Annotated in this window: 100 protein-coding genes, 1 pseudogene, 1 riboswitch and 1 other annotated feature (1 of these 103 running past the window's edge); of the genes and pseudogenes, 35 read left to right on the top strand and 66 right to left on the bottom strand. The window is 44.6% G+C overall.

What is annotated here, in order from left to right:
- On the bottom strand, positions 1 to 715 hold the 5' portion of the coding sequence (gene hisG, locus AC3CH3_RS05495) for an ATP phosphoribosyltransferase (protein ID WP_010439991.1). It extends 182 nt beyond the left edge of the window; the window shows 715 of its 897 coding nt (coding positions 1-715); the start codon lies at positions 713 to 715; the stop codon falls past the left edge of the window.
- A gap of 53 nt (positions 716 to 768) precedes the next feature.
- Positions 769 to 904 (bottom strand) — a sequence feature (His leader region).
- A gap of 188 nt (positions 905 to 1,092) precedes the next feature.
- Positions 1,093 to 2,685, bottom strand: coding sequence for a Na+/H+ antiporter NhaC family protein (locus AC3CH3_RS05490; RefSeq protein ID WP_488537906.1), 1,593 nt, complete (start codon positions 2,683 to 2,685; stop codon positions 1,093 to 1,095).
- A gap of 112 nt (positions 2,686 to 2,797) precedes the next feature.
- Positions 2,798 to 2,975, bottom strand: a riboswitch (Lysine riboswitch).
- A 364-nt stretch (positions 2,976 to 3,339) separates the two neighbouring features.
- On the opposite strand from AC3CH3_RS05490, the gene AC3CH3_RS05485 reads away from it, so the two are divergent.
- The gene (locus AC3CH3_RS05485; RefSeq protein WP_017060262.1) at positions 3,340 to 3,750 is read left to right on the top strand and encodes an H-NS family histone-like protein; all 411 of its coding nucleotides are present in this window, start codon (positions 3,340 to 3,342) and stop codon (positions 3,748 to 3,750) included.
- Positions 3,751 to 3,922: 172 nt separating this feature from the next.
- Here the strand turns inward: AC3CH3_RS05485 and AC3CH3_RS05480 are convergent, their stop codons facing one another.
- Both AC3CH3_RS05480 and AC3CH3_RS05475 read right to left on the bottom strand, forming a co-directional pair.
- Positions 3,923 to 5,227 (bottom strand): inosine/guanosine kinase, encoded by a 1,305-nt coding sequence (locus AC3CH3_RS05480; RefSeq protein ID WP_488537905.1) that lies wholly within the window; start codon positions 5,225 to 5,227, stop codon positions 3,923 to 3,925.
- Positions 5,228 to 5,329: 102 nt separating this feature from the next.
- Complete coding sequence (locus AC3CH3_RS05475; protein WP_010439986.1) at positions 5,330 to 5,599, bottom strand: hypothetical protein; 270 nt, start codon at positions 5,597 to 5,599, stop codon at positions 5,330 to 5,332.
- 204 nt (positions 5,600 to 5,803) lie between these two features.
- On the opposite strand from AC3CH3_RS05475, the gene mnmA reads away from it, so the two are divergent.
- The 3 genes from mnmA (at position 5,804) to purB (ending at position 9,115) form a co-directional block, all read left to right on the top strand.
- A complete protein-coding gene (mnmA, locus tag AC3CH3_RS05470; RefSeq protein WP_017068076.1) occupies positions 5,804 to 6,940 on the top strand; it encodes a tRNA 2-thiouridine(34) synthase MnmA in 1,137 nt (378 codons plus the stop codon).
- A 43-nt stretch (positions 6,941 to 6,983) separates the two neighbouring features.
- Positions 6,984 to 7,601 (top strand): high frequency lysogenization protein HflD, encoded by a 618-nt coding sequence (gene hflD / locus AC3CH3_RS05465; RefSeq protein ID WP_019822494.1) that lies wholly within the window; start codon positions 6,984 to 6,986, stop codon positions 7,599 to 7,601.
- A 143-nt stretch (positions 7,602 to 7,744) separates the two neighbouring features.
- On the top strand, positions 7,745 to 9,115 hold the full coding sequence (gene purB / locus AC3CH3_RS05460; RefSeq protein ID WP_019822492.1) for an adenylosuccinate lyase: 1,371 nt from the start codon (positions 7,745 to 7,747) through the stop codon (positions 9,113 to 9,115).
- A 265-nt stretch (positions 9,116 to 9,380) separates the two neighbouring features.
- Here the strand turns inward: purB and htpX are convergent, their stop codons facing one another.
- The gene (htpX, locus tag AC3CH3_RS05455; protein WP_488537904.1) at positions 9,381 to 10,244 is read right to left on the bottom strand and encodes a protease HtpX; all 864 of its coding nucleotides are present in this window, start codon (positions 10,242 to 10,244) and stop codon (positions 9,381 to 9,383) included.
- Positions 10,245 to 10,521: 277 nt separating this feature from the next.
- Between htpX and AC3CH3_RS05450 the strand changes: the two genes are divergently transcribed.
- Positions 10,522 to 10,689 carry a hypothetical protein gene (locus AC3CH3_RS05450; protein WP_017060256.1) on the top strand — a complete coding sequence of 56 codons (168 nt, stop codon included), beginning with the start codon at positions 10,522 to 10,524 and terminating at the stop codon, positions 10,687 to 10,689.
- Positions 10,690 to 10,803: 114 nt separating this feature from the next.
- Here AC3CH3_RS05450 and bioD read toward each other — a convergent pair whose 3' ends face one another.
- The 4 genes from bioD to bioB are packed head-to-tail and all read right to left on the bottom strand — an operon-like array spanning position 10,804 to position 14,538.
- Positions 10,804 to 11,487 (bottom strand): dethiobiotin synthase, encoded by a 684-nt coding sequence (bioD, locus tag AC3CH3_RS05445; RefSeq protein WP_029405464.1) that lies wholly within the window; start codon positions 11,485 to 11,487, stop codon positions 10,804 to 10,806.
- Positions 11,484 to 12,287, bottom strand: coding sequence for a malonyl-ACP O-methyltransferase BioC (bioC, locus tag AC3CH3_RS05440; protein WP_019822483.1), 804 nt, complete (start codon positions 12,285 to 12,287; stop codon positions 11,484 to 11,486). The genes bioD and bioC overlap by 4 nt, the downstream gene beginning before the upstream one ends.
- Positions 12,288 to 13,499, bottom strand: coding sequence for an 8-amino-7-oxononanoate synthase (bioF, locus tag AC3CH3_RS05435; protein ID WP_488538153.1), 1,212 nt, complete (start codon positions 13,497 to 13,499; stop codon positions 12,288 to 12,290). It abuts the gene before it with no gap.
- Positions 13,486 to 14,538, bottom strand: coding sequence for a biotin synthase BioB (bioB, locus tag AC3CH3_RS05430; RefSeq protein ID WP_016792500.1), 1,053 nt, complete (start codon positions 14,536 to 14,538; stop codon positions 13,486 to 13,488). Before bioB ends, bioF begins: the two co-directional genes overlap by 14 nt.
- Before the next feature lie 159 nt (positions 14,539 to 14,697).
- Here bioB and bioA point away from each other — a divergent pair, with 159 nt between their 5' ends.
- From bioA to AC3CH3_RS05410, 4 genes are all read left to right on the top strand, one after another.
- Positions 14,698 to 15,975, top strand: a complete 1,278-nt coding sequence (gene bioA, locus AC3CH3_RS05425) for an adenosylmethionine--8-amino-7-oxononanoate transaminase (protein ID WP_488537903.1) — start codon at positions 14,698 to 14,700, stop codon at positions 15,973 to 15,975.
- 230 nt (positions 15,976 to 16,205) lie between these two features.
- Positions 16,206 to 19,715 (top strand): ATP-binding protein, encoded by a 3,510-nt coding sequence (locus AC3CH3_RS05420; protein WP_488537902.1) that lies wholly within the window; start codon positions 16,206 to 16,208, stop codon positions 19,713 to 19,715.
- On the top strand, positions 19,712 to 20,863 hold the full coding sequence (locus AC3CH3_RS05415; RefSeq protein ID WP_488537901.1) for an EAL domain-containing response regulator: 1,152 nt from the start codon (positions 19,712 to 19,714) through the stop codon (positions 20,861 to 20,863). Before AC3CH3_RS05420 ends, AC3CH3_RS05415 begins: the two co-directional genes overlap by 4 nt.
- A 2-nt stretch (positions 20,864 to 20,865) precedes the next feature.
- Positions 20,866 to 22,512: a response regulator gene (locus tag AC3CH3_RS05410; protein WP_488537900.1), complete on the top strand. Its 1,647-nt coding sequence runs from the start codon at positions 20,866 to 20,868 to the stop codon at positions 22,510 to 22,512.
- Between the two features lie 127 nt (positions 22,513 to 22,639).
- On the opposite strand, the gene serS is transcribed toward AC3CH3_RS05410, so the two are convergent.
- The 5 genes from serS to lrp all read right to left on the bottom strand — a co-directional run bounded on the left by serS (position 22,640) and on the right by lrp (position 30,004).
- Positions 22,640 to 23,947 (bottom strand): serine--tRNA ligase, encoded by a 1,308-nt coding sequence (serS, locus tag AC3CH3_RS05405; RefSeq protein ID WP_048658298.1) that lies wholly within the window; start codon positions 23,945 to 23,947, stop codon positions 22,640 to 22,642.
- Positions 23,948 to 24,089: 142 nt separating this feature from the next.
- Entirely contained in the window at positions 24,090 to 25,445 is a 1,356-nt protein-coding gene (locus tag AC3CH3_RS05400; protein ID WP_488537899.1) for a replication-associated recombination protein A, read from the bottom strand.
- Between the two features lie 64 nt (positions 25,446 to 25,509).
- Positions 25,510 to 26,106: an outer membrane lipoprotein periplasmic chaperone LolA gene (gene lolA / locus AC3CH3_RS05395; protein WP_048668726.1), complete on the bottom strand. Its 597-nt coding sequence runs from the start codon at positions 26,104 to 26,106 to the stop codon at positions 25,510 to 25,512.
- An 81-nt stretch (positions 26,107 to 26,187) separates the two neighbouring features.
- Positions 26,188 to 29,346 (bottom strand): DNA translocase FtsK 4TM domain-containing protein, encoded by a 3,159-nt coding sequence (locus AC3CH3_RS05390; protein WP_488537898.1) that lies wholly within the window; start codon positions 29,344 to 29,346, stop codon positions 26,188 to 26,190.
- 163 nt (positions 29,347 to 29,509) lie between these two features.
- Positions 29,510 to 30,004 carry a leucine-responsive transcriptional regulator Lrp gene (gene lrp, locus AC3CH3_RS05385; protein ID WP_004734558.1) on the bottom strand — a complete coding sequence of 165 codons (495 nt, stop codon included), beginning with the start codon at positions 30,002 to 30,004 and terminating at the stop codon, positions 29,510 to 29,512.
- A 156-nt stretch (positions 30,005 to 30,160) separates the two neighbouring features.
- Here lrp and ald point away from each other — a divergent pair, with 156 nt between their 5' ends.
- The gene (gene ald, locus AC3CH3_RS05380; protein WP_488537897.1) at positions 30,161 to 31,285 is read left to right on the top strand and encodes an alanine dehydrogenase; all 1,125 of its coding nucleotides are present in this window, start codon (positions 30,161 to 30,163) and stop codon (positions 31,283 to 31,285) included.
- A gap of 158 nt (positions 31,286 to 31,443) precedes the next feature.
- Here the strand turns inward: ald and AC3CH3_RS05375 are convergent, their stop codons facing one another.
- A complete protein-coding gene (locus AC3CH3_RS05375) occupies positions 31,444 to 32,646 on the bottom strand; it encodes a methyltransferase (RefSeq protein ID WP_048658295.1) in 1,203 nt (400 codons plus the stop codon).
- A 152-nt stretch (positions 32,647 to 32,798) separates the two neighbouring features.
- Entirely contained in the window at positions 32,799 to 33,773 is a 975-nt protein-coding gene (gene cysB / locus AC3CH3_RS05370) for an HTH-type transcriptional regulator CysB (protein WP_017060244.1), read from the bottom strand.
- Positions 33,774 to 34,095: 322 nt separating this feature from the next.
- Here cysB and AC3CH3_RS05365 point away from each other — a divergent pair, with 322 nt between their 5' ends.
- Together AC3CH3_RS05365 and miaE are read left to right on the top strand one after the other, a co-directional pair.
- Entirely contained in the window at positions 34,096 to 34,860 is a 765-nt protein-coding gene (locus AC3CH3_RS05365) for a hypothetical protein (protein WP_019822470.1), read from the top strand.
- 143 nt (positions 34,861 to 35,003) lie between these two features.
- A complete protein-coding gene (miaE, locus tag AC3CH3_RS05360) occupies positions 35,004 to 35,759 on the top strand; it encodes a tRNA isopentenyl-2-thiomethyl-A-37 hydroxylase MiaE (protein WP_017060242.1) in 756 nt (251 codons plus the stop codon).
- A gap of 104 nt (positions 35,760 to 35,863) precedes the next feature.
- Here the strand turns inward: miaE and pyrF are convergent, their stop codons facing one another.
- The 11 genes from pyrF to AC3CH3_RS05305 all read right to left on the bottom strand — a co-directional run bounded on the left by pyrF (position 35,864) and on the right by AC3CH3_RS05305 (position 47,464).
- Positions 35,864 to 36,559 (bottom strand): orotidine-5'-phosphate decarboxylase, encoded by a 696-nt coding sequence (pyrF, locus tag AC3CH3_RS05355; protein ID WP_488537896.1) that lies wholly within the window; start codon positions 36,557 to 36,559, stop codon positions 35,864 to 35,866.
- Positions 36,560 to 36,683: 124 nt separating this feature from the next.
- Positions 36,684 to 37,859 (bottom strand): lipopolysaccharide assembly protein LapB, encoded by a 1,176-nt coding sequence (gene lapB, locus AC3CH3_RS05350; protein ID WP_017060240.1) that lies wholly within the window; start codon positions 37,857 to 37,859, stop codon positions 36,684 to 36,686.
- A gap of 12 nt (positions 37,860 to 37,871) precedes the next feature.
- Positions 37,872 to 38,144, bottom strand: a complete 273-nt coding sequence (locus AC3CH3_RS05345) for a LapA family protein (RefSeq protein ID WP_017066774.1) — start codon at positions 38,142 to 38,144, stop codon at positions 37,872 to 37,874.
- Positions 38,145 to 38,273: 129 nt separating this feature from the next.
- Positions 38,274 to 38,558, bottom strand: a complete 285-nt coding sequence (gene ihfB / locus AC3CH3_RS05340; RefSeq protein ID WP_017060238.1) for an integration host factor subunit beta — start codon at positions 38,556 to 38,558, stop codon at positions 38,274 to 38,276.
- Between the two features lie 121 nt (positions 38,559 to 38,679).
- Positions 38,680 to 40,350 carry a 30S ribosomal protein S1 gene (rpsA, locus tag AC3CH3_RS05335; protein ID WP_010439921.1) on the bottom strand — a complete coding sequence of 557 codons (1,671 nt, stop codon included), beginning with the start codon at positions 40,348 to 40,350 and terminating at the stop codon, positions 38,680 to 38,682.
- Between the two features lie 106 nt (positions 40,351 to 40,456).
- Positions 40,457 to 41,137 carry a (d)CMP kinase gene (gene cmk / locus AC3CH3_RS05330; protein ID WP_017060237.1) on the bottom strand — a complete coding sequence of 227 codons (681 nt, stop codon included), beginning with the start codon at positions 41,135 to 41,137 and terminating at the stop codon, positions 40,457 to 40,459.
- A 288-nt stretch (positions 41,138 to 41,425) separates the two neighbouring features.
- Entirely contained in the window at positions 41,426 to 42,172 is a 747-nt protein-coding gene (gene kdsB, locus AC3CH3_RS05325; RefSeq protein ID WP_009847141.1) for a 3-deoxy-manno-octulosonate cytidylyltransferase, read from the bottom strand.
- Complete coding sequence (locus tag AC3CH3_RS05320) at positions 42,172 to 42,351, bottom strand: Trm112 family protein (RefSeq protein WP_004736429.1); 180 nt, start codon at positions 42,349 to 42,351, stop codon at positions 42,172 to 42,174. Before AC3CH3_RS05320 ends, kdsB begins: the two co-directional genes overlap by 1 nt.
- Positions 42,332 to 43,339, bottom strand: a complete 1,008-nt coding sequence (gene lpxK, locus AC3CH3_RS05315; RefSeq protein WP_488537895.1) for a tetraacyldisaccharide 4'-kinase — start codon at positions 43,337 to 43,339, stop codon at positions 42,332 to 42,334. The genes AC3CH3_RS05320 and lpxK overlap by 20 nt, the downstream gene beginning before the upstream one ends.
- 14 nt (positions 43,340 to 43,353) lie before the next feature.
- On the bottom strand, positions 43,354 to 45,102 hold the full coding sequence (gene msbA / locus AC3CH3_RS05310) for a lipid A ABC transporter ATP-binding protein/permease MsbA (protein WP_488537894.1): 1,749 nt from the start codon (positions 45,100 to 45,102) through the stop codon (positions 43,354 to 43,356).
- 31 nt (positions 45,103 to 45,133) lie between these two features.
- Positions 45,134 to 47,464 (bottom strand): DNA internalization-related competence protein ComEC/Rec2, encoded by a 2,331-nt coding sequence (locus AC3CH3_RS05305; RefSeq protein WP_488537893.1) that lies wholly within the window; start codon positions 47,462 to 47,464, stop codon positions 45,134 to 45,136.
- 17 nt (positions 47,465 to 47,481) lie between these two features.
- Between AC3CH3_RS05305 and AC3CH3_RS05300 the strand changes: the two genes are divergently transcribed.
- Positions 47,482 to 47,994, top strand: coding sequence for a DUF2062 domain-containing protein (locus AC3CH3_RS05300; RefSeq protein ID WP_060982848.1), 513 nt, complete (start codon positions 47,482 to 47,484; stop codon positions 47,992 to 47,994).
- Positions 47,995 to 48,225: 231 nt separating this feature from the next.
- Here AC3CH3_RS05300 and lolE read toward each other — a convergent pair whose 3' ends face one another.
- Genes lolE through lolC form a run of 3 tightly spaced genes read right to left on the bottom strand, consistent with a single transcriptional unit; the run spans position 48,226 to position 51,364 of the window.
- Positions 48,226 to 49,470, bottom strand: coding sequence for a lipoprotein-releasing ABC transporter permease subunit LolE (lolE, locus tag AC3CH3_RS05295; protein WP_488537892.1), 1,245 nt, complete (start codon positions 49,468 to 49,470; stop codon positions 48,226 to 48,228).
- Entirely contained in the window at positions 49,471 to 50,163 is a 693-nt protein-coding gene (gene lolD / locus AC3CH3_RS05290; protein WP_048614550.1) for a lipoprotein-releasing ABC transporter ATP-binding protein LolD, read from the bottom strand.
- Complete coding sequence (gene lolC / locus AC3CH3_RS05285; RefSeq protein ID WP_488537891.1) at positions 50,156 to 51,364, bottom strand: lipoprotein-releasing ABC transporter permease subunit LolC; 1,209 nt, start codon at positions 51,362 to 51,364, stop codon at positions 50,156 to 50,158. Before lolC ends, lolD begins: the two co-directional genes overlap by 8 nt.
- Positions 51,365 to 51,591: 227 nt before the next feature.
- Here lolC and AC3CH3_RS05280 point away from each other — a divergent pair, with 227 nt between their 5' ends.
- The 4 genes from AC3CH3_RS05280 (at position 51,592) to AC3CH3_RS05265 (ending at position 57,153) form a co-directional block, all read left to right on the top strand.
- Positions 51,592 to 52,161 (top strand): hypothetical protein, encoded by a 570-nt coding sequence (locus AC3CH3_RS05280; protein WP_017065300.1) that lies wholly within the window; start codon positions 51,592 to 51,594, stop codon positions 52,159 to 52,161.
- Positions 52,162 to 52,167: 6 nt separating this feature from the next.
- Positions 52,168 to 55,629, top strand: a complete 3,462-nt coding sequence (mfd, locus tag AC3CH3_RS05275) for a transcription-repair coupling factor (protein ID WP_488537890.1) — start codon at positions 52,168 to 52,170, stop codon at positions 55,627 to 55,629.
- A 63-nt stretch (positions 55,630 to 55,692) separates the two neighbouring features.
- The gene (locus AC3CH3_RS05270; protein WP_017086100.1) at positions 55,693 to 56,460 is read left to right on the top strand and encodes a peptidoglycan binding protein CsiV; all 768 of its coding nucleotides are present in this window, start codon (positions 55,693 to 55,695) and stop codon (positions 56,458 to 56,460) included.
- Positions 56,461 to 56,607: 147 nt separating this feature from the next.
- On the top strand, positions 56,608 to 57,153 hold the full coding sequence (locus tag AC3CH3_RS05265; protein ID WP_146457261.1) for a GNAT family N-acetyltransferase: 546 nt from the start codon (positions 56,608 to 56,610) through the stop codon (positions 57,151 to 57,153).
- Positions 57,154 to 57,248: 95 nt separating this feature from the next.
- Here the strand turns inward: AC3CH3_RS05265 and AC3CH3_RS05260 are convergent, their stop codons facing one another.
- From AC3CH3_RS05260 to hinT, 7 genes are all read right to left on the bottom strand, one after another.
- Positions 57,249 to 58,538 carry an NAD(P)/FAD-dependent oxidoreductase gene (locus AC3CH3_RS05260; RefSeq protein WP_488537889.1) on the bottom strand — a complete coding sequence of 430 codons (1,290 nt, stop codon included), beginning with the start codon at positions 58,536 to 58,538 and terminating at the stop codon, positions 57,249 to 57,251.
- Between the two features lie 513 nt (positions 58,539 to 59,051).
- Positions 59,052 to 59,591 (bottom strand): alpha/beta hydrolase YcfP, encoded by a 540-nt coding sequence (gene ycfP, locus AC3CH3_RS05255; RefSeq protein ID WP_009847155.1) that lies wholly within the window; start codon positions 59,589 to 59,591, stop codon positions 59,052 to 59,054.
- A gap of 108 nt (positions 59,592 to 59,699) precedes the next feature.
- Complete coding sequence (locus tag AC3CH3_RS05250; protein ID WP_488537888.1) at positions 59,700 to 60,554, bottom strand: phosphotransferase; 855 nt, start codon at positions 60,552 to 60,554, stop codon at positions 59,700 to 59,702.
- A gap of 186 nt (positions 60,555 to 60,740) precedes the next feature.
- Complete coding sequence (lpoB, locus tag AC3CH3_RS05245; protein WP_017060223.1) at positions 60,741 to 61,331, bottom strand: penicillin-binding protein activator LpoB; 591 nt, start codon at positions 61,329 to 61,331, stop codon at positions 60,741 to 60,743.
- Between the two features lie 86 nt (positions 61,332 to 61,417).
- Entirely contained in the window at positions 61,418 to 61,801 is a 384-nt protein-coding gene (locus AC3CH3_RS05240) for a YcfL family putative periplasmic lipoprotein (RefSeq protein WP_019822451.1), read from the bottom strand.
- Positions 61,801 to 63,192 carry a COG3014 family protein gene (locus tag AC3CH3_RS05235; protein WP_488537887.1) on the bottom strand — a complete coding sequence of 464 codons (1,392 nt, stop codon included), beginning with the start codon at positions 63,190 to 63,192 and terminating at the stop codon, positions 61,801 to 61,803. Before AC3CH3_RS05235 ends, AC3CH3_RS05240 begins: the two co-directional genes overlap by 1 nt.
- 277 nt (positions 63,193 to 63,469) lie before the next feature.
- Positions 63,470 to 63,820: a purine nucleoside phosphoramidase gene (hinT, locus tag AC3CH3_RS05230; RefSeq protein ID WP_017065295.1), complete on the bottom strand. Its 351-nt coding sequence runs from the start codon at positions 63,818 to 63,820 to the stop codon at positions 63,470 to 63,472.
- Between the two features lie 277 nt (positions 63,821 to 64,097).
- On the opposite strand from hinT, the gene AC3CH3_RS05225 reads away from it, so the two are divergent.
- On the top strand, positions 64,098 to 66,089 hold the full coding sequence (locus AC3CH3_RS05225; RefSeq protein ID WP_488537886.1) for a methyl-accepting chemotaxis protein: 1,992 nt from the start codon (positions 64,098 to 64,100) through the stop codon (positions 66,087 to 66,089).
- A gap of 197 nt (positions 66,090 to 66,286) precedes the next feature.
- The gene (locus AC3CH3_RS05220; RefSeq protein ID WP_017065293.1) at positions 66,287 to 67,453 is read left to right on the top strand and encodes a DUF1887 family protein; all 1,167 of its coding nucleotides are present in this window, start codon (positions 66,287 to 66,289) and stop codon (positions 67,451 to 67,453) included.
- 179 nt (positions 67,454 to 67,632) lie between these two features.
- Here AC3CH3_RS05220 and udp read toward each other — a convergent pair whose 3' ends face one another.
- From udp to AC3CH3_RS05200, 4 genes are all read right to left on the bottom strand, one after another.
- Complete coding sequence (gene udp / locus AC3CH3_RS05215; RefSeq protein ID WP_017632176.1) at positions 67,633 to 68,391, bottom strand: uridine phosphorylase; 759 nt, start codon at positions 68,389 to 68,391, stop codon at positions 67,633 to 67,635.
- Positions 68,392 to 68,673: 282 nt separating this feature from the next.
- Positions 68,674 to 71,031, bottom strand: coding sequence for a zinc/cadmium/mercury/lead-transporting ATPase (locus AC3CH3_RS05210; protein ID WP_488537885.1), 2,358 nt, complete (start codon positions 71,029 to 71,031; stop codon positions 68,674 to 68,676).
- Positions 71,032 to 71,184: 153 nt separating this feature from the next.
- On the bottom strand, positions 71,185 to 72,648 hold the full coding sequence (locus tag AC3CH3_RS05205; RefSeq protein WP_048658273.1) for an MATE family efflux transporter: 1,464 nt from the start codon (positions 72,646 to 72,648) through the stop codon (positions 71,185 to 71,187).
- Positions 72,649 to 72,819: 171 nt separating this feature from the next.
- Positions 72,820 to 73,236 carry a CBS domain-containing protein gene (locus AC3CH3_RS05200; RefSeq protein WP_048658272.1) on the bottom strand — a complete coding sequence of 139 codons (417 nt, stop codon included), beginning with the start codon at positions 73,234 to 73,236 and terminating at the stop codon, positions 72,820 to 72,822.
- A gap of 303 nt (positions 73,237 to 73,539) precedes the next feature.
- On the opposite strand from AC3CH3_RS05200, the gene AC3CH3_RS05195 reads away from it, so the two are divergent.
- Positions 73,540 to 73,773, top strand: coding sequence for a hypothetical protein (locus AC3CH3_RS05195; protein ID WP_048609358.1), 234 nt, complete (start codon positions 73,540 to 73,542; stop codon positions 73,771 to 73,773).
- Between the two features lie 178 nt (positions 73,774 to 73,951).
- Positions 73,952 to 74,248 carry a hypothetical protein gene (locus AC3CH3_RS05190; protein ID WP_488537884.1) on the top strand — a complete coding sequence of 99 codons (297 nt, stop codon included), beginning with the start codon at positions 73,952 to 73,954 and terminating at the stop codon, positions 74,246 to 74,248.
- A 98-nt stretch (positions 74,249 to 74,346) separates the two neighbouring features.
- Here the strand turns inward: AC3CH3_RS05190 and AC3CH3_RS05185 are convergent, their stop codons facing one another.
- Complete coding sequence (locus tag AC3CH3_RS05185; protein WP_488537883.1) at positions 74,347 to 75,303, bottom strand: glycosyl transferase family protein; 957 nt, start codon at positions 75,301 to 75,303, stop codon at positions 74,347 to 74,349.
- 197 nt (positions 75,304 to 75,500) lie between these two features.
- On the opposite strand from AC3CH3_RS05185, the gene AC3CH3_RS05180 reads away from it, so the two are divergent.
- On the top strand, positions 75,501 to 76,109 hold the full coding sequence (locus AC3CH3_RS05180; RefSeq protein WP_017065287.1) for a TetR/AcrR family transcriptional regulator: 609 nt from the start codon (positions 75,501 to 75,503) through the stop codon (positions 76,107 to 76,109).
- Positions 76,110 to 76,231: 122 nt separating this feature from the next.
- A complete protein-coding gene (locus tag AC3CH3_RS05175) occupies positions 76,232 to 76,726 on the top strand; it encodes a peptidylprolyl isomerase (protein ID WP_048609354.1) in 495 nt (164 codons plus the stop codon).
- Positions 76,727 to 76,856: 130 nt separating this feature from the next.
- Here AC3CH3_RS05175 and AC3CH3_RS05170 read toward each other — a convergent pair.
- A pseudogene (locus tag AC3CH3_RS05170) lies at positions 76,857 to 76,973 on the bottom strand (cytochrome c); the annotation flags it as partial.
- Here AC3CH3_RS05170 and AC3CH3_RS05165 point away from each other — a divergent pair.
- Positions 76,941 to 77,096 (top strand): hypothetical protein, encoded by a 156-nt coding sequence (locus AC3CH3_RS05165; RefSeq protein ID WP_488538183.1) that lies wholly within the window; start codon positions 76,941 to 76,943, stop codon positions 77,094 to 77,096. The pseudogene AC3CH3_RS05170 and the gene AC3CH3_RS05165 sit on opposite strands and share 33 nt — an antisense overlap.
- Positions 77,097 to 77,196: 100 nt before the next feature.
- Here AC3CH3_RS05165 and AC3CH3_RS05160 read toward each other — a convergent pair whose 3' ends face one another.
- The 4 genes from AC3CH3_RS05160 to AC3CH3_RS05145 form a co-directional block, all read right to left on the bottom strand.
- The gene (locus AC3CH3_RS05160) at positions 77,197 to 78,057 is read right to left on the bottom strand and encodes a DMT family transporter (RefSeq protein WP_488537882.1); all 861 of its coding nucleotides are present in this window, start codon (positions 78,055 to 78,057) and stop codon (positions 77,197 to 77,199) included.
- 110 nt (positions 78,058 to 78,167) lie between these two features.
- Positions 78,168 to 79,265: an alkene reductase gene (locus AC3CH3_RS05155; RefSeq protein ID WP_019822425.1), complete on the bottom strand. Its 1,098-nt coding sequence runs from the start codon at positions 79,263 to 79,265 to the stop codon at positions 78,168 to 78,170.
- 14 nt (positions 79,266 to 79,279) lie between these two features.
- Positions 79,280 to 79,657, bottom strand: coding sequence for a lactoylglutathione lyase (gene gloA / locus AC3CH3_RS05150; RefSeq protein ID WP_017084654.1), 378 nt, complete (start codon positions 79,655 to 79,657; stop codon positions 79,280 to 79,282).
- A gap of 203 nt (positions 79,658 to 79,860) precedes the next feature.
- Positions 79,861 to 80,796, bottom strand: coding sequence for a LysR family transcriptional regulator (locus AC3CH3_RS05145; protein ID WP_488537881.1), 936 nt, complete (start codon positions 80,794 to 80,796; stop codon positions 79,861 to 79,863).
- A 763-nt stretch (positions 80,797 to 81,559) separates the two neighbouring features.
- On the opposite strand from AC3CH3_RS05145, the gene AC3CH3_RS05140 reads away from it, so the two are divergent.
- From AC3CH3_RS05140 to AC3CH3_RS05130, 3 genes are all read left to right on the top strand, one after another.
- Complete coding sequence (locus AC3CH3_RS05140; protein ID WP_017065282.1) at positions 81,560 to 82,171, top strand: hypothetical protein; 612 nt, start codon at positions 81,560 to 81,562, stop codon at positions 82,169 to 82,171.
- The gene (locus AC3CH3_RS05135) at positions 82,171 to 83,160 is read left to right on the top strand and encodes an efflux RND transporter periplasmic adaptor subunit (RefSeq protein WP_488537880.1); all 990 of its coding nucleotides are present in this window, start codon (positions 82,171 to 82,173) and stop codon (positions 83,158 to 83,160) included. The genes AC3CH3_RS05140 and AC3CH3_RS05135 overlap by 1 nt, the downstream gene beginning before the upstream one ends.
- Before the next feature lie 465 nt (positions 83,161 to 83,625).
- Positions 83,626 to 84,699 (top strand): helix-turn-helix transcriptional regulator, encoded by a 1,074-nt coding sequence (locus AC3CH3_RS05130; protein WP_488537879.1) that lies wholly within the window; start codon positions 83,626 to 83,628, stop codon positions 84,697 to 84,699.
- Positions 84,700 to 84,934: 235 nt separating this feature from the next.
- On the opposite strand, the gene AC3CH3_RS05125 is transcribed toward AC3CH3_RS05130, so the two are convergent.
- From AC3CH3_RS05125 to AC3CH3_RS05090, 8 genes are all read right to left on the bottom strand, one after another.
- On the bottom strand, positions 84,935 to 85,855 hold the full coding sequence (locus AC3CH3_RS05125) for an IS5 family transposase (RefSeq protein WP_488537233.1): 921 nt from the start codon (positions 85,853 to 85,855) through the stop codon (positions 84,935 to 84,937).
- 247 nt (positions 85,856 to 86,102) lie between these two features.
- The gene (gene cyoE / locus AC3CH3_RS05120; protein WP_488538152.1) at positions 86,103 to 86,972 is read right to left on the bottom strand and encodes a heme o synthase; all 870 of its coding nucleotides are present in this window, start codon (positions 86,970 to 86,972) and stop codon (positions 86,103 to 86,105) included.
- Positions 86,973 to 86,980: 8 nt separating this feature from the next.
- Positions 86,981 to 87,292 (bottom strand): cytochrome o ubiquinol oxidase subunit IV, encoded by a 312-nt coding sequence (cyoD, locus tag AC3CH3_RS05115; protein WP_010439794.1) that lies wholly within the window; start codon positions 87,290 to 87,292, stop codon positions 86,981 to 86,983.
- Complete coding sequence (gene cyoC, locus AC3CH3_RS05110) at positions 87,292 to 87,927, bottom strand: cytochrome o ubiquinol oxidase subunit III (protein WP_488537878.1); 636 nt, start codon at positions 87,925 to 87,927, stop codon at positions 87,292 to 87,294. The genes cyoD and cyoC overlap by 1 nt, the downstream gene beginning before the upstream one ends.
- A complete protein-coding gene (gene cyoB, locus AC3CH3_RS05105) occupies positions 87,899 to 89,974 on the bottom strand; it encodes a cytochrome o ubiquinol oxidase subunit I (protein WP_488537877.1) in 2,076 nt (691 codons plus the stop codon). The genes cyoC and cyoB overlap by 29 nt, the downstream gene beginning before the upstream one ends.
- 5 nt (positions 89,975 to 89,979) lie before the next feature.
- On the bottom strand, positions 89,980 to 90,876 hold the full coding sequence (gene cyoA / locus AC3CH3_RS05100) for a ubiquinol oxidase subunit II (RefSeq protein WP_077680639.1): 897 nt from the start codon (positions 90,874 to 90,876) through the stop codon (positions 89,980 to 89,982).
- A gap of 744 nt (positions 90,877 to 91,620) precedes the next feature.
- Positions 91,621 to 94,719, bottom strand: coding sequence for an efflux RND transporter permease subunit (locus AC3CH3_RS05095; protein WP_488537876.1), 3,099 nt, complete (start codon positions 94,717 to 94,719; stop codon positions 91,621 to 91,623).
- A gap of 8 nt (positions 94,720 to 94,727) precedes the next feature.
- Positions 94,728 to 95,843 carry an efflux RND transporter periplasmic adaptor subunit gene (locus tag AC3CH3_RS05090; RefSeq protein WP_488537875.1) on the bottom strand — a complete coding sequence of 372 codons (1,116 nt, stop codon included), beginning with the start codon at positions 95,841 to 95,843 and terminating at the stop codon, positions 94,728 to 94,730.
- A 147-nt stretch (positions 95,844 to 95,990) separates the two neighbouring features.
- Here AC3CH3_RS05090 and AC3CH3_RS05085 point away from each other — a divergent pair, with 147 nt between their 5' ends.
- Positions 95,991 to 96,662 carry a TetR/AcrR family transcriptional regulator gene (locus AC3CH3_RS05085; protein WP_488537874.1) on the top strand — a complete coding sequence of 224 codons (672 nt, stop codon included), beginning with the start codon at positions 95,991 to 95,993 and terminating at the stop codon, positions 96,660 to 96,662.
- An 18-nt stretch (positions 96,663 to 96,680) separates the two neighbouring features.
- Here the strand turns inward: AC3CH3_RS05085 and AC3CH3_RS05080 are convergent, their stop codons facing one another.
- Positions 96,681 to 97,592: a LysR family transcriptional regulator gene (locus AC3CH3_RS05080; RefSeq protein WP_488537873.1), complete on the bottom strand. Its 912-nt coding sequence runs from the start codon at positions 97,590 to 97,592 to the stop codon at positions 96,681 to 96,683.
- 148 nt (positions 97,593 to 97,740) lie between these two features.
- Between AC3CH3_RS05080 and AC3CH3_RS05075 the strand changes: the two genes are divergently transcribed.
- On the top strand, positions 97,741 to 98,046 hold the full coding sequence (locus AC3CH3_RS05075) for a monooxygenase (RefSeq protein WP_019826770.1): 306 nt from the start codon (positions 97,741 to 97,743) through the stop codon (positions 98,044 to 98,046).
- A gap of 108 nt (positions 98,047 to 98,154) precedes the next feature.
- Here the strand turns inward: AC3CH3_RS05075 and AC3CH3_RS05070 are convergent, their stop codons facing one another.
- Positions 98,155 to 99,075, bottom strand: a complete 921-nt coding sequence (locus AC3CH3_RS05070; protein WP_488537872.1) for an IS5 family transposase — start codon at positions 99,073 to 99,075, stop codon at positions 98,155 to 98,157.
- A gap of 107 nt (positions 99,076 to 99,182) precedes the next feature.
- Here AC3CH3_RS05070 and AC3CH3_RS05065 point away from each other — a divergent pair, with 107 nt between their 5' ends.
- On the top strand, positions 99,183 to 99,557 hold the full coding sequence (locus AC3CH3_RS05065; RefSeq protein WP_059021009.1) for a hypothetical protein: 375 nt from the start codon (positions 99,183 to 99,185) through the stop codon (positions 99,555 to 99,557).
- Positions 99,558 to 99,650: 93 nt separating this feature from the next.
- Here the strand turns inward: AC3CH3_RS05065 and AC3CH3_RS05060 are convergent, their stop codons facing one another.
- From AC3CH3_RS05060 to AC3CH3_RS05035, 6 genes are all read right to left on the bottom strand, one after another.
- Positions 99,651 to 100,169, bottom strand: coding sequence for a lipocalin family protein (locus AC3CH3_RS05060; RefSeq protein ID WP_172380132.1), 519 nt, complete (start codon positions 100,167 to 100,169; stop codon positions 99,651 to 99,653).
- A 193-nt stretch (positions 100,170 to 100,362) separates the two neighbouring features.
- The gene (locus AC3CH3_RS05055; RefSeq protein WP_488537233.1) at positions 100,363 to 101,283 is read right to left on the bottom strand and encodes an IS5 family transposase; all 921 of its coding nucleotides are present in this window, start codon (positions 101,281 to 101,283) and stop codon (positions 100,363 to 100,365) included.
- Between the two features lie 281 nt (positions 101,284 to 101,564).
- Positions 101,565 to 101,990: a septal ring lytic transglycosylase RlpA family protein gene (locus AC3CH3_RS05050; protein ID WP_158008802.1), complete on the bottom strand. Its 426-nt coding sequence runs from the start codon at positions 101,988 to 101,990 to the stop codon at positions 101,565 to 101,567.
- Positions 101,991 to 102,323: 333 nt separating this feature from the next.
- Positions 102,324 to 102,815, bottom strand: a complete 492-nt coding sequence (locus tag AC3CH3_RS05045; protein WP_048609315.1) for a VOC family protein — start codon at positions 102,813 to 102,815, stop codon at positions 102,324 to 102,326.
- 241 nt (positions 102,816 to 103,056) lie between these two features.
- Positions 103,057 to 104,433 carry a uracil-xanthine permease family protein gene (locus tag AC3CH3_RS05040; protein WP_488537871.1) on the bottom strand — a complete coding sequence of 459 codons (1,377 nt, stop codon included), beginning with the start codon at positions 104,431 to 104,433 and terminating at the stop codon, positions 103,057 to 103,059.
- A 295-nt stretch (positions 104,434 to 104,728) separates the two neighbouring features.
- Positions 104,729 to 105,220, bottom strand: a complete 492-nt coding sequence (locus AC3CH3_RS05035) for a VOC family protein (protein WP_081228849.1) — start codon at positions 105,218 to 105,220, stop codon at positions 104,729 to 104,731.
- 447 nt (positions 105,221 to 105,667) lie between these two features.
- On the opposite strand from AC3CH3_RS05035, the gene ahpC reads away from it, so the two are divergent.
- Both ahpC and ahpF read left to right on the top strand, forming a co-directional pair.
- Positions 105,668 to 106,225, top strand: a complete 558-nt coding sequence (gene ahpC / locus AC3CH3_RS05030; RefSeq protein ID WP_016798107.1) for an alkyl hydroperoxide reductase subunit C — start codon at positions 105,668 to 105,670, stop codon at positions 106,223 to 106,225.
- A gap of 198 nt (positions 106,226 to 106,423) precedes the next feature.
- Entirely contained in the window at positions 106,424 to 108,016 is a 1,593-nt protein-coding gene (gene ahpF / locus AC3CH3_RS05025) for an alkyl hydroperoxide reductase subunit F (protein ID WP_488537870.1), read from the top strand.
- Positions 108,017 to 108,168: 152 nt separating this feature from the next.
- Here ahpF and AC3CH3_RS05020 read toward each other — a convergent pair whose 3' ends face one another.
- The gene (locus tag AC3CH3_RS05020; RefSeq protein WP_488537869.1) at positions 108,169 to 108,768 is read right to left on the bottom strand and encodes a LysE family translocator; all 600 of its coding nucleotides are present in this window, start codon (positions 108,766 to 108,768) and stop codon (positions 108,169 to 108,171) included.
- Between the two features lie 122 nt (positions 108,769 to 108,890).
- Here AC3CH3_RS05020 and AC3CH3_RS05015 point away from each other — a divergent pair, with 122 nt between their 5' ends.
- A complete protein-coding gene (locus AC3CH3_RS05015; protein WP_017110015.1) occupies positions 108,891 to 109,376 on the top strand; it encodes an Lrp/AsnC family transcriptional regulator in 486 nt (161 codons plus the stop codon).
- Positions 109,377 to 109,503: 127 nt separating this feature from the next.
- On the opposite strand, the gene AC3CH3_RS05010 is transcribed toward AC3CH3_RS05015, so the two are convergent.
- Positions 109,504 to 110,874, bottom strand: coding sequence for an L-serine ammonia-lyase (locus AC3CH3_RS05010; protein ID WP_488537868.1), 1,371 nt, complete (start codon positions 110,872 to 110,874; stop codon positions 109,504 to 109,506).
- Positions 110,875 to 110,900: 26 nt separating this feature from the next.
- Positions 110,901 to 112,442 (bottom strand): sodium:solute symporter family transporter, encoded by a 1,542-nt coding sequence (locus AC3CH3_RS05005; protein WP_488537867.1) that lies wholly within the window; start codon positions 112,440 to 112,442, stop codon positions 110,901 to 110,903.
- 348 nt (positions 112,443 to 112,790) lie between these two features.
- Here AC3CH3_RS05005 and AC3CH3_RS05000 point away from each other — a divergent pair, with 348 nt between their 5' ends.
- Both AC3CH3_RS05000 and AC3CH3_RS04995 read left to right on the top strand, forming a co-directional pair.
- Positions 112,791 to 114,095 carry an MFS transporter gene (locus tag AC3CH3_RS05000; RefSeq protein WP_017104144.1) on the top strand — a complete coding sequence of 435 codons (1,305 nt, stop codon included), beginning with the start codon at positions 112,791 to 112,793 and terminating at the stop codon, positions 114,093 to 114,095.
- A 124-nt stretch (positions 114,096 to 114,219) separates the two neighbouring features.
- The gene (locus AC3CH3_RS04995) at positions 114,220 to 115,236 is read left to right on the top strand and encodes a nuclear transport factor 2 family protein (RefSeq protein WP_017065254.1); all 1,017 of its coding nucleotides are present in this window, start codon (positions 114,220 to 114,222) and stop codon (positions 115,234 to 115,236) included.
- The last annotated feature ends 107 nt before the right edge of the window (positions 115,237 to 115,343 follow it).

The following is a 115,343-nucleotide window of genomic DNA, read 5'->3' as shown; positions in this document are numbered from 1 at the left end:
GCTCTAATTGAGACGTTGGTGCGTGAAGCATGATGTACTTCGACTCTTTCGCTTGCTGAACACCTTGCATACGAGTCAGTAGTTTTTCAATTAATGCTTCTTTGTCTGCATCAAATTCGCCGGTGCGTTGAATTAACGTTGCTTTAGATTGAAAAATAGCTTCTGCTTCTTTTAGGCCATTCGCTTCTAGCGTAGCGCCTGTAGAAACCAAATCTGCGATAGCGTCCGCTAGTCCAGCTCGAGGTGCTACTTCAACTGAGCCTGTTAGCATACAAGTGCTGAATTCAACACCCTGCTCATCCATGTAGGCTTTTAGTAGTTGTGGGTAGGTTGTTGCAATACGTTTACCCGCTAGGTCTTGTGGGCCGTTGTATTCTTCATCTTTGTTGATAGCGATAGAAAGGCGGCAACCACCGAAATCTAAACGACGTAGTGTGTGAAATTGCGATGGCTCTTTTAGAGCAACGCGGTCTAGGCGAACTTCTTCTAGCTCATTTTCACCAATGAAACCTAGGTCAACCACACCGTCCATGATAAGACCTGGGATGTCATCATCACGAACCAGTAACAAGTCGATTGGCATATTAAGTGAATGAACCACTAGGCGCTCACCCATGATGTTAAATTTAACACCACATTTTTTAAGTAAGTCTTGGCACTCTTTACTTAAGCGACCTTTCTTTTGAATTGCGATTCTTAGGCGTTGTGTCTGCATTGCTGTATCCCTGTGCAAATATTTGAATTTATTGATTATTTAAAAGTGCTAAAACTAAAAAACCCTCGGAAGACTTTGTCGTCCCGAGGGTTTAAATCTAAATTCTTTGACTTAACCTCCGGGAGAATTCTTGCTCCCGGGTATACGTAAATCTCCCCGAAAGACTAGATAGGGTGATGATGGTGATGAATGTTCATTACTAATTTACGCATACTTATAAGCTCTTAGGTTGTTTGCTGTCTTGTCTCCACACTAACTAAGCTGACATCCTTTTTCAACCATTTATTCGAACTTTTTTCACTAAAACTCAAATTAATTTAACAGGTACAAAAAAGGGAAGCCGCAGCCTCCCTTTTCATTATTCAATCAGATGATGATTAGCTGTTGCACGTCGCCATTTTGCAGCGAGAGAAATAAGCCAATGCAAAGCATACAGCAACAAACGTTAGAGACGCCGCACCAAATGCGATGCCAGTTGATGATGTCATACCTAAGGTAATGAAACCAACACACGATACGAAGGCCACAGACAGCGCATAAGGAAGCTGAGTCGATACGTGGTCAATGTGGTTACAACGAGCACCGGTAGAAGAGAGAATCGTCGTATCAGAGATTGGAGAACAGTGATCACCAAACACAGAACCCGCAAGAACCGCACTTAACATAGGCAGAATTAGAGCGATGTCAGAGGCTGCAGCCATGTCACCCGCGATAGGAAGCATGATACCAAATGTACCCCATGATGTGCCTGTCGAGAATGCCATCAGGCCAGCAAGAAGGAACAAAATAACAGGTAGCCAGTGGTAATCAATGTTACCTGTTGCTAGAGAAGAAAGGTAAGAACCGGTTTTCATGTCACCGATAACAGAACCGATAGTCCATGCAAACACAAGAATCAGGATAGCGCCAAACATAGAGCTAGCACCGATCCACATTGTTCTTGCGATATCAGACATTGGCAGCTTTTGCTTAAACACTGTCGCTAGCGCAACAAGCAGGCCAACAACACCACCGTAAACAAGAGACTTGCCTACATCTGTATTTTCAAACGCACCAAGCAAGTTGAATGCTTGACCGTCAGCGGTAAGCGCTTGACCACCGGTATAAAGCATTGCAGCTACCGTCGCTACGATTAACGATACGATTGGCATAACGAGATCAGAGACAGAGCCGTTTTCACTCTCTTGAATGTCTAGCTCTTCATTTAGGTCGTGAGCTTGCTTTTGATCGTTGTCACCTTCAAAGCCACGGCCTTGAGATGCTTCAATTTCATGCTCACGCATCTTACCAACATCTAGACCGAACCAAGCCACTGCGAACACCATTAGTAGTGCAAACACAGCGTAGAAGTTCATTGGGATAAGACGAACGTAAGCGCCCAATGCAGAATACTCTGTCACACCGTGTGTTACTAAGATGCCACCAATGATAGTGATGATGTAAGCACCCCAGCTAGAAGCAGGCATGATCACACACATAGGAGCAGCCGTTGAATCTAGAATATAAGCAAGCTTAGCGCGAGATACATAGAAACGGTCTGTTACAGGACGAGAGATAGCACCAACTGCTAGGCTGTTAAAGTAGTCATCTACAAAGATGAATACACCTAAGAAAGCAGCAAGTAGTTTTGAGCCACGTTTGCTCTTAACGCGAGACTGTGCCCATTCCGCGAATGCGCGAGTACCGCCAGACAGTGTTAATAATGCCGTTGTCATTCCAAGAATTATTAGGAATGCAATGATGCTCATGTTCCAAGTGTTGATGCCACCATCTTCGATGAAAACACCAGATGCTTTAGTAAACACGTAACTAGCTGCGTTACCTACTGAGTAATCAGCAAGTAGAATCGCACCCATGATGATACCGACACCCAAAGAAACCAATACACGGCGGGTAACAATAGCAAGACTCAAAGCCACAAGGGGCGGAAGCAAAGATAAAGGTGATGTTGCAAAATCTATTAAATTCATGATCTTCAAAAACCAGTTTTTTATTTGGCTAGAGATCTACTGCAGACAAACTTGATACGGCTGACCAAGCTCATGTTGAACTAAGCGAAAGGGAAGTGAACACTTCACCCAACCCTACAGTAGCGCTCCATAGTTTAAAATTAAGACTATGGCAGTGTTGTACCTATTGAGCACAACCCCAGCAAATTGCTTAGATATACAATTTACTTCGGCAATTACACCTTTCATTCCCGTTCATTGGCATCACCCCAACGGAAGTTACTTTTTATAATTGCACCTCTACGTGCGATAACATTATTAACCGTGTAAACCAGAGTTTAACAACAAATTAACCAACGTCTCGCATCAGGTAGCCGCAATTGTACTCATCAAGAGCAACAATGCAACATATCATTCCGAGAAAAATAGCTTTTTGTTAATGAACTAATCAATAGAAGAATAGTCTACATAAGTTCACTACTCCACCAGTCACATATCACTTTTTAAGATAATCTTAATATTTATTATAAATTCGATAGAAATACAGCTCTGAATTTTCAACTATTCATCTCACTTTTATATTTAAATATATAATAGAAGAAATACTATTTGTTTTATTCCTAGGCTCTGTTTATTATTAGGAAGATTATTTAGTTTACCTTGATGGAAAATATCATGTCTGAATTAACAAAAACTCTATTAAATATCCGCAGCCTTCGTGCGTTCTCACGTGAATTAACTCTTGAGCAACTTGAAGAAGCGCTAGACAAGCTGACTATTGTTGTACAAGAGCGTCAAGAGTCTGAAGCTGAAGAACGTGCTGCTAAAGCAGAGCAAGAAGCTAAGCTTTCTGCTATTGCTGAACAAATTGCAAAAGACGGAATTGATGTTGCCGATCTTATTGCTGCACTTTCTGGTGAAGCAAAATCTAAAACAACAAAAGCTAAACGCGCTCCTCGCCCAGCGAAATACAAATACGTAGACGCAAACGGCGACGAGAAGACTTGGACAGGTCAAGGCCGTACGCCTTCAGCTATCCAAGAACAGCTAGATGCTGGTAAATCTCTAGAAGAGTTTGCTATCTAAACATTTAGTTTACTTGGTGGGTAATCAATTACACGCTAAGCAATAGAATTAATATTAAAGTCGACTAAAGTATTATTTACGGCTTCAATATGTTCAGAAACAAAAAAGGCTCCTTTCGGAGCCTTTTTTATATTTCGCTATTAGAAATATAAATGAGAACGATAAAAATATCTTATCTTTCCCAGTATGCTTCTTCTAGGCTATCTTCTCTTTCAGGAAGGCCGCGAGACAAGCGTGGTGAGTGCTGAACCAACACTTCATAACTTGCACGGTTTGAATATTTACAAACTTGTGAAAAAGATGAATACGTTAAAAATGCATGTTGATGCTTGCTAGAGTTCGGCACATTTTCTTTATGATATTTATTTGCTGCCATATCATGTAATAAAGCCGACAACGCAGCATCACCTGCACCATTGGTATTTTTGATCTTTTCTGGTCCACCCATGTATGGCGCAATGTGCGAATACACTTTAGTTGGGTTTTCACATAAATCTTTATGCGCAGGACGGCTAAATTCAAAACGGTTGAATTCCGCAATTGAACCTGGAAGTAAAGGCAATGACGTTTCACGCTTCGCTGCATCTTCTGTATAACCAGCCATAAATAGGCCAACAGGTCCCGCAGTACATAGAACAAGGTCTACCCAGTCTAGCGCTTTATCTGATGCAGCCAATGGATCGCTTTCACCCGTTAACGCTTCAGCTTCGTCTTCATTCATTGCAACAACCGTTACGTGTTGCTCAAGGAAATCTTTCCAGAATTCTGGATCATCTTGAATAACGAACTTAGTACCTAGTGTAAGAACGACTGGCACATCGTATTTCTTCGCGTATTCGATCGCTTTCATTGTTGCTTCAGGCATCGGGTCGCCTGGCTTACAACGAACTAAATAAGCCGTTAAAACTAAAGCAGAAGCACTTTTGAAGATTTTTTCAGGAATGCTTTCTGGTTTTAATTGGTTCATTTGTCCTTCGCTAATTGCGAAAGTACGTTCACCGTCTTCTGTAATTAATGCAAAGCAGCGACCAATTGCGCCATCTACCCCTTGTAAATGGTTCAGATCCATTCTGCTTGATGTATTACATAAATAGCGATAACCGTAACTACCAATCTTAATATCTTGGCTCATTACACCTAGCAGTGTTGAACGGTCATCCGCTAGCACTGAATAGTTGTGTAATGTGTTACCAATTGTGCCACCAGCGTATTCATTGGTAATCAGGCACTGCTCTTTTAATTCTTGATATAAAGATTCAGCGGCTGCGTCACCAATAACCAGTGAATGTCCCTTGCTCAAACCATACTTCTCAATAAGTTCAGAACTCACCTTTGCTTCAATATCCACCAATGTTTGGTCAATACCGATAATATGAGTGCGTGACATTCTTTTACTGCTTTGAGCTTGGCTCACTAGAGGATCACGAGCGTGAACCGGAAAGTAGTGCTTTGATTTACGTTGTCCAGGGAATTTCATAGGGCTAGTCTAAGTCAAGGGGAAATAGGTGGCGAATTCTACCGCGCTATATTTAACGCGGCAATCTTTCAAACTATAGCAAACGTTTGCTGAAGGTTTTTTTTATTCGCCTTCCATAAAGCTTAAATCAGGCAGCATGCCCAAATGCTCTGCATAACGTTTTTGATTGAACTCCGCGCCGTTTTTCATAACGTCAAATACTTCAATTGCCAGTGCACATGCCATAGCCGCAATTGCTTCTTCACGTGGAGTACCAGTCATCATTAAACGCATCAACGTCTCTTTCACTTTCACTGGTTCGCCATCTTCAAGCTGGTTCTCAATAATCTCAATCAGCTCTTCTTCTTGCATAAATTCGTTTTGTTCAGACATTTTTTTATCTCAGGTCTTGGATTTCGAGCGACTATGCCACATATACTTCTGACATCCTAGCGACTCACCTCGCTCTCATGCGATTCTCTAACAAAGTCAGCGCACTATTTGTGCAAATGAAACTGTGATTCCGGTCTCGGATCTGTCACGGCGTTTCTCTTTCTGTTAGAATCTGCGACCAAGTAATAGTAACGGTGTTTAGACATGTCAGATATCAGCTCTGGAAACAGCGAAAAGAAAGTAATTGTCGGTATGTCCGGCGGTGTAGATTCGTCAGTATCGGCGTATCTTCTTCAGCAACAAGGCTATCAGGTAGAAGGCCTTTTCATGAAAAACTGGGAAGAAGACGATAACGAAGAATACTGCACGGCAGCTGAAGATCTTGCTGATGCTCAAGCGGTATGTGACAAACTAGGTATCCACCTTCACACTATCAACTTTGCTGCAGAATACTGGGACAACGTATTCGAATACTTCCTTGAAGAGTACAAAGCAGGTCGTACACCTAACCCAGATATTCTTTGTAACAAAGAAATCAAATTCAAAGCATTCTTAGAGTTTGCGGATGAAGTGCTAGACGCAGACTACATTGCGATGGGTCACTACGTTCGTCGTACTTTCCCAACTCAAGAAGAGCTTGATGCTGGCGTAAAACCAGAAATGCTACGCGGTCTAGACAGCAACAAAGACCAAAGCTATTTCCTATACACGCTAAGCTCAGATCAAGTGGCACGCAGCCTATTCCCTGTCGGTGAATTAGAGAAGCCAGAAGTGCGACGTATTGCTGAAGAGCAAGACTTGATCACAGCAAAGAAGAAAGATTCAACAGGCATCTGCTTTATCGGTGAGCGCAAATTCACTGAGTTCCTAGGCAAGTACCTACCAGCACAACCGGGTAACATCGAAACACCAGAAGGCCAAGTGATTGGTCAACACCAAGGTTTGATGTACCACACGCTAGGTCAGCGTAAAGGTCTTCATATTGGCGGCACTAAAGGTGGTGGCGGTAACGAAGAACCATGGTTTGTTGGTGAAAAAGATCTGAAGCGTAATGTTCTGATCGCAGTACAAGGTAAAGATCACCCTCTTCTAAAATCAGAAGGTTTGATCGCTTCTCAGCTTCACTGGGTAAATCGCACACCAATTACTGAAGTTATGACATGCACGGTAAAAACACGTTACCGTCAAACCGATATTCCTTGTACAATCATCCCAATTGATGATGAGAACATTAAGGTTATTTTTGATGAACCACAGATTGCTGTGACCCCAGGTCAATCGGCAGTGTTCTACCTAGACGAAGTTTGTCTTGGTGGCGGTATCATCGAAAAGCGCATCTAATCAATCAAACGACAAACGATAGAAGACAACTAGGAGTTACTACGTGGCTAATACACTTTATGACCGTACTATTGCTTTCGCCGGAATTTGCCAAGCTGTGGCTTTGGTTCAACAAGTAGCGAAAGACGGCCATTGTGATAAAGATGCCTTCGAAGCTTCACTCAATGCTATTTTAAATACCAACCCGGCGAACACCGTGGGCGTATTTGGACGTGAAGCGAACCTAAAGCTTGGCCTTGAGTGCTTAGTAAAAGGTATCGATAGTACTCCAGCTGGTAGCGATATTACGCGCTACATTATCAGCTTGATGGCTCTTGAGCGTAAGCTATCTTCTCGTAACGACTCTATGTCTCAGCTTGGCGATCGCATTCAAACTGCAGAACGCCAAACTGAACATTTTGATCTGTTTGACGAGCAAATGATCAGCAACCTAGCGAGCATCTACCTTGATGTTGTGAGCCCTATTGGCCCACGTATTCAGGTTTCTGGTACGCCAGCGGTACTTCAACAGACATCGAGCCAGCACAAAGTTCGTGCACTCCTTCTGTCAGGGATTCGAAGTGCTGTTCTTTGGCGCCAGGTTGGTGGTAAACGCCGCCATCTTATCTTCGGTCGCAAGAAGATGATCGAGCAGGCTCAAATCCTACTAGCTCGAATGTAATTTATTAGCTCGCGCCTCGTCGCGAGCTTGTTTTTTGTATCAACACAACTCTCACGCAAACGATTGCGCAATGTGCGTGACAATTGAGATTGTTACTGGTATAAACCTCTCAAAATTTAGAAAACTCAATTCAGGAGAACACCATGGAACTGTCAGCATTGACTGCTGTTTCACCAGTAGACGGCCGTTACGGAAGTAAGACTATTGCATTACGCAGCATCTTTAGTGAGTTTGGACTACTAAAGTACCGCTCTATCGTTGAAATTCGTTGGTTACAAAAGCTTGCAGCAACTGATGCAATCAAAGAAGTACCAGCGTTCAGTGCAGAAGCTAACCAGTTTCTTGATGAACTAGCCGCTAACTTCAGCGAAGAAGATGCTCTGCGTATCAAAGAGATTGAGCGCACGACAAACCACGACGTTAAAGCGGTTGAATACTTCTTGAAAGAGAAAGTTGCTGGCGTTCCTGAGCTTCACGCAGTTAACGAATTCATTCACTTTGCATGTACTTCTGAAGACATCAACAACACATCTCACGCGCTTATGCTTAAAGAAGCTCGTGACACAGTGATTCTTCCAGAAATTCGTAACGTAATCGATGCTATCAAAGCGCTTGCGAACGAGTACCGTGATATTCCTCTTCTTTCTCGTACACACGGTCAGCCAGCTTCTCCTTCTACTATGGGTAAAGAGATGGCTAACGTTGCGTACCGTATGGAACGTCAATTCAAGCAAATCGAAAGCGTTGAGATCCTAGCGAAAATCAACGGTGCTGTAGGTAACTACAACGCTCACCTTTCTGCATACCCTGAAGTTGAATGGCACCAATTCAGCGAAGAGTTCATCACTGAATCTCTTGGCGTAACTTGGAACCCGTACACAACTCAAATCGAACCTCACGATTACATCGCTGAGCTATTCGACGCTGTTGCTCGTTTCAACACGATCCTTCTAGACTTCGACCGTGACGTTTGGGGCTACATCGCTCTTGGTCACTTCAAGCAGAAGACTATTGCTGGCGAAATCGGTTCTTCTACAATGCCGCATAAAGTTAACCCAATTGACTTCGAAAACTCTGAAGGCAACCTTGGTCTAGCTAACGCAGTATTTAGCCACCTTGCACAAAAACTTCCAGTTTCTCGCTGGCAACGTGACCTAACTGACTCTACGGTTCTTCGTAACCTAGGTGTTGGTGTTGGCTACGCAATCATTGCATACACTTCAACTCTGAAAGGTATTAGCAAGCTAGAAGTTAACCGTGAAGCGCTACTTGCTGAACTGGACAAGAACTGGGAAGTACTGGCTGAACCAGTACAAACAGTAATGCGTCGTTACGGTATCGAGAAACCATACGAGAAGCTAAAAGAGCTAACTCGTGGTAAGCGTGTAGATGGCGAAGGCATGCGTGCATTCATCGACGGTCTTGAAATCCCTGCAGACGAGAAAGTTCGCCTGAAAGAGATGACACCAGCGAACTACATCGGTCAAGCAATCGAGCTGACTGACAAGCTGTAAGATTCGAACAAACGAATAAACAAAGGCTTCCCACGTGGAAGCCTTTTTGTTGTGTAGAACAAATGTTTCGAACAGTAGTCCCTAAGTAAAACAACCGTCGTCAATCTAGCCTGACTTCTCCAACTAGCCTCCCCCATTCAAATACTGCAAACCGCATTAGACAGACATCCGTTCCTTTTCTTAAGCAGCAAGTACAAAAAAGGCCTCCCGAAGGAAGCCTTTAGAATACACATTGCCGCTTAACGACAGCAGCTTGTATTGGAAATTACATGTTACGTAGAGACGCAATACGCTTATCTAGCGGCGGGTGGCTCATTAGAAGCTCAGTTAGAGACTTCTTACCGTTGATACCAAGCGCCATCATAGAACCTTCTAGTTGTGGCTCGTGGCTCACCTTTAGACGCTCTAGCGCTGCAATCATCTTCTCTTTACCGACCAAGTGCGCTGCACCTGCATCAGCATGGAACTCACGATGACGGCTGTACCACATAGTAATGAAGCTCGCTAGGAAACCAAATACCAGTTCCAGCACCATAGACACACCGAAGTACACCATCATGTTGCTGCCACCCTCTTCTTCGTTGTCATTCGACGCAACAATGTTGGCGATGAAACGAGATAGGAAGATAACGAACGTGTTCACAACACCTTGCATTAGGGTCATGGTCACCATGTCACCATTCGCGATGTGGCTAACTTCGTGAGCTAATACCGCTTCAGCTTCGTCACGCGTCATACTGTGCAGAAGACCCGTTGATACTGCGACCAATGAATCATCACGCTTAGCACCCGTCGCGAATGCGTTGATGTCTGGCGAGTCGTAGATCGCTACTGTTGGCATACCAATACCAACTTGTTGAGATTGACGGCTTACCGTCTCCATCAACCAATGTTCTGTCTCGTTACGTGGGCTTTCAATGACCATGCCGCCTACCGAGCGTAGCGCCATTTTCTTCGACATCATTAATGAAATGAATGAGCCGCCAAAACCAAATACCGCAGCCATCACCAATAAGCCTGAGAGGCTACCGGGTTGCATACCTGTAACTGCGTATACAATATTAAGAACAACACTTAGTACCAATACAACCGCTAGGTTAGTTGCAAGGAACAACATTACTCGCTTCATTACTTATCTCCGCATGAAAGCTGTTTTTATAAAACTTATTGTTATAGACAAGGCAGACAGCAATAGATTCCAACCTTGAAGACTTATACTTACTTATACATATAGTCTTAGATTAAGAAAACAAGGTTAAGCATTAAATTGCAACATTTGATTACGAGACCATATCCGAATTAAATCCACTCTATTAGACCTAAGTCGTATGGTGTCGATATAACAATCCGTTTACAGTAACTTCAGATGATTTATTGGCTAGTCCATGTACAAAAAGGAAAGGATCATGGTTGAAGGTACTAACACTCAAATGGCTATCGATTTACTGTGCTGTCACCTAGGGATTACTGAAGAAGAAGCGAAAAAGCAGGTTGGAATCCTAACACCGCAAACGGCACAGACAAAAATCACAGAAACTCAGCAAGCTTTAATGGGACTGACTAAAGAACATTAATTCTAAGCTTGTTTATTAAAAGACCGATTGTTTATCAACTCAAGGTCCAAAGGCTTAAAATAGCAAAAGGGCTGCAATCGCAGCCCTTTTCTTATTTAGTACATAACGTGGTAATTAAAGCGCAAGCAAAGGCTGCACATCAATGTACTTACCAATGTTTTTAGACTTCGCTTTTGGTACGTAAGGGATTTCACCTAACTTTGGCGCACCTAGCTTATCTTCAAGCATCGCAATAATATCTGCGTAGTGCTCAGTACCTGGATTGATACGGTTTGCGACCCAACCTACTAGGTTTAGGCCATCAGCACGAATCGCTTCTGCCGTTAATAGAGCGTGGCTCAAACAACCAAGTTTAATACCCACAGTCAGTACCACTGGCAGCTGCTCTTTTTTAACCCAGCTAGAAAGATATTCATCGTCTGAAACCGGGACTCGCCAACCACCAGCACCTTCAACTAATACGATGTCAGAGTTTTGCTTATGTTCTTCCAGCTTTGCAGATAATACGGCTTCATCAATCACCACACCATCATGCTTAGCAGCGATGTGAGGCGATGATGGTAGCAACAACGCGTATGGATTGACGTCTTCGTAAGCAATATCTTGCGTCGCCGCTTCTTGAAGATGCAGTGCATCACTATTACGTAGTCCTTCAGGGGATTTTTCACTCCCTGCAGCAACTGGCTTGTAACCAATTGTTGATAAATCTTGTGCGGCCAAAGCTTGAAGAATCGCTTTTGAAACCACAGTTTTTCCCACTTCGGTATCCGTACCTGCAATGAATAATGCATCAATCATAATTGAATAACCCCTAAACAAACTTGATATGTTGCTGGTAAGAAACCTTGATGGTTCTTAAACTCTCGATATTCCCGTTCAACAAGCTGCAACATGCGACGACTTGTTAAACCTTGTGAGCGACCACTTACGTGATTAGCGCCGATACCTTTAAGGTCGCGCATCAGTTCAAACGCAGTGTCGTACCAAACGGTGATGGTGGGCAAGTCTAGTTGATGAACGGTACAGCTAGATTGCGCTAACGCAATTTTTACCTGATTGATTGTAATAAAATGGTTAACGTGTTGATGTGCGTCAATTTTGGACCACGACTTTTTCAGTTCAAACAGTGACCCATCAAGCAAAGTTGAGAAAAGAACACGCCCACCAGCAGCTGTAACACGCTTCATCTCTCTCAAAGGTGACGATAGGTCGTCACACCATTGTAACGCAAGGCTAGAGAAAACGATGTCAAAACACCCATCTTCAAACGGTAATTGTTCAGCATCGGCTTGTTGATATAAAGAGACAGATGCACCACAACGCTTCTCTGCTGTTGCTAACATTCCAACAGAAAGATCAGCGCAAACCACTTCGGCGCCTCGTTTTACAAGTTGTTCTGAGAAATAGCCAGTACCACAACCTAGATCCAACACCTTAAAGCCTGACAGATCGCTGGGTAATTTATCCAGCAGTCGGTGGCCAACATCTCTTTGAAATTCAGCGTGTTTGTCATAGGTTGTTGCTGCTTTACCAAAGGCCTCTGCAATCGCACTCTTATCTTGGCCAACGTAATTATGCACTACTGCTTCTTGTGACATTTACTGAGCCTCTTTATTTGGTTCAAAGCTTGGATGGATACCCAATTTAATGCCTGAGTCGATGTTTCGCTCCATTGCTTGAAGCAGCGAATTAGTTAACTGAAAAATCTGTTTCTGACTGTGGTTCGCCGTTAAGGTAATACGCAAACGAGCAGTCCCAATTGGCACCGTTGGTGGCCTTATTGCCGTTACCCAAACTTGGTTGCGCTTTAACTCTTCAGCAATAGATAGTGCAGCTTGGGCTTCGCCGATTACAAATGGCTTGATCGGAGTCTGAGTATCAACAAAACCTTGTACGCCATTCATCTGCTCTGCATAGAGAGCCCCTAGCTCAGTTAGCTTCTCGCGACGCCACTCTTGGGTTTGAATCATCTGACACGCATGAGACAAAGCCACCGCTTGTGAAGGTGGTATTGCCGTCGAATACACATGATGACGAGCGAATTGAGTTAAGTAATCACCCACCTCTGACGAACACAAAATCGCCGCACCAGATAGGCCAAATGCTTTACCAAAAGTGACGACTAGAATATCGGGCGTTATTTGCGCCACGTTGCAGCTCCCTGCCCCTTGCTCACCTAGCACTCCGATACCATGAGCATCATCAACCGCCAACCAACTGTCGAATTGATGAGTCAGGTTAGATATCTGACTGAGAGGTGCTTGGTCGCCGTCCATGCTGAACACACCTTCAGTCACAACCAAGGATTGTGGTGATCGGCTTAATAGCGACTCTAGATGCTGCGTGTCGTTATGCTTAAAGCGTTTCATGGTTGCAGGAGAAAGCATCCCCGCTTCCATCAAAGAGGCGTGATTAAGCTTGTCTTGCAGCAGAGTGTCGTCTTTTTCGAGCAGAGAAAATAACAAGGCTTGGTTCGCACTGAAACCAGAACTAAAGAGAATGGCACGTTCAAAGCCCAACCATTCACACAGCTGAGCTTCTAAATTTCGATGAGCAGGACTAAAACCCGTGACCAATGGCGATGCAGCACTGCCAGCACCATAAAGGGAAAGCCCAGCTTGCCACGCCTCCACCAACTCAGGATCGTTTGCAAAGCCTAAATAGTCATTACTCGAAAAGTTAATGAAGTCAGAACCTTCACTATTAAGCAAAGGGCTATTGCTGTTTTCGAGTACCTTGAGTTGACGAGTTAAACCTTGCTCACGGCGATGAGCAAGGGCACTTTTGATACGAGATTTAAACAGTGGCATCGTAGAACATGTCATCTTTCGTTGGACGAGCAGCAACGCGCTCCACCACTTGATCTAACAGTTCGTTTTCTTGAATTTCATCTGGCTTCTGGGCCACTTGTTGGCTGTTGATGCCTAACTTCTTAAACAGCTGCATGTCCGTATCTTCATCTGGGTTTGGCGTAGTCAGTAGCTTACAGCCGTAGAAGATAGAGTTTGCACCAGCCATGAAGCACATCGCCTGCATCTGTTCATTCATATTCTCGCGACCTGCAGACAGACGAACCGCAGACATTGGCATCATGATACGAGCAATCGCAATCAACTTAATGAAGTCAAAAGATTCAACATCATCGACGTTTTCCATCGGTGTGCCTTTCACTTTCACGAGCATGTTGATTGGCACACTCTCAGGGTGTACCGGAAGGTTCGCTAGCTCTACCAGCAGGCCTGCACGGTCATTGGTACTTTCGCCCATACCAATAATGCCACCAGAACAGATCTTCATACCGGCATCACGCACGTGAGATAGCGTATCTAAACGATCTTGGTAAGTACGAGTGGTGATGATGCTGCCGTAGAACTCAGGAGACGTATCAAGGTTGTGGTTGTAGTAATCCAAACCTGCATCCGCTAACTCGCCAGCTTGATCGGGGGTTAACATGCCTAGTGTCATACAAGTTTCTAGGCCCATGCCTTTCACACCTTTGATCATATCAGTCAGGTGAGGCATATCGCGTTCTTTCGGGTTTTTCCATGCCGCGCCCATACAGAAACGAGTCGAGCCTGCGTTCTTGGCTTTTTGCGCCGCATCCAAAACACGCTCTACTTCCATTAGGCGTTCTTTGTCGACATCCGTTCGGTAGTGAGCACTTTGAGGGCAGTACTTACAGTCTTCAGGACAAGCACCGGTCTTAATCGATAGAAGCGTACTCACCTGCACGTGGTTGTGCTCTTGGTACTGTCTATGAACCACTTGAGCTTCAAACATTAAATCCATAAACGGTTTTTCAAGCAGCGCTGTTACTTCAGCGACTGTCCAGTCATGACGAACTTCCACGTGTCGATCCTTTTTTATTATTTGATGTTTCATCTCTATCAATAGAGATTGCATTTATGCTTGGCTAGTCTACCGACAAGCTTTAGACTGTCAACACATTGATAATATCAAAAGTTTACATATGATTATTTTTTAATCATACCAAGAATGGAAGTTACTATGGATCTCGCCTTTGATCGCCAGCATATCTGGCATCCCTACACATCAACGTTAACACCTCTGACCTGCTATCCAGTCACCAACGCAGACGGTGTTTACCTAGAATTAGAAGGCGGAAAACGAATTATTGATGGTATGTCATCTTGGTGGTCAACCATCCACGGTTACAATCACCCTGAGTTAAATGCCGCCGCTCACAGTCAAATCGATAAGGTTTCACACGTTATGTTTGGTGGTATCACCCACCAGCCCGCTATCGATCTATGTAAGAAGCTTTTGAATCTCGCGCCCAGTAATCTTGAGCATGTTTTTTTGGCTGACTCAGGTTCAGTAGCCGTAGAGGTTAGTCTCAAGATGGCGCTGCAATACTGGCACGCGAAAGGACAACCTCGTTCAAAGTTCCTCACACTAAGAGATGGTTACCACGGGGATACCTTTGCGGCGATGTCAGTGACCGACCCTGACAACTCGATGCACAGCCTCTACAAAGGCTTTTTACCGGAACATATTTTCGCTGATTCGCCAAAAACAGGTTTTTGGGAACAATGGGACGCTAACGACATAAACAGCTTCCGTGAAAAGCTAGCAACACATCATCAAGAAGTCGCAGCCGTGATCTTGGAGCCGATAGTTCAAGGCGCTGGCGGTATGCGTATCTACCACCCTGAATTTCTGAAACAGGTGCGCTTGTTGTGTGATGAATTCAACGTATTGCTGATTTTGGATGAGATTGCGACCGGATTTGGCCGCACAGGGAAACTGTTTGCGTGTGAACATGCCGATATTCAACCGGACATTCTATGCTTAGGCAAAGCGCTGACTGGCGGCTACATGACCCTTTCAGCAACACTAGCGAGCAAAGAAGTCGCAGACACGGTATGTGGCGGTGAAGCAGGCTGCTTTATGCACGGGCCAACCTTTATGGGTAACCCATTAGCTTGCGCGGTCGGTGCGGCAAGTTTATCGATCATAGAACAAGGTCATTGGCAGAGTCAGACTCAGCAGATTGAGCAGCTTTTCTCTGAATTGCTGCCCCCTTTGCGAGAGCATGCATTGGTTAAAGACGTTCGCTGGTTGGGCGCGATTGGTGTAGTTGAAACCCATTCACCTGTCGATATGGAAACCATTCAAGCTCACTTTGTTGAACAAGGCGTTTGGATACGCCCATTTGGCAAGTTGATCTATATGATGCCTCCTTTCATTAGCAAACCTGAACACATTGAGCAGCTCATTTCAACCATTGATAAGGCACTTAGTCGCCCTGACTGTTTCAAATAAATCTAATTGTTTTAAATAGATCTTAATGTATTCAATATAAAAATCACTGATTCAGCCTGTAAAAAACAGGCTGAATTATTAAAATTAAGCCTCTGTTTAAGAAGGGATTTATTAAAAAGATAATCACAATTCTTATTTACCCTCTCGACAAAAATAAATTCAAAAATTGTATTATCGGCTGAATAAAATGTCGTCATAGAATGCGGGACTTTTCATCGCTCGCTAACTTTATGAAGACCCTGTTTCTCGTATTAATCGCTCTAACTTCACTCTCTTTTTCCAGCATAGCTGAAGAAACCACATTAAGTGCAGCCCAGCATAGCTATATCCAAAATAAACAGAAGCTAGTCATTGCGAAACCTATGTACCTGTTTAATCAAGTTTGGGAAGACTTTGTCGTCAATAGCAATCAAGACACGTGCGATAGCGTCCAAGATATGCTTAGGGATTACTTAAATGTCGAAGTGGAAGTAAAAGAGTACTTCTCTTCAAGAGCCTTATTATCCGCGATTGCTAGCGGTGAAGCTGACTTAACCATTGGCTTTGCGGAAACACGCAGAAGAGCTGAACAATTTGAGTTTTCAGACAGTTTATATGACATTCAAAATGTGTATTGGTACAGAGATGACGTAGCCAAGAATACGCCACACGACCAACTAAAATGGGTATGCATTAAAAGTTCACTGTTCTGCCAACTGCTCAATCAGCAGGGGGTGTCTGATCCTATGGTTGTAAATAGCACTTCTGAACTGTTGCCTGCGATAGCGAATGGTTTTGCCGATGCGACGATCTTAGATCTGACATCAGTACAAAGTTACTACTCCGTCATGACACCGGGAGAATGGCAAGGTGCACTCTCGTTCAACCAAGATCTGCCAAAGTTTCCCGTTCAAATCATGATGAACCAGAATGACAGCGTGATACACAGCATCATCGAAAAATTCATTCTCGACAAAGAAAACGACATTGCCAACTTGTCTTCAGAGCAGTTCTATCATTTTTACGATGATCTCGTGAACCAGATAATCCAAAGCCAATATGGCAAACGCCCTATTCGCTTTACGGTGACGGAAGGGATCTACCCATATTCATATTTTGATCCTACTACTCAAGAGGCTGTGGGATTTATTCATGATGCAATAAAGCTGATTTCGAGAAAACTCGGATTGAAGTTTGAATATGTTCCACCAGAAGGCAAAAACATCATCGATATGCTCAAGAATGGTGAGGTTGAGTTTTTGCCAGGCTTCGATGTAGAGAACGTAGATTCCTCTCGGTTTATCGCCAGCAAACACTTCATGACATTCGAATGGGCGCTGATTGAAACCAACCGCGAGTCTGTAAATAAAAAGACTGCGATTTTGGATCGAACGGGCTACTTCATTCCAAAGTCGAGTTTAGAAGATCATTTAGCTGACGCAGTGATTTACAAAGACATGGACTCAATCATTACTGCGATGAGCAACGGTCAGATTACGCATGCCTATATTCCAAAGAGTATCGCTAACCTATACATTTTTAATGGTTACGATGCGCTGTTTAACATCGTTCCACAAACAGCCGAAGTTTCACTGCAACGTAAAATGGGGGTCATTTTAAATCCGAGTTCGTCGTTCTTACAAAGCGTGCTCGACTCAGCTATTTCAGTCACAACACAAAATGAAATTGATCTTCTAACACTGAAGCATCACAACATCGTTGCTCAATACGGATTCAGTGAAGAGCGAATTGTGGCGTATACCTTAGCGATATCTGGGGTGATATTCGCTTTGATTACGTTTGGTTTAATGAAGACTCGTCGACTGTCTCTATCGCTGTCCCGTGCTCAACAGTCTGAACAGCGCAGTTATGATCAGATCCAATGGCTAACGACCTTGCTAGATAACTTACCTAGCTTGATTGCGATTCACGATGAAAGCCCAGAATTTTGTTGGCTTAGAGATAACGATGAAAAAACAGGGAACAAATTAGGCGTTTGGAGCACCATCAAGTGTGACTGCAGTGGCGGCGAGCAGCATTTCCGTGTGATTCGTCAATGTTTGGCCAACGCATCAGAGAAAGACCCTTACGTAATTACGGTACTTGATGATCTGACAAAGTGGGAAAAACAACAGCGTGAGCTTGAGGTATCTAACAAGAAAGCGCAAGAAGCGATCAAAGCTCGAGATCTATTCTTGGCCATCGTCAGCCACGAATTGCGCACGCCTATCGCGGCCATGATTGGCCTGATGGAGCTGCTCAGTACCAAGATAGAAAACAAAGATGACATGGAGCTCCTTAGCAATGCTCAGTTGTCAGCTGAACGTTTGAAACTGCTGGTCAGTGACATTCTCGACATATCTAAAATGGAGGCGAATCAGCTTCACTTAGACTCGAAGACAAGCAATATCTACAACGAGTTGTGCCCGATATTTAGGACATTTGAGAGCAATGCTCGACTCAATAATCTTAACTTCAAATTAGATTGGAAAGTCGACTCGATATCCAGAGCAAGCTTGGATTGGCTGAGAGTCACTCAGATCCTTAATAACCTATTGAACAATGCGATTAAGTTCACCGAGAACGGCTTTGTATTAGTTACGGTAAAAACATCGAGCAAACAGCTACAGCTTTCGATTACTGATACAGGCTGCGGTATGTCTGACCAACAGATAGCGCGTGCGTTTCAACCTTTCGCACAAGGCGGCCGCAGTATTAGTCGACGCTACGGCGGCACAGGACTGGGAATTACTGTGGTTCAACGACTAGTTAACATGATGGACGGTGACCTCAAGATTGAAAGCAGGTTAGGGCTAGGCACTAAGGTTTCGGTGAGCTTACCAATTAAAGGAACAGCGAGCCCAGTAAAAGTGGTTACACCGATGCACTCTGAAGACAGAGAGATCTTGGCATGGTTTAAAGCTTGGAAAATCGACAATCAGATGAACGATTACAGTCAGGCTATTGAACGCTCCACACAGTGGCAGAACCTGTATCCAGACCTACTGCTGAGCGATATCACGGCTCAAGGCAAAAGCGTGACTCATGCTCCGGCGTCAGAGTACCACTTTACCGGAACCGTGCTTATCGCCGATGACGATCCCATCAACCGCTTGTTGTTTGCAAAGCAGCTTAAGCGCTTTGGTTTAAAGACGGTCATCGTAAAAGACGGCCAAGAAGCGATGGAAGAGTTAGAAAACAGCGAAACACTCGTCGATATCATCATTACCGATTGCCATATGCCAAACATGGATGGCTATCAATTGACTGAGAAAATTCGTTCACTCGACAAGCTGAAACACTTGCCAATTATTGGCTGTACAGCCGAAGACTCGAAGCTGGTTATTGAGAAGGCTGAACGTGTGGGTATGGATCAAGTGATCTACAAGCCTTATTCGTTTGAAGAGCTCGCATGTGCGATTGAGGAATTACTGCCCCAACAAGCGATAGAAACGATCCAAGCAGATCAATCTTGGGCACAGAATTACAATCCAGAAGAGCAGCTTCAAATGGCGACCGTTATTTTGGATTCGTTCAGCTCAGATAAAGCGATGTTGCTAGAGCCTAATCCAAACATCAAAGCGGTAGCACACAGAATCAAAGGATCGGCAAGCCTACTCGGCTTAGATTCTCTCAATCATGCAGCAAAGGATTGTGAGAAAAATGCAGAAGACCCTATGTATTGTCACAAGTTAATTGAAGAGCTGGACTTAGCGATTGCCTCAGCTCAAGCGGTTATAAACAGGTTAGATTCACTATGAAAATTCTCATCGTTGAGGATTCATTGTTACAAGCAACACAAATTCAGATCCTACTTAAACGCCACAGCGTGGATGAGGTTTATACCGCTTACAACGGCGAAGATGCGATAGAGCTATGCAAACAACATCGCTTTGATATTGCTTTCTGTGACCTTCAATTGCCACAGATAGATGGTGTGTCGTTACTGGCTTCTTCGGAAGCTCAAGGATCAATACAAACTGTCGTCATCTTGAGTGCGATGGCTGATGCTGCGTTGGATTCAACCAAAAGCATGTGCAAACTCATTGGCTATAACGAAGTCGAAGCGATACCAAAACCGGTCGATGAAACACATATCCAGCGTTTGTTGTCGTCGTATAAACGTATCCAAACCGCTAAGTCTATTCTGCCGACCGCAGTTAAGTTAGATGAACAACAGACCATTGAAGCCTTTGAAAATGAATGGTTCACCAATGCTTATCAAACGCAACATGACGTTGAACAATCGACATTGGTGGGTGTTGAGGTACTTGCTCGCATCATGCATCCAGAATTAGGGTTGCTCACACCTTTCCATTTCATGGATACATTGCGTCAACTTGGGCTGATGGATCGACTTTTCTTCACTGTGCTTGAACTGGCTCTGAAAAACATCTCGTCGATGCGTAAGCCGATCCATTTTGCGATCAATATTGAACAATCAACGTTGAAGCTTGAGATTGCCGACCAAGTCGCAAGCTTATGTGACAAGTACAAAATTGATCCGTCACTGCTGACACTAGAAATTACGGAGCATGAAACGATCCTGCTGGATGCGCATTGCTATAAGAACATCGCAAAACTCAGCATGTTGGGCGTTGGATTGTCGGTTGATGATTTCGGGACGGGTTATGCGTCTTTGTCTCAGTTGTCGAGTTTGCCGTTTACTGAGCTAAAAGTAGACCGCAGCTTTGTAAACAACATTAGCGAAAACAAAAAGAATCAGATTCTAACGAAAGCTTGCATCAATTTGGCAGAAAACCTTGGCCTTTCTTGTATTGTCGAAGGTGTAGAACAGCAGCAAGACCTTGAATACTTAAAAACAATCGGCATGACCAAATATCAAGGTTTTATTACTTCAAAGCCTGCGAGCTTTTCGGAATTCACGTCAGTAAATAATTTAAAATAAACATGAAATTAACTCAATTAAATACACTTATCGTTGATGACTCAGCGATAGTGCTATCAACTATTCGCAATATGTTGGTTCATATTGGCTTCTCAGAGCGTTTGATTTCAATTGCTAAGTCACCTCGTATCGCAATGGCTCTCACCAGCGACACCACCTTTGATGTGATCATTTGCGATTATAACTTTGGCAACACCATCAACGGCAAACAGCTATTTGAAGAGTTGAAGCAATCCAAAAGATTAAAAGACGACGGGATATTTATCCTAGTAACAGGCGAGAATTCGGCTTTGTCGATCCGCCCTATCTTAGAGCTTCGGCCAGATAACTACCTATTAAAGCCGTTCAACCGCGAAACGTTGAAGCAACGTATTACCAGCTCTCTGAAAAAGAAGCTGGTTTTGCAGAATATCTACAAGGCTGAAAGAGAGAACAACTACCAAGCGGGTTTAGAGTTCTGCGAAGAGTTAGTCGCATTCCATCCAGAATATTTTGCGACGATTCAGCAGTTCCGTGGAAGCTTTCTATCAAAGCTTGAACTCTACGACGAAGCTAAGCGTGTTTATGAAAAAGCGCTTGATGAAGGCAGTTTCGATTGGGCTCAAGCTGGGCTAGCGAACAGCCTTGCGAACTTAGGTCAGCTTAATGAAGCACAACGTATGATCGAAAGCTTGATTGATTCAGCGCCCACCAGCACTTTGTATCGAGACCAAGCCGCGCAGGTCAATCTGATCAGCAACAAGATTCCTGCGGCGATTGCACACTTTAAATTAGCAAGTGAACTCACCCCTGGAAATTCAGAGAGAGAGTTAGCAATCGCGAATCTATGCTTGTCGGTGAATGACTCGAGAACTGCGCTACTTCACTATCAAAACTACGTGCAGATCAACAGAGACACCTTCCGTGACAACTTGTACATGAAGTTGAATCATATTCGATTCTTGCTCTATTGCGCGTCGGATGGCATTGATAAGCAAACGAATTTGGATCAGGTCAATTACCTGATTTCTAAGATCCCTACCGAGGCAAGATCTGGACTTCAAACCGACTTGGCATTGATAGCAGCTCACATCGCGATGGAATCCAAGCAGTATCAAAAGGCAGTGACAATTTTGACCGCACTTCACGACAAGAATGACTTCAACGCATTTCCTGTGATTTACCACCATGCATGGTTGTTGGACAGAATGAGTTGTGAGAACGAATTTAAAATCGCTGAGAATCGCTGCGGCATGTTGATCATCAAGACAGCAAACGAAACCGTTGTGTCGAGCCAGATGACGATGTGTGCAGAGATGAAAAATCGCAACACAGAAAAAATGACATGGCTTAAAGAGAAAAACATCAGTATTAAGCAAGGCCAGTCAGATTATAAATTGGTGCTTGTAGCTTACTTAGATATTCATAAGCGCTGCCCGATGATCAAAAACGTCTGTATGAACATCGTGAAACTGCTTTCTGTGATTTGGCCAGATTCTATGGGTGCTAAGCAAGTGCTCACTATCATCAAGCAATGTGATGAAGTGATTACCCAGCTTTATACCATTGATGAGCTGACAAAAAACAACTATCAAAACTACTACCGAAAGGCGCTTTTAGCGTGTAAACAAGCAGATGCTGCTGCCAACGCCAGCTTCTCGTTTATGTAGCGGTTCTTTGAATTAGCTTCTCTATCTAGCTACCGCGTATAAAAAATAACCACATACAAAAAAGGCTTTGCCATTACAGCAAAGCCTTTTAAATAATCTATTTCGCGCGAGGCGCTAAATAATTAGATTAACCGATGTGCGTTACGCCGCCCATGTATGGCTGAAGTACTGCTGGGATAGCAATACGGCCATCAGCTTCTTGGTTGTTCTCAAGAATAGCAACCATAGTACGACCTACAGCAAGACCAGAACCGTTTAGTGTGTGTACAAGTTCAGGTTTCTTCTCGCCTTTACGACGGAAACGAGCTTGCATACGACGCGCTTGGAAATCCCACATGTTTGAACAAGAAGAGATTTCACGGTAAGTCTCTTGTGCTGGAACCCATACTTCTAAGTCGTAAGTTTTCGCAGAACCGAAGCCCATGTCGCCAGTACATAGAATCACTTTACGGTAAGGAAGCTCTAGAAGTTGAAGTACTTTCTCAGCATGACCTGTTAGCTCTTCAAGAGCTGCCATAGAGTCTTCTGGTTTAGTGATTTGTACTAGTTCAACTTTGTCGAATTGGTGCATACGGATAAGACCACGAGTGTCACGACCGTAAGAACCCGCTTCAGAACGGAAACATGGCGTGTGAGCTGTCATCTTAAGTGGCAGTTCAGCTTCATCAGTAATCGTGTCACGAACCATGTTCGTTACCGGTACTTCCGCAGTAGGGATAAGCGATAGAGTCTTAAGAGGTACGTCACTTACTTGCTCAGTTAGCGGGCTTGTATGGAACAAGTCTTCGCCGAACTTCGGAAGTTGACCAGTACCGTAAAGGCTATCGTGGTTCACTAGGTACGGTACGTACATTTCTGTGTAGCCGTGCTCATCAGTGTGAAGGTCCAGCATGAACTGAGCAATAGCACGGTGTAGGCGTGCGAATTTGCCTTTCATCACGATGAAACGAGAACCAGAGATTTTAACTGCGCTAGCAAAATCAAGACCGCCAGACATTTCGCCAAGATCTACATGATCTTTCACTTCAAAGTCGTAAGCCTTAGGTTGACCCCAACGAGAAACTTCTACGTTGTCGTCTTCATCTTTACCATCTGGCACTTCTGCATCAGGTAGGTTAGGAATAGACATTGTGATCGTTTCTAGCTCAGATTGAAGATCAGCCAATGCTACTTTAGCTTGGTCTAGTTCTGCGCCTAGGTTGCCTACTTCAGCAAGGATACGCTCAGCTTCTTCATGGTCGCCTTTTGCTTTCGCTTGACCAATGGACTTCGATCGAGAGTTACGTAACGCTTGTAGCTCTTCAGTTTTCATCTGAAGGGACTTACGTTTTTCTTCAAGTTCACGAATTGTCTCTACATCAAGGGTGAAGCCTCGACGTGCTAATTTTGCCGCTGTTTCATCCAGCTCAGCTCGAAGTAATTTAGAATCCAGCATTGCTAATCCTATGCTTTAGTTATTTGAATATTCAGTAGTTTGCTACTGAATCACTGCTAAACCCCTAAAACTGGTGCTATTTCGACCAATTTCTAACGATTTAATTGAATTTTTATGACTAGGTAACGATATCCAAAAAAGACTACTTTTCATAGCGTTTTTGTGGGCTTTTTGCGTCCAAATCCGCCAGATAATCTAGCTTCTCGCCAATTTTGGTCTCTAAGCCTCGTTTTGTTGGGAAATAGTATTGCTTCTCTCCCATTTCAGGAGGCAGATACTTTTCCCCAGCCGCGTAGGCTCCAGGTTCATCATGAGCATAACGGTATTCTTGCCCGTAGCCCATGTCCTTCATCAAAGTTGTGGGTGCATTCCGTAAATGATGAGGGACTTCATATTCAGGCAGATTGTGCGCGTCTGTTAACGCTTGCTTCCAAGCTGTATAAACGGCGTTACTCTTTGGTGCACACGCGAGATAAACAACCGCCTGTGCAATCGCACGCTCCCCTTCAGCAGGGCCAATACGTGTAAAACAATCCCAAGCCGACATCGCGACTTGCATTGCGCGAGGGTCAGCATTGCCAATATCTTCAGAAGCAATCGCCAGCAAGCGTCTAACGATATACAGAGGATCGCAACCTGCCGCAATCATGCGTGCCGACCAATATAAAGCCGCATCAGGGTTTGAACCACGAATTGACTTATGAACTGCAGATATTAGGTCATACCAAATATCGCCTTTATTATCAAAACGAGCGACTTTCTCACCGGCCACTTCAGCCAACAGCTGCAAGGTTATCGATTTCTCACCTTTATCGTTGTCTTCTGCCATGTCATACAGCAGTTCAAGATAATTAAGCGACATACGCGCGTCGCCGTTAACCAGTTCTGCAAGGCGATCTAAAACATTATCAGCAAAATCAGCAGGCACATCACCTAACCCACGTTGCTTATCTTCAATCGCTTGGCGGATGACGAGGGAAATATCCTCGGTATTGAGAGAAGTCAGTTTGTAGACACGCGCACGTGACAACAAAGCGTTGTTCAACTCAAAAGAAGGGTTTTCTGTCGTCGCACCAATAAAGGTCACGGTACCATCTTCGATATGAGGCAGAAAAGCATCCTGCTGACTTTTGTTAAAGCGATGGACTTCGTCCACAAACAGGATGGTTCTGCGCCCTGCTCGCTTGTTCTCACGCGCTTTTTCAATCGCAATACGAATGTCTTTTACGCCCGAAGTTACCGCCGATACGCGTTCAACTTCTGCATTCGCATAGTTTGCTGCTACTTCGGCTAACGTCGTTTTACCGGTGCCCGGAGGCCCCCACAAAATCATCGAGTGGATATCACCCGCTTCCAATGCTCTGCGAAGTGGTTTACCTGGGCCTAATATATGCTGCTGACCGATATACTGTTCGACAGTTTCCGGTCTCATACGAGCAGCAAGGGGACGAAAATCTTCGTCCCCCGCAAAATCTAAGCTGTAATTACTCAATTGCAATCTCTTGATTCGTTGATGGCATTAATGCCTATCGACGTACTACCAAACGATCTGCTTCTTTAGATCAGTTTCTTTGGTCGTCGACCTCGACACCTTCCGGCGCCACAAAAGTAAAACGGTCTGCTGCAGGTTTACCCAAGTCAACATTGCTAAAGGTAAACTCACCTTTTTGACCGTCTTGTTCAATCACATTAAAGCCCTGAACAATGCCTTTCTCGGTGATATTAATCTGGAAGTCACCCTGATTAGAGTCCGCTGCCGTTGGTGTTAGTGTAAATTGGTTACCTGTTTGCGCGACGTTGTAGTTATCCCAATCGCTTTCTTGGTTACGTGTAAGCAGGACAAAAGGTGTTTGCGATGTCGCTTGCTCTTGCCAATAAATACTCACTTGCTCAATGAATGGGCTGTAATACCACAAACTCTGGCCGTCAGAGACCAATAAGTTTTCGTCCGGGAAAGTTGTCTCCCAGCGGAACAAGCTTGGGCGTGCAATCTCAACCGTGCCCTCACCTTCCATAACAACATCACCATCAGGGCTGGTCACGACTTGTTTAAAGTCAGCGCTAAAGCCTGCGTTTAATGCCAAACGGCTACTCAACTCTTCCTTCGGAGAAGCAAACACTGAGAAGCTCATAAATAAAAGTGCGAATACTTTTTTCATCAATAATCCTGTTAAAACATAAGTCGGTCATATTTTCGATTTGACCGACTTAATGGGTATAAGTTCATAGAGCGTGTTGACCTAATCTTTTGGTGGCGCTGGTGCCAAGACTTCTCGGTTACCGTTATGGCCTGGAGCACTTACGATACCTTGAGCTTCAAGTTGCTCGACAATACGTGCAGCACGGTTGTAACCAATCTTGAATCGACGCTGTACGCCTGAAACTGAACCACGACGTGAATGAACAACGTGTTCTACCACTTGATCAAACAGAGGATCGACCTCTTCATCACCTTCCATCTTCTCACCCGGAAGCAAGGTTTCTGGGGTTTGTTCGCCGTTAGTGATCTCATCAATATAGTTTGGCTTACCACGCGCTTTCCAGTTATTCACAACTGCGTGTACATCGTCATCAGATGCAAAGGCACCGTGAACACGAGTTGTATGGCTAGAACCAGGAGGCAAGTAAAGCATATCACCCATGCCCAATAGTGATTCCGCACCACCTTGGTCAAGGATAGTTCGTGAATCCGTTTTAGTTGATACCGTAAAGGCCACACGGGTTGGAATGTTCGCTTTAATAAGACCAGTAATAACATCCACTGATGGACGTTGCGTCGCTAGGATCAAGTGAACACCCGCCGCACGTGCTTTTTGTGCCAAACGTGCAATCAGTTCTTCAACCTTCTTACCAACCACCATGATTAGGTCGGCAAATTCATCAACGATAACCACAATGTAAGGCAGTTTCTCAAGCAATGGCGCTTCTGGGTCCATGCTGTCGCCCGGCTTCCACAGTGGATCGTGAATTGGGTGACCCGCTTCCGCTGCCATCTTAAGCTTATCGTTGTAACCTTTAATGTTACGAACGCCTAATGCTGACATCAGCTTATAACGTCGTTCCATCTCGCCAACACACCAACGAAGGGCGTTCGACGCATCTTTCATGTCGGTTACCACTTCAGACAATAGATGAGGAATACCCTCATAAACCGATAGCTCAAGCATTTTCGGGTCGATCATGATAAATCGAACATCTTCCGGTGATGCTTTGTAAAGCATACTCAGAATCATTACGTTCACACCTACCGACTTACCAGAACCGGTTGTACCTGCAACTAGAACGTGAGGCATTTTCGATAGATCAGCAATAACGGCTTCACCAGCGATGTCTTGTCCTAGAACCACTGTCGTTGGCGATTTCGCTTCTTGGAACTGAGGGCTAGCAACCACGTCTGAGAAGAATACAGTTTGGCGACTCATATTCGGCAGTTCTAAGCCAACATAAGGTTTACCCGGAATCACTTCTACGACACGTACAGCCAATGCAGAGAGTGAACGCGCTAAGTCCATAGAAAGGCCAGAAATACGGCTTACTTTCACACCCGGAGCCAGATCAAGTTCGAATCGAGTGATTACTGGGCCAGGGAAAATATCAACCACATCGGCTTTGATCTTGTAGTCCGCTAGCTTAGATTCAACAAGACGAGCAATTGCCTCTAGTGCGTCACGGTCAATAAAGGTTTCACGCTTTTCAGGGTGGAATAACAATTCAAGTGTTGGTAATGGCTCAGCAGGCTTCGGTAAATTAACATCTTGTTGAACCAAGAACGGATTCTGCGCCGCTGCCATATTCGCTTGAGCTTCAGAAACAATGCTTTGGAATGCGGCGACATCTTGATCTTGATGCGAAGGTTCTTCTTCCGTTACTTCTTCCCAAGGAAGATCAACAGCTGGTTCTTGGCTTTGTGCTGTTGGCTGTTCAGGCTCTGAATGTTCTTCTTGATAAGAGAAAGGTTCAAATCGCTCATCCGCTAATTCTGCATCAGCTTGCTCGGTTTCAGTCTGCTGAGCTTCAGGAGCGAAAACCTGTTCGTCAGTCTGCTCTTCCGCTACATCAAATGGTGAAGCTTGTGCAGAGAAATCGTCTTCCACAGTTGCTTCTGGCTCACCCATTGGTGAAGCGTATAGAGATTCTGGCTGAACATCTTCAACATCGAATTCATTCGTTACTTCTGGCGAGCTATTGATCTCTGGTTCTGCACTTTCAAGAGCCATATCAGTAGAGGTAACGTCTTGTTGCTCATTCTGCATGTATTGCTGATACGCGATTTGAGATTCATGCGCATCAACCTGCTCTTGCTCAGCAAGATCATCTTCATACACAGCGGCGTTTTCTAGCTGCTCGATAGTGGCATTAAGCTGCTTCGAGCGCTCAATACCTTCTTCTAACGGTTCTTCTGGCGCTTTGTAAACAGGTGCTACAGGGATCGACTCAGGTGCAACTTGAGGTTGGCGCTGAACCTGAGGTTCTTCTTGTTCTGAAGCTTCTTGCTTCGCTGGCGCCTCAACAGGCATGTGAATATTGTAATGGCGCTTCGGTGTCGCAGCGCTCTCTAGCGCACTTGCAGCCGCATCTGACGAATCATTGGTCGCAGAAAAGCTCATTGCAGGATCTAGTGGATCATTCTCTGTTGATTCTTTGTTATCTTCTAAAGCAGGAACATCACGGTAACTCGGCTCTTGATGACGTTCTTCGATTAAATCGCGGTCTGCTGATTCTCTTAGCTGAGGCTCTAGTAGCTCTTGATCTTGGCCACGAGCCTTATTAACAGCAGACGTGAAGAATTTGATGGCACATTCACCTAACCATTCCACAATGCTTAACCAAGAAATACCAGTTAATAGAGTAAAACCAGCACCCCATAAGAAAAGAAGAACCAGCGTACTACCAAGAACATTCAACGTCGGAAGTGCAAGGCTTGTTAAGACGTCACCCACGACTCCACCTGATGAAAAGTACCAGATGTCGTCAAAGTTAATATCCGCTAGACCACAACTAGTAAGGATTAGGATAGTCAGGCCAAGTAAGCGAGTGCCCCACAGCATGAAGTCGATCTGCTCGTCTTCATTACGTTTGCGGAATAATACCCACGCAGCAACCGTCACCAAGATAGGCAAAGGGTAAGCCAAAGAACCAAATACGAAGAAAAGTGTATCCGCCAACCAAGCACCTAGATAACCACCCGCATTTTGAATGTCACCACCCCACGCCGTTTGCGACCATGATGGGTCAGCTGGACTAAAAGTTAATAACGCAACGGCAAGTAGAATAGAGAAGAGAACACCGAGAATCAGGCTGCACTCTTTGAGACGTTGAGAACCACTCAAACGAGGAGACTGAGGCTCTTCACTCGTTTTAATGATTGTTTCTACTTTATTACTGCTCTGCTTGAACATAAACCAACTTAATAATTAAACGGGATAAAAACATCTCGAGCGGCAAAAGCCGCTCGTTTCAATGAAACTACTGTTGATTTAACCATATCAAACAGAAAAACCCAATTCCAGAAAGCAAGAAAGCGGAACAAATGTCCGCTTTCTTTCATTTCACCAATTGTGACTAACGAGTTTTAATCACAAGTTGATTAGTTTGTTTCACTTCTTCCATTACAACGTAAGTTCGAGTGTCGTTTACGCCCGGTAGACGAAGTAACGTATCACCCAGTAGCTTACGGTAAGCACCCATATCAGATACACGTGTTTTTAGAAGATAGTCAAAATCACCCGACACTAAATGACACTCTTGGATATCATCTAGTTTCTGCACAGCGGTGTTGAATTGTTCGAACACATCTGGCGCACCACGGTTCAACGTAATTTCAACAAACACTAAAAGTGAAGCATCAAGGTACTGTGGGTTCAGCAATGCTGTGTACCCAGTAATGTAACCTTGACGTTCTAAACGACGAACACGTTCAAGACATGGAGTTGGAGAAAGTCCTACTCGTTTTGAGAGTTCAACGTTTGAGATACGACCGTCTTTTTGCAACTCATTAAGAATGTTGCGGTCAATACGATCTAGTTCCTTGGACGGCTTCTTATAATTGTCTGCCATTTTTTATTCCACCTTATTACTTCCTTGCAAAAAAATATACTACAACTTTTTAATATTCAGTATCAAATTTTATCTGAACCTATCTATACTAGATATTAATTCGACAGAATTACCCTACACATAGATAAAACAACCAAAATAAAATGAGGAGTCAGGATGATCATTGGCGTACCTAAGGAAATCAAGAACCACGAATACCGCGTTGGTATGACCCCAGCTAGCGTGAGAGAACTAATCTCACACGGCCACCAAGTTTTTGTAGAAACCAATGCCGGTACTGGTATCGGTTTTTCAGACGATGATTACATCGCTGTAGGCGCATCCATTCTTCCTACTGCTGCTGACGTTTTCGCGAAAGCAGAGATGATTGTAAAGGTTAAAGAACCTCAAGCTGTCGAGCGAGCTATGCTTCGCGAAGGGCAAATATTATTTACCTATTTACACCTTGCACCAGATTTTCCACAAACTGAAGAGCTTATCAAGAGCAAAGCTGTCTGCGTAGCCTATGAGACTGTAACAGATAATATGGGTCGCTTGCCACTATTAGCACCAATGTCTGAAGTAGCTGGTCGCATGTCTATTCAAGCAGGTGCACAAACATTAGAGAAATCTAACGGTGGTTGTGGTCTTCTTCTTGGTGGCGTTCCAGGTGTTGAACCAGCAAAAGTTGTTGTTGTTGGTGGCGGCGTCGTAGGTGCTAACGCAGCACGTATGGCTGTTGGCCTTCGCGCTGATGTTACAATCCTTGACCGTAACGTAGATACACTTCGTCGTCTTGATGAAGAATTCCAAGGTCGCGCAAAAATGGTTTATTCTACTGAAGATGCGATTGAAAAGCATGTTCTAGAAGCAGACCTAGTGATTGGTGCAGTACTAATTCCTGGCGCAGCAGCTCCAAAACTAGTAACAAAAGATCACATCGCTAAGATGAAGCCAGGTTCAGCAGTTGTTGATGTTGCAATCGACCAAGGCGGTTGTTTCGAGACTTCTCACGCGACCACTCACGCAGACCCAACTTACATCGTTGATGACGTAGTTCACTACTGTGTTGCAAACATGCCAGGTGCTGTAGCGCGTACTTCAACTTACGCACTAAACAATGCAACACTTCCTTACATTGTTAAGCTAGCGAACAAAGGCTACCGCGAAGCACTTCTATCTGATAAAGGCTTCCTAGAAGGTCTAAACGTCATTCACGGTAAAGTAACTTGTAAAGAAGTTGCAGAAAGCTTTGACCTTGAATACGTAGATCCAGCAGAAGCTATCGCAATGTTTAACTAATGATGTAGTAACTAACTGAGCGTCAAATTTTCTCGTTGAAGCGTTCAGTTAATCCACACATTAAAAAGCCAGTCCGATTTTGTCGAACTGGCTTTTTTGTCTCTATAACACTATCGTTCGAAAGCGATGATTAGCACGCTTTCTAATAACCGCATCGTTTATCTATCGCTCTTAACACCATGAACCAACAGATTTCGAGGTGTGACACTACGTTCACAAAACTCTTCGATGGTGGCTTCGTAGCCTTGTTCTTTTAAATAAATCGCGCGATCCAACGCTAGCCATATCTCTAATGGTCGTCTAAAGACTTGCTGAACCAGGCTTAGTTTTTCCATCTCCCAGAAAAGTTGCTCCCCTTGAACAAGATAAGACTCAAAATCGGTATCCAAACGAATTGGGAGCTCTTTAATCTCTGAAGCCCATAAACAAAAAGCTTTAAAGCCCGCAGACAATTCTGATTTTTTGATGCTCGGCACGGGAATGTATTCATCAATCCCCATTTCAGCCTTGAGTAACTGACTGAAGCCTAGGCGATAACTCATCTCCAATTGGCGATGTCGCTTTACCCTTTCGCCACCAGTAACGGTTTCTTGGAGTGGAATTCGTAAATCACTCTTGCTCAATGTTAAAGCCGAGGCTTGTGCCACTGATGACATCGCCTTGTAGTTGTCGTCACGAATAAGGTGATAACAACAAGGGGATATAGTCACAGCAGGAAGCCCATGCGACACGGACTTTTTAACTAACTCAACATGGAGATCACCACAAGCATGAAGAGCGACCGCATGTTGATTAGAATTAAACACCTTATCAGCACTCTCAGAAAAGGCATCACCTTGAACGAACGTCATTTCTAAACGTCGTGCATCTGCAATCTTTTGGCCGCTTTCGCACAGCGATTGTTGCCACTCGAAGCTGGTCACTTTTTGCTTCGATTGTTGAGATAAGATTCGACCAAGGAAGCCTTTACCAGAACACCACTCCAGCCACTCTTTACCATGGTGGTGATCAAGTACCGCCTCTCCCATCGACACGATTTGTTGCAACTTTCTACCTGGAATACCATCGGCAGTACCACGAGGGAGGTGGAGCCCTACCAAAGCTGTATTATCAAACTGAATATTTTGATTCGCGAGCTCTAAATCAGGAAGGAAACGAATCAGTTCCTCGGCCAACAGCTCAGGGTTTTCTTTTAAAGTTTGAATGCTTTCAATGCTTAAGTCTTCTAACCAGTCAACAAGTGGACGATTGGCCTCTTGCCATGGTTGCTGTTGAGTTTGGCATAGGTGAAAAGGCTCTGAACGCCAATAAACTTGGTGCTCTAACAAAAATGAGTCGAGAATTGTAAATCGTGAATGCATGATTCCCCCTATGGTGCGTGGATTGTAGGGGTAAGAGCTTCAAATGGAAAGGTTCGAGACAAAGAGAACTAAAAAACGCACGCCCAATAAAGCCGAAAACAAAACGGCCTGTAAATACAGGCCGAATAAGAGTCTAGCTTTAAATGAAGAGATTAACGAACAGGTAGTTCGATATCTTTAAACATCTCTTCGATCTCTTCATTAGACTTCAAAGAAATGGCTTGCTCAACTACTGGGCGAGTTAGGTGCGGCGCAAAACGCTCCATAAAATCAAACATGTAAGAACGCAGGAATGTGCCTTTTCTAAAGCCAATGCTTGTGGTACTAGCACCAAATAGGTGACTCGCATCAATCGCAACCAAATCGGTATCTTGCTCGTGGTCAATCGCCATACTTGCGATGACACCCACACCAATGCCCATGCGAACATACGTTTTGATGACGTCCGCATCGGTCGCGGTAAACACAACACGCGGTGTTAGGCCAACTTTATTGAACGCAGTATCAAGCTCAGAACGACCAGTGAAACCAAATACGTAGGTCACTAGAGAATAAGCCGCAAGATCTTCGATCGTTATATTTCGCTTCTGTGCCAGAGGGTGATCTTTGGTCACAACGATCGAGCGGTTCCAGTGGTAACAAGGCAGCATAATCGCATCTTGATAAAGGTGCAGCGCTTCCGTTGCAATCGCAAAGTTCGCTGTACCCTTAGCTACCGCTTCTGACATCTGGCTTGGTGTACCTTGGTGCATGTGAAGCGATACTTTTGGATAACGCGCAGTAAAACCTTTAATCACATCAGGCAGTGCATAACGAGCTTGAGTATGAGTGGTTGAAATATTCAATGTACCCATCTCTGGATGAGTGTGTTCACCCGCTACGGCTTTAATACTCTCAACACGAGCTAAAATCTCTTGAGAGATGCGAATGATATCCTCACCGGCTTGGGTAACCTGTGTTAAATGCTTACCACTACGCTCAAAAATCTGAATGCCTAGCTCGTCTTCAAGTAATCTAACTTGCTTACTAATGCCTGGCTGAGATGTGTACAAACTCTCTGCTGTAGCTGAAACATTTAGGTTATGGTTTACAACCTCAACAATGTACTTCAGTTGCTGTAACTTCATATCTAACCTCGTAATCCTTTACTCATTTCTGTGCTAACTTATTTGCAAAGAGAGCGTTATAGTCTCGTGTAATATAATTAATAGTTATAACGCTTCAAACACAAAAATGACAGAAAAATTGAGTTTTTCTAGCTTAACAAACAAAAACATCACTAACGCTTTGCAACCCAACCCTCATTCTCATACATTAGTGGGTAAGTTTTGATTGCCGATTTCGCTCAACAAGAGATAATCAGAAATTGCAATTTACGAGTGCCGATACACAATGGAATCGTGTATCCTCTCAGGTTAGCTATAGAAAATAATAAGCAGACTCAAACATATGAATATTGGTTTAATAATCGCCTTAGTAGCCGTTCTTTTGGTGTTAGTTTTAGGCTACAACATCATGCTTCAATATAAAGTTAAGGTAGAAACAGCGAAGAAACAGGAAGCTTCTCGTTATCTAACCATTATTGACGGTACAGAAGAACTGATTGGCAACGCTCATCACATGCCGTTTAGCCAAGATCTTCTTGTGTGCTTAAACAATCGGATTCTTGATGCATTAGAAAACATGTATCAACTCGATCCAAAAAATAAGCAGCTTGCCCAACGCATTGAAAGCGTAAAACAACAGATTACTCAGCTTAAAGAGAACTACAAAGGTGGCGAGAGTACCGCTTTCCGCTCACCAAGCAGTGACAAGCAAGCGATCATGATGCTAAAGCTCGTTAAGCGCCTGCGTGATACGGTACGTAACGAGCACAATAAAGGCCGTTTCGAGACTCAAGCTTATGTGGTTGAAAATGCTCGCCTAGAAACGATTCAAATCCGTATTAACATTGAAAATGTTATTAAACGTGCAAACGATTCGATTTCTCGCGGACAACCGGGAACAGCGATTCAGCTATTACGCAAAGGCATTGATGCTTTAGCGACTAAGAACGACTCCTACTCTAATCAAGCCAAAGAAAAGCTTCAGCAGATGCTCAACGAACTTGACCAGAAACGCCAAGACAAAAACGCTCAAGATTTGCAGCAGATGGAATCTAAAGAGCGTGAAGACGATATGGATGCCCTCTTCGGTCAGAAGAAGAAATGGTAACAGTCTAACTCAACACTTAAAGGCCGCCTTATTTACATTAAATAGGCGGCCTTTTTTGTAGCTGTTGAATTTCCTTTCTCTGTATAGGGAGATCTCTTGAGCTGTGATAAAATCCCCGCATTATCAACAAACTTTCCCTGACCATGTATCAAGAATTACTCGCTCCAATCCACTCTTTTCTTAAAGCCGAAACGCCAGATTCATGGATAGATGAAGCCAAAAAGCCTGAAAATCTTCACATCATTCTACGCGATCACATGCTGTGTGAACTGAAGGCTGCACAGAGTGCTTTGTTCCTTATCCGCAAGTACGCAGTTGATAAAGAAAGCGCGAAACAACTGAATGAATGGATTTTGCCATACGAGCAATTTGCTTACCGTCGTATCGGAGACTTAGAGTCTCTGCGTGGTAAAAGCAACGTATCCAAGCAAATCACAGCGAAAGAAGGCTGTAATTACGGTGCTGACCTAATCGATAAGATGGTTTTACTGATCAAAGAAGAGCTGCATCACTTCTACCAAGTCATGGAGTTGATGGAGAAGAAAGGCGTGACTTACCAGCCAATCGAGGCGGGTCGTTACGCTAAGGGCTTGATCAAACAAGTTAAGACTTACGAGCCTGATGCTCTGGTTGATAAGCTTATCATCGGTGCGTTTATTGAAGCTCGCTCTTGTGAGCGCTTCGCTAAATTGGCTCCTTTCTTGGAAGAAGACATGGAGAAGTTTTACGTGTCTCTACTTCGTTCAGAAGCTCGCCACTACCAAGATTACCTTGAGCTAGCAGAACAGATCGCAGGGAAAGATATTTCAGAGCGTATTTCGCATTTTGCTCAAGTAGAAGCTGATCTTATCACTTCAGAAGACAGCGACTTCAAATTCCATAGTGGTGCTCCGGTTTAGGCTCCACACAGAACATTCAGTCCAGTTTAGACTAATCCAGACTAAAAAATTAAGGCCAGCAATTTGCTGGCCTTCTTTATTTATATCTCAATCCAAATATAGACTTAAGAAAGCGTACCGTTGATCTCTGCAAGTACAGCAGCAGGGTCTATCGCTTGCGTAATCGGACGACCAATAACAAGGTAGTCTGAACCTGATTCAATCGCTTTAGAAGGCGTCATGATGCGCTTCTGGTCACCCACATCTGCGCCGACAGGACGAATACCTGGAGTAACTAGCTTGAACTTTTGACCAAGTGCACCTTTAAGCAAAGAAGCCTCTTGTGCAGAACATACAACACCGTCTAAGCCAGAGTTTTTCGTTAGAGAAGCCAAGCGCATCACTTGTTGTTGTGGTTCAAGATCCAGACCGATACCCGCTAAGTCAGATTGCTCCATACTGGTGAGTACCGTTACACCGATTAACAGTGGACGATCTTTGCCATAAGGTTCTAAGATTTCGCGAGAAGCCGTCATCATACGCTCACCGCCACTTGCGTGTACGTTCACCATCCAAACACCCAGTTCAGCGGCAGCACGGACTGCTTTTGAACATGTGTTCGGGATGTCGTGGAATTTAAGGTCTAAAAATACTGAGAAACCACGCTTATGTAATTCACGAACAAATTCAGGGCCAAACAGGGTAAACATCTCTTTGCCCACTTTTAGGCGGCAAGATGCTGGGTCAATTCGATCGACAAAGGCTAACGCATCCGCTTGATTATCATAATCCAAGGCTACAATGATTTTTTGGTCGTTCATTTCATCTCCTAACGCAGTTAACTTTCTAAAAATTTCTAATCACCTAAGCAGGTGATAAATAACAGTCATAAAAATGCAGCCCGAAAGCTGCAATTAATAATTTGGTCTTAAAGTGACCACAAATCTATTCACCATCAAGCCCACGAATAGGCTTGATCGTCCCCCACCCTTTACATGAAGGGCAGTGCCAATACAAAGAGTGTGTCGAGAAACCACACTGACGACAACGGTAATGAGGCTTAACCTTAAGCTGTTCACCAACCATAGATTGAAGTGTGGTTAAGCTGTCTTTTGCTCGGCCTTCTTCTGCTTCCGCTAGGTGGTAATCGATTAATCGATAAAAACCTTTCATAGTTGGGTTTTTAACAAGCTGCTTTGTCAGTAGCTCTTGAGCTGAGCCTACATCTTCATGGTGAGCAACCAATTGCGCCAGCATCAGTTCGGCAGATACACCGGCTTTCTTCTGAATACACGCTTTGAGGAACTCGACCAATTGAGCTTCTTGTCCAAGCTTGTGGTAACACTCAGCAAGGGTTGGCAACACCTCACTGATAAAATCGATATCTTGTTCAAGTACCGATTCAAGACAATCAATTGTCTTTTGGTAATCTTCGTTCGCTAAGTGGAACTTCCCTAGTGCGATACTTGCGCGAACACATTTAGGGTCTTCAGAAAGCGCCTTCTTAAAATGCTGAAGCGCTTTAGAACGATTACCATCGGCTTGTTCTTGCATTGCAAGCTCACACCAGAAATGCGCAACGGTCGCACGCATCTTCATTTTTTTCTTGCCGAGCTTAACTAAGATATTTCCGTAATGGATAGCCTTGTTCCACTCGCGGGTCTGCTGATAAATAGCAACCAACTGCTGTAAAGCGCCCTCTTTATGGTCAGGTTCTTCTACAAGCTGTTCAAAGATTTTTTCAGCGCGATCAAGGAAACCAGAGACCATATAGTCTTTGGCTAATTGTTGCAGTGCGAGGTTTTTCTGATCGAGGGTAAGCCCCGAACGAGAGATGAGATTTTGGTGAATGCGAATAGCGCGGTCGACTTCGCCTCTTGAGCGGAACAAGTTGCCCAAAGCTAAGTGAGTATCGATGGTTTCATTGTCTACTTGAAGCAGCTCAATGAAGTGATCAACCGCTTTGTCAGATTGATCTGACAGTAATAGGTTCAAACCCGTCACGTATTGACGGGAGATCTGGTGTGATTGCTTTTGTTTTTCTTGCTGAGCATTACGATTACCCATATACCAGCCATATGCGGCTGCGATGGGCAAAAGTAAGAACAGTAACTCTAACATCAAATATAGCCTTTAAGCTTTAGTATCAGCAGCGACCTGCTTTGATTGCTTATTGAGTTGCTTCTTTAAGCGATGAATTTTTAGCTGAGACCGCATGTGCATGTTACCAAAGACTAACCAAGCAAGGGCGAAGCCTGAAACGAATACAACACCTAATAAACTTGAGAGGTGGAAGTCACCTTGCGCTAGCAGATAGTTGAAATTTACAGTTGTTTGGTTTTGAGAGCCTAAAGCCAGTGCAATTAGGAAAAGTGCGATAACGGCGACTATTTTTATAATTTTCATAGTTCATCACTCATTGGTTGGTTAGCTGTACGATTATGCAGGAAAATTACTAATCAGACCACCATATTATGGTCATAAAAAAGCGGCATACATTATAGTATGCCGCTTTTCTTAATTCCGATAAGTAGGCTACATTCCTGAGTTTACTCGTTCACGCAGCTCTTTACCTGGTTTGAAGTGAGGAACGTATTTACCTTCTAACTCTACCTTGTCACCAGTCTTTGGGTTACGTCCAACACGAGGCTCACGATAATGCAGAGAAAAGCTGCCAAAACCGCGAATTTCGATTCGATCACCACTTTCTAGTGTTGAAGCCATATGCTCTAAAATGTCTTTTACAGCGTCTTCAATTTCTTTTGCAGAAAGATGCGTTTGCTCAGCGCACAGTCTTTCAATCAATTCAGACTTAGTCATAGTTACCCTCGTTGGTTTTCTTTTTAGAAATTATAGACCTATCGGAAAAATAAGCAAAAAAAAAGGAGCCTTACGGCTCCTTTCTTGGCTAGATAGCTATAATTCTCTTAATGAGAAGCTATTATTCGCCTTTAGCAGCTTTGAATGCGTCTGCCATTGCGTTACCGAACGCGCCTTCTTCAGACTTGTTCAGTGAAGCCATTGCTTCTTGCTCATCAGCTTCATCTTTAGCTTTGATAGATAGGTTGATTACGCGGTTCTTACGGTCTACACCAGTGAACTTCGCTTCAACGCTGTCGCCAACGCTTAGGATTAGAGATGCATCTTCGATACGGTCGCGAGAAACTTCAGAAGCGCGGATGTAACCTTCAACGCCTTCGATTAGCTCGATAGTAGCGCCTTTCGCGTCAACTGCAGTAACAGTACCGTTTACAAGAACACCTTTCTTGTTGTCAGCAACGTATGCGTTGAACGGGTCGTTTTCCATTTGCTTAACGCCAAGAGAAATACGCTCACGCTCTGCATCTACTGCTAGAACAACAGCAGAGATTTCGTCGCCTTTCTTGTATTCACGTACAGCTTCTTCGCCGGCAGCGTTCCAAGAAATGTCAGATAGGTGTACAAGACCGTCGATACCGCCTTCTAGACCGATGAAGATACCAAAGTCAGTGATAGACTTGATCTTACCAGTAACTTTGTCGCCCTTAGCTTGCATTTCTGCAAATGACTGCCATGGGTTAGCTTTACACTGTTTCAGACCTAGAGAGATACGACGACGTTCTTCGTCGATATCAAGAACCATAACCTCAACTTCGTCGCCAACATTAACAACTTTAGAAGGGTGGATGTTCTTGTTAGTCCAATCCATTTCAGAAACGTGTACTAGACCTTCAACGCCTTCTTCGATTTCAACGAAGCAGCCGTAGTCAGTTAGGTTTGTAACACGACCAGAAAGCTTGTGACCTTCTGGGTAACGCTTAGCGATTGCTACCCATGGATCTTCGCCTAGTTGCTTAAGACCTAGTGAAACACGAGTGCGCTCACGATCGAACTTAAGAACTTTAACTAGGATTTCGTCACCAACGTTAACGATCTCTGATGGGTGCTTAACGCGCTTCCAAGCCATATCTGTGATATGTAGAAGACCGTCAACACCGCCAAGGTCAACGAATGCACCGTAGTCAGTAAGGTTCTTAACGATACCTTTAACTTCAGTACCTTCTTGTAGAGTTTCAAGAAGTTCGTCACGCTCAACACTGTTTTCAGATTCGATAACAGCACGACGAGAAACAACAACGTTGTTACGCTTCTGGTCTAGCTTGATTACTTTGAACTCTAGCTCTTTGTTTTCTAGGTGAGCAGTGTCACGGATAGGACGTACGTCTACTAGAGAACCTGGAAGGAAAGCACGGATACCGTTAAGTTCAACAGTGAAACCGCCTTTAACTTTACCGTTGATGATACCAACAACAGTTTCAGCTTCTTCACAAGCTTTCTCAAGTACGATCCAAGCTTCGTGACGCTTAGCTTTCTCACGAGAAAGTTGAGTTTCACCGAAACCATCTTCAACAGCGTCTAGAGCTACGTCTACTTCAGCACCAACTTCAACTTCAAGTTCGCCAGCAGCGTTCTTGAATTGTTCAGCAGGGATAGCAGATTCAGACTTAAGACCAGCGTCTACAAGAACGAAACCGTTCTCGATAGCTACTACAGTACCTTTAACGATGCTGCCTTGTTGGAATTCAGTTTCAGATAGAAACTCTTCAAAGAGTTGAGCAAAAGATTCAGTCATTATTTAATCTTCAATAATTAAACGTCCATGGGTATCCTACCGCATGGGGTTGATAAATTCGCCGGTCATCATCCTTGCGACCAACGTTCGTACTAGCTCGGCGAAATTACCCAGCCAGTTTCGATTCAATATAGTGTAGTGCTTTTTCTACTACCTGCTCAATATTCATTGAGGTGGAGTCAAGCACTAGAGCATCCTCTGCAGGGCGAAGTGGCGCCACTGGGCGATTACGATCTCGATCGTCTCGCTCTTGGATCTCGCTCAAAAGGTCGTCAAATTTAACATCTAACCCCTTCTGTTGCAACTGTTTAAGGCGGCGACTCGCACGCTCTTCAGCACTTGCATCTAAAAATATTTTCGCTTCAGCTTCAGGAAACACAACCGTTCCCATATCACGGCCATCTGCAACCAAACCAGGCGCAGCGCTGAATGCACGTTGACGACGAAGCAGTGCTTCGCGAACGCGAGGTAAAGCAGCAACTTTTGAAGCCGCCATGCCAGTCTCTTCTTTACGAAGCTCACCCGACACATCTTCACCTTCTAGGATAACCTTAACTAAGTCGCCTTCAGCAATAAACTGCACGTCTAAGTGTGTAGCAAGCGGTACTAAAGCATCCTCTGATTCAGTATCCACACCATGGTGAATTGCCGCTAAAGCCAATACGCGATAGATCGCGCCTGAGTCTAGAAGATGAAAGCCTAGCTTATCTGCTAGCAACATACACAGGGTACCTTTACCTGCACCACTTGGTCCATCAACCGTAATCACTGGGCTTTGAGAAGGCATCTTTTACTCCACGTTTTGTCGTAAGTTTTATTCTGTACTAGCGATTCGCCACTACTTTATAGGCGGAATATTATAGAGAAAAATTGGAACTCGAGCGAGGTAAATCTCAGATAATTCCGTGTTGATGATGCATAAAGCAATGCAACTATCTCGATATCCGTTTGCTTAGGTCAATCAGACACGCGCTTTTCGATAGCGCACTTTTCGGTAGATAGAAAAAAGCCTCGCAATAGGCAAGGCTCATCATTTCTCATTTTGTAGAGCAAAGAAGAACTCGCTCAAAGAAGCTTAGCCAATAATAGCTCGAACCGCTTCTAGGTCTTCAGGCGTATCAACACCAGCAGCCGGCGCTTCCGCCGCAACATCTACGTGGATTTTTTCACCGTACCAAAGCACGCGTAATTGCTCTAGGCACTCAATACGCTCAAGAGTACTTGGTTCCCAATTGATGTAGGTATTGATAAAACCCGCTCGGTAAGCATAGATACCAATATGACGAAGCAAAGGAGATTCCGCTGCAGTACCGTTGTTCGCGTAAGCATCACGATCCCAAGGGATAGTTGCTCGGCTAAAATATAAGGCGTAACCGTCTTTATCGGTTACAACTTTAACAGCGTTAGGGTTAAACACTTCATCAGCATGAGTAATTTCCACACCTAACGTTGCCATCGGAGCTGTACTGTTCGCAAGATTGTTGGCAACCTGATTAATGATCGCAGGTGGGATAAGTGGCTCATCACCTTGAACATTCACGATAATATGATCATCAGGAATTTTCATAACTTCAATCACTTCAGCTAGGCGTTCAGTGCCTGACTCATGATTCGGTGATGTCATACAAACGGTCGCGCCAAATGCTTTAGCCGCTTTTTCAACTCGAGCGTCATCGGTAGCAATAATAACGTTATCGGCACCCGCTTTCATTGACTGTTCGTATACCCATTGAATCATCGGCTTTCCACCAATGTCAGCAAGTGGCTTCCCTGGCAAACGGCTCGATTGGTATCTTGCAGGTATAACAACCGTATAAGACATTACTTACCCTCATCCATAGAAACGGTGCGAGCTTCAGGTTCTAAAAGAACAGGAATACCCTCTTTAATTGGGTAAGCAAGGCGATCAATTTTACAAACAAGCTCTTGCTTATCCTTGTCAAAAGTTAGTTTACCTTTACATACAGGGCAAGCAACGATCTCAAGTAGACGGTGATCCATAGTATTCCATAACCTCTTTTATTCTTTTTAAAATTTGCTGTTGCGAACCTTCATCAAACTGCGCAGAAACTGGAAGATACCACCAGTTGTCTTGAGCATATTCCTCGCATTTTACAGCGTCTTTTTCTGTCATAATCAGATTCATGCCTTTCTTAGCTAAGGCATGAAGTTCATCTTTATCAAAATCTTGGTGGTCGGCGAAGCCCTGTGTGAAAACCACATCACCATCAAGATCGTTTAATGTTTTAAAAAAGCGTGGCGGATGACCTATTCCAGCAAAAGCCACAAGCTTCTGCAGTTCTGCTACCGATATTTTCTGACCAGTTTTTAGATTCACAGCTTGGCTTGGTTGCAAAGACATTGAAAACTCTCGCCCTTGCTCCTTTCCGCCATTATTAATCAAGAAATCTACATCATCCAAACGTGATACTGGCTCTCGTAATGGACCGAGTGGAATCAAACTCTCACTACCAAAGCGTCTTGCGCCGTCGATAACTGCAAATTCAATGTCGCGTTCAAGCGCGTAATGCTGAAGGCCATCATCAGTGATGATGACATTAACACCTTCACTCAACAAAGCCTTTACTGCATTCGCCCGTACAGGGTCAACCGCAACAGGACAACCAGTTCGCTTTCGAATCAAACGAGGTTCATCACCCGAATATTCGGCTGGTGTATTTTCATCTAGTACGAGTGGGTAGCTTGGCGCTTTAGCTCCATAACCTCGCGACACCACACCTGGTTTAAAGCCGTTGGCTTGCAACATCTCAACCAACCAAATCACAACTGGTGTTTTACCATTACCACCAGCGGTAATATTACCAACAACAATTACTGGCAATGGTGGACGGTAGGTTTCTTTCTTCCCCGATAGATAAGCGTCACGACGTTGACCGCTGATCATTTTGAACAGCAGACTCAGTGGCCACAATAGCGGCCAGAGAAGATATTTCAAAGGGTGATTGTTAAACCAAATCTTTTCGATCACAACAAGACCTAATCTTATCCACTGAATTGAATTCGGTGTAACTGCGCATAAGCGCCATCATGTGCGATTAGTTCTGCGTGCGCGCCTCTTTCTACAATTTGGCCATCATCAACCACTAAGATCTCATCGGCTTGCTCGATAGTAGATAAACGGTGAGCAATCACCAATACAGTCTTATCTTTTTGTAGTTCTTCCAATGCAGACTGAATCGCTCTCTCTGATTCAGTATCCAATGCAGACGTCGCCTCATCAAGAATCAGCACAGGTGCATCTCTTAATAGAGCGCGTGCAATCGCAATACGCTGTCTTTGACCACCAGAAAGGCTTGCGCCATTTTCACCAACAACGGTATCGATGCCATTTTCCATGCCTTCGATAAACTCACTCGCATGAGCAAGCTTGGCTGCGTGTTCAATCTGTTCGCGAGTATATTGCTCTTCTGCGGCATACGCGATGTTGTTCGCGACCGTATCGTTAAACAGGTGAACATTTTGAGAAACAAGAGCAAAGTGCTCACGCAGGTTTCTCAATTCGTAATCACGAATGTCGTGGCCATCAAGCTCAATTGTACCTGAGTCTACGTCATAGAAACGAGTAAACAGGTTAGCGATGGTACTCTTGCCCGAACCTGAACGGCCGACAAGTGCGACTGTCTTACCTTTCGGAATATTGAAACTCACCTTATCAAGTGCTGGTTTCTCTGCACCATCATAAGTAAACGTCACATCTTTTACTGCAACTTCACCGGTTACGGTTTCAGGTTTCAACGTGCCTTTGTTTTGTTCTGTATCTAGATCCATCAAACCAAATAGCGTGGTACTTGCTGCCATACCGCGTTGGAATTCAGACGTTACGTTAGTTAGCGCTTTTAGTGGACGCAACAAACCAAACATTGCAGAGAACACAACAGTGAATGTACCCGGCGTTAGTTCTGCTTTGATAGAGTCGACACTCGCCAAGAAAAGAACCACCACAATCGCAACCGAAGCGATCATTTGAATGATCGGGTTAGCAGCGGCTTGAGCGGTGATTAACTTCATGCTTTGTTGGCGCATCTGGTTACTTACTTTGTCAAAGCGGTGTTTTTCTAGATCCTGACCACCGTAAGTAAGAACCACCTTGTGGCCTTTTAACATTTGTTCAGCAGAAGAAGCAACGTGGCCCATGCTAGTTTGCATGTTTTTAGAAATCTTTCTAAATCGCTTCGATACAATGCTGATCGCCCACGCAACAAGAGGAGCAACCGCAAATAGAACCAAAGACAACTGCCAGCTGTTCCAGAACATCAATGTTAGCAAGCCAATAATGCTTGCACCTTCACGCACAATGCTGACTAGCGCTTTACTCGTCGCGGCAGACACTTGCTCAGAATCGTAAGTAATTCGAGATAGCAGCGCACCTGTCTGTTCTTTATCGAAGAAAGAAACAGGCATGTGCATGAAATGACTGAAAATTTTGCGACGAATTTCCATAACCACATTGCCAGAAACCCAGCTCAAGCAATAGGTTGAGACGAAACCACTGACACCACGAATGAACATCATGGCAAAGATAATGATTGGAAGCGTGCGTAAAAAGTCAGATTCAGCATTACCAAAGCCTTCATCAAGTAACGGCTTTAGTAAGGAAATCATATAAGTATCAGAGACGGCATTTATAATAAGCGCAATAACCGCAACACCAAGGCCGGCCTTATATAGTCGAATATAAGTCCAAAGTCTTTTAAATGTGACCCAGGTAGTTTCATCTGTTTGTGTTGACATAGAATCGCTTAATTTTCTCACAATAATCTATCTATTCTACTCCCTTACGAAGCATCTGCCTATACCACTGCCTGCCTTGTTGTTCTCTAATCGTATGATATTGCCAACCTTCTTCACTAAGAGTGATGGTTATTTGTCCACTTTCTCCAGTATCAAGCCAGGTACTCCCTGCTTCCTGATAACGTCCCACAACAGATCTGCTCGGCATTCCCCACTGATTGCCTTTGGCCAAAGAAGCTATCGCTAGCTGAGGTGACACGGCCTCAATAAACGGTTTAATCGACGACGAGTCACTACCATGATGCGGAACAAGCATTACATCACTCCTGAGCTGCTCACCTTCACGAGCTAGTAACCACTCACTTACCAGTTCAATATCACCAGTGAGTAACATCGAAAACTCTAAACTGGGTGCCGAGAGCCTGACCACACACGAATGTGGGTTATACGCCCTCTTCACTTGTTTGGGAGGCCACAACACCTCAAAAAAAAGATCTTGCCAGTTCCAAGCCTCTCCAATAGTACATGCTTGAATATTTGACTGAGTTTGAGTGGTATATTGTGTTTGTTGATTAATATTCTGACTGGTTCTTATCCACTTAGGAGCGTAGCTCTCAAGTAACGCCGGATAGCCACCAGCATGGTCAGAATCAAAATGACTCACAATCACGCCTTCTAATTCATAAATCCCCCTCTGATTCAAAGTAGGAATCAACAAGGATTCGACAACCGAACCTTCTGGCCATGCATTACCAAGATCGTAAACAATGACTTGATTGTTCTTTTCCAATACCAAAGACAACCCATGTCCAACATCTAATATATCTATGGTTAATTTTCCTTGCTGGGGTTTGCCGAATTCCCACCACAGCACAAACACTGCAATGACCAATATCGATACTGTTGTCTTGAGATATCGACTAACAAAACTCAAAAACAAAATAAGGAATACAGATAGCGCAATCACATGATTATCGACTTGGATCCAAAATGGCTCAGAGAAAGGAAGGCTAAATACGAGAGGCTCAAGCGACAAGTCGACCAACTTCCACAGCTGACTAACCAAACCATTGTCTAGCGCTGTTATACCAACCAAGCCAGACACTGACTCCGATATTAAGCTGAGAAACATTGCCAAAAACAACAGCGGGATCGTCACCATCGATATCCAAGGCAAAAGGAGTAAATTGTAGAAAACAGAGACTAAGCTAACTCCGCTAAAGAACAGCATCGAAAACGGTGTGATCAGGAATGTCAGCATTAGCTGAATCTTGAAGAGCTGTAGTGCTCGGTCGATAAATGTTGAGTTTGAATAGGATGGCTGACTATTCAACGCAATATAAAGAACGGCGCCCAACGCGCCAAATGACAACCAAAAGCTGCTCGACAATGCTGAAAATGGCCAAATCAGCAGAACCACGCACAAGCTTAAACCAACATATCGGAGCAAACTGATATTTTGTCCACGCCATAAAAAGTAACTTGCGATGACACACATCACCAAAGCTCTTAATGTAGGTAGCGTGAATCCAGCAAACCAACTATAGAAATAGGCTAAACCGAGCCCGAATATTGTGGGTAACCAAAGAAATGAAGGTGACAGTAACCTGAATATCTTTCCGACCTGATAACCGATACCAAAGGCAATCCCAATATGGAGCCCCGAGATAGCCATCAAGTGGATCAAGCCACTACTTTTAAGCAAATCCCAACGCTGAGGATTAATTAGAGCTCGATAGCCAAAACTTAAAGCCATAATGAGGTCTTTGTTTTCTAGCTGGCTTAACCTTCCAAGGCTGGTTTCAAACCATTGAGATCGCAAGCTCGTGCTAGAGTGAATCCGATATCTTGTACCTGCTCGGTAAGTTGCATTGGCAACCACGCCGGAACTAAACAAGTACTTTTCTAGATCAAAGCCCGCTTCATTGAGTTTGCCCCATACCGGCTTTATGGACGCAGATAAGTAGACGTCATCTCCAAGCGTTAACTTAAAAGGAGTAAATAATCGTAATTTTATCAATTGAGGAAAGATTAATTTTTCGCCGCCAATTGATCTGGCTACTATTACACTTTCAAAACCGTGGCTATTTTCACTAAAAAGGCTAACAACCGAAGCATTTATGGTAGTATTCTGCCCGGATTGAAATAATCGACTTGTCTGTATTTCAATTGTATTCCCAAGGCAAATAACTAGTATCAATGCTGTTACTGGACCTCTTGCACTCCGGAAAACGCTATACTTTGTTGATGCCATAAGTAACAAAAGCATCAATGATGCCCAAACCCAATGTGGCATCACAGGCCAAAAGCTGACAGACACAACTGTCGCAGCAAATGAAATCAAGAACCAAGTGTTAAACAAGAGAGTAGCTTCCTCCTATGCCAAGAAAGTTTATCAAACGATTTATGCCTGACCATGAGCTAATCAAGCGTCAGAAAGCATTGAGAGTTTTTGGCAATGTTTTGTACAACCCCAACTTATGGTGCCTTAATCGTCGCTCTGCGGCCGGCGCGTTCGCTGTTGGGTTATTCATGGCGTTTGTCCCTCTACCAAGCCAAATGATTATGTCTGCAGGCCTTGCTGTCGCATGTGGCGTTAACCTACCTTTGGCTGTCGCTCTTGTTTGGATCAGTAACCCAGTTACCATGCCCGTTCTCTTCTACTTTGCTTATAAAGTTGGGGCGTTTGTTATGCATGTGCCACCTCAAGCTTTTCATTTCGAACTGTCTTGGGACTTCATCTTGGCGCAAATGAGCACCATCGGGCCTCCATTCCTGCTAGGGTGTATGATTTGTGGCGTGGCTTCAGCGATGATTGGCTACTTTGGTATCCGCGGCTTATGGCGCTATTCAGTAGTAAGAAGTTGGAAGAAACGACAAGCAAGGTACTGAACAACTTTTCCTTGTTATCCAATCTATCCTTGTATGTGCCTTACTTAAAACACACACAAGTTAAAGTCAGATGAACAACAGAACTCTGCAATATTGGTATGTAACGAAAGTCGTAAAGAACACGAATTGAATTCAATAAAAAAGGATCCCATCAGGGATCCTTTTTTGTTTACGCCGTTTATATATCGCGAATAATTACAGGGCGTATTACTTAGACCATGGCTTCGAGCATTACTTTGAACTAAGCACCGAGGCTGGGTTTAACTTCGCCGCTCGTGATGCTGGGTACCATGTTGCCAGCAAGCTCAACACAATCGCAGTTCCTGAAACGACAATTACATCCATCATATTCAGTTGTGATGGCAAGAAGTCGACAAAGTAGATATCACCGGATAAGAACTGATGATCGACCAACTTTTCAAGCCCTTTGATAAGTGTCGTGAGATTAAGCGCGACTAACACACCTATTGCACTGCCCACCAAACTACCTAACACGCCTGATAATACGCCCTGCCAAACGAAAATGCGTTTCACAAGGCCGTCCGATGCGCCCATGGTTCTTAATATTGCGATCTCTGATGCTCTGTCTTTTACTGCCATCATTAGCGTCGAGACAATATTGAAACAAGCCACACCAATAACCAATACCATCACTAGATACATGATAGTACGAACCAACTGGATATCTCGGTACAAGAAACCAAACTTCTGTTGCCAACTACGTAAGTACACGTACACATCAAGCTGGTTACCAACTTCACGCACAATCGAGTTTGCGTTCAGCACATCGGTCACTTTTAAAGAAACCCCTGTCACTGCCTCGCCTAGGTTTGCGTAAACTTGAGCATCACCAATAGGGATGAGAGCCAAGCTGTGATCTATCTGTCCGTTAAGCGTCAGTAAGCCAACCACTTTCACTCGAACACGTTTTGGCGCCTGGACCTTCACAGAACCATTCACCGTTGGAATCATCAAAGTCAGATAATCACCGACTTTCGCACCCAACACATTAGCTACACCAGAACCCAAGATAATTTGCTGTTGCCCGGCCTTAAACTCGCTCCAAGCTTGCTTATCAATAAAGCTCGATAAACTCGAGACTTGTTGCTCAAGTTGTGGGTCAACGCCTCGAACTTCGATCGCTTTCAGCTCTTTGCCCTTTTCTGCAAGCGCAGTAATTTTTACATAAGGCGCCGCAGCAATGACTTTATCGTGCTTTACCGACTCCTCAATAACATGTTCCCAACGAGTCACAGGCTTATTCACACCTTCAAACTCACCGTGAGGAATGACAGAAAGTACTCGCGATTCAAGCTCTCGTTCAAAACCATTCATGGCAGATAAACCGATAATGATCACGGCTACGCCAACCGCAATACCAATCGTCGAAGACAAAGAGATAAACGACACCATTTTGTCTCGTTGTTTCGCTCGGCTAAAGCGACCGCCTATCAATAAAGATAAAGAAGAAAACACTTAGCTCTCCTCTTTTTCTACGTTGACCAGTAAACCATCTTGCATGTGAAGTTGGCGATCCATCTTGCCCGCAAGTTCACCATCATGCGTTACAACCAAGAAAGCGGTATCGTATTCGCGGTTCAATTCACGCATTAAATCGTAAATAGACAGTGCCGTGTTGTGGTCAAGGTTACCTGTTGGTTCATCCGCCAGCACCAAAGCCGGCTTATTAACTAAAGCTCGCGCAATAGCCACACGTTGTCTCTCACCACCAGAAAGCTCTGAAGGTCGGTGATCAACACGATGACTCAATCCGACTTTATCCAACAAACGTTGTGCTTCTTGTTTCGCTTTCGCTGGCTTTTCACCACCAATCAGCAACGGCATTGCTACGTTTTCTAACGCTGAAAAGTCAGATAGAAGATGATGAAACTGATAGACAAAGCCAAGATGTTGGTTACGAAGTTTGGCCTGCTTATTCGAGCTCAGAGATGCTAAATCTTGGCCAAGAAAACTTACGCTGCCCGCAGAAGCATCGTCTAATGCGCCTAAGATATGCAGTAAGGTACTTTTACCCGACCCAGAGGTACCGATGATTGCTACTAGCTCACCCTTTTCGATTTCAAAGCTGACTCCCTTGAGCACCTCAGTATCTAACGAGCCTTCACGGTACGTTTTACGGATATCATTACATTGAAGAAAATTACTCATAACGAAGGGCCTCAGCAGGTTTCACAGACGATGCACGATAAGAAGGAAATACAGTAGCAATCAGGCTCAGTGCAATAGCCAAAACCACAACAACAGCGATTTGAATCGGGTTAATCAGAATTGGCAACTGTCCACCAAATGAGAATAGAGCAACGCCCATCGCCTCTAAAATAGTATTAAGGTTCATCGCTAGGGCAACGCCTAACACACCACCAGATAACGCGCCAATCACACCACTACTTGCGCCTTGAACCATGAAGATCCCCATGACTTGACCATCAGTCATACCTTGGGTCTTAAGAATCGCGACTTCAGACTGCTTCTCCATCACCACCATGATAAGTGCCGAGATAATATTGAAAGCAGCAACACCGATAATCAGCCCAAGCATTAAGCCCATCATATTTTTTTCCATTCGAACGGCTTGGAATAACTCACCACGCTGGTCGCGCCAATCACTCCACAACCAACCTTCTGGCAATGGCTGAGTCGATAACTCTGCGACTTCAAACGGGTCTTCAAAAAACAGTCTCCAACCTGAAATCGTATCAGACTTATAACGCATCAATCGTCCTGCGTCTTTGATGTCGGTAACCATCAATTGAGCATCGATATCCGAGCCCGTGTTAAAAATGCCAGCTACGGTAAAATTTCGTTGGCTTGGAATACGACCTAATGGGGTGTATTGGCTAGCGCTGGTCACCATCAGGCGAACTTTGTCACCCATAGATACTTTCAAGTTTCTCGCCAAAGTATGACCGAGGAACAACTGATATTGACCCGCTTTAAGTGAAGACAATCGACCTGCAATTAAGTGGTTCTGAAGAGGGTCGTCTGAATTAGGTTCAATGCCGATTAACAACCCTGCAGATAACTGAGCCGGACTCTGAATCACCGCCTCACTGCGGACAATCGGTTCAACGTGACCATTAAGCGAGATTTGCTCTGCAAAATTAGGCGCTTGGGCAGCAAGAGGGGTGGTGCCACCTTGCTCATAAACCACCGCTTGAGGAAGAACACCAAGAATTCGGTCTTTTAACTGCGCTTCGAATCCATTCATTACCGATAAAACAGTAACCAAAGACAGCACACCAATTGTGATACCTGCCGTCGACATATAAGAAACATAACGGCTAAAGCGATCACCTGAACGGCCTTTCAAATAGCGTAGGCCAACAAACAACGAAATAGGATGAAACATACTTTGAACCATCTAAAGGGGATGCGGGTTAATGTAACGGGTATTGCTGTTACTGTGTAGGGGTTAATTGAAAATATAGAGTGAATTAACTCAATTAGTTAGGCTTGAAAAACAGAACCTTGTCAAATAGCCAAATTTCAAACAACTATTTGAGACTTTCAATTAACTGACCTTGATTACTGCGGCCACATAGCGATAATCAATAGATCACTTCAAGGAACTAACGCATGACAGAACAAGAGTTTTTCACCGTTCACCATAGCCTTACCGCTAATATTGAACCAATGGACAGCGGCTTCACTTTACCTTCTCAAATTCAATTCGAATCTGAGATCCCAGCACCATTTGTGGTGGCAAGTGAATTTAGCCAATTGGATCTGTTAGCTGACAGTGCGCGTGCTGAACTGAAAAACAGCGACTTGAAGAATGTCACCAGTTTATTGGATGCACAAAACTCAAAATTAAACCTCTTGTTGAGCTTTATGTTATCGCAGCAAGATGATGAGAAATTTCGCACTCACACCTATTCATTTGGTGCGAGTCAGTTTTCCTGCTTTTCAAAAGCAGACATCGAACCGGGTCGCTTAGTAAAAGCCAAACTTTTTCTAGAGCACCCAGCTGCAGCCATTTATTGCTACGCAGAAGTATTTGCTAGCGAGGCGAAAGACTCAGGTTTCGAAATCAAATTTAAATACGCTCATCTTCGCGATACCGACCAAGACCTGCTAATTAAAGCGGCACTTTATCAACAACAGAAACTCTTGCGTCAACGCTCTCTAGACCGAGATAACAAGTAAATTAACATGACCAAAAAATCCATATTTACACTACCTAAACTTAAAGGTGCCGGTGACAAAAAGCACATCGGTAACCTAGTCGGTTCATCTCTCGCTCTTGCCATTGCCAAACTCGCAGAGCAACACAACAGCCATACCGTCTTGGCTGTACCCGACCCACAAGTGGCGCTTAAGCTTCAATCTGAAATTGAACAGTTTACGGCACATGAAGTCGCATTATTCCCTGATTGGGAAACGCTGCCATACGATAGCTTCTCGCCGCACCAAGAGATCATTTCAGATCGTATCGCTCGCCTTTATGCACTGCCAACGCTAAAAGATGGTATCACGATCGTTCCGATCAGCACGTTATTGCAACGCCAGTCACCGCGAGACTTTTTGCTACAACACACGTTAATGGTGAAAACGGGCGATCTCTACTCGCTTGAGAAACTGCGCCTACAGCTTGAAAAGTCAGGCTATCGTTACGTTGATCAAGTGTTTGGCCCCGGTGAATACGCAAGTCGAGGTTCTATTCTTGACCTATTCCCAATGGGCAGTAAAGACCCGTATCGCATCGACTTCTTCGATGACGAGATCGATACTATTCGTACTTTCGATCCTGAAAACCAGCGTTCTATCGAAGACATCTCTGAGATCCGCCTGCTGCCTGCTCACGAATTCCCGACCTCGGAAACAGCGATTGAAGATTTCCGTATTCGTTGGCGCCAACAGTTTGATGCGCGCCGCGAACCAGAATCGGTTTATATGCAGGTTTCAAAAGGTACTTGGCCTGCTGGTATCGAGTACTGGCAGCCGCTGTTCTTTGATCACACTGAAACCTTGTTTGATTACGTTGCCGATGAAGCGCAACTGCTGATTCTAGGTGATGTCGAGACTGCAGTAGATTCATTCCTAACGGACGTTGCTCATCGATACGAACAGCGCGGTGTTGATCCATTACGACCACTGCTGACACCTGAGCAACTTTGGTTGAAGAAAGACGAACTATTCTCACACTTCAAACAGAAGCCACAGTTCAGCCTAAGCCTAGAGTCGATTGAAGAGAAAGCAGGCCGCACTAACTTACCTGTCGTGTCATTGCCTGATCTCAGCGTTCAGCATCAAAATAAAGAGCCTTTGGCTAACCTAAGAAAATTCACAGAAGCCTTCGAGGGCAAAGTGGTCTTTTCGGTTGAATCAGAAGGTCGTCGTGAAGCGCTGAGTGAGCTGCTTCGTGGTATTAAAGTACGACCAAGCGAAGTTGAAAACCTCGATGCCGCAATCAAAGCAAAGGACAAATTCAGCCTCATCCTAGGCTCTGCTGAACACGGTTTTATCCATGAAGAGCAAAACATCGCGCTTATCTGTGAAAGCGACTTACTTGGCGATCGTGTTGTTCAGCGTCGTAAGAAAGATAAGAAAAGCGTCAACAGCGACACCGTAATTCGTCACCTTGCGGAACTTAAACCGGGTCAGCCAGTTGTTCACATTGACCACGGTATTGGTCGTTACATCGGCCTGCAGACACTCGAAGCTGGTGGCATGAAAACCGAATACGTAACCCTTGAGTATCAAAACGATGCCAAGTTGTACGTGCCTGTTGCTTCTTTGAATCTCATCGGACGCTACTCTGGTGGTGCTGAAGACTCAGCACCGTTACATAAACTTGGTGGCGAAGCATGGCAGAAAGCGCGTAAACGTGCAGCTGAGAAAGTCCGTGACGTGGCCGCAGAATTACTTGATGTTTACGCCAAGCGTGAACTGAAACCGGGCTACAAGTTTGTATTGGACCGCGGTCAATACGCAACCTTCAAATCTGGCTTCCCATTTGAAGAAACCGATGACCAAGCGATGGCAATCAATGCGGTTATGTCTGACATGTGTCAAGCAAAAGCCATGGACCGCCTAGTGTGTGGTGATGTGGGTTTTGGTAAGACAGAAGTGGCGATGCGCGCAGCGTTTGTATGTACTGATAACAGCAAACAAGTGGCAGTGTTAGTTCCTACTACCCTACTTGCTCAGCAACACTTCGAAAACTTCCGCGACCGTTTCGCCAACTTGCCGATTCGTGTCGAAGTTCTATCTCGATTCAAATCAGCCAAAGAACAGAAATTAATCATGCAAGATGTCGCCGACGGTAAGGTCGATATCTTGGTCGGTACTCACAAGCTACTTTCTAGCGATATTAAGTTCAAAGATCTTGGCTTGTTGGTTGTCGATGAAGAACACCGCTTTGGTGTACGTCAGAAAGAGAAAGTGAAAGCGATGCGTGCAGATGTCGACATCTTAACGTTAACCGCGACGCCTATTCCACGAACGCTAAATATGGCGATGAGTGGCATGCGTGACTTGTCTATCATCGCAACGCCGCCTGCACGACGCTTAGCAATCAAAACCTTTGTTCGTCAAAGTGATGATGCCGTAGTGAGAGAAGCAGTACTTCGTGAAATCATGCGTGGTGGTCAGGTTTACTTCCTGCATAACCAAGTCGATACGATTGAGAAAACGGCTGAATCACTACAGAAACTGATTCCAGAGGCACGTGTGACTGTCGCTCATGGGCAAATGCGTGAGCGCGAACTAGAACGCATCATGAATGACTTCTATCACCAGCGTTTTAACTTGTTAGTGTGTACAACCATCATAGAAACAGGTATCGACGTACCAACGGCAAATACCATATTAATGGACAGAGCCGATAACCTTGGTTTAGCGCAACTGCACCAATTGCGTGGGCGTGTGGGTCGATCTCACCACCAAGCTTATGCCTACTTGCTGACACCTCCCCCGAAAGCAATGACCAAAGATGCCGTCAAGCGATTAGACGCCATTGCTTCCCTTGAAGACTTAGGTGCAGGCTTTACGCTAGCAACCCATGACTTAGAGATTCGTGGTGCAGGTGAACTACTCGGTGATGAACAGAGTGGTCAAATCCAGTCGGTTGGCTTTACGCTTTACATGGAGATGCTTGAACAAGCAGTTGAGGCATTAAAAGAGGGACGAGAGCCATCGCTTGATGACCTACTGCGTGAACAAACTGAAATTGAGATGCGCCTGCCTGCACTGTTGCCTGATGACTACATCCCAGACATCAATACACGTTTGTCTACCTATAAGCGTATTGCGAGCGTGAGTGACACCGACGAATTGGCCGAGTTGAAAGTCGAGCTGATTGATCGCTTCGGCCTTCTACCTGATGCTACCAAGAACTTGTTGTCAGTTTCTGAGCTAAAATTAGCCGCGGCGTCAATCAAAGCGAAGAAAATTGAAGCTCACGATAAAGGTGGATTCTTAGAATTCTACCCAGATGCTGACATAAACCCGGCCTACCTTGTTAAACTGTTGCAATCTCAACCGCAAAAGTTTTCAATGGAAGGACCAACAAAGTTCAAGTTTACGATACCATTGGTCGACAGACGGAAACGAATTCAATTTGTTAGTGATTTATTGGGCGAATTCAGACAGAACTTGCTGCCTTCAGCATAAGACCCAATCCACTTGCACATATAAATTATCCAGCCGATAGTTCGGCTGGAAGACGGAGTAAAAATGAAAAGACTGATCCCACTGCTACTATTGTTCGTCTCACTGCCAAGTTTGGCGCAGAGACAATTTGATATAGAAGTGATCATTTTTAAGCGTGCTGTTGATGCAGAAAAAGTGAATGAATCCTGGCCTAACACACAGCCTAAGATTTCACTTGAGCGCGTTGGTTCATTTCAAGACACCCAATACCGAGCAAAGAAAGGCGTACAAATGCTGCCTTACTCGGAATACAAGTTAACGCCTCAGAAAGATAAACTACGTAAACACGCTGGTTTTGAAGTGCTAATGCATACCGCTTGGCGTCAGGGCGACCAAGGTAAGAGCTCGGCACCTGTATTCCACATTCAAGCAGGTAAAGATTTCTCAAAAGACTTCAACGCTGACGGTTCAGAGAAAGGTGCAGTAACTGCAGCAAATACTGATGGCTTCAAAGAAGAGACCATTGATAAGCCACTGTACGAATTAGACGGCAAGCTACAAATCTACGTTCAGCATTACCTCTACGCTGAAACAACATTGGATTTAAAAGCGCCGAGCGTTCGTGAAGTGACTCTTCAAGAGCAACAAATCGAGCTAGATTCACCAGTAAGTGGCGCCGAAAGCAATGTTCAAGTGGGCAACCTCACTGAGATTTCTCCCACGGTTGAAGTGGAAGAGTTCCTTAAGAGCTACCGCATGGACCAAAAACGTCGTATGCGCAGTACTGAGACTCACTACCTTGATCACCCGCTTCTTGGCATGGTGATTCAAGTTCGACGTGTGGCGCAATAATTAGCATAATAAGAATAGCTCAGTAACTCAGCTATTCTTATATAGAACCGAACTTGATGCATTCAATACGCCCTCCATTGTGAGGGCGTTTTATTAGTACAGGCTATATTCACGCGGTACTTACTTATACGTTACTTGGTACGTCCTATGAGCCCTGACTTTCAGATCAATACACAAAATCTCAGCCTCAAAATTATTGAAGCCTCAAACGCTCAAGAATTTTCGCAGCTAGTTAAGTCCTCCCCGAGTTTATTGCCATGGCTCGACTGGTGCCACGACGAGTTTTCTATCATCGAGGCCGAGAAATTCATTCTGGCGACTCGCTTAAACTGGGTTAAAGCCGAAGCGTTTGGCTTTGGTATCTTCGAGCGAAAAAGCGATAAGTTAGTCGGTATGGTGGCCATTAATGAGCTTTACCACACCTTTAACATGGCAAGTTTAGGTTATTGGGTGGGTGATGAATTTCAAAGAAAAGGGATAGCCAAGGAAGCGATGATTGCCTTATTTGAATTTTGCTTTGCACTGCTCAAGTTAACGCGTTTGGAGATTGTCTGCGATACAGAGAACCTACCCAGCCAAAAGCTGATCGAGAAATGTGGCGCTGAACGTGAAACCATTGCTAAGAATCGCTTTATCTTTAACGGTAAGCCGAGAGATGGCGTGGTTTACTCCGTATTACCTCCAACCTCTTAAGTAGGCTAAAACAACACGTAGTCGACACGATCAAAAAAGAGCTCCGAAGAGCTCTTTTTTATTATCAGCGTAATAACCTTAGAAGGCTTACCTGATTAGTGAAGCTTTAGGTTTGGACGAAGTACACGGTTAATACGACCAACTAACATCATCAGCGATGTTTTAATTAGTCCGTGAAGTGCCATCTGGTGCATACGGTACAAAGAGATGTAAACGATACGAGCAATACGACCCTCAACCATCATCGAGCCTTTCGTCAGGTTACCCATCAAGCTACCTACCGTAGAAAATCGGCTCAGCGAAACAAGTGAGCCTTTATCTTTGTAGATGTAATCTTTCAGGTCGCGGCCGTTTAACTTAGCAATGATGTTGCTAAACGCACAACTTGCCATCTGGTGAGCCGCTTGTGCACGTGGTGGAACGAATGAACCGTCTGCTTGCGTACATTGCGCTAAGTCGCCGATAGCAAAGATGTTGTCATCCAGTGTCGTTTGCAGCGTGTTTTTCACAACAAGCTGGTTGATACGGTTAGTCTCAAGACCACCAATATCTTTCATGAAATCTGGCGCTTTAATACCTGCTGCCCATACCATGATTTGTGCAGGGATCTTGTCACCGTCTTTGGTTGTTAGACCATCAGCGTCAGCTTGCGTCACCATAGTATTTGTACGAACGTTTACACCAAGCTTCGTTAGCTCAGAGTGTGCTGCGCTTGAAATACGAGGAGGAAGAGCAGGAAGAATACGCTCACCCGCTTCAACTAGGTTCACGTTCAGCTTACTTGAATCTAGATCACCAAAGCCGTAAGTACGAAGCTCTTTAACTGCGTTGTGTAGCTCTGCAGAAAGCTCTACACCTGTTGCACCCGCGCCAACAATCGCGATGTCTACCGTACCTTGGCCGTTCTTAGCATGAAGCTTTAAGAACTGGTTGTTCATTTCAGTACGGAAACGGTGCGCCTGTTCTGGGCTATCAAGGAAAATACAGTTGTCGCGAACACCTGGAGTGTTGAAGTCGTTCGACGTTGAACCTAGTGCCATAACAAGAATGTCGTATTCAAGTTCACGGCTTGGCATAAGCAGTTCACCGTGCTCGTCTGTAAGCTCGCTTAGTGCAATCACTTTACGCTCACGATCGATGTCGTTCAGGCTGCCCATTTGGAAATCGAAGTAATGGTTTTTTGCGTGTGCACGGTAGCTTAGTGCATCAACACCTTCATCCAGTGAACCAGTTGCTACTTCATGAAGTAATGGTTTCCATAGGTGGCTTGCTTTACGGTCTACCAGAGTAATCTGGGCACGTTTCTTACGACCTAAAGTGCGGCCTAGCTTAGTTGCTAGCTCTAAACCACCAGCACCGCCGCCTACTACGATAATTTTTGTCACAATGACAATCCTCTACAAAATGAATAAATGGGGTTCGGCTCGATTACTCCAACCGATAAATTCTATGTATCTACTCGGCCTTGAATGCGAAGGCTGTTACAAATTGGATTACCGCGAAAAAGAATAACGACAGCTCACCGAGTAGTTAGAGGGATTACAAACAACAAATGTTGGTTTGTTGCTTTGCTCACATGGATAAAAAAAGGTGACTACCTGAGAGGCAGAACACAAATTATGGGCAAGTTTTTTCACTCGCTCTCAATTTTTTTTGATATTTGTCAAAATATTTTGCTTTGGAACATTATATATAGCAAAAAGATGACCGCAACAAAAAAATCCTTACCCTTAATGAGGATTCGCGACTAATTAGTTAACGTTTGCGCAAACTGATCTATAAATGCGCAAACTCACAGATAAAACAGCGATAACCGCTTTATGAAACACGAACGCAAAAGTTCAGATGTAAAAAAGCAGCACTCATTGAGCACTGCTTTTATAAAGCATCCAGATTGATTAAGCGTTTTTGAACGCTTTCATTGCTTGAAGATGTTGAGAGATCTTTTTGAATTTATGACTCTCTTTCTCATCCCAGATTACGTCGTAGTAATCTTCTAGCGCGGCAGCGGTTTTGGTATTGTCGTGGATTTCATCTTCACGAGACAACACTACCAAACAGCGTCCTTTGTTTTTCATGCGGTACTGAGCAACACATTTAGTTGCGATGTCTTCGTACTCTTCTGGACGGTCAATTCGACCTACCATGTTGTTCTCAGGGTGCAGATTAGGGTTGAACACCACCTGCTTAATCCCACATAAGAAACCAATACGCTCAGACCAAAAACCACCTAAACCTACACCACAAATAATGGGATGCGGATCATCGGATTGCTCTATCACTTTATGCACTTCTTTTAGCAGATGCTGCATATCGTGTTTTGGATGCAAAGTACTGTAGTTGATGAAACGAACGTCATCATCAATGAATTGCAACTGCAGTATTTTTTCGTGATTGCCCGGGCTTGTTGAGTCGAAGCCATGTAGATAGATAATCATTGTACCTCCCCCGTTGAATATTGGTACGTTTTGATCAATCTAACACGAAAAACAAGGTTTTAAAGGTAACAGCTGAGAAATTATATTTTTCACTTCCTAAACGTGATCCTAGCTACATAAAGTGTGACTCAGAGCCTCTGCTTCACGCAGATAACTTTCATCGCCCCAAAGCTGATGAGCAAGTAAATACCATAGCATCGCCATCATCTGGCTTCTTGGTAACCATGCTTCTACACCATCGAGCCAAGGCTGAACATCATGGATACCTCGCAGCTGACAATACTTCTCAACCGCTTCTGAGACTGGCACGCCAGCAACCGCAATGGTTAATGTTAAATCGAGCCTAGGGTCTGCGAGCGCAGCGTATTCCCAATCAATAATCTTAATGCCGTCACTGTTTCTCACTAGGTTATAACCACCTAAGTCAAAATGGCACAAAGACAGGTCAACATTGGTAATACTCGGAGCCACGCGCCACTCTTGATAAATCTTAGTGCAGGCTTCGGTCTTATGAATCGCATCAAGCTGCAGCCAGTAATGGTCGACTCGCGCCGTGAAACTGAATGGTTGCAGTGGTAATCGCGCAGTATTAACCAGATGCACTGAGATCAGCGTCTTCAACAAATCATCAAGCTCTAAGCCTTCGTAAAGCGTCTCACCCGCAATCCATTCAACCAATAAGCCTTGCTCATTGACCACCACTGGGCTTGGCCCGATGCCGAGACGCTCAATTGCCGACAACACTTGGTACTCTTCATGACGAGAGATGAAGAAGGCTTTAGTGATAGGTGTTGTTGGCCGCCAAACATACGCAGTGCCATCGGCATCAACCAATTTCCAACATCGATTGGTCAAACCGCCTGTTAATGTCTGAGCTCTAACTGGAGGCTCAGAAAAGTAACCATCAAGCGAACTCAGACTGGTATCAAGAAGCTTAGCCTCAGACCAAGAAAAAATTGCCATTGCTCATTCCCTATAAACGTCTTCATTTCCCTACAAAAAAGACACTGACCAAAAGCCAGTGTCTCTTCATAAACAGCACATCATGCACTGCATTGGCGTGTGACCAAGCTATATGTGGCCAAACTATGCGCAGCCAAGACTAGACGCTGTCAAAACTGGCTGCGTTTAGTTGGCAAGTAAGCGAAATTAAAGGCCTAGAAGGCTCTTAGATTGTTGCTTACGGATTTCAGTCTCGTCAGCCCACTCAATCAAGCCAGACTCAAGATCCATTAGGCGCATCGTCATTTTGTAGTATACGTCTTCATCGCTACCCGCTTTCTTAACGATGCTTGATAGGTTGCCGTACAACATATACTGAGCGCCCACCATTTTACCAAACTGAATCGCTGAACTTTGGTTTACAAGCTCATCGTTGTTTTGGAAGTTCAGTTGATCACGAACAGACTCAACACGATCCATATCAACGAAACGGAACTTACCAGAGTTCAACATTTTAGTACTGATTGTGTCAGTGATTGACTCAGTATCGATGTGCTCACTTGTTTTGTTCTTGATTCGCTCAACGAACACGATTGGACGCTGTTCACGAGTAATGTAAGACACTGAACCAGACGCCATCATGCTATCGACCATTTCACCCGCAATCGTTTGAAGGTCAGTTGAACCGAAATCGATTGTCGTGGTTTCTACTGCTTGTGCATCACCGTAGCTTACCTTGTTCGAACAACCGCCTAAAATAACCGCTAAACCTAGTAGCGCAATGACACTCTTTTTCATTTTGTTTCCTCAACTTATCACTGAGTGGGGTTACCCACACTCTTAAATTCTTATATTTACGAACCATTCGATCCATTTTGTCTAACTTACTGCTCTCGGAACTGAACTCTAAACTGAGTCGCTTTCGGGTTTACCGACACTTCCGACAACGAAATACTTTCAAAGCCACGCACAATCGCTTGCTTCCAAGGGCCTTGCTTTAGGTTGACCTCAAGGCCGGCATCGTCGTACCAGTAAAAACGATAAAGGATATGTTGATCGCCTTTATAGTTACTGTTTAAACGAACGATTCCTCGCGTATGACCGTCGACTAAATCGGTGCGGATATCTTCAACCTGTAAGCGGCTGCCCAATACATTGTCACCAAAGAAAACGTTCTGAGTCAGACTATCGACCCTTACACCAGCTGTATTATCAGCACAACCAGCCAGAGCCATAACCGCTGCTAAGCTCACTAACCACTTTTTCATTACAGCCTCCCTAGCTGTTTATGCCACATTGTTGCGTTGTTTCCTTGTCGAGAAATCCACACCAAGGTGGTCTGCCCCTCTCGAATATCAAAGTCATACGTTTTAGCGCCAGCCTCCAACGTATATTGACCACTGTTTGCTACAAACGTGCTGCTCTTAATCTCTGCTGGTAAAGATTGCCAACTGCGAGTGTCTGGTTGCTCTGTCAGTGTGTTCCACACGTTGAACAGAATATTACCGACATCATCGCCTTTGGTGGCTTCTTTACGAATGCGATCTTTCGCAAGCACACGTAGCGCTTGGCGAATAACAATGCTCGTCATACGCTCAGATAAATCGTTTTGAGCCATTGCATTTACATCGGTAATCAAGTGCTCTTGTAGCGGCTGCCCGCTGATTCGTAATGCAGAAAAACGCTCTACGTTTTGGCTCGGGTAATATGGCAGCGCAAGAGAGTATATCGCTCCCTGATCGCGACTGTCATAAACAGGTAAATCTAGTCGCCAACTGTCCATAGCTTGTACAGCGCTCTGTTCTTGAAGAACAATTACTCTCCCTTCACCTGCATTAATTTTAGAAGACTGCTTATAACGTTTTTCTAGTGTCGCTAAATCTTGTCGCATCCCTAAACGAGCGGCTGTCGCCATGGTTCTGTCGATGATATCTTGGTTATCTGGCATCACAGCCAAAGCACGACGATAATCAACATAAGCGCTATTTAGATCATTCGAAGCTTCATAAAGCAGACCAGACAAGAACATCAGATATGCATTCTGTACCGACTGCAGTTTTTTACCCGCATCTGGGTAGTTGGCAAGGATGCTACCGACATTGGCAGACAAACCTTGCTTCTTCGCATCGTTAGCTGCCCGGTCTAACTCAGCTTCGCGTTGCTTCTTCGCTTGCTCTTGCACTTGGTTGGCGCGACGCATTTCGATCACCGCACCTTCTAAATCATTTTTCTTGAGGTAATTTAAACCGAGATAGAGATGAAGAAAGCCCAACTCATAATCGGCTGGCACATACTCGGTAATATTGTCATTCACAGCCAACGCACCCACGCTGGTTGCACTGTCTGATATTGAGATTACGGCTTTTCGTTGCTGCTCAGTAACCGCCTGATCAGCCACTTCAAACGAAGACTTACTCTCAGGATATTTTTGATCCAGCAGGTTAATTCTGCCTCTTTCAAAGTTATCAAGGATGTCGCCTGCCGCGTAATCTGGTAGCTCTTGCTGAGCCTCTGAATAATCTCCAGATTTAACGGCTTGGTAGATCGCTTTGTTTTGTGCGCTGTAATGACTAAATAGGCTTCCTGCTGAAATACTCGCACAACCTACGGTCAACGCCGATAACAGGGCAATGGAAGCGAATCTAAACTGTTGCTTCACTTATCGTCTCCGTGCATGTTTAAAATGCCAACTTTATTAGGGTCTGCTGACCTTTCGTGGTCTCATTATCAAAACGAAACGTGTTGTAAAAAGGATCTCAAGCCAGTTGAAACCCTACTGATTTAGCCTCTGCCTAGGCGATGCCGATATTCAGACAACAGATAGAACTTAAAGTTGGCATACAAACTACAAATTTTCCAACTAACTACTAGTGTTAACCTGCTAATGAGCTCGTTTAAACTAGCCCATTAGCTTTCATTAACTCGTTAGCTTTTCATTAGCTCATTAATAGGGGGCCAAGCGGACGGCCACCAACCAAGTGCATGTGAATATGATAAACCTCTTGGCCACCGTGAGAGTTACAGTTCACGATAAGACGATAGCCATCTTCTGCAATGCCCTCTTCTTTTGCTAACTTGCGAGCAACAGTAAACATGCGCCCCATCATCGCTTCATCTTCGACTTCAACATCGTTAGTTGTCGGAATCAGCTTGTTTGGGATGATTAGGATATGGCTTGGCGCGCGAGGGTTAATATCGCGAAATGCGGTTACTAAATCGTCTTGGTATAGTAGATCTGCTGGGATTTCTTTGTTGATGATCTTAGTAAAAATGGTTTCTTCAGCCATGTTTCTCTCCGATAAAACATTTATTTTTTAATGCTTTGAGTATGCGCTATGCCGCATCAAACCACAATAAATCTGCTTTAAAGCATAATAAAAAACACCGTTCAAATCAAAGAAAACGAGCCTTAGCTCTCAAGAATGGCATGTTGGTTATAACTGAGCGCTATTTTTGACGTGTGCGTCATAAAATGCGTAAGCCGAGCTCAATAGAATGCTGATAATTTTGTTAGTTTTACTTTGACCTGACATTAGGTCTGCATTTTTATTTAGGGAGAAAGCCATGAAGGGATCTGTGATCAAGCGTATGTACGCTGGTTTCGCACTGATCATCATCATGTTCGCAGTCACGATAACCATCATGATGAACAGCATGAATCAGATACACAGCAACTTTGAGAGTGTCTCAGAAACCTCATTGCCACTTGTCGCGCTTTCAAATCAAACAAGTGTTCAATTGCTTTCTGCTGATAAGTCATTCAAAGATTTCTTAACCACACAAAACGCTGAACGCATGTCTGCAATGCGCACAGAGTTTGCTGCATCACAAAACTCTTTTTCTGAAGTTCTAAGCAATCTAGAGGCGGCAAGCCAGAACGACTCAACACTCATCGAACGCATCGCACAATTACGAGCGATGGAAGAGCGCTACTTCGCCGAAGCAGACGAAGCGATGAACAACTACGTCGCGATGTTCGAAGCACAAGAACAAGTGCAAAAAGCCTCTCGTGACTTCCAACGCTTACATTCAGAATTAACCGTTGGCATGAAAGAATACGTTGCCGATCAAAAAAGCATCTCTGTAAAAGTGATGGCAAAGAGCTACTTTATTAAACTGCAAGATGCAGAAGTTATTACCTCTGATGCACTTGCTAGCTCTGATGTTGCCTTCGTTCAGAAAGCCGTTAACCAAAACAAAAAGGCCGTTACTCATCTTAACTACGCTTATCGCGGCCTATCAACACAACTACCAGCACTTAAGAATGTCTTCGATGAGTCAGTTCAGAAGTTCACCAAAGACGTTGGTCAGAAAGGTGGCGTACTAGACAAACACAACAACTACCTGCAAGCCAAGCAAGCGCTGTACGTGAACATCGCCAACCTAGCCGTAGAAGTTGACCAAGCGATGGCTGTTTTGGACTCATTCAACGTGACCGCTGAAGAGCAACTCAACTCATCACTCGCTGACGCAAGCAGCATCTACGACAAAGGCCTATTCAACGCGATTGCAATTGGCATTGTTGTAACCGTGTTCGCAGCTGCAATTGGTTACCACATTGCACATAGCGTACGAGAGCCATTAACTCGCATCCTAGGTACGTTAGAAGGTCTAACCGAAGGCGATATGACTCAGCGTATCGACATTCGTTACGACAACGAATTCAGCCGCGTGAGCCGTCACATCAACACCTTGGCTGACAACCTACGCAACATCCTTGTGAAGTTGAATGATGCTTCAGATGACTTAACTAAGACTGCAAGCGTCAACCAGAAGACGTCATCTGAAACGCAGGCTCAATTGAACAGCCAACGTGAGCAAACCGCGACTGTTGCGACCGCAATGACAGAGATGTCTCATTCTGTACAAGAAGTGGCGAACAGCGCGCAAAGCTCACTCACCATGGTTCAACAAGTAGAATCGGCTTCTGAGTCTGGTCGTCAGATCATGAACACCAACATCAGCACCATTAATCAGCTTGAAGTTCGCCTTACTGAATCAGTGGGCGCTGTAGGCGAGCTACAACAGATGAGTAGCCAGATTGGTTCAATCCTTGACGTTATTCGTGGTATTGCTGAACAGACCAACCTACTTGCACTTAATGCGGCAATCGAAGCAGCGCGTGCAGGTGAACAAGGTCGTGGTTTTGCAGTCGTTGCCGATGAAGTACGAGTGCTAGCGCAAAAGACCACTCAATCGACCTCTGAAATCGAGACCATGATCAGCAATCTGCAATCAAGCTCGAAAACTGCAAGTAACGTAATTGAAAGCTGTATGAGCGATATGGACATGTCGGTTCAACAAGCTTCAAGTGCAAACAGCGCGATGGAAGAGATCCAAGCCTTGATTCTAGAGATTAGCCACATGAGTACACACATCTCTCAAGCAGCCGCTGAGCAGAGTGAAACGTCTGGCGATATTGCACGCAACATCGAAGACATCAACCACATCGCAGATAAGAGTTACCAAGCGATGTCTTCAATTGCGGAGGCAAGCCAAAACCTAACAATTCTGGCGAATCAGCAAGGTGATTTGGTACATCAATTCAAGCTATAGATAAATGAAGAATCGATAGATATTTAGTTAGATTGTTGAGACTTCTTACCCAATAGTGGTAACTAATTGAGCTAGGGCAACTTTTATCAAGGGTTGCCCTTGTTTTTTATGAGCTTTGTCATTATATGATTATTAAGGCTTGCTGCTTCCCGTTTTTTCTTTCACCTTTATGAGCGAGCCGCTATTAAGGAATTTATATGGCTGTTCATGTTGGCATTATCGATCAAGACCCCATTCGCTTGCTCACCCCTTTACTTGATAACCGAACGGTCAGCACTCACATCGTGTTTATCGGCGACAAAAATCAAGTCAGTATGTACAAACGTTTAGACAGCGTTTTGCACAAGCGCGACATTACCAGTGAGTTTTTCGAAATTCCAACCATCGTAAACACGTCCGTTATTAAAGAATCTATCCAAACTCTTGCCGAAGACCTCAAAGCACGCGGCCAAGAAGTGAAGCTCAACGCAAGTTGTGGCCTTCGTCACCGCCTACTTTCTGTGTACGAAGTATTCCGTACTTACCACTGGCCAATCTTCGTGGTTGAACCAAATAGCGACAAGCTGTGCTGGTTGTACCCGAACGGTAAAGAAGATGCACAGGTTCAAGACCGCATCACTATCGACGACTACCTAACGGTATTTGGTGCTCGCGGTGAATTCAGCGATGTTCAGCTGTCTCCGCAACTGGATCAGAAACTTTATGAACTGGGTGAACGTTGGGCGAGTAACGCACTCGAATTAGGCCCTGGCCTTGCGACATTGAACTACCTAGCAACGACCTGCCGTAAAGAACAAAAACTTGATGTAGGCCTATCTGAGAAGCAACAAGGCTATCGCGAGCTCAACATGCTGCTGAGCGATTTGGTTGAAGCTAAAATTGCGACTTACGACAATGGTATTTTGACCTTTGCCAATGAAGACGCGCGCCGCTTCTCAAACGGTGAATGGCTTGAAACATTGGTTCACAGCACAGTTAAGCAGATCCAAGATGACATGCCGACCATTCAAGACCGTTCTTTGAATGTTCAGGTATACCGTCAACTGGGTGAACGTGAGGTTCGTAACGAGCTTGATGTTGCCTCAGTGGTGAACAATAAGCTGCACATCATCGAATGTAAGACCAAAGGCATGCGTGATGATGGTGATGACACCTTGTACAAACTGGAATCGCTTAGAGACCTGCTGGGTGGCCTACAAGCACGTGCAATGTTAGTGAGCTTCCGCCCGCTTCGCCATAACGACATCACACGAGCAGAAGATCTTGGCCTTGCATTGATTGGCCCTGACGAATTGAAAGATCTTAAAACACACCTAACGGCATGGTTTACAGCTGCGGGTGGCAGTGAAGATCTAGAGTACTAAAAACCAATAAACTCATGAGAGCTCAATGCTCTTAAGCAGATTGTTAAAAAGGCGAATGACGATTAAGTCACTCGCCTTTTTTGTTGTCTGTTTTCTCTATTGATTACTTTCAGACGGCACAAAAAAATGGCCGCATCATTCGATGCGGCCATTTTCAAAATTTAATGTCACTTGAAGACTTAAAGCATTTTACGAGCAGCTTCTACAACCACTTTGATTGAGCGCGCTTCCGTTACTTTTAGAGTGTCGTGATCAGGCGTCTCTTTTTGAGTACGGTTGATGATTACACCCGCAACACAACCTGCTTTCAGACCAGAACTTGCACACATAGTTAGCAGTGTTGCAGATTCCATCTCGAAGTTTAGAACGCCCATGTCTTGCCATTCTTGCATAGAACCTTGGAAACGCTTAACAACGCGACCAGAGAACGTATCGTAACGCTCTTGACCTGGGTAGAACGTATCGCTTGATGCCGTTACGCCCATGTGAACTGCAGCGCCAGACTCTTCAACTGCTGCTTTCATTGCTGTTGCCACTTCGAAGTCAGCTACTGCTGGGAACTCCATTGGAGCAAAGTGCAGGCTAGCGCCGTCTAGACGAACAGAACCTGTAGAAACAATCATGTCACCCACGTTTACGTGAGGTTGGATAGCACCAGTAGTACCAACACGTAGGAAAGTGCGAACACCAAGTTGAGCAAGCTCTTCAACTGCGATAGAAGTCGATGGACCACCAATACCTGTTGAACATACAACAACTGGCTTGCCGTCTAGCTCTGCGCGGTAAAGCGTGTATTCACGGTGACTAGCAAGGAATACTGGGTTCTCCATCTCTTCTGCAATTTTTTGCACACGAGCAGGATCACCAGGGATGATCGCAAGAGTAGCACCGTTAAGATCTGCTTCAGTAACACCTAAGTGGAAAACAGCTTGAGACATAGTTCGCTCCTTTTGGCTTATTGGGCTTTTTACCCTTATTTAAGCTCATAGTAAATTCGTGGGGTACGAACACACTCTAACCAAGCTCATTACAAAATGAAGTGACACATGTCACATGAATGATCGCAACAATAATTCAAGTTTCACAAAAAACCGATTGGCATCACAAAAATAAGCAATCCGCACGCCTATGTTGCATACTAATGAGACAAAAAGCGCCTTTAACGTATTACCGCTAAAGGCGCTTTTATATTAAGAATGCTCTATGTCGGTGAGCTCGATTTAGTCCGCTTTAGATTTGAATCGAAGCAGACGCAATGCGTTCAATGTCACCAATGCAGTTGCACCACTATCCGCTAAAACTGCCACCCACAAACCGGTAATACCTAACAAGCTTGTCACCAAGAATACGCCCTTCAAACCAAGCGCAAGGGCTACGTTTTGACGGATGTTGTTCATGGTCGTTTGCGACAGTTCAATCATCGCTGGCAGCTCAGTTAATCGGTTATGAGTCAGCGCTGAATCTGCCGTTTCCAAAGCGACATCCGTACCACCACCCATTGCGATGCCGACATTCGCCGTTTTCATTGCTGGTGCATCATTAATGCCATCACCGACCATCGCCACGTGCGAGTGTTGAGATAACTCCTCAACGTAAGATACCTTGTCGCTTGGCAATAGGCTTGCCTTGTACTGCATACCAATCTTGCTACTGATCGCTGCTGCACTGCGCGGGTTATCGCCGGTCAGCATGATAGATTGAATACCCAAGTCATTAAGTCGTTCAATCGCAAGCTTAGCGTCACTGCGTAACGTATCTTGCCAAGCAATCAGACCAATCACAGTCGTAGTTTGCTCTGTTAACTCTTCTTGATCTTTAACCTCAAGAGCAACCACAACCGTCTTGCCCTCGCCTTCTAATGCTTCTACCTGAGAAACCACATCGGCACCAAGTTCGAACGTGACTTTAGACGGTGACAGAACCTGATACTTAACACCATCAACATCACCTTCAACACCACTACCAATCAACGCTTTCTTGTTGTGTGATTCAGGAATCTCAATATTCAGGTCTTTTACTTTAGCGACCAGTGACTGCGCCAACGGGTGAGTAGAGCCAACTTCAATTGCCCCAACTACAAGCAGCATCGCATCTTGTTGCCAACCCGATAGAGGTTGAATGTCCGTAACCTGAGGCTTACCTTCGGTCAGTGTGCCTGTCTTATCGAAGGCGATGGTTTGGATTTTACCAAGCTGCTCTAGCGCTGCGCCGCCTTTAATGAGCGCGCCACGTTTCGCTGCTGCAGCCAAACCAGAAGTAATCGCTGCAGGAGTCGAGATAACCAAGGCACACGGACAAGCAATCAATAACAGCGCTAGGCCACGGTATACCCATGTTTCCCATGGCTGTGCAAACAACAATGGTGGCGTGATGATGACCAACAGAGCCACTACCATCATTAACGGTGTGTACCAACGGCTGAACTTATCGAGGAATCGCTCTAGTGGTGCTTTACGTGACTCTGCTTCTTCAATAAGATGAAGAATACGATCGATCGCGTTCTCACCCTGTTTCGAAGTGATGGTGATACGAACCACTTTATCGACCACCACAGCGCCAGCCATGATGCTATTACCTTCGACATGTTCAACAGGAACAGATTCACCGGTTAACGCACTTTCATCAAAGCTTGCCGCGTCTGTAACCAATCGGCCGTCAGCAGGTAAACGAGAGCCCGCAGCCACTTCAATCACATCACCGGGAACCAGTTCACTGACTGCAACTTCTACACGTTCACCGTTGATGATCTTGGTTGCGTTTTCTGGTACCAATGCCATTAGCGCTTGAACGCCACTTCTTGCTCTAGATGAAGCAAACGCTTCTAAGCGCTCACCAATCAAGAACAACAATAGAACCATCGCCGCTTCCGCAGTTTCACCAAGGTACAAAGCACCCAGCGCGGCAACGCTCATTAAGGTTTCAATAGCAAATGGTGTTCCTGAACGTGCCAACAGAACCGCTTTTTTCGCCACCGGATATAAACCAAGCAAACAAGTTACCGTAAACAAGCCTTCACTTAATTGAGGAGAGGTACTTTTCAGAAGCGCAGCAAACAGCATTGCCGCTGCAATCGCGATAATCTGTAAATTAGGTTGGATATGAGCTTGCCAAAAAGTCTCAGGTTGTTGTTTTTCTTTCTTTGAACCGACTTCCGTAAGAGGGAAACCCGTTTTAATAGAGACCTGTTCAATGGTGTCGGCAAGGCTTTCATTATCGAATTTCACAACCAGCTTTTCGGTAGCAAAGAGAACCTTCGCTTGAATAACACCGTCAATATTGCTGATCGCGTTTTCTATTTTTCTTGCACAAGCTGGGCAGTCCATTCCGGCAACCAACCAACTTTTCGAAAATTGAGCGTCGAAAGATGAGGGTAAGGACTGACTGTCCTCTTCTCCACTGTCCGAACTACAACAATCATCCCCTGACGATGAAGGAGCCGCAGAAGAAGAACTACAACAGCCAGATGAAGTACCTGCTGCCGTGATGCTGGAAATTTTAGGGCTAGAGCAAGTTGCTCCTGCCGCTTGAGGTTGAACGTCCACTTTTGTTGAGCGGCACGCTGCATGTTTTGCGCACATAATGTATCTCCTTAATACTCAAAAGCCTTGAGGTTGTTGCTGACTCACGAGCAACAGAACCTTAAGTTCATCAAAAGTATAAACCTTGGAGGCTACTCCAAGGTCAAGAAGAAGTTATCAAGAAAACAAAAATATTATGCCAGCGCCGATAGCTTACTGAGATTTAAGCTCCGCACACTCTTCACGGTTCGCCGATACATCATCAATAAGAACCGCATCGTGTGAACAGAATGGCTGAGTGTTCAAGCTGACAATCGACACATCATCTTCCACTGGATCAACTTGAGAGCCCTGCATTAACTCAGCAATATGATGTCGAAGTACCAAAATACCTAAAATCCCGAACAGAACATTACCCAAGGCTTGACCATAGAGAACACCCAAAGCGCCATACCATTGTGAACCTAGATAAACGAACGGCAGAGTACCTAACGTCGCTTTGCCCAAATTCAATGCTGTCGAGTAAAGCGGTTTACCTAGGTTATTGAAAGAGGTATTGGCAACAAACAGCGCGCCGTTAAAGGTAAATGTCAACGCCACATAGGTACAGAAAGCCGCCACAATGATTGCTGCATCACCTTGCAGGCTAAAGCCTTGAATGACGTAACCTTGAACGAAGTACAACAGAATACAAACGGCGATGGTATAGAGTGTCGTCACCAGTAACGAGTTGTTGAGTGTTTCTTTAACTCTATCCATTCGTTCTGCACCAAAGTTCTGACCAATGATTGGCCCCACAGCGCCAGACAAGGCAAAGATAACCGCAAAGCAAACTGGCGTCAGACGACCTATCACGGCAAAGCCCGCGACAAAATCCTCACCATATTGTGCGATACCCGTTGTTACAATCGCGTTACCGATAGGCGTTGCGGTATTGGTGATAATCGCAGGCAACGCAATCGCCAATATAGGTCGAATATTAATGCGCCATTGCACAAAAGAAGGTGGAGCCACCAGCTGATGGCTGCGAATCAGGGGATAAAGCGAGAAGAATAGCACTGAGAAGCGAGCAACAACCGAAGCGATAGCTGCCCCTTCGATGTTCCAACCAAAACCAAAAATAAACAGAGGATCGAGAATCGCATTAACAATTCCGCCCGACAAAGTCGCCCACATCGAACGTTTGGCATCACCTGCCGCTCTTAAGCCTGCACCCGCTGCCATCGCTAACGCCAAAAAAGGACCACTTGGTAGCAAAATCTGTAGGTAAGCTTGAGCACGCTCGGCTGCAATGCCTTTGGCGCCTATCGCGGCTAGCAGCTCTGGAATATAAGCGAACATGATTGCCGTTACCGTGGAACTGATAACAAACGCAGTCAACATGATACTGGTGCTTAGGTTTCGAGCGTGTTCTTGATTCTTTGAGCCGATGGCTTTGGAGACTAATGCGCCCATGGCAATGGAAGTACCAATCGAAACAGAGGTAGAGAAAAAAGTCAGCGTACCTGCAAAGCCTACCGCAGCAGCCAATTCGACCTGCCCGAGCATACTGATAAACAACATGTCGAGTAAATCAACCACAAATAACGCCATCAAACCGACAGAGCCAGCCCCCGACATCACCAATATGTGGCGCATCGTTGAACCTTCAACAAACTTTGCCGTTTGATTTGACATGAAACCTCCAAAAGTTGGAATACCCAAGAGCTAAAGCCCTATCAACTAATCAACAGGCTAGGGATCCACAAAGAAAGGATCGACCAAGAAAAGTGCTATACATAAAAAAGGCGCTAGTGCGCCTTTTTTCAATTGAGGATATTGAGAAAAATAATCGTTCTTAACACGCTACTATACCTGATGTTTGAAGCATTCTTCCAAGTTCTTGCCGATTGCTCTCAAAACATCGGTTCTAGTGATCATACCCACCAGTTTTCGATTATCGATTACAGGGTATGCTTTAGGTTTGCCCACCTGCATCATGTCCGCCAATTCAATAATGGATAAGTCAGGTGACACCGACAGTACTTCTTGGTGCATGCAATCACCCACAAGGTGTGTGTCTTGGCAGAAGTAACTGACCTTCACAAGTTTCTCGAGTAAATCCTGCTCAGAAAGGAAGCCTATCACTTGTTCGTTATCATCGATTACGGGTCCACCCATGTGGTGGCTACGCATCACTTTGTCTAACGCTAGACTTAACGGCATATCAGGAGTAAATGTCACAACCTGCTGCGTCATGTAATCTTTCACTTTAATAGAATGCATTGCGTTCTCCCTAAATACTTTGCGTTATATATTTTTCTATCTTGTTAAGTTAATTGTTGTCTAAAATCTTGATTTTACTAAATGGATTTCAACAATTTTATTGATAGGCAAAACCTAACAAGACAAAAAAGTGAGACAAACAAAGGGTTGAGCACGTTTTCGAACGCCAGAAAAAAGAAAAAAAAGAGCCCTTACAAAGCCTTACTTTCCCTTGCTTAACCTTACTTAGCCGAACTAGCCTGCGTAAATAAACCCTGTAATCTTCACCGCACTAATAATTAGAAATCCCGATTTAGGAAGTTTATGCAACACGACAACAACATGTACGCGTATGTTTATGCAGGTAACGACGGTACAGAAAACACACTCATCGCAACTATCGATAATCAAGAAAAACCGCTGATATCAAGCTGCGTTGATGAGATAAAACGCATGTCATGCTTAGCCATTGATTTAGCAGCAAAACACGACCTAAAAGTGAAGCTGGTTAAATATCAAAGAGAACAAGAGATCGACTTCGGCCTATTCGTAAAATAGTGAGTCCGACACTGGTTTGGTTAATCACGAACTGGCAGCCACAGCAGCAATAGCAAAGCATTAGCAAGCGTAATCGCCGTGAATGGCTGCCGAATTCGACCTGACAAGCCTAACAGGTAAAGGCTATAATGATCAGACGGCGTCCTTGCCGATTTTCATTGTCCAAATACGGTTTACTATGTCTTCTCAAACCTCACCTAAAACGTATCTAACTAATTCCTTATCTAAGTTAAAAAGCTACTTTAGTGAGTTATTAGATTTCCAATCACGCATTTGGGTGGTTCATATCTTTGAAGACTCTATTACCGATCAGTCGTTTGTGATTAATGAAGATGGATTTAAAGAACCGCTAGAGTGGATGAAAAAACGTGATTACCAGGTGAGAATGCTTGATCGTGTTGATAAGATGAAAATCTCACAGGTGATTGATATTCAGTTCGAAGACAAAATGCATCGCTTGATGCGAGTGAAGTAGCTCTATTGTTTGGGCACGCACGAAAAGCCATTACTAGAAATTAAGCATAAAAAAGGCCAGCGCTCGCTGACCTTCTCTCATTGGCTACAAACCATCATCTAACGCGCACAATACCCATGCCACAAACGCACCGCTTTCTGGTATGCCTCAGTTTTATCGTGCGTTTCCGCAAACAGAATGGCTGTCATGCTGTCGACAACGGTATTCGACATTAGCGCCATCTCTTCAGCCGAAGTGCCAAGTACACATTGACTAGGAAATGGCAACTCTAGGTTCATCATCTCTTCCCAGTAGAACGATTCGACTTTGTCAGGAGAGCTCATCCACACCGTTTGGCTAACTTTAGGATTATATTCCGACTCACCGTTCATCCCTTTGAATGAAATCACCGAGTGGGATTTATTGCCAATAACATGCTCAACTTCCGCATGAAGTTGTGGGAAGCCAGGATGGAAACTGCCACGCAGACCTAAACGGCCACCACCCGGATTCAATGCTCGAACTACCGTGTTAATTGGTGTTCTCAAACCGTAACGGTGTTTCCAACCAATCATGGTTTGTGCTTCGGGCGCAAAGTTAGCTAGCGGTAAATAAGCAATGCCGTCTTGTTCAAGAATCGACTTAGCATGTTCAGGGCTCTCAGCACTTTGCACACCGACATCTTGCAAATGGCTTTCAACGTGCGTCCTACCGCTCGGCTTATCCATATAGCCATGCATTAACACTTTATAGCCATTGTCAGCTAAGATTTTTGCCGCCAACAAGTTCCAAGGCTTGCCACTGGCGTTATCGTTACGCTTACCTGCATAACACGGCCAATCAATATCAGCGCCTAAATCTGGCACTCGAGATTGAAACGCTTTTACAAAGCCAGCGATCTCTTCATTGGTTTCATTCTGCACACGAATCAACATCAGTAGCATAGCCATTTGGTCGTCACCGACTTCTCCGCTTAAATACTCATCCATGATGCGGTAGGCTTGTTCGAACGATAAAGGCTTACGCCCTCTTTCTCCTCGTCCAACTGTACGAATACACTCTAAAATACTACTCATTGATTGTTTATTCTCTTCCGTTGATATCAATAAAATTCGAATACACTTTCGATTCTATGATACCCACCGTGCATTGCAAAGCGATTCAGTTGCTCTCGACCGAATTACCAATACGCGGATTGGTGTTCTAAAAGTAAACTTACTGGTGTAAAATTAGCGTATGTAATGCTAACCGCGACATATTGAGTAGTATCCCGATGACTGTAAAAAAAACGCTGAGCCAAAGAAAACGTGAATCGATCGTTGCCGCTGCTATCGCAGAGTTTACTGAGCATGGCTACAAGGCCACCAGCATGGATAAAATATCGAGCCGCGCAGAAGTATCAAAGCGAACCGTATACAATCACTTTGCCAGCAAAGAGCTGCTTTTAGATGAGATTCTGGACAGCATTTGGAGCAAAACTCTGGCCGCGACGCATTTCCCTTATCAAGCAGAACTGCCACTTGAAGAACAGCTTTCGTCGATAGCCAATCAAGAACTTGAGTTACTTGAGTCTGAAGGCTTCATCGACCTGTCACGCGTGTTGTTCTCAGAGTATTTCCATAACGCCGAACTGGCGCATCAAGCGATGGAAAAATATTCCCAAGCAGAAAGTGGACTTACAACCTGGATTAAAGCCGCGTTGGCAGACGGTCGTTTAGTAGAACTAGACCCACAATTCGCCTCCACGCAGTTCATTGGTCTGCTTAAGTCTTTTGCGTTTTGGCCGCAAATCATTGGTCATGTGCCGTCACCGGATGCTGCGCACAAACAAGTGATCATTACTTCAAGTGTCGAGATGTTCCTTAAACAATATCAGGCGTGATTTTGGTGGTTGATGAGAATTCAACCACAATAAAACCATCACTAGTATCTGCTGTTATTTTCCCTATACTGCAACCCACTTCGTCATTACGACTCAGTAAAACTTCAACTTTAGGTAACCCTATGATTACTTTCACCACCAACTTTGGCGATATCGAGATTGAACTGAACCTTGAAAAAGCGCCAGTAACGTCGAAAAACTTCCTTAAATACTGCCAAGACGGTTTCTACGAAGGCACGACATTTCACCGTGTTATTGAAGGTTTCATGATTCAAGGTGGTGGTCACACTATCGACATGACAGAAAAACCAACTCGTGCCCCAATCGTCAACGAAGCAAACCGTGGATTGAAGAATGTGATTGGTTCTGTGGCAATGGCTCGTACTGATGCACCACATTCTGCAACGGCGCAGTTCTTCATCAACCTAGATGACAACGATTTCCTCGATCACACCTCAACAACCAACGCTGGCTGGGGTTACGCGGTATTCGGTAAGGTTTCAGCGGGTATGGATGTGGTAAACAAAATCGCTGTCGCACCAACAACCATTCGTTGGGGACACGAAGATGTGCCTTGCGAAGATATTGTGATTACTAAAGTCACCATCAACGAGTAATTCCTTCACGTCCTTTCCCGCCCCTAGTGCATTCGAATTGATAGCACAAAGAAAAGAAGGCTGTGCGATAGGACTATGGTGGTAAGGGTTCGACTTTACCACCTGTATTCAAAGCTCGTTGTTAAAATCGTTACCAACGAGAACGATAAGTACGGTGACACCCTTTGCACGTCTTATTCGCAGAATTTAACCCTTGCTCTGCACTCGACAAGTCTTGTTCAACACTCGCCTGATAAAGCTCAGAAAAGCACTTGAAGAACAACTCGTTCCTATCCCCGTTCGTTTAAACAAAGAGTTGATGAACGAGTTAGATGCTGAAGAACAGCAAGAAATGCTCAAGCTACTTCAGAAAGTAGTCGCGGCAATCTGATCTTACCGCGTTCACTGCTTACCAAGCTTAGTGCTTAGAAATTATTACACTCTGAACGTGTATTGAAAAACAACCCACACTCGGCCTTGCGCCGAGTGTTTTATTTTCGTCTCGACCATTTGATATAGCAAAACAGTGAAGCAATGATCACCGCCCCACCGAGCAGCTTCTGCATCTCTACACTTTCGCCAAGCACACTCACACTTAACAGCAGCGTCCACACTGGCTCAAGAATCATGATCAATGCCGCCACTTCCATGTTCACGGAGTGCTGACCGACCGTTTGCAGCAAGTAACGAATAGACGTTGCGATCACCGCAGAGACAATAAACCAGAAGACTAAGGTTTTGGTGATTTCGAACTCCGGCTGAGCAGTCATAGAAGCAAAGGCTAAACCACTCACACCCACCACAAACAGTTGCACACAGATTGATGCGATAGGCTTGATATTGGTAATCACACGCTTGTTCATCACAAAGTGAACGGACAACAACATCGATGCTAGTAAGAAGTAAATCTGACTCTGCTCAACATGCCAGCCGTTGCCCAGAGTCAGCAATAGCATGCCGATAATCGCGATAGGGAAAGACATCCAAAACGCACGATTAGGCTTAACTCGGAACAAAATCCAAGACACAAAGGGGGCAATGATCATAGCTAAGCTCATGATGAATGCCCCTTCCGACAGGCTTTCCGTCACTGAAACCGCAAACACCCATACCTGTAATGAGGCAGACAACAACAAACCCACGCCGCAAAGAGACAGAATCTGCTTAAGCGAAAGCTTACGAATATGGTGAATACAAAATGGCAGAAGAATAAGACTCGCGACGAGGAATCGCACACCAATGAACAGTGGCCCAGGCATTTCTAATACCACCAGCTTAGATGCAATCCACCCCACCCCAGCTAGCAGGGTGGCAAATAGAAGGTAAAGCTCTCCGCGCATCGCTTTCATCATTTTACTTAGTCCAATAACAAAAAAAGCAACCCGACTCTGCAAGGTTGCTTTTTATAAACATTCAACAGGATCGAGATACTATCTCAATACTCTGCTTCAGGCAGCTGTTTTTAGCCTGCGTATTCTGGGTAATCCGTTAAACCTTTTTCAGCACCACCGAACAATGTGTTTGGATCGTGCGCTGCAAGTGGGTAACCATTTTGAATACGAGCTGGTAAATCTGGGTTCGCAACGAATGGACGACCAAAACCAACCATGTCAGTTACGCCTTCAGCAACGGCTTTTTCGCCACGCTCGCTATCGTATTTACCCGCATAAATAAGGACACCCTCGTAGGCTTCACGAACTGCCGCTTTAAATGCTTTTGGCGTTTCAGGTGCATCGTCCCAATCAACTTCTGCAATGTGTAGGTAAACAATTTTGTATAGGTTAAGTAGTGCTGCCGCAGCTGTGTAAGTCTCTACTGGTGTAGCGTCAACCGTACCATTCAACGATGTGAACGGAGCAAGGCGTACACCAACACGGTCAGCACCAATCGCTTCAACCATAGCTTCAACCACTTCGCCTAGGAAACGTAAACGGTTTTCAATTGAACCACCGTATTCGTCAGTACGGTTGTTTGCTTCAGAATCGATGAATTGGTTGATTAAGTAACCATTCGCTGCGTGAAGTTCGATACCATCAAAGCCTGCTTCAACCGCATTCAAAGCCGCTTGGCGATACTGTTCAACCACTTCTTTAATGTCTTGTTTCGTCATCTCACGAGGTTCAACCACGTCAACAAAGCCCGGTTCATCAGTGCCGTTATCGATGAATACTTTTACGTTTTCTGCTTTAAGTGCAGAAGACGAAATTGGTTGTTCACCACCAATGTTGTCTGGGTGTGTTACACGGCCTACATGCCAAAGTTGAGCGAAGATAACGCCCTCTTTTTCATGTACGGCATCAGTCACTTTTTTCCAACCCGCAATCTGCTCATCAGAATAGATACCCGGAGTCCAAGCATAGCCTTGACCCATAGGTGAAATTTGTGTGCCTTCAGCGATAATCAAACCCGCAGAAGCGCGTTGAGCGTAGTAAGCCGCCATCATGTCGTTTGCTGAATTACCAGGTTGCGTTGCACGAGAACGCGTCATCGGTGGCATAACAATACGGTTTTTAAGCTCGATATTACCAAGTTGAATTGGTTGAAATAGTGCGTTTGTCATTGTTATATCCTCGATTAACCTAGTTGAATCAGTTCGATTTGGTAGCCGTCTGGGTCAGTAATAAAAGCGATATGAGTTGAGCCGCCTTTCACTGGACCCGCCTCGCGAGTGACGTTGCCACCTAGCGATTTGATTTTGTCACATGCTGCGTAAATATCTTCTACACCCAATGCCAGATGACCAAACGCGCTGCCCATCTCGTACTCGTTAGTATCCCAGTTGTACGTTAGCTCGATAGTCGTGCCGCCTTGCTCGTAGCCAACAAAAACCAATGTATAGCGATAGTCTTTGTTTTCGTGGCGTTCAAGTTCCTTCATTCCCAATACCTTGGTGTAGAACTCGATAGACTTGTCTAAATCAGTAACTCGGATCATAGTGTGTAGGAATTTCATATTTCGCCCTTTTTAGCCCAGCAACCTGAGCCGATATAATCGTGAGTGGAGGTTACCCACTTCTTTGTTAGGGTTAATATACGAGCTAACAGCAAATAAATGAAATTATCAAAAATTCTCATTATGATAATTTTTTGTTATAAAGCGCTTAATACAGACGATTTGTTATGGAGATATTCGGCAAACAAAAGATAGGGCGACAATCAGAAAGCGGAGCGCCAACTGTTTAGCGATTTAGACATGTCATTAGTCGTATTGATGATCTGCTCTCTGAACCACTTATGTGCCGGATCGGTGTTCTGTTTTTTCAACCAAATGAGGTAATGAGAGATAGGCTGATAATCGAAAGGCGGTTTGAACAACTGTAACCCAAGACGTTCCTGAAACTGGATCGCCATAGAAAGCGGCACAACAGTGATGTAATCAGTCTGGCTACACAGCATTAGGTTACTGGCCATAGAGCTGCCGTGAATTACAATTTTACGCGAGGATAAGTCTAACGAAGTGTAGTGAGTCAAACTTCTTACTTGGCGACGTGTTCTGGCTAAAACCGCATGTTGCTCACTGAGATATTGCGCCTCGGTGATCTCACCTTTGATCCTAGGGTGCCCATTTCGGCAAACAATCACAAACTCACTGTCGTAGAGCTTGTCGCTCATCATGCTTGAATGCTCAGGCAACACAATGTCGATCATCAAATCAAACTTCTGAGTTAATAGATCCTCATGGACTTGATCATCACTATCTGGTTGGTCATACACCTCAAGAGATATGCCTTGATTGGGTAACTGAGAAAATCGATCGAGCAACATCCACTTTAAATGTTCGGGAACCGAAGCCACAAACCTGCGCTCCGTACTCGCTTCATCAAACCCAGCCATACCTTGAAACACGCCGTTGAGCTCGTGTATTGGCGCTTTGATTTGCTCATACAAGCTTTGCGAGTAAGCCGTAGGCACAACCCCTCGCCCACTGCGCACAAACAACTCTTGGCCAATTTCATTTTTCAGTCGGCCGAGCGCAGTGCTGATCGTCGATTGATTGGTATTCAAATGATCGGCAGCCTTACTCAAACTGCCCTGCTCCATCACCGCTGAAAACACAGCCAATAAGTTAAAATTCGGAATGTCATTACTCATGATTCAGTGCTCATTTGGCGATAGATTTAATTATCTTATCGTAAAAGCGATAGAATGAAACAACGGATGCTCATTGAGAAAACAAAACTGAGAAGGAAGCATCATATGGTAAAGAGCAAAAATGTCAGAACAACTCACTCTTTCGAATAGCTGCCACATTCGCCAGATTGGAATCTAAATCTCTTCGCTGTGCCAGTAACGCTTAATCCCCCCTAGACTGGTCGGAGTATTCAATATTTCCGCCCTGCCTTATTGATACTTTTATAGCCACTTCTATGATCCAGGCTAATTAAATAGACATATTTTATAAGCCGAGTTTGAGCCTGTTCAAATAAACCCACCTCAAGTTTACACAACCACTCAATTCATCGTAATTACGATAATTTAATATCGCAATAATGCGTAGATAGCACCAGTTACACTTCCTATTATTTCGCCAACAAATCAATTCTTAACCTAAACAGAAAACCTAAAAATGTGTAGATGATGGTGTTGCACACATCACGGACGACGGCCTTAAAACCCAATGCAGCAAACGAACCTATCAATGGTAGACGTTACTTAAGAATGATTTCGCCAGGTGTTTTTAACACTCTATTCGCGAGAATGCGTTGTCTACGTGGTCAAAGCGATTTTTAATTGTCATCTAGTACTTTTGACTCAGTAGGTCTATACGGTTACGTGAGTTCAACACCTCTTTCAGATGTCTTCTAAAAGTCTTGTACCAAGGCTGCACTTTCTCTCTCCTTATTTAGGTTGAGATATGAACTTTATTAAAATCGTTTTCCAGAAAATCTGGGCCGTTGTGATGGTCTTGATTAAATTCTGCCTGTTTATGGCGGTGATGTTTGCTGGTGCATGGGCTCTTGCACCATTAGGCACAATCCATTCGAAAGACATCGACATGTCTCAATTCAACAATCATCCCAATGAAATGATGATGAACTTCTTCCAGATGGAGTCCTTCTCTGGTTACTTGTTCTCAGTGACCATTGCTGTGGTTTTAGCCGGTGTTTACGGCATGTGGCAGTTGCATGAACTGGGTGTGCATAAAGCAAAAGAGCACAAAAGCGCTCACGTTCAGATCGTGTTTGCACTGTCACTTTGCGGACTATTCATCAGCAAAACATTCTGGGTTATCGCTTTGGTTATCGCATTAGCGAACTGGAAACATATTGGTCAATCACTGAGTGATGTGATTCGCCGTGGTGTACAGCCTAAACAAGACGCGACCAATACAGAGACTGCCGCAGTCCACGTATCACCTGAACAACCGGTAACAGAGCCGTCTTCAGTAGAGCAATCTTCAAAAGAGCAGGCTTCAGAAGAAAAGACTCCAACAACACCATCCGCTACAGAAAAAGAGGTCGCATAATGAAAGAGATGATGATTCCATACATCCTAATTGTATGGTCACTGTTTGCGACAGGCGCACTTAAGAAGAACTTCAAGAACTACACATGGGCAGCCATTGGTGGCGTAATGATTCTTGCGGTATTAGCGGTAATCTCTCGCTTGTGGGCACCCGTTGATTTAACCAACTCAACCACAGTGAAAGCACCACACGCGGTAATGTCACCTATCTTTGGCCAGCAGATCGATCAAGTGCTTGTTGAGCACAACCAAATGGTTAAAGAAGGCGACGTAATTTACACACTCGTCGACATTGACTCAGCCGCAGACAAAGCAAAGATCGAATCTTCAATTGTTCAGAAAGAAGAACAGATCAAGCAAATGAATCGCGACTTAGAGCGCGCTGAAACGTCACCTGAAATCTTCAATATGCGTGACGTAGAAAAGTACGAATCCGATCTTCGAGTGCTGCACGCTGAACTTGTGTCGTTAAAAGCCGATCTACAAAAAGTAAATTGGGCGCAAGAGAAGAAAACCATTAGGGCTGAATTTGATGGTCAGGTTTCGATAGTGAATATTGCTGAAGGTTCTGTAATGGGTAACATGCACCTCTACAACACCAGCAAAAAGTTCCTTGAGATGCGTATTTCAGACCAAACTTATGGCTATGTTCAAGTAGGAGACTTCGCTGAATTCTTCGTTGATGCCTACCCAGGGCATGTATTCCGAGCAAAAGTACACAGCTTTAATGCAGGTACCGGTGAGTCGAGTATTTCTCCGCTTCAGGGACCACAAAGCGTCGGTCAACACGTGGTAAGAAACGGTAATGGTTTAGGTCGTACTATCGTACTTGAGATCATCGAACCTGAAGGTTACAACATCCCTATAGGTTCAACTGGCGCAGCTTGGATCTCGGCTGAGAAGCCACACCCATTCTGGGGCTTCATTGACGTGATTGGCGCAGCCACCGTTCGCCTACAATCTTACAAGTCATACTTAGGTGCTTGGTAAACAAGTTACGCGTAAGAGTTGGATAGAAGATAAACAAAAATACCCCGCTCGTCGGGGTATTTTTATTACAGCGGTGCATGGCTCTCAAAATTAAACAAACTGAGAAACAACATACCTCTCCCTCAAAAATACACAGTTAATCGGCTCTTTCCCCTAAAAATGTACTCTCAATCAAGTGGTTTTCACGCCCAACCTCAACAACTCAAAAAACCAACCACAACCAGATAAAAGTAGCAATCAAACTAGGCGCTTATTTATGGGAGCAATGCATTAATTTTAACTATAAGATTGTAATTTCCGCTCAGAAAACACTCTCGTTACAATCAGTTACAAAATACGTTATAAAAGTGATGTTAAAACCACCTGTTTAATCCAATCCCAAACAAAAAATGTGATTCTCTACCATTATTTGAAATATTTTTATGCTTAAATACGACAAATTTCAATTAAAGGTGAAGGGATAACATGTCTGCAAAAGCATTCGGCGACTTTTACTGTTACTTACATTGCCTCAATTTACTTTCAATCAAAGAACAAGGGATAACACCAAAAGAGTACCTGGATGATGTGCGCAAAGAGCCTTTTTATTATCGTGGAGGCACCTCCAAAGAAGCGCAACAAAAGTGGGCGGAGCGAATCTTGGAGTCGATCTACAAATATCACGGTATTCAAGGCGACGGTCCAAACGGACATAATGATCTCTTGATACGAGAAGGTATCGCATCAAAAGCCCGCTACAAAATAAGAGAAGGCGCTGAATTCGATGTTAACCCGGGATTACATGAATCAATAGCAATACTCAACACCATCGGTAGCCAATTACTTGAACGAGTTCTACCCGCGGCAGGGTCTAAACTCAGCAAAGCATTAACACTGCTTTCTAGGTCCAAGAATGTGTCAAATGCTGCGCCCTTCAAGATACACATTGGCAATTATGACCTCATAGCCCCTAAAGCAGATTACACAGTGCTGAGTAAACTCGAGAACGCACTAGAAAACCGTCTTGTGGTTTCATTTGATTACGAAGGAAGTCGTTGCGAAGTCGATCCATATGCTTCATTTGTTTACCAAAAGGCTTTCTACCTTGTCGGTCTAGAGCGCTATAGAAAAAGCACTGAAAGTAGTTTGATGCTCGGCGACTATCGTGCTTACAAGGTCCATAATATTAACAATCTTGAGATTCACTCTACTCAGAGTTTTTCAATGGGTAATCAAAAAGACTTTTGCCTCCATGATTTCCTCTCATCAAGCAATGGTAAAATGGTTAATGGTGGCGAAACCTGTGAAGTAGTCTTAAAGATGAAAAGAGACACTGATGGCTACAACAAGTTTGTAGATGAATACAAACTAAGTGAATGTCAAAAAATAGAAGAGGTCGCTGACAGCCATTACATTGTAAGAGCTCAAGCTCGTGATAGCGTGGTTTTCAAAAGCTGGCTCATTAACAACGCCGATTGCGTTGAAATTTTAAAACCACTACAACTACGTACTGATGTAATACAAGACATTAAACACGCTATGAGCGTATGTGCACATTAAATTTAAAAATCATCATATATGAAGTTCAACATTGGATCCTCCAATATCAATAACCATTCAACATTGTAATAAGTTAAACAATAAACAAAAGTAATTAATAAAGTAGCATTCAACTAAAATAAAATTAACGGTATTATTTTTAGTTATTTCCTATTTTAGACAGAAAATGTCAGATTTTATTGGCTTTGTTGCGTAATTAAATTTATAGATAGAGCTACCCCATTTCGTGTGTTTCTTAGTCAATACGACAAGTTTCAGGCATACCTAACCCAGTAAGCTTGTTCAACGCTTTTATCATCGCGTAAGTCTCACCCACCTGCGCATTGTAATGTCTTAAGCTCAATCGTCCTCCTAGTAACTGTTTTACTCGATACATCGCTGTTTCTGATAGTGAACGTCTGTGGTACCCATACCGCTCTTTCCAATACTTATTTGAGCCGTATAACTTCTGGCAACCCACGGCGAGGTTTCGAGGATGACCACGCTCCCAGAAGGCTGCCCCTTCTCTTGGGGGAATAAGCGCAATGGCTCCCTTAATCTTAATAGCAGCATGACACAATCTCGTGTCGTAAGCTCCATCACCAGACACCTCAAGGATACTTCGGCGTGTTTGTTTCAGTAAGTTCGGGAGGACTTCTCCATCTGTAACCGTCGATAAACTTAGCTCGGCTGCGATAATTTCATGAGTGCTTGTATCAACGGCAATATGCAGCTTTCGCCAAACTCTACGCTTACCATCTGTCCCGTGTTTTTTGACTTTCCATTCACCTTCGCCATAAACCTTTAGGCCAGTTGCATCAATGGCCAGGTGCTGTATTGCTCCTCTCGCTTTAGTCTTAAATGAGACCTCAACTTGCTTTGCTCTACGACTGATGCAGGTGTAATGCGGACAACTTAATGGAACATGGGCAAGCCTAAATATTGAGTCGATAAACCCTTGCAGAGCTCTCAGTGGCATAGAAAAAACTCGTTTCACCATGAGCGCTGTCGTGATAGCTAAATCGCTGAACCGACGTGGCCTCCCGCGCTTACTCTGTTTGCTTTGCGCCCACCCGTTTATTGCCTCTTCATCAATCCAAAAGGTCAGAGAGCCACGGTTAATAAGTGATTGGTTGTATTGCTTCCAGTTGGTTGTTTTGTAACGAGGTTTAGGCATAGAGCTACGAGAAGGAGTGAACGTAGCTGATCAGATCGTAGGCTCTTGATTTAGTTCCATTGAATTACGCAACAAAGCCGCTCAATGTTGCCAATGGGAATCGTAAATTCAATTGCTCATTAACGATGGCAACGAACTACTCGCCTTTTCATAAAGCTTGTTAGAAACCGCCCAGTAGCGAGCCAATAATGATAATAAAAAACCGAGCTATTTAGATAGCTCGGTTTTTTACATGCTTGCCATTCACCTACAAGAAAGGCAGTGGAATCAACTCCAGTCCCAGCACACCACTGATGCTCATCACCACCAGCAGAGAGACCTTGAAGACTGTCTTTGACCATTGAATGTAGTTAAGACAATCAACCTTACGGAACGTCACTTTGGTCCACATAAAGCAAACGGCTGCCGACACGGCTAGGTATTCATAACCCGCCTCTCCGAGTAAAAATAACCCCAGAGCAACCGCACCAAACGCCACCACATAAGCTTTCATGTGCTGATGTGCTTTATCAACGCCCTCTTTCACCGGTAAAACAGGAATGCCTGCATCGCGGTAATCTTGAATGCGGAACATCGCAATCGCATACGAGTGTGGCATTTGCCATAAGCAGAACATGATGAACAGCAAAACCGCTTCTAAGCTCAAGTAATTCGTCACACCAAGGTAACCAACTAATGGCGGAACTGCGCCAGAGATACTGCCAACTAAGGTGCCGTAAACCGAATTACGCTTGTACCACATGGTGTAGAAAAAGACGTAAAACACATAGCCAAGCAACACCACAACCGCAGACATCGGATTAACAAATTGAAACAGCAACGCTGTGCCTGCCAACAACATAACTAACGCATAGATAAATGCGACGTCTGTGTTGATATTGCCCTGAACCAATTCACGGTTCTGGGTACGTTTCATTTTCTGGTCGATATCTCGATCAAAGATGTTGTTCACCACGCAACCTGATGCAATCACAAGCCCTACACCCGCTAAAGTCGTCAGTAACAACATCGCACTGGCTGGTTCTGTTTTTGCGGCGAGGAAGAACCCCGCCGCAACAGAAATCAGGTTGCCGAAAATGATGCCTGGTTTGGTAATAGACAAATATTTTTTCAGCATACCTTGGCCTACAACTTCATGTTGACGTTCATGTTGTAGATGATCCATACCGAGCCAGCGATAAGAATCAATACAACAATGGCAGTAAACATCAGTGACACCAAGTTCCAACGCCCATCGGAAGATTTCGCTTCCATATGTAAGAAGTACTTAAAGTGCACAAAGATTTGCACCAGCGCACAACCGAACAAGATCACGTAAGTTTCCGTGCTTGGTAACGCATGTGACCACACAATGTAGAACGGAATAATGGTCAGGATTAGTGACGCAATAAAGCCTTTCACATAATCCGTTGCACCGCTGTCTAGATGCTGTTCCATTACATCACCCCTATTAAGTACACGATGGTAAATACGCAAATCCAAACGATATCAAGGAAATGCCAGAACAAGCTTAAGCACTGGAAACGCATCGACATATTGTCGTTCAAGCCTTTGGTTGAAAGCTGGTGATACGCCACCGCCATCCAAATCAGACCGAACGTTACGTGCAAACCGTGTGTGCCAACCAAGGTAAAGAACGCAGAAAGGAATGCGCTTTCTTGAGGACCATAGCCTTCTGCAATCAAGTGATGGAATTCATATACTTCCATACAGATAAAGGCTAAGCCCAATACGAAAGTGACTTTTATCCATCGCTTCAGTCCCGTAACGTCTTTGCGCTTCATTGCAATCATGCCAAAGCCAAAGGTGATACTACTGAACAACAGCATCATGGTTTCGACAAACACGAACGGCAGTTCAAAGATGTCTTTACCTGTCGGCCCTGCGATTGATCCACTCTCAAGCACGGCATAAGTCGCGAAAAGCGTGGCAAACAGGACACAGTCACTCATCAAGTAAACCCAGAAGCCAAACAACTTATTGCCCGCAGCTTCGTGGTGATGATCATGCGAGTGTGCAAGATCATAAGTGTGTGACGGAGTATTAGCTTGCATACGTCGTCTCCAAATCATCTTTATTGTCGTTGTTATCACTGTCAGCGCTGTTACCACGACCAGAGTTGTCGCCTTTCACTGACTGTTTCTTCGCTTCTTCAAGCTGTGCACGTCGAGCCGCTTCAATCGCTTTGATCTCTTCAACTTCCACGTAGTAGTCCACATCGTCGTTGTAGCTGTGTTGAATACACGTCACCACGATGCCCACTAAGCTTGCTGCTGCTAACCACCAGATGTACCAGATCATCGCGAAGCCAAATGCCAACGCCCATGCAGAAACATAGATACCTGTCGGTGTATTCTTCGGCATGTGAATACGTTCGTATTCTTCTTCCTGAGTTGGGTCAAACTCACCACTTTGCTTTTGATACCAGAACGAATCGATCTCATCGCCCTTAGGCAGTTTTGCAAAGTTGTAGAACGGCGGTGGTGAAGACGTTGCCCATTCGAATGTACGTCCACCCCATGGGTCACCAGTTAGCTCTCGGTTTTGGTCGCGGTCACGAACACTCACGTAAATCTGAACGAACTGACACACCACACCCATCGCAATGACGCCGGTACCAGCAGCCGCAACCGCCAGTAGAGGGAAGAACTCAGGGTTGATGTCTTGGCTCAAACGACGCGTCATGCCCATAAAGCCCAGAGCGTAAAGCGGCAAGAACGCCATCAAGAAACCGATGAACCAGCAGTAGAATGCGCGTTTGCCCCAAAGCTCGTTCAGAGTGAAACCAGTCGCTTTCGGGAACCAGTAACCAATCGCAGCAAAACAACCGAAGACAACACCACCGATGATTACGTTGTGGAAGTGAGCAATCAGGAATACTGAGTTATGCAGAATGAAATCTGCGCCCGGTACTGCCATCAATACGCCCGTCATACCGCCAACGGTGAAGGTGATTAGGAAGCCCACTGTCCACATCATTGGCGTGGTGAAGCGGATACGACCTTTGTACATGGTGAATAGCCAGTTGAAGATCTTAACCCCGGTTGGGATAGAGATAATCATGGTCGCGATGCCGAAGAAGGCATTCACATTGTCGCCAGAACCCATAGTGAAGAAGTGATGCAGCCAAACCACAAACGCTAAAATAGTGATAGCCACCGTCGCCCATACCAGCGAGGTATAACCAAACAGTTTTTTGCGAGAGAAGGTTGCAGTCACTTCAGAGAACACACCGAAGATAGGCAAGATTAGGATGTACACCTCAGGGTGTCCCCATGCCCAAATCAGGTTCACATACATCATCACGTTGCCACCAAGGTCATTGGTGAAAAAGTGCGTGCCGATGTATCTATCCAACGTCAGTAACGCAATGGTTACCGTTAGGATTGGGAAAGAGATGATGATCAGGATGTTGGCACACAGAGATGCCCACGTGAATACTGGCATCTTCATCATTGGCATAGACGGAGTACGCATGCGCAAAATAGTCGCGAAGAAGTTCACACCCGTTAACGTGGTACCCACACCGGATATTTGCAGCGCCCATATCCAATAATCGACCCCGACTCCCGGACTTGCCTCAATGCCAGACAACGGCGGATACGCCAACCAACCCGTACGGCCAAATTCACCTAAGCCCAGTGACATGTTGGTTAGGATGATACCCACTACAAACAGCCAGAAGCTCAGGTTATTGAGGTAAGGGAACGCAACATCACGAGCACCAATTTGCAGTGGCACAATGATGTTCATCAAACCGATAACCAAAGGCATCGCGACGAAGAAAATCATGATCACGCCGTGAGCCGTGAAGATCTGGTCATAGTGATGTGGCGGTAAATAGCCTGTCTCACCCGCTGCGGATAGCAATTGCTGACTACGCATCATGACGGCATCGGCAAAGCCACGGACTAACATCACCATCGCGACCGCAATGTACATGAAGCCCAATTTTTTGTGGTCTACAGAAGTAAACCATTCATTCCAAAGGTATTGCCACTTACCGGCTTTTGTTACCGCATACACCACTAAACCACCCACTAAAGCGATCATGGTTAACGTGATCAAAATAATGGGTTCGTGGTAGGGAATTGAGTCTAGAGTTAATCTTCCAAACATGACGATTATCCTTGGGTTTCCGGCAAACAGTTCATTGAACCAGGGTGCTGGGTCACGACATCAGTGAATAAAAATGGTGGGATACTGGAGAACAGAGTCACAGGTTCAGCGACACTTGGCGCAGCCAATGAACGGAATTGCTCCCAATCTTCAATACGGTCTGGGCTAGCTTTCACTTTTTCCACCCAGTTTAGAAACGCCACTTGATCAGGCATGGCTGATGCGGTGAATTTCATTTGAGAGAACCCTTTACCACTGTAGTTCGATGCAAAACCTTTGAAGTCACCTTCATGATTAGCAATCAAGTTCAGCTTGGTCACCATTCCCGGCATCGCGTAGATCTGCGAACCAAGACGCGGGATAAAGAACGCGTTCATGATGTTGTCTGAAGTTAGCTTAAACGTCACCGGTACATCTTTCGGGAACGCAACATAGTTAACCGTCGCAATGTTTTGCTCCGGATAGATGAACAGCCACTTCCAGTCCAGAGAGACCACTTCGATCACCATAGGCTTAACGTCACTCTCCAGAGGCTTGGAAGGCTCTAGTTCGTGTGTTGTTCGCCAAGTGATGGTGGCCAGAATCGCAATAATGATGATTGGAATCGTCCATACCACTATTTCAATCTTGGTTGAGTGCGCCCAGTCAGGTGCATACTCTTCTGTGGTGTTGCTTTCACGGTATCTATAAGCAAAGTAGATGGTCATCAGGATCACGGGGATGACGACAATCAGCATCAGCAACAGAGCAGTAATAATCAGCTCCTTTTCCTGAACGCCAACGCTACCTTTTGGGTCGAGCAATGCGGAGTTACATCCTTCGAGCATCAGGACGGTTCCCACCAAACCAATCCTCGACAGATTTGCTCTCGATAAAATGCGTTTATATCTTGAAGCTTCCATTAACTTTCTCGATGGTTATCCAGCCTCAGAACGAACGCCCGAGTACTGGTTGTCATGGTCATTAGAATATTTATGTGTTGAGCATGTGAAACGACGCATCTCAAAGCGAAACGGAATTAGCCACTATCTTGAACAGTCGACAGTTGAACAGTTGAACTGACAAGTTAAAACGACAGTGCTGCGCAGCCGAAACATTGCCGCACGGTTAAAACCACACAAAAAATATGACTTAATTGTTACACTTTGAAATACATTGTTACATTTGGCGCATTATGAGGAGTTGAAATTGAAAGCTCACCAAACAAACTTGGAAACTAACCTTCCAGTTATGAAAGTAAGATGTGGGAAATTGATGCAATTCAGACGCACAGCATGAACGTGCCACACGAGTCGAGCCATGTGCGGAAAAGGATTAAAGAGAAACGGGAGAGATCAAAGCAAACACGCAGTAGAAACAACAATGATTGATTACATTAGAAAGAGCGAATTAAGCAAAGTGTGATAGCCGTCAAATTTATGAATTCACATACGATCTTAAAGGTATTTAGAAAAGATATTGCTCCAATCAGAAACCCATTAGATATTCGAATGACACGCTTCTTATCATTGATAATAATGCCAGTTAGGTGCCGAAGAATAGTGGCAAAGATCGACCTGAAAAGCCGACTTGATGAGTATTTTGATCTGTTTTAAGTGAGTATTACTCCCCTTAAAAGAGAGGAGTAATACTCATTAGGAGAGGGATTATGCTGTTGCTGTGACGACTTTCTTGCGCTGATTTTTAGTCATTAAGTGATAAACCACAGGCACAAAGTAGAAAGAAATAAGTGTGGTTAATACCGTTCCGCCAACAATCGCGACCGCGAACGGAGGCCAGAAACCACCACCAGCGATGATCAATGGCATAAAACCGCCAACGGTTGTTATCGTGGTTGAGCTGATATGACGCGTACACGACATCACCGCCTCAACTACCGCATCCACATTACCGGATGAAGCTTGTTCATCGAGTTTTAATTCCGTCAGAATCACGATGGCAGCGTTAATCGCTAAGCCCGCAATCCCGAGCATGGCGATGATCACCGTGAAACCGAACGGATAACCGAAGATCCATACCGACAACAGCCCTAGCCCACCAGCCAATCCTGCTACCATGAAGATGATACTACTCATTCGGAACGAGTTGAACGACATCACCACCACCAAAACCATCAATACCACCACAACGGCGACATTCGAGATCAGGCTATTGACTGAATTGTCTCGTTCAGCGGATTCGCCACCAAAACCAATGGTGTAACCCGATGGCATCTCATAGCTTGCTAAGCGTTTTTGGAATTCATTAAGTACGGTTTGAGGTAAGACACCCGCTTCAATATAACCCTCGATGGTATTCACACGTTGCCCATTTCTACGGGTAATCGCACCACGACTGGTCGTCAGTTCAAGCTCAGCCAGAGTCGACACATTGATGCCAGTTGAATACACCTCAGAACTGATTGGCAAGCGAATATTACTCAGGTGCGAAAGATCCTCACGCGCGTCATCCGCGACACGAACACGAATTGGCACCGATTCACTACCCTCAATAACAGAGCCGCTTTCACGACCAGTCAGCGTCGTTTGCAACATGCCCGCAAACTGATTGAGTGAAATCCCGTTAAGTTTTGCGGTGTCTTCATCAACCTTCAACCACACCTTAGGTGTCCCCGGTTGCAGTGTTTCCCTTGTGTGAGTCACATGAGGAACACCTGCCAGAATCAAGCGCACATCCTCACCAATCGCTTTCAACGTATCAAGGTTTTCACCATACACACGCAGTTCAACGGGCGCGGTAAATGGAGGCCCTTGGTTGAGCTTTCTCACCAAGATCTGCGCCTGTGGTACTTCTTTATCTAGCACCTTTTGAAGTTCTGGAATTAGCGCATTGGCTTGATCAAAATTTTCTGTTTTCACCATCGCTTGTGAGAAGTACGGCGCGTTATTTTGCCTTGCTTGCAGGTTGTAATAGAACGATGGGAAGTTCGCTCCTACTAGCCAGTCAATACGCTCGACTTCGGGGTAACGATGAATAATGTCGTCGATTTTCTCAGAGGTATTCTTGGTCGCATAAATGCTCGCTTGAGGTGGCATATAAACCTGAATCTCAAACATGTCTCGGTCTGATGGCGGGAAGAATTGCTCAGTCAGCTGAGACATACTCCAGTAACCAGTAAACGGAACCAACAACACCAAAGCAATCGTGATAATTGGATGCGTGACACCAAAACGGACAGAAGACGAGAACCAGCGCGTCAAAGCAGGAATTCTCAAACCCGTCATATACCAATGGTGCTGCCCTTTCTTGTCGACATCACTGAGTTGTTTCGGCAATAACTTGGTCGCCAAGCCCGCAATCAAGGTGTGCGAAATAATGTAAGAACCGATCAACGAGAAAGAAACGGTAATCGCAATTCCTCCCACAAACTCACCCGATGCGCCCGGCATCAGAATGATCGGGGCAAACGCCAATACCGTGGTTAATGTTGACCCCAGTAGCGGCACCCATAAATGTTTCAACGCATTCATGGTTGCTTCGGCTCGATGTTGTCCTTTCAGGCGGTAAGCTTGAATGGTATCGACCATCACCACCGCGTTATCTACCATGATTCCGAGCGCCACAATTAGGCCCGTCACCGACATTTGGTTAATCGGCACACCGGTCATTTTCATGATCGACAGGGTCAATAATGAGGTTAACGGCAAAGAAATTGCCACTAAGATCGCGGCGCGAACGCCCAAGGTGACAAACAGCACAATTAAGATCAAGCCGAAACCGATCATCAAGCTTTTGCCTAAATCGTCTAAGCGAGTTTCGGTATAACCTTGCTGATTAAAGAGCACTGTCACCTTAACGTTACTTGGTAACTCTTGCTCAAATTTACCAATCAGAGCATTAGCTCGCGACGTCCAGTTGTCGACTCGCAGATCCGGATGCATTCTTGCCGCGACAATCACACCCGGCTCACCATCAATAATGGCAATCTGGTCTTGTGGGGTTTTCTCACCACGTTTCACAGAAGCAATGTCTTCCATACGGATGATGTGACCTTTGCTATCAGTGGCTATTGGCACTTGCTTAATGCGTTCAATAGAATCGAGTTCAGATTTAATTTCTAAGCCAAAGCGAGAATAATCACTCACTAACTCACCGGCGGAGTTCTTGGCGTCCGCCCCTTCTAGCGACTCAGCAATATTGGCACTTGAGCGCCCTAACGCCGCTGCATCTGCGGTACGTAAACTGATTTGAATCTCTTCTTGTGGCATCCCGTATTCATCAACAAATTCGGTGCCCGATAAAGTTCGTAATCGCTTGGCGAGTTCTTTGGCATAGCGACCCAGCGTTAATCGGTCTGGCTCGCCGGCACCAGACCAAGTTAGAGATGCAATGGTCGTGAAAGCATAAGTATGGTCGCTATCGAGATCGGGAGAATGTGAGCCCGCAGGCAAGATGGATTCGATATCAGATAGTTTGTCGCGAGCTTGCGACCAGACCGGTTCTGGCTCGGTGATTGTGTCATTCAATTCAAGCGTGACAATAGACACGCCCGGCCTTGAGGTTGAGCTCACCAATTTAACTTCACTCAGTTCACGCAGCTTATTCTCGATTACCTCAGTAACCAAGGTTTCAACACGTTCGGCACTGGCGCCGGGGAAGCTCGTAGTAATGTTCGCGTAACGGTTGATGATGACTGGATCTTCTGCACGCGGCAGCGTCATGAACGCAGAAATACCACTCACCATGAGCAGTGCCGTCATTAAGATAAGCAGTCGAGTATTGGAAATAATCTCTATGATTTTCATGCTATTTCCTATTCAGCAGTAACGCTGGCTGGCTTCACGGTTTGTCCGGGAACCAAGCGGTGCAACCCACTGGCGATCACTTGCTCGCCTTCGGTAATGGCACCGCTGACATAGGCTTGTTGGTTATTAGCAAACAGAACCTGAACACTTCTACGTTCGACCTTGTTGTCTTCACCAATCACAAAGATGTTCCAAACACCGCGCAATCCATCAATCAAACCCGTTAATGGCACCCAGTAGCCTTGGTCATCAATTTGCTCATCAAACTTAAGATACGCAAGTTGCCCTTCTAAAACAGAAGCTTGCTCCGGAAACAGGTAACGTAGGCCAACACTGCGAGATTGCGTGTCGACCATGGCACCCGGATTCAGCAGCGTCACTGCGTAATCATCTCGCCCAACACGAATACTTGGCGAAGAGAGCGAGGTCACTTTTTGCATTTGGTGAGCTGGAATACCGATAAAAGCTTCTTTGCCTTCCGATGCAAGTAAGGTAAGAGTTGGATTGCCAACATTGACCACATCGCCGAGCGATACAAAACGCGTTGCGATGGTGCCCGAATACGGCGCAAGAATCGTCGACTTCACCAGTTTGAGATCGTTGCCTTTTACCGAGGCATCAATGCGCAGTAGGTTAGCTTGTAACACGCGCTGTTCACTGGTTAACGAATCAATTTCTGCTTCGGCACTGAAGCCTTTTGCTTTTAGTGAACGTTGACGTTTTAAGTTCGCGGCCACAAGGCTCAGTTGAGCTTTCACTTCTTCGGCTTGCGCTTTTAGTTGGCTAGACTCGGTTTCCAAAAGTTGGGTATCCAGTCTGATCAACGGCTGACTCGTTGTGACTGTGTCACCGACATCCACCAGAATCTCGTTTACTTTGCCCGCCAGTTCGAAACCTAAATTGGCCTGCTGACCCGCCTTAACCACACCGACATATTCACGCTGAACTGCATAAGAGGAAGAGAGCGCCAAGGCCATCGTTTCCACGGTTAAAATGGTTTGGACGCTCGATGCCGTTTCAGCGGTTGAATCAACCGACTCTTCGGCTTGTTCCTTTTCGCCACATCCAACAAGAAAAGTCGACAACGCCACTGCCAATGCGCTTCCCTTCATCAATTTATACATACGTACTGTTCCTATGCGGTACTCAATTATGTTCTTTTTTTAGACTAACCAAATCAAACTAGACTGTCTAGTTTGATTGTGTTAAAAATAAGTTTCATCGTTAATGATTGATAAAACCATCACAAAAAGCATAATGCTTAGCGCAGAATGAAATGCATTGAACTGAGTAACGTCAAGTACCAAGCAAGCAACGAGAAACAGCACGTGACTAAAATCATCAAGAGTGAACAGAAGAGATCGCAGATCTTAACCGCAGCAAGCCAACTTTTCTCTGAACATGGTTTCAAGATCAATATGGATCAGATAGCCAAAGCAGCGAACGTTTCTAAGCAAACGGTCTACTCCCACTTTAAAAATAAAGACGAACTTTTCGAAACCTGCATGCAGACCAAGTGTGCGGAGCGCGAACTCAGCCCTTCAGCATTTGATATGAATGCTACTTTGGAAGACGAGTTGGTGAAATTTGGTGTGAAGTTTCAAGATTTGTTACTTGATGAGCAATCCAGACAGACCTTTCAAAATGCGGTGAGCCAATCCAACACGCACCCAGAGATCGCCTCTATCTATTTAGAAACTGGGCCACAAAAAACCACCCTTTTGCTCGCCGATTATCTACAAAGCAAAGTTGACTCGGGTGATTTGATCTTATCAACGTCAAGCTCGCCGATCATTGCAGCAAGACAGCTCCTGCTGATGTTCCATGGTAAGTCGGCGTATTGGGGATTCTTCGGACACGAAAGCGGTGAGTCTGAGCAAGAGAGGCTTCTCTACACCAAAGAGTGTGTCGCGCTGTTCTTAAACGGCAATCAGCCTCGTTAATTTTAAAATATTTATCCGTTAGCCAACCATAGAAACTGACTCAAGCAGCAGTTCATAGAAACGTTTTGCGGCTGGGCCAGTCTTCGCCCCTTTCGGCAGAGTCAGATGCAGCGGAACGTGATAACCACTGCCATTTTCAACATTGAGCACCGTCAGTTTATTTCCGCCTCGGCTTTCCACAATGTGCTTTGGTAATCGGCAATAACCCACGCCCTGCTCTACCGCGCCAAACGCATGGTCGAAATTATCCACCGTAATGCGCTGACTCGACTTCAACCAACCCACATCCTGTTTACTCCCTTGGTTTTTAGTTCCTTGACTGGATCGTGCACCTAAATCCCTCACCACAATTTGTGGCAAAGACGACAATTGATTCAACGACACAGAAGCAGCACTTACTAACAGATGTGAACTCGCAACAACAGGCTCCATCATAGTAAAACCAAAAGCCTCAGCAGAATGATTGGTGACAGGCAGATTGATGATGGCAACATCAGCACGTTCTTGAGTGACCATTTCCGTGGTCTTCGAGAGTGATGTTTCGACTACTTGAATTGAAGTGGTGTTGTTCTCTGTCATAAACGCAGCCATCGGCTTATAAAGGCGCTCAAGGCAGCACAAATGGTCAACGGCGACCACAATTTCAGACTCCACCCCCTTTGCTAACTGCTCACTGATCAGCTCCAATTCCCGAGCTTGTTCCAGCATGCTGCTCGCCCTACGCAATAAGGCTTTGCCATCTTCCGATAGTACCGCCCTGCGACCTTCAATTTGCACCAAAGACACACCCAATTGATCCTCCAATTTTCTCAAAGCATAAATCAGCGTGGTATGGCTCTTATTCAATTGCACTGCCGCCGCTTGAATGCTGCCTGCACGGTCAATTTCGTAAAGCGTTTGCCATTGGTCTAGGGTGATCTTTAATCTCATCGGTCTAAAATCCTGACAGTTAATGGCAATATTATGAACTTTTCTGTCTGTTTTTTACAGGTAATATGAGTTTCAACAACAAACGAGAATGGCTTGTTTGTCTTAAATACCTATTTGCTAAACAGAATTTGTTAAACGGAGAAACACCATGAAACTACTACAAGTTGATTTTGAATTTTCAGGCCCTTTCGGTGAAGAGATGTCAAACGCACTCGTTGACCTAGCAAAATCTATTAACAACGAACCGGGCATGATCTGGAAAATCTGGACAGAGAACGAAGCAGAAAAACTGGGGGGCGGCGTCTACTTATTTGAAGATCAGCTGAGTGCTGAAACCTATCTGGCGATGCATGCTGCTCGCTTAAAAGAGATGGGCGTAGCGGAAGTGCGTGGGGTGATTTTTGACGTCAATCAGCCATTAACTACCATTAATAAAGGCCCAATCAACGCTTAACGCATCGCTCACTCAAGTATTGAGCAAAGAGACAGATTAGCGATATCACCAAGTGGCTTTGTTGCGTAATTAAATTTATAGATAGAGCTACCCCATTTCGTGTGTTTCTTAGTCAATACGACAAGTTTCAGGCATACCTAACCCAGTAAGCTTGTTCAACGCTTTTATCATCGCGTAAGTCTCACCCACCTGCGCATTGTAATGTCTTAAGCTCAACCGTCCTCCTAGTAACTGTTTAACTCGATACATCGCTGTTTCTGATAGTGAACGTCTGTGGTACCCATACCGCTCTTTCCAATACTTATTTGAGCCGTATAACTTCTGGCAACCCACGGCGAGGTTTCGAGGATGACCACGCTCCCAGAAGACTGCCCCTTCTCTTGGGGGAATAAGCGCAATGGCTCCCTTAATCTTAATAGCAGCATGACACAATCTCGTGTCGTAAGCTCCATCACCAGACACCTCAAGGATACTTCGGCGTGTTTGTCTCAGTAAGTTCGGGAGGACTTCTCCATCTGTAACCGTCGATAAACTTAGCTCGGCTGCGATAATTTCATGAGTGCTTGTATCAACGGCAATATGCAGCTTTCGCCAAACTCTACGCTTGCCATCTGTCCCGTGTTTTTTGACTTTCCATTCACCTTCGCCATAAACCTTTAGGCCAGTTGCATCAATGGCCAGGTGCTGTATTGCTCCTCTCGCTTTAGTCTTAAATGAGACCTCAACTTGCTTTGCTCTACGACTGATGCAGGTGTAATGCGGACAACTTAATGGAACATGGGCAAGCCTAAATATTGAGTCGATAAACCCTTGCAGAGCTCTCAGTGGCATAGAAAAAACTCGTTTCACCATGAGCGCTGTCGTGATAGCTAAATCGCTGAACCGACGTGGCCTCCCGCGCTTACTCTGTTTGCTTTGCGCCCACCCGTTTATTGCCTCTTCATCAATCCAAAAGGTCAGAGAGCCACGGTTAATAAGTGATTGGTTGTATTGCTTCCAGTTGGTTGTTTTGTAACGAGGTTTAGGCATAGAGCTACGAGAAGGAGTGAACGTAGCTGATCAGATCGTAGGCTCTTGATTTAGTTCCATTGAATTACGCAACAAAGCCTCACCAAGTTGAAAAAGAGATCGACACAATGAACAACAAAACATTCTTGAGCTTACACGGCATCATTTACGCAGGGTTTGCCTTCGCGCTGTTTTTCCTACCCACCGTTATGTGGCCAATGTACGGCGTAGAGATCAATGATAAATACGCGTACTTTCTCTCTCAACACACCAGTATCTTTTTGGGTGGTATCGCTGCAATAAGCTGGCTGCTTAGAGACATTGAACCTGGCGTATCCGCTAAAAAGCTCATCCAAGGCTTGGTTGTCACCAATATGCTCGGCGCTATCATCACATTGTATGCGGCGTTTACAGGAATATTTGTTGGCTTTGGCTGGAGTGATCCTGCGTTCTTCCTTTCACTATCGGTGCTCAGCGTGTTGCAGGTTCGTCGACAAGGCTAGTTCATACAAAACCAAACCAATAAAAAAGGAACAGATGCACTCATCATCTGTTCCTTTTTCTCAATCAACTGTCGTTAACCTAGCGCGTTCAACTTATTTGCTGTGCTCAACGTAAATCAATTCATCAGTGTTGAAGCCACGCTCTTTAGACATGCTTTTGAACTTCTCCATCACCTCTGGCGCAACTTCGGGTGTTCTTGAAAGCAGCCATAAGTAATCAGTATCTGGACCTGAAACAAACGCGTATTGGTAGCCCTCTTTGTCCAATTCAAACACCACATAAGCTCCGTAGAAAGGGCCAAAGAAAGACACTTTCAGATAGCCTTGTTCAGAGCCTTCAACGAAGTACGCTTTACCTTCCGCTTCGTTCCACTCACCCTCTTCGGCAGAGTATCCACGGTTAATCACCTTTACGCCGCCATCATCACGCAGGCTGTACTCAGCGCTGATGTTATCTAAGCCACGCTCAAACGAGTGATCCAAACGAGCCACTTCATACCATTTCCCTAGGTATCGATCTAACTCAAACTGTTGAACAGGCTTAACCGTTTCGGGCATGCCGACACAACCACCCAATAAGATCACGCTAAGCAGCAATAATATTTTTTTCATCCTAACCTCGACTTGTTTTTATTAGTAATGCGAGTAAGTCTCGTGAAAACAAAAACTTACATCCTTGGTAATACGTTAAATCCATTTTTATAGTTCACTTAACTGTAATTTATTCAGAATCTTATGTGAATCGTTTAGTGGCTTTGTTGCGTAATTAAATTTATAGATAGAGCTACCCCATTTCGTGTGTTTCTTAGTCAATACGACAAGTTTCAGGCATACCTAACCCAGTAAGCTTGTTCAACGCTTTTATCATCGCGTAAGTCTCACCCACCTGCGCATTGTAATGTCTTAAGCTCAATCGTCCTCCTAGTAACTGTTTTACTCGATACATCGCTGTTTCTGATAGTGAACGTCTGTGGTACCCATACCGCTCTTTCCAATACTTATTTGAGCCGTATAACTTCTGGCAACCCACGGCGAGGTTTCGAGGATGACCACGCTCCCAGAAGGCTGCCCCTTCTCTTGGGGGAATAAGCGCAATGGCTCCCTTAATCTTAATAGCAGCATGACACAATCTCGTGTCGTAAGCTCCATCACCAGACACCTCAAGGATACTTCGGCGTGTTTGTTTCAGTAAGTTCGGGAGGACTTCTCCATCTGTAACCGTCGATAAACTTAGCTCGGCTGCGATAATTTCATGAGTGCTTGTATCAACGGCAATATGCAGCTTTCGCCAAACTCTACGCTTGCCATCTGTCCCGTGTTTTTTGACTTTCCATTCACCTTCGCCATAAACCTTTAGGCCAGTTGCATCAATGGCCAGGTGCTGTATTGCTCCTCTCGCTTTAGTCTTAAATGAGACCTCAACTTGCTTTGCTCTACGACTGATGCAGGTGTAATGCGGACAACTTAATGGAACATGGGCAAGCCTAAATATTGAGTCGATAAACCCTTGCAGAGCTCTCAGTGGCATAGAAAAAACTCGTTTCACCATGAGCGCTGTCGTGATAGCTAAATCGCTGAACCGACGTGGCCTCCCGCGCTTACTCTGTTTGCTTTGCGCCCACCCGTTTATTGCCTCTTCATCAATCCAAAAGGTCAGAGAGCCACGGTTAATAAGTGATTGGTTGTATTGCTTCCAGTTGGTTGTTTTGTAACGAGGTTTAGGCATAGAGCTACGAGAAGGAGTGAACGTAGCTGATCAGATCGTAGGCTCTTGATTTAGTTCCATTGAATTACGCAACAAAGCCCATCCATCGCTCAAATTCTCTTCTCATCAGAAACCTTCCCTTTAACCCAATGGCGTTAAGAAAGCTTAGTTCGATATTCACATTTTTGTTAGTTACCATTGACCAGCGACTTTAAAAGCCATTTCCTTAATCTAGATACAAAAAAAGATTGGTATTTCTACCAATCCTTGAGTTTCACAAACCACTGCAGACTTAGCGGCAATTAGTGCTTGTACCTAAAAGTATTACTGTCATCAACAATCTCGATCCTGACAGGAACTGTGCCTTGCTTAACGTTGCCGATTTTTGCAAATGCTTTGTGCGAAAGATCGATAACTCGGCCTTTAACGTAAGGACCTCGATCGTTAATTTTCACATCGACTGACTTGTTATTAGCTGTATTGGTCACCCTCACGATAGTCCCAAATGGCAAGGTTTTATGAGCGGCTGTATAGGCGTTTTTATTATACGTTTCACCACTTGCTGTCAGTTTTCCGTGGAATTTATCGCCATACCAAGAAGCCACTCCCACAAGCGCATGTGAATTGGCATAGCCCTTTGTTTTTGAAGTATCGACGGCCGCATGTGACGAGCATCCGGCAAGCAAAGTAATAAGAAAAGCGGCAAAGATAAGATTTAGTTTTTTCATGCTATTTGAGTAGATCTTCTTCATGTAATGTTTATCTATTTTCATTGTAGTGCGGTTCAGCAGTATTAAGCTGAGTATTGTGAGTTCTCAGCGAGGGCTATCACCGATGTGATTCCGCAATATTTTCATGAAGCACACTCGCTTCAGTCATATTCATGAAAGGTTTTATCTTCAAAACGTCAAATTTAACAATGCCTTAAGCTGTTGATTTATTAACCACCACCACATAATGGAGCACTTAAAAAGCACACAAATAAAAAAGGATTGGTATCTCTACCAATCCTCTTTAGGGGGTGTTTCGGTTCTTCTACCTTATGGAAGGTAGTAAAGCGATTACTCGTAATCAGTCGCGTACGTGTCTTCGTATGTATGCGAGTAGAATTCGAATAGGTTGCCAAACGGGTCTTCTAGGTAAACCATTTGTGCTTGCTTCAGCTCGTCTTCTGGGTGGTAACGCATGATGTCCATACGAACCTTACCGCCAAACTCTTCAACACGCTTAATCGCTGAATGAAACTGTTCTTTTGGAAGCTGCAGACAGAAGTGGAAGATACCTAGACGAGAGAAATCAACTTCGTGACGCTCTTGGCGCTCTTTCATTTCGAACAGCTCAACACCGATGCCATCAGAAGTGACTAGGTGAGCAATGTTGAAGCCTTTAAAGCCTTCACCGAACACAGCGATACACATACGGCCGATTGCTGATTCGCGCTCTTCCATCACTTTGGTGTTGTTCATTACGACTCTTAGACCTAAAGCTTTCGTGTAAAACTCGACTGCTTTGTCCATGTCGCCAACCATGATACCTACGTGATTCATTTTCATAACTTTCTCCAATTCGTTTCTTATTCTGTGCTTTTCGAAGTCTAACTTCGGTATTTCGTTTCGATGGAGAGAGTATAGGGAGATATTTTAATTAACTGAAATTATCATAATTTATATTAATGATAATTTATTGTTATCTGGTGGGTTTGTTTTGGGAGTCGCTTGCTTGCAAATAAACAGAGCCACACATCAAGTAATGTGGCTCTGCTCAAACGTCCCAATTTAAACTCTAGTCAAACCACTACGCTTTACTGGTTTGTACTGAATTCGTCATCGGTTTGGTTTTGTTTTCAGGTACCAGAGACATCAACCCAGTAATCACAAGGGCTGTGATGCCCGACATCGTTACTGGTGAGCCAAATATGCTTTGCGCTAGCTTCGGCGCTTCTTTCAATAAATCCGGCACCAGCATTACCCCAAGCCCTAAGCCTAGTGAGATGGCAATCGTCATAATTCTGCGGCGATCCAATTTTTCATTGGCGATGATTTTGATGCCCGCAGCAGCAACCGTACCGAACATCACCAATGTCGCCCCGCCCAATACTGGCTTTGGAATCGTCATTAATACGGCACCTAAGATGGGAAATAACCCTAACAGAAAAAGAATCGCGGCAATGAAGTAGCCGATATAGCGACTCGCGATCCCCGTAAAATGGATCACACCGTTGTTCTGGCTGAAAGTCGTGTTCGGAAAAGTATTGAATACCGCAGCGATAAGTGAGTTCACGCCGTCACCCAGCACGCCAGCCTTGAGTCGATTGAGGTATTTAGGTCCTTTAACCGGCTGCCCTGAAAACATGCTGTTGGCGGTAAGGTCACCCGTGGTTTCTATAACAGTAATCAAGTAAATAAAAGCGATAGGTAGGAAGGCTTGCCAATCAAAAGCGAAACCATATTTAAACGGAACAGGAATACTCAATAGCGGTTGAGAGGCAAAAGAAACCATTGGCGCTTTGCCCATCAGAATAGCAACGCCCCACCCGACAACCAGACCGACCAAAATCGACGACAGCCTTACCATGGTGTTGTTGCTTAGGTTAAGTGCAACTACGGTTCCGAGAACAATCGCACCCAGCATCAGGTTACTTCCAGAGCCAAAATCTTCTGCGCCAACACCACCAGCGATATCAGTGACGCCAACTTTAATCAAAGAAACACCAATCGTCGTGATAACGATGCCGGTAACAACAGGTGTGATAACGACTTTGAGTTTTTCGATAAAGCGCGATAGGACGATTTCAACAAATGCACCGAAGAAACAGACACCGAAAATGGTGGCGAGCATTTCATCCGGCCCGCCTCCATTCGCTTTCACAAGAAAACCCGCGCCTAGTACGGAACCTAAGAACGCAAAGCTGGTTCCTTGGACACAGATCATTCCTGCGCCAACTGGCCCTATTTTTCTGGCTTGGATGAAGGTACCAACCCCAGACACCATCAGTGCCATGCTGATCAAATAAGGGATGTGTTCACCCAATCCTAAGACACCGCCAATAATGAGCGTGGGTGTGATAATGCCGACAAAGCTGGCTAATACATGCTGCAGCGCCGCGTAACTGGCTGCTTTGACTGATGGTCGATCGTCTAATCCGTAGATCAATTCATTGTTCTGTTCCATGTGACTTCCTTTATGTATTTTTTATTGTATACAATTTACATAAAGGCAATAGAGCAAAACATATGCCAACGGTAAAATATGTAATTTATCAATAGTTTAAGTTTCATATCAAGCCAACACTGCACTATAGAGTGACACTTTCAGTTTGTTTTGGTGCAAACGGTGCACTCATTTGATCAGGTTTATACGTAACCTCTAACCCATATTGCAAACACAAAAAAGGATTGGTATTTCTACCAATCCTCTTTAGGGGGTGTTTCAGTTTTTCTACCTTATGATAGGTAGGTAGCGCCTATTACTCGTAATCAGTCGAGTAAGTATCTTCGTACGAATGAGAGTAGAACTCGAATAGGTTGCCAAACGGGTCTTCTAGGTAAACCATTTGCGCTTGTTTTAGGTCGTCTTCTGGGTGGTAGCGCATGATGTCCATACGAACTTTACCGCCAAATTCTTCAACGCGTTTAATCGCTGAATGAAATTGCTCTTTTGGAAGCTGTAGACAGAAGTGGAAGATGCCTAGACGAGAGAAATCAACCTTATGACGATCTTCACGGTCAACCATTTCGAACATCTCAACACCGATGCCATCAGATGTGACTAGGTGAGCAATGTTGAAGCCTTTGAAGCCTTCGCCAAATACTGCGATACACATACGGCCAATTGCTGATTCGCGTTCTTCCATCACTTTAGTGTTGTTCATTACAACTCTTAGACCTAGAGCCTTGGTGTAAAACTCTACCGCTTGGTCCATATCGCCAACCATGATGCCTACGTGATTCATTTTCATAACTTTCTCCAATTCGTTTTTTATTCTGTGCTTTTCGAAGCCTAGCTTCGGTATCTCGTTTCGATGAAGAGAGTATAGGGAGAGATATTGATTAAATGAAATTATCATAATTTATATTAATGATAATTTTTCGTTATTTAATAATTAACATGGGATCTCAGCTCACTCAAAGAAACGCTATCTACATACATGCTCACACTATAAATAGACGCTCACGTTAGTAAGAAGAAAGCCCAATATAGAGAACAACCTAAAGAGCATAGTCACTCAAATCGAGTATTGCTGACGTTTGATAGCTTCTGTCGATAGCTTTCTTCTTTCAAAGATAGGATTCGCCTATTGAATCTATAGAAATGTCCGATTTCACTAATTTTCGGTGCGGATGCAATATATCTACATCGACGCGGGATAGCGTTAAACACTACAAATTAGAAAGAGAGTCAAATCATGATCAACACAGAAATCAAACCATTCAACGCAACAGCATTCAAAAACGGCGAATTCGTAGAAATCACTGAGCAAGACGTTAAAGGCAAGTGGGCTGTATTCTTCTTCTACCCAGCAGACTTCACATTTGTATGTCCAACTGAGCTAGTTGACCTACAAGACAAATACGCAGAACTTCAATCTCGTGGCGTAGAAGTTTACTCAGTATCAACTGACACTCACTTCTCTCACAAAGCATGGCACGATACTTCTGACAAAATCGGCACTATCGAATACTTCATGGTAGGTGACCAAACGGGCAACATCACAAATAACTTCAACGTTATGCGTGAAGGTCAAGGCCTTGCAGACCGTGCAACTTTCCTAATCGACCCTGAAGGCGTTATCCAAGCAATGGAAATCACAGCTGAAGGCATCGGCCGTGACGCAGAAGACCTACTACGTAAGGTTAAAGCAGCACAATACGTAGCCGCTAACCCAGGTGAAGTTTGCCCAGCTAAATGGAAAGAAGGCGAAGAGACTCTAGCTCCATCTCTAGACCTAGTAGGCAAGATTTAATCTAAGCCTAGCTAACAAGAATAGCTAAACGGTTCTACAGGCGCGCTTCGGCCTCCCTCCTAAAGGGCAGTTGCGCGCCACCCTTTCAAGCCATCAACAACACAATATTTGCCGACTTGCGCCCCCTTTTTATTTTCCTTTTTCAGCAAGAAGGTATTGGTCAATACCAAGACACAGAATTTAAGAGCAGGCACGATTATGTTAGATCAAGCAATGAAGCAGCAACTAAAAGCATACCTAGAAAACCTAAAAACCAATGTTCAGTTAGTGCTGAGCCTTGATAGCAGCGATACCGCGAACAAACTTCAAGATCTGGCGAATGATATCGCCTCTCTCACCGACAAAATTGAAGTAATTCGAGATGATAACGCAAGTACTCGCCGCCCTATCATGCAGGTAGTGAACCAAGAGAAAGGCCCTGCGATCGGTTTCGCCGGTTTGCCAATGGGTCACGAGTTCACATCATTGGTACTGGCACTGCTTCACAGTGGTGGTCACCCAATCAAGCTTGAAGCTGACGTAATCGAACAAATTAAAGAGCTTAATAAAGAGCTTAATGTAGAGATTTTCATCTCACTATCGTGCCAAAACTGTCCAGAAGTGGTTCAGGCATTCAACATGATGTCGGCGATTAACCCTCTAGTTAAGACAACCATGATTGATGGCGCAGCATTCCAAGACGAAGTGAAGTCTCGCGACATCATGGCAGTTCCAAGCGTGTTTATTAACGGTGAGCTATTTGGTCAAGGACGTATGTCTCTGGCTGAGATCCTCAACAAAGTCGATTCAGGCGCAGCAGAAAAGAAAGCGGCCAACCTAAACGAACAAGCACCGTTTGATGTATTGGTTGTCGGTGGTGGCCCTGCGGGATCTTCAGCGGCTATCTACGCAGCACGTAAAGGCATTCGTACCGGTGTGGTCGCTGATCGATTCGGTGGTCAAGTGATGGATACGATGGCGATTGAGAACTTTATCTCAGTGAAAGCGACGACCGGTCCTAAGCTAGTGGCTAGCCTAGAAGAGCACGTAAAAGAGTACGGTGTTGAGATAATGACTGAGCAGCGCGCTGCGAACATCATTGCGGCAGAAGACACAGAAGACGGCTACATCCACGTTGAGCTAGAAAGCGGCGCAACATTACGATCTCGCACAGTTATCACAAGTACGGGTGCTCGCTGGCGTGAAATGAACGTTCCGGGTGAGCAAGAGTACCGCAATAAAGGCGTCGCTTACTGCCCACACTGTGACGGTCCTTTATTCAAAGGTAAGAAAACAGCGGTTATCGGTGGTGGTAACTCAGGTATCGAAGCGGCGATTGATTTAGCGGGTATTGTTGAACACGTAACCGTACTTGAATTTGCAGACACACTACGTGCCGACCAAGTGCTTATCGACAAAGCGAATGCAACACCAAACATCGAAATCATCAAGATGGCTCAGACAACGCAAGTGATTGGTGATGGCAACCGTGTAACCGGTCTGGAATACAAAGACCGTAACACCGACGAACTAAAACAGATCGAACTTGCGGGTATCTTTGTTCAAATCGGCCTGATGCCAAACAGCGAATGGTTGAAGGGTTCAAAAGTTGAGCTGTCACCACGCGGTGAAATTGAAATTAACGCTCATGGCGCAACATCGATGAAAGGTGTGTTTGCGGCGGGTGATGTAACGACCGTACCTTACAAACAGATCATCATTGCGATGGGTGAAGGTGCGAAAGCAAGCTTAGGTGCATTTGACCACCTAATCCGTAACTCAGCTCCAGTTAAAGAGGCTGAAACCGCTTAATCTTTAAACCTAAAACTTAAAAGCTTCTAGGCATAAAAGCTTTTAACTCAAGTTCCTTAAATATTTGTTAACTTAATTCTTTACTGTTAACGACTTAGTCGACATTTAGACACCACTCCTATGGATTTAGGAGTGGTTTTTTTCTTTGCGATTTATGCCGGTTGATAAAGCATAAAGGCAACCACCATCGCTAAGCTTCCACCCAAGCAACGGTTCACAAACATCATCTGTTTTGGCGATTGCAGCAACTTTTTAAGCATGGTGCCACAGTACGCCCACACCAACATGCACGGTACACCCGTGATCACCATGCCCGCGATAATGGTCACCACTTGAATCAAGTAGTCGGCATTCGGGGTGATGAACTGTGAAAACACAGTTAATGAAGCAATCCAACCTTTAGGGTTCAACACCTGCACCAACACGCCTGACATAAAGCCCGAGCGACTATCAGTGGTGCTTTCTTCGATTTGCATATTCGCAATCGACCACGCCATGAACAGTAAATAAGCCGCACCCGCGTATTTCAAAATGTTGTATAGCTCTGGGTAAAGAGTAAATAGGCTCACCAAACCGACACTGGAACCCGCCAGTACGATGATGATACCAACAGCGTTTCCAGAGATAAAAGGTAAAGTCGCAGCAAACCCATAACGACTTGAAATCCCAAGTAATGCGATATTGCCTGCCCCAGGGGTAATTGCAATTGATGTTGAAAATAGCAAGAACGCCAGCATTAATTGAGAGCTCATTTCCTCTCACTCCTAATAAGTAAAGTATTTATAGGGAGAGAGTTTACAGATTCGACTAGGAATTAAATTGCTATATAGGCTAATATTAATCCAAATTTGAGCAATACTTTTCTAAAATAGCCATGAAACAGAAAGAATCCACCAAAGAAGTGTTAGATGACACAGATATCGCCATCTTAGAACATATCCAGCAAGACGGACGCATGAGCAACAGTAAGCTCGCAGAGAAGGTCAACCTCAGCGAAACCCCATGCTGGCGCCGTTGGAAACGTATGGAAGAGACGGGCTATATCGATGGTTATGCCGCGAAGCTAAACCGCAAAAAGCTTGGTTTTCATGTGGCTGGTTTTACTCTTGTTACCTTAGGTAACCATGAAGTAGAAAACACAGAACCGTTTGAAGAGTTTGTCGAAGTAACCGATTGGATTCCTATGTGTCACTGCATTGCAGGCGGTGCCGACTATATGATTCAAGTGCTAGCGAAAGATTTAGAAGAGTACTTTGAGCGTATTAGCTCGATCAGACGAGTAAAAGGCGTGAGTGCGATTCAGTCCAATATCTCGGTTAAAGAGTTGAAAAACAGCTATAAGCTCCCTCTTGGAGAATAATCTTGCTCCCAGTTGATCAGCAGTCATCTTGCAACAAAAAATGATACTTAAAAGCCCAGCCACCTTAGAGTCTTAAAATCTAACGATGCTGGGCTTTGATATTGAGCCTAATTAATCTGTTTGATGGCTACTCACATGGCGCTGCAAGGTGAATTAGAGCAAGGCCACCGAGTGAGGTTTCTCGGTATTTCTTATTCATGTCCTTACCCGTCTGATACATAGTCGCGATAACCTTATCCAATGAGATCAGGCTTTTGCTGTTACGTTTGAGTGCCATTCGTGAAGCATTAATCGCTTTCATCGAGCCCATCGCATTACGTTCAATACAAGGCACTTGTACTAGGCCACCAATCGGGTCACATGTCATACCCAATGAATGCTCCATCGCAATTTCTGCCGCAATGCAAATCTGCTCATTACTGCCACCACGTAAAGCGGTTAAACCCGCCGCCGCCATAGAAGATGACACACCTACTTCACCTTGGCACCCTACTTCAGCACCTGAAATCGAAGCATTGGTTTTATACAAAATACCAATAGCACCCGACACCGCTAGGAAGTCTTTGAGCTGCTTGGTATCCAACTCTTTAATGAAGCGATGGTAGTACATCAAGACCGCAGGAATCACGCCCGCGGCACCATTGGTTGGTGACGTCACCACTTGGCCACCAGCCGCGTTTTCTTCACTGACAGCAAAGGCAAACAAGTTAATCCAATCCATAATTTCCATTGGATCGTTTTCAACGGCTGCATTCGCTTCTAGCTTTTTCAATAGGTTTGGCGCACGGCGAGTGACGTTCAAGCCACCATCAAGAATACCTTCCGTCTCAAAGCCACGTTCCATACAACGTGACATCACGCGCCAAATCTGATCCGCCTTTTCTGCAATCGCATCTGTATCTTGGAAGGCCGACTCATTTTTCAGAATCATCCCACCTAGGCTCATGCCGTTGTCTTCAGCTTGTTTCAGCATCTCATCGGCGTTCTTAAAAGGGTAAGTCACCTCTACCGATTGAGTTTTGGTGCCGTTTTGAAGCTCAGCTGCGGTTGCGATAAAACCGCCGCCAATCGAGTAATAGGTTTCATCGACAATCACATTTCCACTTTGGTCGAACGCGGTAATCATCATGCCATTTTCATGCAGAGGCAGATTGTCTTTGTGGAACAACATATCGGTTTCGTAGTTGAAAGCAATGTGCTTCGTGCCCGCTAAATCCATCTCACCACTATCTACGGCATGGCGCATTGCTTGGTTTGCGCTGGTGATTTTGATGGTATCTGGCTTATTGCCAAGTAGCCCCAATATTGTTGCTCTGTCGGTGTGGTGACCTATGCCAGTCAATGACAAAGAACCGTATAAATCCACCTGAACACGCACAACCTCTGTGATTCTGTCTGCGACTAATTGAGTGAAATGGAAGCCCGCAATCATTGGGCCGTTAGTGTGAGAGCTCGATGGCCCCACACCAATTTTGTAGATATCAAAGATCGATAACATAGATATACCAGTAAAAAATCGGTCAATTAAGAAAGAGCGGCATAGAGCCAACCAGGGATAACAGTACAAGCAGCAATTGTCACAACAGCGAACACCAACAAGCCGTAATGACTCGCGGTAGGCTTTGCAAACAAATGCTTCTGCTTGGCTATAAATTCGTTTTGCTGTTGTGTCACTTCTCCCCAGAAACGGCTCACAACAACACCTAACACTAAGAAAACCACCGTGCCAATTAAGGCAAACCAAGGCCAAGAGATACCACTGTATTTAGCAATAAACACCACAGCCACGCTGCCAACACTGCCTGCAATCACCCCTTTCTCATTTGCCTTTTTAAAGAACAAACCAAGGATGAAAGAGCCAAGGCGAATACCAACAAAAATTGAAGTCAGGCTGGCAATGGTTTTGAGTACAGATTCGTTAGAGACCGCCAGTAATGCAGGCACAACAACCGACGCTGCAGCAACAAGGCTCATTTTTCTAGCAACCGATTCATAGTACGCGTCAGAGGCTTCCTTGCGGAAAAATCGCTTATAGAAATCGAACGTTGCCACAGTCGCCATTGAGTTATAAGTGGAATCCAGTGTCGACATTGCCGCTGCCGAAAGTGCTGAGATAACCAAGCCAACAATGATTGGGTTAGTGTGGTTGAACACGAAATCGAGAATCACCTCGTTGCTGTTTTCAAAACTGCTGTCTTGATAAAAGACACTTAACAACACCCCCATCACAGCAAAGAATAGATAAACAAAGAACGCGCCATAGCCACAAAGCAACATCGACTTTTGCGCTGTTTTAACGCACTTAGTCGCCAGTGTTCTCTGAATAATCAGCTGGTTAGTGCCATATACGCTCAGGTGTAAGAAACTCACGGCCACTACGCCTGCCCACAATGTGGTGTCGACGCCCAAGTCAAAATCGAGATTGATAATATTCAAATGCTCAGGAGACAACACCTCGCCCGCATCGATTTTCATCAGCAATAAAACAAAGATCGCAATGCTGCCGATAATCAGCACCGCCGACTGCAACATGTCTGTCCATATGACCGTCGAGATGCCGCCCGCATAGGTATACAAAGCGGTAAATAAGCTGATGTAGATGATCGCCTCAGAGATACTGACCGGCAGCACTTGCACTAAGATGAGAGCAACCGCATACAAAATAACTCCTGCCGAAATACACTGAACCACAATAAACACGATGGAATTGATCGTGCGAGCAACAACGCCAAAGCGGTGCTCCAAGTATTCATAAATCGAGGTCAGGCCGAGTTTGTAAAAAACTGGAACAAAGAAAACCACAGCGAAAAAGATCACTATTGGGTAATTCAGATGAACGCTCATTGCTTCCATGCCTGAGCTATAAACCCAGCCCGGCATACCCACGAACGTCATCGCACTGATGTAGGTTGCAAGAATCGACACACCTGCCGTAAACCAACCAAATTGCTTTCCGCCAGTCGAAAAGTCGCCACCAACGCTATAGCGCCTATTAACTAAGTAGCTGATAAACAAAGTAGTTAGCACATAAAGAGCAATAACCACAAAACTTGAGTACGTAACCATTTTTAGATTCCGTTTATTGTATGTCCCTATTAATTCGCTGCCAATAGTACTCAAAAATGGCTATTTTCCCTCAAAAACCCACAATAAGTGTGACTATTATCACTAAGATAGACGATTAAACACTCAAACCGCCCCACAAAGCACAAAAACCCAGTTAAATGAGATCAAGATCACCAAAATGCACAAAGTGGGTACGCACTCATTTTAAAATTGACTTTGATCACGGATCTAATAACCACAAAAATTCTATTATCTCTCCCGAAATGAAGACGGTGTGATGAAGCTAAATAATCAACACACAATAATTAAAACCAAAACCACCCTATATAAAATAAAGGTTTATCGGTCATGACCATTAAAAAACACATGAGCGAAGTTCCTATGATTCAAAGGGTAGCCGCATATCTAGCAATTCTAGTGGGTTACTTTTTTTATTGTTATAACTTTGTAATTATTGACTACGTACGCCCATACATCGTGGAAGAATATGCTGGTATTAGCCTTTCTGATACCGCTCAGTTCTACACTTGGCAGTCTGTTGGTGCTCTGATTGGTGCACTGAGCTGTGCATGGTTCGCAACCAAGTTCGGCAAGAAGTCCACACTAGTAGCAATTACGGCACTTAACGGTGGTGCAACCATCATCAACATGATGTTTACCGACTACGCCACTTGGGCCGCAATGCGTTTCATCATTGGACTATCTTTAGGTGGTTACTTCACTGTAGCTGTATCTTTGATGATTGGCCTATTTACACCAACGGTTCGCGGTAAGTTGACTGCTTTTGCTTCTTCAATGTTCTCTGTTGCTTTAGTGGCAATGGGCGCTTACGCAGCCTTCATTACAAGTGTGGATGCACCTTGGCAGAGCCTAATGTGGGTAGGTGGTATTCCACCGCTTGTAGCAGCAGCGTTAATGATCTTTGTATTACCAAGCGACAAAACAGTGATCGCCTACGGTGAAGAAGATCAACAAACCACAACCAATGCAGCTGGGGAAGTAACCGAAGCTAAAAAAGGTTCTTGGGGTGAGATGTTAAGCAAGCCTTACCGTAAAATTACGATTACTTGTTTACTTCTTTCTGGTCTTAACTTCTACGGATTCCAATTCTTCGGTGGCTTTGTAACAACCTACCTGAAAGATGTTCGTATGTTTGATGGTGCAACCATCGGTTTGATCTTCTCTATCTCAGCATTTGGTTCACTCTTCGGCGCTTGGTTCTGGGGATGGGCAGCAGATAAGTACGGTCGTAAGATCAACGCGTTCGGCTTCATCCTCGCAGGTATCATGGTTTCTATCTTCTTTGTCGCACCTGGTGACATGATGATTGGCGGCCTAAACATGCTGGCTCTTCTAGGTCTTATCTACAACTTCGGCCTGTCTGCTTCTGCGGTATGGGGCGGTTACTTCTCTGAATTGTTCCCAGCACGCTTGCGTAGCTACGGTGCAGCTTTATTCCATGGCGGTCGTATTATCGGCATGTGGGCACCAATGGTACTTATCTTCATCCAAGAGCGTACCGACCTACAAACCGCAATGTGGGGCTCACCAATCGTATGGATTATCGCCGGCCTACTATGGCTAACACTGCCTGAAACTCTTAAAGGTGGCGTCTTCGATAAGAGCAAAAAAGCTGAAGCAGCAAAAGCTTAATTCGACACTCATACGCTGAAGTTCAAATACGAAAAATTTAAAGCCGGCTGATAAGTCAGCCGGTAACAAAATCAAATCGAGTCCTGTTCCGAATGTTGACTCGACAACACAAAGAGAAATTATTATGTCTAAATATCAAGAAGCGAAACGCATTGTTCGTGAATACTTCGATGCAATGGAAAACGCAACTCACGAGAACGTTGCTGAAGTTTTAAAAGCACACACTTCTGAAGATTACTTGTGGCGCGGTGTTTACCCATTCCGCGAGCAAGAAGGCGCACAAGCAGCAGCTGACGTATTCTGGGCGCCAATGATGAAGTCAATGACTCGCATGCAGCGTCGTCAAGACATCTTCATCGGTGGTAACAACGAAGTTAACCCAGATGAGATTTGGGTAATGAGCATGGGTCACTTCATGGGTCTATTCGACGCTGAATACCTAGGCATGCGCCCAACTGGCAAGATCATGAACGTTCGCTACGCAGAATTTAACTGTGTTGTTGATGGCAAAATCACTAAGACAGGTCTGTTCCTAGACCTGCTAGGCATGATGGATCAAGCAGGTTGCTACCCACTTCCACCATCAACTGGTAAACACTTCGTATACCCTGGCCCACGTAACCACGATGGTCTGCTATTTGAAGACGCGGCCCCAGAAGAAGGTGTTGCGACACTTGCTCTAGTAAACAAAATGGTTGATGACCTGTCTGCTCTTAACGACAGCGGCGCGATGGGTTGCCCACCAGAAGTACTAGCGAAGAGCTGGTCAAAAGACATGATTTGGTACGGCCCATGTGGTATCGGCGCGTCTTACACAATTCCTCGCTACCAACAACAGCACCAACTTCCTTTCCGTAACAACCTGAAAGACAAGAAGTTCAACGGCCACGTTTGTCGTTTCGCTGAGGGTAACTTCTCTTGTTTCTTCGGTTGGCCAAACCTATCAAACACACCAACAGGTGGCTTCCTAGGTATGACTGGCGGTGAAGTACGTGCAAATATGCAAGTAGTTGATGTTTACTACCGTGACGGTGACAAGCTGTCTGAGAACTGGGTTCTTATCGACCTTCCTTACTGGCTACAACAGCAAGGTCTAGATGTGTTCGAACGCACTTCAAGCATCATGAACCCAACGCTGTAATCAATACGCTTTAATCCAAAAGATTGAAACGAAACAGTAGCAACCTAAATAGACATCTGATTTAGGTTGCTTCGCTTACTAGGAGCCCCTTCTCGCTCATAGTAAGC

The organism is Vibrio sp. QJM3NY_35 (assembly GCF_057785915.1).
This window is presented reverse-complemented; position numbering and strand designations above follow the sequence as displayed.

Coding starts and splice junctions, on each gene's coding strand:
- cmk (WP_017060237.1), bottom strand. CDS start 41,137: ATGCCTTCTCAAAGCCCAGTGATTACGGTTGATGGACCAAGTGGTGCA.
- lolC (WP_488537891.1), bottom strand. CDS start 51,364: ATGTTTCATCCTATTTCGTTGTTTGTTGGCCTACGCTATTTGAAAGGC.
- AC3CH3_RS05060 (WP_172380132.1), bottom strand. CDS start 100,169: ATGAAAAAAATATTATTGCTGCTTAGCGTGATCTTATTGGGTGGTTGT.
- lapB (WP_017060240.1), bottom strand. CDS start 37,859: ATGTTAGAGTTACTGTTCTTACTTTTGCCCATCGCAGCCGCATATGGC.
- AC3CH3_RS05420 (WP_488537902.1), top strand. CDS start 16,206: ATGAAGACCCTGTTTCTCGTATTAATCGCTCTAACTTCACTCTCTTTT.
- AC3CH3_RS05155 (WP_019822425.1), bottom strand. CDS start 79,265: ATGACAAACGCACTATTTCAACCAATTCAACTTGGTAATATCGAGCTT.
- bioA (WP_488537903.1), top strand. CDS start 14,698: ATGGATCTCGCCTTTGATCGCCAGCATATCTGGCATCCCTACACATCA.
- AC3CH3_RS05240 (WP_019822451.1), bottom strand. CDS start 61,801: ATGAAAAAGTGGTTAGTGAGCTTAGCAGCGGTTATGGCTCTGGCTGGT.
- AC3CH3_RS05450 (WP_017060256.1), top strand. CDS start 10,522: ATGGTTGAAGGTACTAACACTCAAATGGCTATCGATTTACTGTGCTGT.
- AC3CH3_RS05225 (WP_488537886.1), top strand. CDS start 64,098: ATGAAGGGATCTGTGATCAAGCGTATGTACGCTGGTTTCGCACTGATC.
- AC3CH3_RS05475 (WP_010439986.1), bottom strand. CDS start 5,599: ATGTCTGAACAAAACGAATTTATGCAAGAAGAAGAGCTGATTGAGATT.
- AC3CH3_RS05065 (WP_059021009.1), top strand. CDS start 99,183: ATGAACAACAAAACATTCTTGAGCTTACACGGCATCATTTACGCAGGG.
- cysB (WP_017060244.1), bottom strand. CDS start 33,773: ATGAAGTTACAGCAACTGAAGTACATTGTTGAGGTTGTAAACCATAAC.
- ald (WP_488537897.1), top strand. CDS start 30,161: ATGATCATTGGCGTACCTAAGGAAATCAAGAACCACGAATACCGCGTT.
- mfd (WP_488537890.1), top strand. CDS start 52,168: ATGACCAAAAAATCCATATTTACACTACCTAAACTTAAAGGTGCCGGT.
- purB (WP_019822492.1), top strand. CDS start 7,745: ATGGAACTGTCAGCATTGACTGCTGTTTCACCAGTAGACGGCCGTTAC.
- hinT (WP_017065295.1), bottom strand. CDS start 63,820: ATGGCTGAAGAAACCATTTTTACTAAGATCATCAACAAAGAAATCCCA.
- bioF (WP_488538153.1), bottom strand. CDS start 13,499: ATGCCACTGTTTAAATCTCGTATCAAAAGTGCCCTTGCTCATCGCCGT.
- lolD (WP_048614550.1), bottom strand. CDS start 50,163: ATGAGTAATTTTCTTCAATGTAATGATATCCGTAAAACGTACCGTGAA.
- AC3CH3_RS05140 (WP_017065282.1), top strand. CDS start 81,560: ATGAACTTTATTAAAATCGTTTTCCAGAAAATCTGGGCCGTTGTGATG.
- bioC (WP_019822483.1), bottom strand. CDS start 12,287: ATGTCACAAGAAGCAGTAGTGCATAATTACGTTGGCCAAGATAAGAGT.
- miaE (WP_017060242.1), top strand. CDS start 35,004: ATGTATCAAGAATTACTCGCTCCAATCCACTCTTTTCTTAAAGCCGAA.
- AC3CH3_RS05020 (WP_488537869.1), bottom strand. CDS start 108,768: ATGAGCTCTCAATTAATGCTGGCGTTCTTGCTATTTTCAACATCAATT.
- gloA (WP_017084654.1), bottom strand. CDS start 79,657: ATGAAATTCCTACACACTATGATCCGAGTTACTGATTTAGACAAGTCT.
- AC3CH3_RS05010 (WP_488537868.1), bottom strand. CDS start 110,874: ATGTTATCGATCTTTGATATCTACAAAATTGGTGTGGGGCCATCGAGC.
- AC3CH3_RS05000 (WP_017104144.1), top strand. CDS start 112,791: ATGACCATTAAAAAACACATGAGCGAAGTTCCTATGATTCAAAGGGTA.
- lpoB (WP_017060223.1), bottom strand. CDS start 61,331: ATGAAAAAGAGTGTCATTGCGCTACTAGGTTTAGCGGTTATTTTAGGC.
- AC3CH3_RS05175 (WP_048609354.1), top strand. CDS start 76,232: ATGATTACTTTCACCACCAACTTTGGCGATATCGAGATTGAACTGAAC.
- AC3CH3_RS05300 (WP_060982848.1), top strand. CDS start 47,482: ATGCCAAGAAAGTTTATCAAACGATTTATGCCTGACCATGAGCTAATC.
- AC3CH3_RS05130 (WP_488537879.1), top strand. CDS start 83,626: ATGTCTGCAAAAGCATTCGGCGACTTTTACTGTTACTTACATTGCCTC.
- cyoE (WP_488538152.1), bottom strand. CDS start 86,972: ATGCTGAAAAAATATTTGTCTATTACCAAACCAGGCATCATTTTCGGC.
- AC3CH3_RS05280 (WP_017065300.1), top strand. CDS start 51,592: ATGACAGAACAAGAGTTTTTCACCGTTCACCATAGCCTTACCGCTAAT.
- cyoD (WP_010439794.1), bottom strand. CDS start 87,292: ATGGAACAGCATCTAGACAGCGGTGCAACGGATTATGTGAAAGGCTTT.
- msbA (WP_488537894.1), bottom strand. CDS start 45,102: ATGTCAACACAAACAGATGAAACTACCTGGGTCACATTTAAAAGACTT.
- AC3CH3_RS05320 (WP_004736429.1), bottom strand. CDS start 42,351: ATGGATCACCGTCTACTTGAGATCGTTGCTTGCCCTGTATGTAAAGGT.
- ihfB (WP_017060238.1), bottom strand. CDS start 38,558: ATGACTAAGTCTGAATTGATTGAAAGACTGTGCGCTGAGCAAACGCAT.
- pyrF (WP_488537896.1), bottom strand. CDS start 36,559: ATGAACGACCAAAAAATCATTGTAGCCTTGGATTATGATAATCAAGCG.
- AC3CH3_RS05050 (WP_158008802.1), bottom strand. CDS start 101,990: ATGAAAAAACTAAATCTTATCTTTGCCGCTTTTCTTATTACTTTGCTT.
- AC3CH3_RS05415 (WP_488537901.1), top strand. CDS start 19,712: ATGAAAATTCTCATCGTTGAGGATTCATTGTTACAAGCAACACAAATT.
- AC3CH3_RS05040 (WP_488537871.1), bottom strand. CDS start 104,433: ATGGAACAGAACAATGAATTGATCTACGGATTAGACGATCGACCATCA.
- AC3CH3_RS05135 (WP_488537880.1), top strand. CDS start 82,171: ATGAAAGAGATGATGATTCCATACATCCTAATTGTATGGTCACTGTTT.
- cyoA (WP_077680639.1), bottom strand. CDS start 90,876: ATGGAAGCTTCAAGATATAAACGCATTTTATCGAGAGCAAATCTGTCG.
- AC3CH3_RS04995 (WP_017065254.1), top strand. CDS start 114,220: ATGTCTAAATATCAAGAAGCGAAACGCATTGTTCGTGAATACTTCGAT.
- AC3CH3_RS05045 (WP_048609315.1), bottom strand. CDS start 102,815: ATGAAAATGAATCACGTAGGTATCATGGTTGGCGACATGGACAAAGCA.
- AC3CH3_RS05070 (WP_488537872.1), bottom strand. CDS start 99,075: ATGCCTAAACCTCGTTACAAAACAACCAACTGGAAGCAATACAACCAA.
- ahpF (WP_488537870.1), top strand. CDS start 106,424: ATGTTAGATCAAGCAATGAAGCAGCAACTAAAAGCATACCTAGAAAAC.
- AC3CH3_RS05205 (WP_048658273.1), bottom strand. CDS start 72,648: ATGTCAAATCAAACGGCAAAGTTTGTTGAAGGTTCAACGATGCGCCAC.
- lrp (WP_004734558.1), bottom strand. CDS start 30,004: ATGGCAGACAATTATAAGAAGCCGTCCAAGGAACTAGATCGTATTGAC.
- AC3CH3_RS05480 (WP_488537905.1), bottom strand. CDS start 5,227: ATGAAATTCCCTGGACAACGTAAATCAAAGCACTACTTTCCGGTTCAC.
- AC3CH3_RS05090 (WP_488537875.1), bottom strand. CDS start 95,843: ATGTATAAATTGATGAAGGGAAGCGCATTGGCAGTGGCGTTGTCGACT.
- htpX (WP_488537904.1), bottom strand. CDS start 10,244: ATGAAGCGAGTAATGTTGTTCCTTGCAACTAACCTAGCGGTTGTATTG.
- AC3CH3_RS05375 (WP_048658295.1), bottom strand. CDS start 32,646: ATGCATTCACGATTTACAATTCTCGACTCATTTTTGTTAGAGCACCAA.
- bioD (WP_029405464.1), bottom strand. CDS start 11,487: ATGATTGATGCATTATTCATTGCAGGTACGGATACCGAAGTGGGAAAA.
- rpsA (WP_010439921.1), bottom strand. CDS start 40,350: ATGACTGAATCTTTTGCTCAACTCTTTGAAGAGTTTCTATCTGAAACT.
- cyoB (WP_488537877.1), bottom strand. CDS start 89,974: ATGTTTGGAAGATTAACTCTAGACTCAATTCCCTACCACGAACCCATT.
- AC3CH3_RS05410 (WP_488537900.1), top strand. CDS start 20,866: ATGAAATTAACTCAATTAAATACACTTATCGTTGATGACTCAGCGATA.
- AC3CH3_RS05220 (WP_017065293.1), top strand. CDS start 66,287: ATGGCTGTTCATGTTGGCATTATCGATCAAGACCCCATTCGCTTGCTC.
- AC3CH3_RS05015 (WP_017110015.1), top strand. CDS start 108,891: ATGAAACAGAAAGAATCCACCAAAGAAGTGTTAGATGACACAGATATC.
- lolA (WP_048668726.1), bottom strand. CDS start 26,106: ATGAAAAAAGTATTCGCACTTTTATTTATGAGCTTCTCAGTGTTTGCT.
- mnmA (WP_017068076.1), top strand. CDS start 5,804: ATGTCAGATATCAGCTCTGGAAACAGCGAAAAGAAAGTAATTGTCGGT.
- AC3CH3_RS05095 (WP_488537876.1), bottom strand. CDS start 94,719: ATGAAAATCATAGAGATTATTTCCAATACTCGACTGCTTATCTTAATG.
- AC3CH3_RS05195 (WP_048609358.1), top strand. CDS start 73,540: ATGCAACACGACAACAACATGTACGCGTATGTTTATGCAGGTAACGAC.
- AC3CH3_RS05365 (WP_019822470.1), top strand. CDS start 34,096: ATGAATATTGGTTTAATAATCGCCTTAGTAGCCGTTCTTTTGGTGTTA.
- AC3CH3_RS05390 (WP_488537898.1), bottom strand. CDS start 29,346: ATGTTCAAGCAGAGCAGTAATAAAGTAGAAACAATCATTAAAACGAGT.
- AC3CH3_RS05085 (WP_488537874.1), top strand. CDS start 95,991: ATGAAATGCATTGAACTGAGTAACGTCAAGTACCAAGCAAGCAACGAG.
- ahpC (WP_016798107.1), top strand. CDS start 105,668: ATGATCAACACAGAAATCAAACCATTCAACGCAACAGCATTCAAAAAC.
- AC3CH3_RS05210 (WP_488537885.1), bottom strand. CDS start 71,031: ATGTGCGCAAAACATGCAGCGTGCCGCTCAACAAAAGTGGACGTTCAA.
- AC3CH3_RS05200 (WP_048658272.1), bottom strand. CDS start 73,236: ATGCATTCTATTAAAGTGAAAGATTACATGACGCAGCAGGTTGTGACA.
- ycfP (WP_009847155.1), bottom strand. CDS start 59,591: ATGATTATCTATCTACATGGCTTCGACTCAACAAGCCCGGGCAATCAC.
- kdsB (WP_009847141.1), bottom strand. CDS start 42,172: ATGTCTTATACGGTTGTTATACCTGCAAGATACCAATCGAGCCGTTTG.
- AC3CH3_RS05125 (WP_488537233.1), bottom strand. CDS start 85,855: ATGCCTAAACCTCGTTACAAAACAACCAACTGGAAGCAATACAACCAA.
- AC3CH3_RS05075 (WP_019826770.1), top strand. CDS start 97,741: ATGAAACTACTACAAGTTGATTTTGAATTTTCAGGCCCTTTCGGTGAA.
- AC3CH3_RS05190 (WP_488537884.1), top strand. CDS start 73,952: ATGTCTTCTCAAACCTCACCTAAAACGTATCTAACTAATTCCTTATCT.
- AC3CH3_RS05485 (WP_017060262.1), top strand. CDS start 3,340: ATGTCTGAATTAACAAAAACTCTATTAAATATCCGCAGCCTTCGTGCG.
- serS (WP_048658298.1), bottom strand. CDS start 23,947: ATGCTGGATTCTAAATTACTTCGAGCTGAGCTGGATGAAACAGCGGCA.
- AC3CH3_RS05055 (WP_488537233.1), bottom strand. CDS start 101,283: ATGCCTAAACCTCGTTACAAAACAACCAACTGGAAGCAATACAACCAA.
- udp (WP_017632176.1), bottom strand. CDS start 68,391: ATGTCTCAAGCTGTTTTCCACTTAGGTGTTACTGAAGCAGATCTTAAC.
- AC3CH3_RS05490 (WP_488537906.1), bottom strand. CDS start 2,685: ATGAATTTAATAGATTTTGCAACATCACCTTTATCTTTGCTTCCGCCC.
- AC3CH3_RS05035 (WP_081228849.1), bottom strand. CDS start 105,220: ATGAAAATGAATCACGTAGGCATCATGGTTGGCGATATGGACCAAGCG.
- AC3CH3_RS05270 (WP_017086100.1), top strand. CDS start 55,693: ATGAAAAGACTGATCCCACTGCTACTATTGTTCGTCTCACTGCCAAGT.
- AC3CH3_RS05185 (WP_488537883.1), bottom strand. CDS start 75,303: ATGAGTAGTATTTTAGAGTGTATTCGTACAGTTGGACGAGGAGAAAGA.
- AC3CH3_RS05250 (WP_488537888.1), bottom strand. CDS start 60,554: ATGGCAATTTTTTCTTGGTCTGAGGCTAAGCTTCTTGATACCAGTCTG.
- cyoC (WP_488537878.1), bottom strand. CDS start 87,927: ATGATTTGGAGACGACGTATGCAAGCTAATACTCCGTCACACACTTAT.
- AC3CH3_RS05345 (WP_017066774.1), bottom strand. CDS start 38,144: ATGAAAATTATAAAAATAGTCGCCGTTATCGCACTTTTCCTAATTGCA.
- AC3CH3_RS05145 (WP_488537881.1), bottom strand. CDS start 80,796: ATGAGTAATGACATTCCGAATTTTAACTTATTGGCTGTGTTTTCAGCG.
- AC3CH3_RS05005 (WP_488537867.1), bottom strand. CDS start 112,442: ATGGTTACGTACTCAAGTTTTGTGGTTATTGCTCTTTATGTGCTAACT.
- AC3CH3_RS05160 (WP_488537882.1), bottom strand. CDS start 78,057: ATGATGAAAGCGATGCGCGGAGAGCTTTACCTTCTATTTGCCACCCTG.
- AC3CH3_RS05180 (WP_017065287.1), top strand. CDS start 75,501: ATGACTGTAAAAAAAACGCTGAGCCAAAGAAAACGTGAATCGATCGTT.
- AC3CH3_RS05080 (WP_488537873.1), bottom strand. CDS start 97,592: ATGAGATTAAAGATCACCCTAGACCAATGGCAAACGCTTTACGAAATT.
- AC3CH3_RS05265 (WP_146457261.1), top strand. CDS start 56,608: ATGAGCCCTGACTTTCAGATCAATACACAAAATCTCAGCCTCAAAATT.